The organism is Paracoccus alkenifer, assembly GCF_900108405.1.
GTDB lineage: Bacteria > Pseudomonadota > Alphaproteobacteria > Rhodobacterales > Rhodobacteraceae > Paracoccus > Paracoccus alkenifer.
In genome coordinates, this window is record NZ_FNXG01000005.1 from 7,501 (window position 1) to 118,038 (window position 110,538).

113 protein-coding genes and 3 tRNA genes (1 of these 116 only partly in view) are annotated in these 110,538 nt (G+C 67.9%); 50 read left to right on the forward strand and 66 right to left on the reverse strand.

Translation table 11 applies throughout. The features are described from left to right. Positions 1-334: the 3' portion of a DUF302 domain-containing protein gene (locus BLW83_RS12125; RefSeq protein WP_245728836.1), read on the forward strand. It extends 107 nt beyond the left edge of the window; 334 of the gene's 441 nt are visible here — the last part of the coding sequence; its start codon lies off the left edge, out of view; its stop codon occupies positions 332-334. Positions 335-400: 66 nt separating this feature from the next. Here BLW83_RS12125 and clpB read toward each other — a convergent pair whose 3' ends face one another. Beyond that, entirely contained in the window at positions 401-3,031 is a 2,631-nt protein-coding gene (gene clpB, locus BLW83_RS12130; RefSeq protein WP_090848509.1) for an ATP-dependent chaperone ClpB, read from the reverse strand. Between the two features lie 139 nt (positions 3,032-3,170). Further along, positions 3,171-3,434 (reverse strand): hypothetical protein, encoded by a 264-nt coding sequence (locus tag BLW83_RS12135; protein ID WP_090848510.1) that lies wholly within the window; start codon positions 3,432-3,434, stop codon positions 3,171-3,173. Between the two features lie 94 nt (positions 3,435-3,528). Here BLW83_RS12135 and pyrF point away from each other — a divergent pair, with 94 nt between their 5' ends. Further along, positions 3,529-4,212: an orotidine-5'-phosphate decarboxylase gene (gene pyrF / locus BLW83_RS12140; protein ID WP_090848511.1), complete on the forward strand. Its 684-nt coding sequence runs from the start codon at positions 3,529-3,531 to the stop codon at positions 4,210-4,212. Positions 4,213-4,232: 20 nt separating this feature from the next. Here pyrF and BLW83_RS12145 read toward each other — a convergent pair whose 3' ends face one another. The 4 genes from BLW83_RS12145 to BLW83_RS12160 are packed head-to-tail and all read right to left on the reverse strand — an operon-like array spanning position 4,233 to position 6,756. After that, positions 4,233-4,667 carry an NUDIX domain-containing protein gene (locus BLW83_RS12145; RefSeq protein WP_245728838.1) on the reverse strand — a complete coding sequence of 145 codons (435 nt, stop codon included), beginning with the start codon at positions 4,665-4,667 and terminating at the stop codon, positions 4,233-4,235. Beyond that, positions 4,664-4,972: a hypothetical protein gene (locus BLW83_RS15950; RefSeq protein ID WP_245728839.1), complete on the reverse strand. Its 309-nt coding sequence runs from the start codon at positions 4,970-4,972 to the stop codon at positions 4,664-4,666. The genes BLW83_RS12145 and BLW83_RS15950 overlap by 4 nt, the downstream gene beginning before the upstream one ends. 13 nt (positions 4,973-4,985) lie before the next feature. Beyond that, positions 4,986-5,864 carry an SPFH domain-containing protein gene (locus tag BLW83_RS12155; protein ID WP_090848512.1) on the reverse strand — a complete coding sequence of 293 codons (879 nt, stop codon included), beginning with the start codon at positions 5,862-5,864 and terminating at the stop codon, positions 4,986-4,988. Between the two features lie 10 nt (positions 5,865-5,874). Beyond that, positions 5,875-6,756: an N-formylglutamate amidohydrolase gene (locus BLW83_RS12160; RefSeq protein ID WP_245728841.1), complete on the reverse strand. Its 882-nt coding sequence runs from the start codon at positions 6,754-6,756 to the stop codon at positions 5,875-5,877. Positions 6,757-6,902: 146 nt separating this feature from the next. Between BLW83_RS12160 and BLW83_RS12165 the strand changes: the two genes are divergently transcribed. Together BLW83_RS12165 and ykgO are read left to right on the forward strand one after the other, a co-directional pair. Then, positions 6,903-6,977 (forward strand) — tRNA-Val (locus tag BLW83_RS12165). 79 nt (positions 6,978-7,056) lie between these two features. After that, positions 7,057-7,182: a type B 50S ribosomal protein L36 gene (gene ykgO / locus BLW83_RS12170; RefSeq protein WP_036700801.1), complete on the forward strand. Its 126-nt coding sequence runs from the start codon at positions 7,057-7,059 to the stop codon at positions 7,180-7,182. A 124-nt stretch (positions 7,183-7,306) separates the two neighbouring features. On the opposite strand, the gene BLW83_RS12175 is transcribed toward ykgO, so the two are convergent. From BLW83_RS12175 to BLW83_RS12215, 9 genes are all read right to left on the reverse strand, one after another. Further along, positions 7,307-8,710, reverse strand: a complete 1,404-nt coding sequence (locus BLW83_RS12175) for a peptidoglycan-binding domain-containing protein (RefSeq protein WP_090848514.1) — start codon at positions 8,708-8,710, stop codon at positions 7,307-7,309. A 28-nt stretch (positions 8,711-8,738) separates the two neighbouring features. Beyond that, positions 8,739-9,956: a phenylacetate--CoA ligase family protein gene (locus BLW83_RS12180; protein ID WP_090848515.1), complete on the reverse strand. Its 1,218-nt coding sequence runs from the start codon at positions 9,954-9,956 to the stop codon at positions 8,739-8,741. 45 nt (positions 9,957-10,001) lie between these two features. After that, positions 10,002-10,856: an ABC transporter ATP-binding protein gene (locus BLW83_RS12185; protein WP_090848516.1), complete on the reverse strand. Its 855-nt coding sequence runs from the start codon at positions 10,854-10,856 to the stop codon at positions 10,002-10,004. A 54-nt stretch (positions 10,857-10,910) separates the two neighbouring features. Next, positions 10,911-12,215, reverse strand: a complete 1,305-nt coding sequence (locus BLW83_RS12190) for an ABC transporter substrate-binding protein (protein ID WP_425433958.1) — start codon at positions 12,213-12,215, stop codon at positions 10,911-10,913. A 49-nt stretch (positions 12,216-12,264) separates the two neighbouring features. After that, positions 12,265-13,341: a branched-chain amino acid ABC transporter permease gene (locus BLW83_RS12195; RefSeq protein ID WP_090848517.1), complete on the reverse strand. Its 1,077-nt coding sequence runs from the start codon at positions 13,339-13,341 to the stop codon at positions 12,265-12,267. Positions 13,342-13,434: 93 nt separating this feature from the next. After that, positions 13,435-14,418 (reverse strand): branched-chain amino acid ABC transporter permease, encoded by a 984-nt coding sequence (locus BLW83_RS12200; RefSeq protein ID WP_090848518.1) that lies wholly within the window; start codon positions 14,416-14,418, stop codon positions 13,435-13,437. Positions 14,419-14,475: 57 nt separating this feature from the next. Then, positions 14,476-15,315: an ABC transporter ATP-binding protein gene (locus BLW83_RS12205; RefSeq protein WP_245728843.1), complete on the reverse strand. Its 840-nt coding sequence runs from the start codon at positions 15,313-15,315 to the stop codon at positions 14,476-14,478. Next, positions 15,312-17,285 carry an AMP-binding protein gene (locus tag BLW83_RS12210; RefSeq protein WP_090848519.1) on the reverse strand — a complete coding sequence of 658 codons (1,974 nt, stop codon included), beginning with the start codon at positions 17,283-17,285 and terminating at the stop codon, positions 15,312-15,314. The genes BLW83_RS12205 and BLW83_RS12210 overlap by 4 nt, the downstream gene beginning before the upstream one ends. 202 nt (positions 17,286-17,487) lie before the next feature. Beyond that, on the reverse strand, positions 17,488-17,925 hold the full coding sequence (locus tag BLW83_RS12215; protein ID WP_090848520.1) for a DsrE family protein: 438 nt from the start codon (positions 17,923-17,925) through the stop codon (positions 17,488-17,490). Positions 17,926-18,371: 446 nt separating this feature from the next. Here BLW83_RS12215 and BLW83_RS12220 point away from each other — a divergent pair, with 446 nt between their 5' ends. Further along, a complete protein-coding gene (locus BLW83_RS12220; RefSeq protein ID WP_090848521.1) occupies positions 18,372-20,276 on the forward strand; it encodes a hybrid sensor histidine kinase/response regulator in 1,905 nt (634 codons plus the stop codon). Next, on the forward strand, positions 20,273-20,983 hold the full coding sequence (locus tag BLW83_RS12225) for a response regulator transcription factor (protein ID WP_090848522.1): 711 nt from the start codon (positions 20,273-20,275) through the stop codon (positions 20,981-20,983). Before BLW83_RS12220 ends, BLW83_RS12225 begins: the two co-directional genes overlap by 4 nt. A gap of 82 nt (positions 20,984-21,065) precedes the next feature. Here the strand turns inward: BLW83_RS12225 and BLW83_RS12230 are convergent, their stop codons facing one another. Next, positions 21,066-22,430 carry an RsmB/NOP family class I SAM-dependent RNA methyltransferase gene (locus BLW83_RS12230; protein ID WP_281245539.1) on the reverse strand — a complete coding sequence of 455 codons (1,365 nt, stop codon included), beginning with the start codon at positions 22,428-22,430 and terminating at the stop codon, positions 21,066-21,068. Positions 22,431-22,621: 191 nt separating this feature from the next. Here BLW83_RS12230 and BLW83_RS12235 point away from each other — a divergent pair, with 191 nt between their 5' ends. Next, on the forward strand, positions 22,622-22,834 hold the full coding sequence (locus BLW83_RS12235) for a DUF1674 domain-containing protein (protein WP_090848524.1): 213 nt from the start codon (positions 22,622-22,624) through the stop codon (positions 22,832-22,834). A gap of 10 nt (positions 22,835-22,844) precedes the next feature. On the opposite strand, the gene BLW83_RS12240 is transcribed toward BLW83_RS12235, so the two are convergent. Together BLW83_RS12240 and dapB are read right to left on the reverse strand one after the other, a co-directional pair. Continuing rightward, positions 22,845-24,146, reverse strand: a complete 1,302-nt coding sequence (locus BLW83_RS12240) for a D-amino acid dehydrogenase (RefSeq protein ID WP_090848525.1) — start codon at positions 24,144-24,146, stop codon at positions 22,845-22,847. Between the two features lie 299 nt (positions 24,147-24,445). After that, complete coding sequence (dapB, locus tag BLW83_RS12245; RefSeq protein ID WP_090848689.1) at positions 24,446-25,252, reverse strand: 4-hydroxy-tetrahydrodipicolinate reductase; 807 nt, start codon at positions 25,250-25,252, stop codon at positions 24,446-24,448. Positions 25,253-25,329: 77 nt separating this feature from the next. Between dapB and rbfA the strand changes: the two genes are divergently transcribed. The 3 genes from rbfA to truB are packed head-to-tail and all read left to right on the forward strand — an operon-like array spanning position 25,330 to position 27,408. Further along, positions 25,330-25,770, forward strand: a complete 441-nt coding sequence (gene rbfA / locus BLW83_RS12250) for a 30S ribosome-binding factor RbfA (RefSeq protein ID WP_090848526.1) — start codon at positions 25,330-25,332, stop codon at positions 25,768-25,770. After that, positions 25,760-26,515, forward strand: coding sequence for a phosphodiester glycosidase family protein (locus BLW83_RS12255; RefSeq protein WP_090848527.1), 756 nt, complete (start codon positions 25,760-25,762; stop codon positions 26,513-26,515). The genes rbfA and BLW83_RS12255 overlap by 11 nt, the downstream gene beginning before the upstream one ends. Next, positions 26,515-27,408 (forward strand): tRNA pseudouridine(55) synthase TruB, encoded by an 894-nt coding sequence (gene truB / locus BLW83_RS12260; protein WP_090848528.1) that lies wholly within the window; start codon positions 26,515-26,517, stop codon positions 27,406-27,408. The genes BLW83_RS12255 and truB overlap by 1 nt, the downstream gene beginning before the upstream one ends. Positions 27,409-27,525: 117 nt before the next feature. On the opposite strand, the gene BLW83_RS12265 is transcribed toward truB, so the two are convergent. The 3 genes from BLW83_RS12265 to BLW83_RS12275 all read right to left on the reverse strand — a co-directional run bounded on the left by BLW83_RS12265 (position 27,526) and on the right by BLW83_RS12275 (position 30,893). Beyond that, entirely contained in the window at positions 27,526-28,842 is a 1,317-nt protein-coding gene (locus BLW83_RS12265) for an MFS transporter (protein ID WP_090848529.1), read from the reverse strand. A gap of 78 nt (positions 28,843-28,920) precedes the next feature. Then, positions 28,921-29,220: an HU family DNA-binding protein gene (locus BLW83_RS12270; RefSeq protein WP_073064937.1), complete on the reverse strand. Its 300-nt coding sequence runs from the start codon at positions 29,218-29,220 to the stop codon at positions 28,921-28,923. Between the two features lie 194 nt (positions 29,221-29,414). Further along, positions 29,415-30,893 (reverse strand): AMP nucleosidase, encoded by a 1,479-nt coding sequence (locus tag BLW83_RS12275; RefSeq protein WP_090848530.1) that lies wholly within the window; start codon positions 30,891-30,893, stop codon positions 29,415-29,417. Between the two features lie 114 nt (positions 30,894-31,007). Here BLW83_RS12275 and BLW83_RS12280 point away from each other — a divergent pair, with 114 nt between their 5' ends. Together BLW83_RS12280 and BLW83_RS12285 are read left to right on the forward strand one after the other, a co-directional pair. Beyond that, positions 31,008-31,997 (forward strand): LLM class flavin-dependent oxidoreductase, encoded by a 990-nt coding sequence (locus BLW83_RS12280; RefSeq protein ID WP_090848531.1) that lies wholly within the window; start codon positions 31,008-31,010, stop codon positions 31,995-31,997. Next, positions 31,994-32,860 (forward strand): SDR family oxidoreductase, encoded by an 867-nt coding sequence (locus BLW83_RS12285; protein WP_090848532.1) that lies wholly within the window; start codon positions 31,994-31,996, stop codon positions 32,858-32,860. The genes BLW83_RS12280 and BLW83_RS12285 overlap by 4 nt, the downstream gene beginning before the upstream one ends. Here BLW83_RS12285 and BLW83_RS12290 read toward each other — a convergent pair. From BLW83_RS12290 to dapF, 8 genes are all read right to left on the reverse strand, one after another. Beyond that, complete coding sequence (locus tag BLW83_RS12290; protein ID WP_090848533.1) at positions 32,857-33,465, reverse strand: COG3650 family protein; 609 nt, start codon at positions 33,463-33,465, stop codon at positions 32,857-32,859. The genes BLW83_RS12285 and BLW83_RS12290 overlap by 4 nt on opposite strands. A gap of 15 nt (positions 33,466-33,480) precedes the next feature. Then, the gene (locus tag BLW83_RS12295) at positions 33,481-34,194 is read right to left on the reverse strand and encodes a VIT1/CCC1 transporter family protein (RefSeq protein WP_090848534.1); all 714 of its coding nucleotides are present in this window, start codon (positions 34,192-34,194) and stop codon (positions 33,481-33,483) included. Positions 34,195-34,303: 109 nt separating this feature from the next. Then, a complete protein-coding gene (gene dxs, locus BLW83_RS12300) occupies positions 34,304-36,217 on the reverse strand; it encodes a 1-deoxy-D-xylulose-5-phosphate synthase (protein WP_425433961.1) in 1,914 nt (637 codons plus the stop codon). Positions 36,218-36,275: 58 nt separating this feature from the next. Then, positions 36,276-37,154, reverse strand: coding sequence for a polyprenyl synthetase family protein (locus BLW83_RS12305; protein ID WP_425433959.1), 879 nt, complete (start codon positions 37,152-37,154; stop codon positions 36,276-36,278). A gap of 2 nt (positions 37,155-37,156) precedes the next feature. After that, complete coding sequence (locus BLW83_RS12310; protein WP_090848536.1) at positions 37,157-37,399, reverse strand: exodeoxyribonuclease VII small subunit; 243 nt, start codon at positions 37,397-37,399, stop codon at positions 37,157-37,159. Further along, positions 37,396-38,307: a histone deacetylase family protein gene (locus BLW83_RS12315; protein ID WP_090848537.1), complete on the reverse strand. Its 912-nt coding sequence runs from the start codon at positions 38,305-38,307 to the stop codon at positions 37,396-37,398. The genes BLW83_RS12310 and BLW83_RS12315 overlap by 4 nt, the downstream gene beginning before the upstream one ends. Positions 38,308-38,475: 168 nt before the next feature. After that, a complete protein-coding gene (gene mtaB, locus BLW83_RS12320; protein ID WP_090848538.1) occupies positions 38,476-39,726 on the reverse strand; it encodes a tRNA (N(6)-L-threonylcarbamoyladenosine(37)-C(2))-methylthiotransferase MtaB in 1,251 nt (416 codons plus the stop codon). Continuing rightward, the gene (gene dapF, locus BLW83_RS12325; protein ID WP_090848691.1) at positions 39,723-40,565 is read right to left on the reverse strand and encodes a diaminopimelate epimerase; all 843 of its coding nucleotides are present in this window, start codon (positions 40,563-40,565) and stop codon (positions 39,723-39,725) included. Before dapF ends, mtaB begins: the two co-directional genes overlap by 4 nt. 97 nt (positions 40,566-40,662) lie before the next feature. Between dapF and BLW83_RS12330 the strand changes: the two genes are divergently transcribed. The 8 genes from BLW83_RS12330 to mnhG all read left to right on the forward strand — a co-directional run bounded on the left by BLW83_RS12330 (position 40,663) and on the right by mnhG (position 48,065). Continuing rightward, positions 40,663-40,737: transfer RNA gene (locus tag BLW83_RS12330), tRNA-Lys, on the forward strand. A 142-nt stretch (positions 40,738-40,879) separates the two neighbouring features. Next, complete coding sequence (locus BLW83_RS12335) at positions 40,880-41,539, forward strand: thioredoxin domain-containing protein (protein WP_245728847.1); 660 nt, start codon at positions 40,880-40,882, stop codon at positions 41,537-41,539. 378 nt (positions 41,540-41,917) lie between these two features. Beyond that, complete coding sequence (locus BLW83_RS12340) at positions 41,918-44,905, forward strand: monovalent cation/H+ antiporter subunit A (RefSeq protein ID WP_090848539.1); 2,988 nt, start codon at positions 41,918-41,920, stop codon at positions 44,903-44,905. Further along, positions 44,905-45,249: a Na+/H+ antiporter subunit C gene (locus tag BLW83_RS12345; RefSeq protein WP_090848540.1), complete on the forward strand. Its 345-nt coding sequence runs from the start codon at positions 44,905-44,907 to the stop codon at positions 45,247-45,249. Before BLW83_RS12340 ends, BLW83_RS12345 begins: the two co-directional genes overlap by 1 nt. Next, a complete protein-coding gene (locus BLW83_RS12350) occupies positions 45,246-46,931 on the forward strand; it encodes a monovalent cation/H+ antiporter subunit D (protein WP_090848541.1) in 1,686 nt (561 codons plus the stop codon). Before BLW83_RS12345 ends, BLW83_RS12350 begins: the two co-directional genes overlap by 4 nt. Further along, positions 46,928-47,413 (forward strand): Na+/H+ antiporter subunit E, encoded by a 486-nt coding sequence (locus BLW83_RS12355; protein WP_090848542.1) that lies wholly within the window; start codon positions 46,928-46,930, stop codon positions 47,411-47,413. The genes BLW83_RS12350 and BLW83_RS12355 overlap by 4 nt, the downstream gene beginning before the upstream one ends. Continuing rightward, on the forward strand, positions 47,410-47,691 hold the full coding sequence (locus tag BLW83_RS12360; protein ID WP_090848543.1) for a K+/H+ antiporter subunit F: 282 nt from the start codon (positions 47,410-47,412) through the stop codon (positions 47,689-47,691). Before BLW83_RS12355 ends, BLW83_RS12360 begins: the two co-directional genes overlap by 4 nt. Then, positions 47,688-48,065: a monovalent cation/H(+) antiporter subunit G gene (gene mnhG, locus BLW83_RS12365; protein WP_090848544.1), complete on the forward strand. Its 378-nt coding sequence runs from the start codon at positions 47,688-47,690 to the stop codon at positions 48,063-48,065. Before BLW83_RS12360 ends, mnhG begins: the two co-directional genes overlap by 4 nt. Positions 48,066-48,304: 239 nt before the next feature. On the opposite strand, the gene BLW83_RS12370 is transcribed toward mnhG, so the two are convergent. Next, positions 48,305-49,231 carry a LysR family transcriptional regulator gene (locus tag BLW83_RS12370; protein ID WP_245728849.1) on the reverse strand — a complete coding sequence of 309 codons (927 nt, stop codon included), beginning with the start codon at positions 49,229-49,231 and terminating at the stop codon, positions 48,305-48,307. 100 nt (positions 49,232-49,331) lie between these two features. Here BLW83_RS12370 and BLW83_RS12375 point away from each other — a divergent pair, with 100 nt between their 5' ends. From BLW83_RS12375 to BLW83_RS12425, 11 genes are all read left to right on the forward strand, one after another. Beyond that, positions 49,332-50,336, forward strand: a complete 1,005-nt coding sequence (locus BLW83_RS12375) for a class 1 fructose-bisphosphatase (protein WP_090848546.1) — start codon at positions 49,332-49,334, stop codon at positions 50,334-50,336. Positions 50,337-50,343: 7 nt separating this feature from the next. After that, on the forward strand, positions 50,344-51,216 hold the full coding sequence (locus tag BLW83_RS12380) for a phosphoribulokinase (protein WP_090848547.1): 873 nt from the start codon (positions 50,344-50,346) through the stop codon (positions 51,214-51,216). Positions 51,217-51,298: 82 nt separating this feature from the next. After that, positions 51,299-52,378 (forward strand): class II fructose-bisphosphate aldolase, encoded by a 1,080-nt coding sequence (gene fba, locus BLW83_RS12385; RefSeq protein WP_090848548.1) that lies wholly within the window; start codon positions 51,299-51,301, stop codon positions 52,376-52,378. A gap of 47 nt (positions 52,379-52,425) precedes the next feature. Further along, positions 52,426-53,889, forward strand: a complete 1,464-nt coding sequence (locus BLW83_RS12390; RefSeq protein WP_090848549.1) for a form I ribulose bisphosphate carboxylase large subunit — start codon at positions 52,426-52,428, stop codon at positions 53,887-53,889. A gap of 10 nt (positions 53,890-53,899) precedes the next feature. Then, positions 53,900-54,289 (forward strand): ribulose bisphosphate carboxylase small subunit, encoded by a 390-nt coding sequence (locus BLW83_RS12395; RefSeq protein WP_090848550.1) that lies wholly within the window; start codon positions 53,900-53,902, stop codon positions 54,287-54,289. Between the two features lie 72 nt (positions 54,290-54,361). After that, positions 54,362-55,288: a CbbX protein gene (gene cbbX, locus BLW83_RS12400; protein ID WP_090848551.1), complete on the forward strand. Its 927-nt coding sequence runs from the start codon at positions 54,362-54,364 to the stop codon at positions 55,286-55,288. Beyond that, on the forward strand, positions 55,278-55,967 hold the full coding sequence (rpe, locus tag BLW83_RS12405; protein WP_090848552.1) for a ribulose-phosphate 3-epimerase: 690 nt from the start codon (positions 55,278-55,280) through the stop codon (positions 55,965-55,967). The genes cbbX and rpe overlap by 11 nt, the downstream gene beginning before the upstream one ends. Further along, complete coding sequence (locus BLW83_RS12410; RefSeq protein ID WP_090848553.1) at positions 55,964-56,662, forward strand: HAD family hydrolase; 699 nt, start codon at positions 55,964-55,966, stop codon at positions 56,660-56,662. Before rpe ends, BLW83_RS12410 begins: the two co-directional genes overlap by 4 nt. Continuing rightward, positions 56,659-57,333 carry a phosphoglycolate phosphatase gene (gene gph / locus BLW83_RS12415; RefSeq protein WP_090848554.1) on the forward strand — a complete coding sequence of 225 codons (675 nt, stop codon included), beginning with the start codon at positions 56,659-56,661 and terminating at the stop codon, positions 57,331-57,333. Before BLW83_RS12410 ends, gph begins: the two co-directional genes overlap by 4 nt. A gap of 90 nt (positions 57,334-57,423) precedes the next feature. Further along, the gene (locus BLW83_RS12420; RefSeq protein ID WP_090848555.1) at positions 57,424-58,746 is read left to right on the forward strand and encodes a histidine kinase; all 1,323 of its coding nucleotides are present in this window, start codon (positions 57,424-57,426) and stop codon (positions 58,744-58,746) included. Beyond that, positions 58,743-59,387 carry a response regulator transcription factor gene (locus BLW83_RS12425; RefSeq protein WP_090848556.1) on the forward strand — a complete coding sequence of 215 codons (645 nt, stop codon included), beginning with the start codon at positions 58,743-58,745 and terminating at the stop codon, positions 59,385-59,387. The genes BLW83_RS12420 and BLW83_RS12425 overlap by 4 nt, the downstream gene beginning before the upstream one ends. A 3-nt stretch (positions 59,388-59,390) precedes the next feature. On the opposite strand, the gene panC is transcribed toward BLW83_RS12425, so the two are convergent. Together panC and epmA are read right to left on the reverse strand one after the other, a co-directional pair. Next, positions 59,391-60,227 carry a pantoate--beta-alanine ligase gene (gene panC / locus BLW83_RS12430; protein ID WP_425433962.1) on the reverse strand — a complete coding sequence of 279 codons (837 nt, stop codon included), beginning with the start codon at positions 60,225-60,227 and terminating at the stop codon, positions 59,391-59,393. Between the two features lie 87 nt (positions 60,228-60,314). Next, positions 60,315-61,352 carry an EF-P lysine aminoacylase EpmA gene (gene epmA, locus BLW83_RS12435; protein ID WP_090848558.1) on the reverse strand — a complete coding sequence of 346 codons (1,038 nt, stop codon included), beginning with the start codon at positions 61,350-61,352 and terminating at the stop codon, positions 60,315-60,317. A 77-nt stretch (positions 61,353-61,429) separates the two neighbouring features. Between epmA and efp the strand changes: the two genes are divergently transcribed. Further along, entirely contained in the window at positions 61,430-61,996 is a 567-nt protein-coding gene (gene efp, locus BLW83_RS12440) for an elongation factor P (protein ID WP_090848559.1), read from the forward strand. 160 nt (positions 61,997-62,156) lie between these two features. Here the strand turns inward: efp and selD are convergent, their stop codons facing one another. After that, positions 62,157-63,200: a selenide, water dikinase SelD gene (gene selD, locus BLW83_RS12445; protein ID WP_090848560.1), complete on the reverse strand. Its 1,044-nt coding sequence runs from the start codon at positions 63,198-63,200 to the stop codon at positions 62,157-62,159. Between the two features lie 234 nt (positions 63,201-63,434). Here selD and BLW83_RS16115 point away from each other — a divergent pair, with 234 nt between their 5' ends. From BLW83_RS16115 to BLW83_RS12485, 8 genes are all read left to right on the forward strand, one after another. Next, a complete protein-coding gene (locus tag BLW83_RS16115; protein ID WP_090848561.1) occupies positions 63,435-64,028 on the forward strand; it encodes a molybdopterin-dependent oxidoreductase in 594 nt (197 codons plus the stop codon). Positions 64,029-64,040: 12 nt separating this feature from the next. Beyond that, the gene (gene fdnG, locus BLW83_RS12455; RefSeq protein ID WP_218139129.1) at positions 64,041-66,512 is read left to right on the forward strand and encodes a formate dehydrogenase-N subunit alpha; all 2,472 of its coding nucleotides are present in this window, start codon (positions 64,041-64,043) and stop codon (positions 66,510-66,512) included. Further along, entirely contained in the window at positions 66,509-67,510 is a 1,002-nt protein-coding gene (gene fdxH / locus BLW83_RS12460; protein ID WP_090848563.1) for a formate dehydrogenase subunit beta, read from the forward strand. Before fdnG ends, fdxH begins: the two co-directional genes overlap by 4 nt. Further along, entirely contained in the window at positions 67,510-68,196 is a 687-nt protein-coding gene (locus tag BLW83_RS12465; protein WP_090848564.1) for a formate dehydrogenase subunit gamma, read from the forward strand. The genes fdxH and BLW83_RS12465 overlap by 1 nt, the downstream gene beginning before the upstream one ends. A gap of 37 nt (positions 68,197-68,233) precedes the next feature. Beyond that, positions 68,234-69,172: a formate dehydrogenase accessory protein FdhE gene (gene fdhE, locus BLW83_RS12470; RefSeq protein ID WP_245728851.1), complete on the forward strand. Its 939-nt coding sequence runs from the start codon at positions 68,234-68,236 to the stop codon at positions 69,170-69,172. Between the two features lie 9 nt (positions 69,173-69,181). Next, a complete protein-coding gene (gene selA / locus BLW83_RS12475) occupies positions 69,182-70,561 on the forward strand; it encodes an L-seryl-tRNA(Sec) selenium transferase (protein WP_090848565.1) in 1,380 nt (459 codons plus the stop codon). Next, on the forward strand, positions 70,558-72,474 hold the full coding sequence (gene selB / locus BLW83_RS12480; RefSeq protein WP_090848566.1) for a selenocysteine-specific translation elongation factor: 1,917 nt from the start codon (positions 70,558-70,560) through the stop codon (positions 72,472-72,474). The genes selA and selB overlap by 4 nt, the downstream gene beginning before the upstream one ends. Before the next feature lie 8 nt (positions 72,475-72,482). Further along, a tRNA-Sec gene (locus BLW83_RS12485) sits at positions 72,483-72,578 on the forward strand. Positions 72,579-72,646: 68 nt separating this feature from the next. Here BLW83_RS12485 and BLW83_RS12490 read toward each other — a convergent pair. From BLW83_RS12490 to hrcA, 18 genes are all read right to left on the reverse strand, one after another. Continuing rightward, a complete protein-coding gene (locus BLW83_RS12490) occupies positions 72,647-73,318 on the reverse strand; it encodes a hypothetical protein (RefSeq protein WP_143042838.1) in 672 nt (223 codons plus the stop codon). A 70-nt stretch (positions 73,319-73,388) separates the two neighbouring features. Then, positions 73,389-73,970 (reverse strand): hypothetical protein, encoded by a 582-nt coding sequence (locus BLW83_RS12495; RefSeq protein WP_090848568.1) that lies wholly within the window; start codon positions 73,968-73,970, stop codon positions 73,389-73,391. Beyond that, a complete protein-coding gene (locus BLW83_RS12500; protein ID WP_245728853.1) occupies positions 73,970-74,767 on the reverse strand; it encodes an ABC transporter permease in 798 nt (265 codons plus the stop codon). Before BLW83_RS12500 ends, BLW83_RS12495 begins: the two co-directional genes overlap by 1 nt. 11 nt (positions 74,768-74,778) lie before the next feature. Next, a complete protein-coding gene (locus BLW83_RS12505) occupies positions 74,779-75,504 on the reverse strand; it encodes an ABC transporter ATP-binding protein (protein ID WP_090848570.1) in 726 nt (241 codons plus the stop codon). A gap of 41 nt (positions 75,505-75,545) precedes the next feature. Continuing rightward, on the reverse strand, positions 75,546-76,100 hold the full coding sequence (locus BLW83_RS12510) for a cupredoxin domain-containing protein (protein WP_090848571.1): 555 nt from the start codon (positions 76,098-76,100) through the stop codon (positions 75,546-75,548). Positions 76,101-76,136: 36 nt separating this feature from the next. Next, positions 76,137-77,099, reverse strand: a complete 963-nt coding sequence (locus tag BLW83_RS12515) for a YVTN family beta-propeller repeat protein (protein ID WP_090848572.1) — start codon at positions 77,097-77,099, stop codon at positions 76,137-76,139. Positions 77,100-77,105: 6 nt separating this feature from the next. Beyond that, positions 77,106-78,299 (reverse strand): ABC transporter substrate-binding protein, encoded by a 1,194-nt coding sequence (locus tag BLW83_RS12520; RefSeq protein WP_090848573.1) that lies wholly within the window; start codon positions 78,297-78,299, stop codon positions 77,106-77,108. Positions 78,300-78,474: 175 nt separating this feature from the next. Further along, entirely contained in the window at positions 78,475-79,017 is a 543-nt protein-coding gene (locus BLW83_RS12525) for a rhodanese-like domain-containing protein (protein WP_090848574.1), read from the reverse strand. Beyond that, positions 79,014-79,868: a substrate-binding domain-containing protein gene (locus tag BLW83_RS12530; protein WP_090848575.1), complete on the reverse strand. Its 855-nt coding sequence runs from the start codon at positions 79,866-79,868 to the stop codon at positions 79,014-79,016. The genes BLW83_RS12525 and BLW83_RS12530 overlap by 4 nt, the downstream gene beginning before the upstream one ends. After that, positions 79,828-80,364 (reverse strand): c-type cytochrome, methanol metabolism-related, encoded by a 537-nt coding sequence (locus BLW83_RS12535; RefSeq protein ID WP_090848576.1) that lies wholly within the window; start codon positions 80,362-80,364, stop codon positions 79,828-79,830. The genes BLW83_RS12530 and BLW83_RS12535 overlap by 41 nt, the downstream gene beginning before the upstream one ends. A 107-nt stretch (positions 80,365-80,471) precedes the next feature. Further along, on the reverse strand, positions 80,472-82,274 hold the full coding sequence (locus BLW83_RS12540) for a methanol/ethanol family PQQ-dependent dehydrogenase (protein WP_090848577.1): 1,803 nt from the start codon (positions 82,272-82,274) through the stop codon (positions 80,472-80,474). Positions 82,275-82,452: 178 nt separating this feature from the next. Next, positions 82,453-83,286 (reverse strand): S-formylglutathione hydrolase, encoded by an 834-nt coding sequence (fghA, locus tag BLW83_RS12545; protein ID WP_090848578.1) that lies wholly within the window; start codon positions 83,284-83,286, stop codon positions 82,453-82,455. Between the two features lie 3 nt (positions 83,287-83,289). Beyond that, positions 83,290-83,826 (reverse strand): GNAT family N-acetyltransferase, encoded by a 537-nt coding sequence (locus BLW83_RS12550; protein WP_090848579.1) that lies wholly within the window; start codon positions 83,824-83,826, stop codon positions 83,290-83,292. Further along, positions 83,823-84,473 (reverse strand): ATP-dependent Clp protease proteolytic subunit, encoded by a 651-nt coding sequence (locus tag BLW83_RS12555; protein WP_090848580.1) that lies wholly within the window; start codon positions 84,471-84,473, stop codon positions 83,823-83,825. Before BLW83_RS12555 ends, BLW83_RS12550 begins: the two co-directional genes overlap by 4 nt. Positions 84,474-84,548: 75 nt before the next feature. Then, a complete protein-coding gene (locus BLW83_RS12560) occupies positions 84,549-85,679 on the reverse strand; it encodes an S-(hydroxymethyl)glutathione dehydrogenase/class III alcohol dehydrogenase (RefSeq protein ID WP_090848581.1) in 1,131 nt (376 codons plus the stop codon). A 93-nt stretch (positions 85,680-85,772) separates the two neighbouring features. After that, the gene (gene gfa / locus BLW83_RS12565) at positions 85,773-86,372 is read right to left on the reverse strand and encodes an S-(hydroxymethyl)glutathione synthase (RefSeq protein ID WP_090848582.1); all 600 of its coding nucleotides are present in this window, start codon (positions 86,370-86,372) and stop codon (positions 85,773-85,775) included. A 94-nt stretch (positions 86,373-86,466) separates the two neighbouring features. Then, a complete protein-coding gene (locus BLW83_RS12570) occupies positions 86,467-87,030 on the reverse strand; it encodes a nucleotide exchange factor GrpE (RefSeq protein ID WP_090848583.1) in 564 nt (187 codons plus the stop codon). A 3-nt stretch (positions 87,031-87,033) separates the two neighbouring features. Next, positions 87,034-88,086, reverse strand: coding sequence for a heat-inducible transcriptional repressor HrcA (hrcA, locus tag BLW83_RS12575; RefSeq protein WP_090848584.1), 1,053 nt, complete (start codon positions 88,084-88,086; stop codon positions 87,034-87,036). A gap of 83 nt (positions 88,087-88,169) precedes the next feature. Between hrcA and rph the strand changes: the two genes are divergently transcribed. From rph to hemW, 3 genes are read left to right on the forward strand one after another with little or no spacing between them, the layout of a single operon-like run. Further along, positions 88,170-88,883, forward strand: coding sequence for a ribonuclease PH (rph, locus tag BLW83_RS12580; RefSeq protein ID WP_090848585.1), 714 nt, complete (start codon positions 88,170-88,172; stop codon positions 88,881-88,883). Beyond that, the gene (rdgB, locus tag BLW83_RS12585) at positions 88,880-89,485 is read left to right on the forward strand and encodes an RdgB/HAM1 family non-canonical purine NTP pyrophosphatase (RefSeq protein WP_090848586.1); all 606 of its coding nucleotides are present in this window, start codon (positions 88,880-88,882) and stop codon (positions 89,483-89,485) included. Before rph ends, rdgB begins: the two co-directional genes overlap by 4 nt. After that, positions 89,478-90,644, forward strand: coding sequence for a radical SAM family heme chaperone HemW (hemW, locus tag BLW83_RS12590; protein WP_090848587.1), 1,167 nt, complete (start codon positions 89,478-89,480; stop codon positions 90,642-90,644). The genes rdgB and hemW overlap by 8 nt, the downstream gene beginning before the upstream one ends. On the opposite strand, the gene BLW83_RS12595 is transcribed toward hemW, so the two are convergent. The 7 genes from BLW83_RS12595 to BLW83_RS12625 all read right to left on the reverse strand — a co-directional run bounded on the left by BLW83_RS12595 (position 90,641) and on the right by BLW83_RS12625 (position 97,821). Beyond that, the gene (locus BLW83_RS12595) at positions 90,641-91,516 is read right to left on the reverse strand and encodes a ParB/RepB/Spo0J family partition protein (RefSeq protein WP_090848588.1); all 876 of its coding nucleotides are present in this window, start codon (positions 91,514-91,516) and stop codon (positions 90,641-90,643) included. The genes hemW and BLW83_RS12595 overlap by 4 nt on opposite strands. Then, complete coding sequence (locus tag BLW83_RS12600) at positions 91,509-92,297, reverse strand: ParA family protein (RefSeq protein ID WP_090848589.1); 789 nt, start codon at positions 92,295-92,297, stop codon at positions 91,509-91,511. The genes BLW83_RS12595 and BLW83_RS12600 overlap by 8 nt, the downstream gene beginning before the upstream one ends. Beyond that, positions 92,290-92,868, reverse strand: a complete 579-nt coding sequence (gene rsmG / locus BLW83_RS12605) for a 16S rRNA (guanine(527)-N(7))-methyltransferase RsmG (RefSeq protein WP_090848590.1) — start codon at positions 92,866-92,868, stop codon at positions 92,290-92,292. The genes BLW83_RS12600 and rsmG overlap by 8 nt, the downstream gene beginning before the upstream one ends. Next, positions 92,865-94,712: a tRNA uridine-5-carboxymethylaminomethyl(34) synthesis enzyme MnmG gene (mnmG, locus tag BLW83_RS12610; protein ID WP_090848694.1), complete on the reverse strand. Its 1,848-nt coding sequence runs from the start codon at positions 94,710-94,712 to the stop codon at positions 92,865-92,867. Before mnmG ends, rsmG begins: the two co-directional genes overlap by 4 nt. Before the next feature lie 9 nt (positions 94,713-94,721). Next, a complete protein-coding gene (mnmE, locus tag BLW83_RS12615) occupies positions 94,722-95,972 on the reverse strand; it encodes a tRNA uridine-5-carboxymethylaminomethyl(34) synthesis GTPase MnmE (RefSeq protein ID WP_090848591.1) in 1,251 nt (416 codons plus the stop codon). A 7-nt stretch (positions 95,973-95,979) separates the two neighbouring features. Further along, entirely contained in the window at positions 95,980-97,251 is a 1,272-nt protein-coding gene (rho, locus tag BLW83_RS12620; protein ID WP_090848592.1) for a transcription termination factor Rho, read from the reverse strand. Positions 97,252-97,371: 120 nt separating this feature from the next. Continuing rightward, positions 97,372-97,821 carry a CopD family protein gene (locus BLW83_RS12625; protein WP_177172568.1) on the reverse strand — a complete coding sequence of 150 codons (450 nt, stop codon included), beginning with the start codon at positions 97,819-97,821 and terminating at the stop codon, positions 97,372-97,374. A 443-nt stretch (positions 97,822-98,264) separates the two neighbouring features. On the opposite strand from BLW83_RS12625, the gene BLW83_RS12630 reads away from it, so the two are divergent. The 4 genes from BLW83_RS12630 to BLW83_RS12645 are packed head-to-tail and all read left to right on the forward strand — an operon-like array spanning position 98,265 to position 101,337. Next, positions 98,265-99,134 (forward strand): shikimate dehydrogenase, encoded by an 870-nt coding sequence (locus tag BLW83_RS12630; RefSeq protein ID WP_090848593.1) that lies wholly within the window; start codon positions 98,265-98,267, stop codon positions 99,132-99,134. After that, a complete protein-coding gene (gene coaE, locus BLW83_RS12635) occupies positions 99,131-99,730 on the forward strand; it encodes a dephospho-CoA kinase (RefSeq protein WP_090848594.1) in 600 nt (199 codons plus the stop codon). Before BLW83_RS12630 ends, coaE begins: the two co-directional genes overlap by 4 nt. Beyond that, complete coding sequence (gene dnaQ / locus BLW83_RS12640) at positions 99,723-100,433, forward strand: DNA polymerase III subunit epsilon (protein WP_090848595.1); 711 nt, start codon at positions 99,723-99,725, stop codon at positions 100,431-100,433. Before coaE ends, dnaQ begins: the two co-directional genes overlap by 8 nt. Before the next feature lie 13 nt (positions 100,434-100,446). Then, positions 100,447-101,337 carry a YihY/virulence factor BrkB family protein gene (locus tag BLW83_RS12645; protein WP_090848596.1) on the forward strand — a complete coding sequence of 297 codons (891 nt, stop codon included), beginning with the start codon at positions 100,447-100,449 and terminating at the stop codon, positions 101,335-101,337. Positions 101,338-101,365: 28 nt separating this feature from the next. On the opposite strand, the gene BLW83_RS12650 is transcribed toward BLW83_RS12645, so the two are convergent. Genes BLW83_RS12650 through BLW83_RS12660 form a run of 3 tightly spaced genes read right to left on the reverse strand, consistent with a single transcriptional unit; the run spans position 101,366 to position 103,887 of the window. After that, the gene (locus tag BLW83_RS12650; RefSeq protein WP_090848597.1) at positions 101,366-103,141 is read right to left on the reverse strand and encodes a sensor histidine kinase; all 1,776 of its coding nucleotides are present in this window, start codon (positions 103,139-103,141) and stop codon (positions 101,366-101,368) included. A gap of 9 nt (positions 103,142-103,150) precedes the next feature. Further along, positions 103,151-103,735: an RNA polymerase sigma factor gene (locus BLW83_RS12655; RefSeq protein ID WP_245728855.1), complete on the reverse strand. Its 585-nt coding sequence runs from the start codon at positions 103,733-103,735 to the stop codon at positions 103,151-103,153. Between the two features lie 5 nt (positions 103,736-103,740). Then, positions 103,741-103,887, reverse strand: coding sequence for a NepR family anti-sigma factor (locus tag BLW83_RS12660; RefSeq protein WP_090848599.1), 147 nt, complete (start codon positions 103,885-103,887; stop codon positions 103,741-103,743). Between the two features lie 91 nt (positions 103,888-103,978). Here BLW83_RS12660 and BLW83_RS12665 point away from each other — a divergent pair, with 91 nt between their 5' ends. Both BLW83_RS12665 and BLW83_RS12670 read left to right on the forward strand, forming a co-directional pair. Beyond that, positions 103,979-104,782, forward strand: coding sequence for a response regulator (locus BLW83_RS12665; protein WP_090848600.1), 804 nt, complete (start codon positions 103,979-103,981; stop codon positions 104,780-104,782). A gap of 109 nt (positions 104,783-104,891) precedes the next feature. Further along, complete coding sequence (locus BLW83_RS12670) at positions 104,892-105,413, forward strand: serine O-acetyltransferase (protein WP_090848601.1); 522 nt, start codon at positions 104,892-104,894, stop codon at positions 105,411-105,413. Positions 105,414-105,479: 66 nt separating this feature from the next. Here BLW83_RS12670 and BLW83_RS12675 read toward each other — a convergent pair whose 3' ends face one another. Next, entirely contained in the window at positions 105,480-106,121 is a 642-nt protein-coding gene (locus tag BLW83_RS12675) for a carbonic anhydrase (protein ID WP_090848602.1), read from the reverse strand. A gap of 176 nt (positions 106,122-106,297) precedes the next feature. Between BLW83_RS12675 and BLW83_RS12680 the strand changes: the two genes are divergently transcribed. Continuing rightward, positions 106,298-106,654: a hypothetical protein gene (locus BLW83_RS12680; protein WP_245728856.1), complete on the forward strand. Its 357-nt coding sequence runs from the start codon at positions 106,298-106,300 to the stop codon at positions 106,652-106,654. A gap of 5 nt (positions 106,655-106,659) precedes the next feature. On the opposite strand, the gene BLW83_RS12685 is transcribed toward BLW83_RS12680, so the two are convergent. The 4 genes from BLW83_RS12685 to BLW83_RS12700 form a co-directional block, all read right to left on the reverse strand. Beyond that, positions 106,660-107,274, reverse strand: coding sequence for a glycosyltransferase family 29 protein (locus BLW83_RS12685; RefSeq protein ID WP_090848604.1), 615 nt, complete (start codon positions 107,272-107,274; stop codon positions 106,660-106,662). Then, complete coding sequence (locus BLW83_RS12690; RefSeq protein WP_090848605.1) at positions 107,271-108,317, reverse strand: glycosyltransferase family 4 protein; 1,047 nt, start codon at positions 108,315-108,317, stop codon at positions 107,271-107,273. The genes BLW83_RS12685 and BLW83_RS12690 overlap by 4 nt, the downstream gene beginning before the upstream one ends. Before the next feature lie 7 nt (positions 108,318-108,324). Further along, on the reverse strand, positions 108,325-109,512 hold the full coding sequence (locus BLW83_RS12695) for an MFS transporter (protein ID WP_090848606.1): 1,188 nt from the start codon (positions 109,510-109,512) through the stop codon (positions 108,325-108,327). 66 nt (positions 109,513-109,578) lie between these two features. Continuing rightward, a complete protein-coding gene (locus BLW83_RS12700; RefSeq protein ID WP_090848607.1) occupies positions 109,579-110,514 on the reverse strand; it encodes a glycosyltransferase in 936 nt (311 codons plus the stop codon). Positions 110,515-110,538: the final 24 nt, after the last annotated feature.

Below are 110,538 nucleotides of genomic sequence, written 5' to 3' on the forward strand. Positions count from 1 at the left end.
CGGCGCGGTCGAGGATGCGATCATCAACGCCGGGCTGGTGATCGACAGCACCAGCCATGTCGGCGCGATGCTGAACCGCACGAAAGCGGACGTCGGCGGCGAAAAGGACATCTATACCCAGGCCGATGTCTTCAGCTTCTGCTCGGCCGTGGTCTCGCGCAAGGTGATGGAGCGCGACCCCCTGAACATCCAGTCCTGCCCCTATGGCATCTTCGTCTATGAACTGGCGGACGCCCCCGGCAAGATCACCGTCGGCCATCGCGACTATGCGGCCGAGGATCTGCCCGAGGTGCAGGAACTGATTACCGGCATCGTCGGCAACGCGCTGGACTAAGAAAGCCGTCCTGCCATGAACAAAGGCCGCGGGAAAACCCGCGGCCTTTGACATCTCACGCCCGGCTCAATGCAGCGGCACGTCCGCAGGCTTGTCGCCCGCCGCGCCCAGCGGGGCGCTGGTGCCGACGCGGTTGCCGACGACCAGCCCGCCGTCGGCCGCGGTGACATGCACGGTCTGCCCGTCCAGCACCTCGCCGCCCAGCAGCATCTCGGCCAGCGGGTTTTGCAGGCTGCGCTGGATCACCCGCTTGAGCGGGCGGGCGCCGAACACCGGGTCATAACCCTCGTCCGCCAGCCAGGTCTGCGCGGCGGGGTCGAGATCCAGCGTGATCTTGCGTTCGGCCAACCGCTTTTCCAGGTCGGCCAGCTGGATGCGCACGATCGCGTCCATGTTGTCGCGCGACAGCCGGTGAAAGATGATGATCTCGTCCAGCCGGTTCAGGAACTCGGGGCGGAAATGCGCCCGCACCGCCGCCATCACCTCGCTGCGCGCCTGCCCCGAATCGGCCCCGTCTGGCAGTGAGGACAGCGCCTGTGCCCCAAGGTTCGAGGTCAGGATGATCAGCGTGTTCTTGAAATCGACCGTGCGGCCCTGCCCGTCGGTCAGCTGCCCGTCGTCCAGAACCTGCAACAGCACGTTGAACACGTCGGGATGCGCCTTTTCCACCTCGTCGAACAGGATCACCTGATAGGGGCGCCGCCGCACGGCCTCGGTCAACACGCCGCCCTCGTCATAGCCGACATAGCCGGGGGGTGCGCCGATCAGCCGGCTGACCGAGTGTTTCTCCATGAACTCGGACATATCGACGCGAACCATCGCGCTGTCGTCGTCGAACATGTATTCGGCGATGGCCTTGGTCAGCTCGGTCTTGCCGACGCCGGTGGGGCCAAGGAACAGGAAGCTGCCCAGAGGCCGGCGCGGGTCGTTCAGCCCGGCGCGGGCGCGGCGCACGGCGTTGGCAACCGCGGTCACGGCCTCGGACTGGCCGATGACGCGCTGGCCCAGAACCTCTTCCATTTTCAGCAGCTTGTCGCGTTCGCCCTCCATCAGCTTGCTGGTGGGGATGCCGGTCCAGCGTTCGACCACCTCGGCGATCTGTTCGGGGCGCACGGCCTCGGCGACCAGCGGGCCATCCTCATGACCCTCGCTTTCGGCGATCTGGCGTTCCAGCCCGGGGATGATGCCATAGGACAACTCGCCCGCGCGGGCGAGATTGCCCTCGCGCTTGGCCTGTTCCAGCTCGGCGCGGGCGCGGTCCAGCTGTTCCTTGACGTGGCGCGAACCTTCAAGCTTGTCGCGCTCGGCCTGCCAGCGGGCAGTCATCTCGGCGCTGCGTTCCTGAAGGTCGGACAGATCCTTTTCCAGCCGCTCCAGCCGGTCGCGGCTGGCGGCATCGTCCTCGCGTCGCAGCGCCTCGGCCTCGATCTGCATTTGCAGGATCTGTCGGTCCAGCGCGTCGAGTTCCTCGGGCTTGCTGTCAACCTCCATCCGCAGGCGGCTGGCCGCCTCGTCCACAAGGTCGATGGCCTTGTCGGGCAGAAAGCGGTCGGTGATGTAGCGATGCGACAGCGTGGCCGCCGCAACCAGCGCCGCGTCGGAAATGCGCACGCCGTGGTGGAGTTCGTATTTTTCCTTGATGCCGCGCAGGATGGAAATCGTGTCCTCGACCGTGGGTTCCTGCACCATCACCGGCTGGAATCGCCGCGCCAGCGCCGCGTCCTTTTCGATATATTTGCGGTATTCGTCCAGCGTCGTCGCGCCCACGCAGTGCAACTCGCCCCGCGCCAGCGCCGGCTTGATCAGGTTCGCGGCGTCCATGGCGCCATCGGTCTTGCCGGCGCCGACCAGCACATGCAGTTCATCGATGAACAGGATGATCTCGCCGGCCGCGGTCTCGACCTCTTTCAGCACGGATTTCAGGCGTTCCTCGAACTCGCCGCGGTATTTCGCGCCGGCGATCAGCGCGCCCATGTCCAGCGCCATCAGTTTCTTGTTGGCCAGCGATTCCGGCACGTCGCCGTTGACGATGCGCAGGGCCAGCCCCTCGGCGATGGCGGTCTTGCCGACGCCGGGTTCACCGATCAGCACCGGGTTGTTCTTGGTGCGGCGGCTCAGAACCTGCATGGCGCGGCGGATTTCCTCGTCCCGGCCGATGATCGGGTCGATCTTGCCCTCGCGCGCGGCCTCGGTCAGGTCGGTGGCGTATTTCGACAGCGCCTCGAAGGTGTCCTCGGCGCTGGCCGAATCGGCGGTGCGCCCCTTGCGAATGTCGTTGATCGCGGTGTTCAGCGCCTGAGTCGTCACCTGCCCCGCCGACAGCGCATCACGCGCCCGCGTGTTCACCATCGCCAGCGCCATCAGCACGCGTTCGACCGGCACGAAACTGTCGCCGGCCTGCTTGGCGATCTTTTGCGCCTCGTCCATCACCCGCACGAGCGAGCTGTCCACATAGACCTGCCCGTCGCCGCCCGACACTTTGGGCAGTTTCGCCACCACGTCATCCACGGCCCGGCGCACCGCCTGCGCATCACCGCCAGCGCGAGTGATCAGGTTGGCCGCCAGCCCCTGGTCATCATCCATCAGCGCCTTGAGCAGATGTTCCGGCACCACGCGCTGATTTTCCTCGCGGATCGCGATGGTCTGCGCGGCCTGCAAGAACCCGCGCGAACGCTCGGTGAACTTTTCCATGTCCATCGGCTATTTCCCCTTTCGCTAGCCCCCGGCGCTACGGGCGCCCTGATGCGGCACGCCCCGGTCCGGGTCTTCAACTCATGATTTGGGGCGTCCCCTGATGCTTTCAAGCGGAATGGCGCCGCAGGGACGACGGATCGGGTCAGACACGGTTGCGCAGCTCGCGCTTGCACTCGGCGGGCCCGCGAGCCGACCGGCTATACGCCGTGACCCCGCAGGTTTCGCAGCGGAATTCGGACAAGGCGCTGCGCCCGTCCAGCAATTGCCAACGGCAGGGCTTGCGTCGGAACAGGCGGTGGAACAGTGGATCCATCCGGCGGCCGATCTCGACTTGGGCGCGGTCGCGCGCCCAGAGGCGCCACAGGGTCAGAATGATGATGGTGGCGGCGGCAATCAGGATCGGCATGAATCACCTTTGAAAATTACTTGTGACTGGTGGCGACACTTTTAATCGAAGCGTTTCGATGCCAAAAGAGCCAGGATTTTCGCAGGGGCCAGATATGGATGACCGTTTGATCGTGGCGCTGGACGTGCCGGACGCGCTGGCGGGGCTGAAACTGGCCGAGACGCTGGGCGATGCCGTGTCGTTCTACAAGATCGGGCTGGGGATGCTGACCGGGGGCGGGCTGGCGCTGGCCAACGAGCTGAAACAGGAACACGGCAAGCGCATCTTTCTGGACATGAAGCTGTTCGACATCGGCGCCACGATCGAGGCGGCGGTGCGCGGCCTTGCCCGCTACGACATCGACTTTCTGACCGTCCACGGTGACCCACATGTGGTGCGCGCGGCCAAACAGGGGGCGGCGGGGTCGGGGCTGAAAATTCTGGCGGTGACCATCCTGACCTCGCTTGACCGCGACGATCTCGACGCGGGGCTGATCCGGCCGGGCGAGCTGCACGAGCTGACGGTGGAACGCGCCGCCCGCGCCTTTGATGCCGGCGCCGACGGCGTCATCGCCAGCCCGCGCGAGGCCGCGGCGATCCGCGCCCTGCCCGGCGCGGGGCTGATCGTGACACCGGGCGTGCGGCCGGCCGGCGCGGCGCTTGGCGACCAAAAGCGGGTGGAAACCCCCGCCGCCGCCATCGCCGCCGGGGCCGACCATCTCGTCGTCGGCCGCCCGGTCTGGCAGGCCGCGGACCCGCGCGCCGCCGCACAGGCGATCCTGTCGGAAATCGCGGGCTGAGCCTTACCCGCCCCGCCGCCTCAGGGCGGCGCCATCCCCAGCATTTCCCGCACCACGTCGCGGAAATGCGGGACGGCCCTGGGGTGGACGACGAACTCGGCCAGCGCCATCAGCCGCAATTCTGCACCCTCGTCGCCCAGCACCACGGCCCCGGCCTCGGCCGCGGAAATCTCGGCGTGGAAATACCAGCCTGCGCGGCCGGGCCGGTGCGGCAGCTCGCGCGCCCGACCCCGCAGCCGCGAGGGGGCCAGCCGCAGCCCGGTTTCCTCGAATAATTCCCGCAGCGCGCAGTCGGCGGGCGATTCGTCGCCCTCGCGCTTGCCTCCGGGCAGATCCCAGCAGCCCGGCCAGTTGATGGTGGGAATGTCGTCGCGCAGCAGCACCAGCAGCGCATCGCCGCAGGTCAGCACCAGCTTGGCGCCGTTCCAGCGCAATGCCTCGGCCCCGTCGCTCACGGCGCGGGCCCGCCCTTGTCCGGGCCGCGAGGGTTGTCGTTGATGTCGTCGCGCCAGATGCGGGTGGCGCTGCGGTCCACCCCGCGCAGCCGCGACAGCGCCAGCCAGATCACCCCCGACAGCAGCGCGGTCAGCACCAGCGCCACCGGCAGCCCGCCGGTCCAGATCCCGGCCAGCAGCAACAGCCCCATCACCGCCACCGCCCCGGCCATACCCATGAAGACATAGCCCGGCAGCGCCAGTTCGATCAGCGCCAGCAGCAGCGCGGCGATGATCCACAGCCAGCCGTTTTCCCAGCCCGTCACCTGCGATCCCCTATCACCTGCGATCCCCCGACAGCAGCCGCGCCACGTCGGTAAAGGCATCCAGCGCCGCGGCGGGCAGGATCACCGTCTGCTTGCCCTGCCCCTGCGCAACCTCGGTCAGCGCCTCGACCTGTTTCATCGCCACCTGATAGCGCGCGGCCTCAAGCCCGTTTCTGGCGATCGCCTCGGACAGGGCGCTGGTGGCATAGGCCTCGGCGTCGGCAAGGATGCGGCGGGCCTTGGCCTGCTGTTCGGCGGCGTAAAGCTCGCCGTCGGCGGCCAGTTCAACCGCGCGGCGCTTGCCCTCGGCCTCGGTCACCAGGGCGCGGCGGGCGCGCTCGGCGTTCAGCTGCTGCAACATCGCGGCCCGCGTCGCATCGTCCAGATTGACGTCGAGGATTTCCGCCCGCGTCACCTCGATGCCCCAGTCGTCCACCACGTTGGCCACCGCCTCGCGCACCCGCTCGATCAGCTGGGCGCGGTTGGACTGGACCTGATCCAGCTCCATCATCCCGATCTCGGCGCGCACGATCCCGGCGACGGTGGTGGCGATGGCGGCATCCACATCGCGGATCCGGTAGACGGTCTTTTCCGGTTCCAGAATCCGATAGAACACGCTGGTTTCAACCTGCACCAGCACGTTGTCGGCGGTGATCGCGTCCTGCCGGTTGGTGGGCAGCTGCCGTTCCAGCACCGAAATCCGGTGCGCCACCCGGTCCAGAAACGGCACGGTAAAGTTGATCCCCGGCCCAAGGATCGAACGCAGCCGCCCGAATCGCTCAACCACGTATTTTTCCGACTGCGGGACGATCCGCACGGCCGAGGTGATCGCCAGCACGATCACCACCGCCAGCACGATCAGCGCGGCGTTCTGCGCCAGAAACTCTTCCATCCTTGCCCCCTTATTCCGCCGCCATCGGCATTCCGTCACCCGTCGGGCGCAATTTCGCAAGCGCGGCGAATGTCCTTGCCAGCCGCGCCGCCAGCCCGGCATAGCCCGAATGCGGCCGGATCGCAGCCTCGTCCATGTAAAGCGAACGGTCGATCTCGATCTGCACGACATGGCGTCCGGCCCGAGGCCGGCCATAGGCCGCCGCCACATGCGCCCCCGCGAACGGAGAGTTGCGCCGGACCCGGAAACCCGCCGCCACCAGCGCCCGCTGCACCCCGTCCGAGACCCAGGGCGCGGCAGAGGCCCCGTTGCGGTCGCCCAGCACGATTTCGGGGCGCGGGCCGGGCAGATGGACCAGCGCCTCGCGCGGCATCGAATGCACGTCGATCAGAATGGCGCGGCCGTGGCGGGCGACGGCCTCGGCCATCAACGACTCGAGCGCGGCATGATAGGGGCGCCAGAAACGGTCGATCCGCCGCGCGGCCTCGACCGAGGTCAGCTTGCCGTGCCGGATCGCGCGCCCCCGCCCCACGACGCGCGGAATCACCCCCAGCCCCGAACGGATCCGGGGGTCGGTCGGCCCGTCGGCCGCGCCCAGGACCACCGCGGGGTCCAGCTCATGCGCGCCGCGGTTCAGATCGACGATGCAGCGCGGCACCCTTGCGGCCAGCGTGACCGCCCCCGCCGCCGCCGCAGGGCCGATCAGCCGGTCGATGAACGCATCCTCGGACGACCGCAGCACATGCGGGTCCAGCACCGATTCGGACAGGAACCACGCCGGATAGTCGCGCCCCGAATGCGGCGAGGCGAAAATCACGCCTCCCGCCCAGCATTCCGGGCGCACCAGATCGAAAACCGGGCCGGGACAGGCGGAAAAGGGCATGGGCGTCATTTTCGTCTCGGCTGTCATCGGCTTTGCCGTTGAATATAACCGCTGCGCCGGACCTTAAAAGGGCACTTGCGGGGTCGTGGCGGTGACTATATAGACACGCCGACCAACGCGATTCCGCCGCCCTCGGGCCGGGAATCACATGGCACGGGCGGTTAGCTCAGCGGTAGAGCACTACGTTGACATCGTAGTGGCCACTGGTTCGATCCCAGTACCGCCCACCATTTTCGCCGCCCCCGGGGCTTTTCCGGGGGCATTTCAGTTTCAAGGCGCGATGCGAGCGCCGCGAAGAGGAAGAGACCGATGAAGGTTCGCAACTCGCTGCGTTCGCTGAAAGAGCGTCACCGGGACTGTCAGATCGTGCGCCGCAAGGGCCGCATCTATGTCATCAACAAGACCAACCGCCGCTTCAAGGCGCGCCAGGGCTGATCGCCCGGCCAAAGGTCTGGAAACACGAACGCCCGCGGTGATCCCGCGGGCGTTTTGCGTTTCTGCCCGGTTTTCCGGACAGGCCGGGCCAGGTGGATGGGGCCGGACGCCCGGCCCCCTGCCCTTACCGCGACCGCTGGTTGCGCAGCCGCGCCAGCTGTTCAGCGTTCAGATAGCCGGTCGAGGCCAGCCCGTTGTCGCCCTGCCAGCGCGAGATTGCGGCGCGCGCGCCCGACCCGAACTTGCCGTCCACGCCCTTGGGATCATAACCCAGCGCCGACAGCCGCGCCTGCACCTCGGCCCGGGCGATCTCGCCCAGCGCCAGCCGGGCCTCGTCAGCCTCGGTGGCGCCTGCGGAGGTGGTCGTGCCCGTGGTGGTGCCCGTGGTCGTGGTGCCGCCGGCGACGGTCCCCGCGCCCACGCTGCGCAGGGTGCGCAGCTGCTCGGCGGTCAGATAGCCGGTCGCCGCCATCCCCCGCGCCGCCTGCCAGTCGCGGATCGCGCGGCGGCTGCCGGACCCGAAGGTGCCGTCCACGCCCCGCGTGTCATAGCCCGCCGCGACCAGCGCCTGCTGGACGGCGATGCGGTCCGCGCGCGTCAGGTCCAGCATGTTTTCGGCCCGCGCCGCCGCATCGGTGGTATCGGCCGAGGGCGCGCCGGGCAGGCTGCCGCCGCTTAGCAGCGTGGTGGCCTCGGCCTGCGACAGGAATCCGGTGGCGGGGGCGCCGTTCGCCCGCTGCCACGCGCTGATCGCGCGCCGCGTGCCCGACCCGAACTGCCCGTCGATGCCATTGGTGTCATGGCCCAGCTGGGTCAGCCGCGACTGGATGATGCGTTTCTGGGTGGGGGTCAGCTCCATCGCGGTCTCGCCGGTGCCCGGCTCGATCCCCGCGGCGGGGCTGCCCACCGTCGCCGGGGTGGTGGTCGGGCTGACCCCGGCGGGCGGGCCGCTGGGGGCGGAATTGCGCAGCTCCTGCGCCTGCGCCGCGGTCAGATAGCCGGTCGAGGCAAAGCCGCGGCTGGTCTGCCACGCTCCGATGGCCCGCCGCGTGCCGGAACCGAAAATTCCGTCGGCGCCGCGGGTGTCGTGGCCCAGCTCGTTCAGCCGCCACTGGATCGCGCGGCGCGCGTCAAGCGTCAGTGCCAGCGCCGATTCGGCCTGCTCGGCCCCCGCCGGCGCGACCGGAGCCACCGGCTGCAACGGCGTCGCGGTCACCGGCTCGGGCGGCTGCACCGGCGCGGGCTGCACCGGGGTGCCCGCCGCCGGCGGCTGGGCCGAAGGCAGCGTCCCCAGCACCACGTTCAGCCGGGCGCGCGCCTCGGCCGCATGGGCGCCGTTGGGAAAGCTGGACAGGTAGTTGCGATAGGCGTCGGCGGTGGCGCGGCTCAGCGTCAGCTGCCACAGCGCCTCGTCCTGAACCGTCGAGACCACCCCATCGGGCGTGATCACCTGCTGCGCCGCGGCGCCGATCGGCGCGATCCCCGCCAACAGCACGGCCAGCGCCGCACCAACCCTGTTTCCGACCATATCGTCCCCTCTTTGAACGGGGCCGGTTTCAATCGTATTGGCGGCGGTCCTCGATCACCAGCCCGTCATTGGGCAGCGACCCAGGCGCAACCAGTTCGACCCGGCCCTTGAGCTTGAGTGCATCGAGCACCGATGCCTCATATACAGCGGGGTTCTGGCCGGTGGTCTCAAGTTGCACAAGCATCACGTCCATTTCATCGTCGCGATCGGCGACGACACGGGCGCGTGACACCTCGGGATGGCTGGCGACAAGCTGGGCGACCTGTTCGGGGCGCACGAACATCCCCTTGATCTTGGCGGTCTGGTCGGCGCGGCCCATCCAGCCCTTGATGCGCATGTTGGTGCGCCCGCAGGGGCTTTCGCCGGGCAGCACCGCCGACATGTCGCCGGTGGCAAAGCGGATCAGCGGGTAATCGGGGTTCATCGTGGTCACCACGACCTCGCCCACCTCGCCGTCGGGGACGGGGTCGCCGGTGCCGGGGCGCACGATCTCGACGATCACGCCCTCGTCCACGATCATCCCCTCCATCGCCGGGGATTCGTAAGCGATCAGCCCCAGATCGGCGGTGGCATAGCATTGCAGCGTCTGGATGCCGCGGTCCATGTAGGTCTTGCGCAGCGACGGAAACAGCGCGCCCCCCGACACCAGCGCCCGGGCCAGCGACAGTTCGATCCCCATCTCGTCGGCCCGGTCGAGGATCACCTTGAGGTAATCCGGCGTCCCCGCATAGGCGGTGGTGCCGATGTCGGCGGCCGCGCGGACCTGCAAGTCGGTCTGGCCGGTGCCGGCCGGCAGCACCGCCGCCCCGACCGCGCGGGCCGCGCTTTCGAACATGATCCCGGCGGGCGTCAGGTGATAGCCGAAACAGTTGTGCAGGATGTCGCTGCTGCCCAGCCCGGCGGCAAAGGCGAAACGGCCCAGCCGGAACCAGTCGCCCTCGGCGCGGCCGGGTTCGTAGATCGGGCCGGGGGACTGGAAGATATGGTTGAATTCATGGGGATGGCGCGTCGTATAACCCCCGAACGGAGGTTTCTTCTTTTGCGCCTCGGACAGCTCGGCCTTGCGGATCAGCGGCAGCCGGGCCAGATCCGCGCGGCTGCGGATCTCGGCCGGGTCCACGTCGCGCAGCGCGCGGGCCAGCGTCGGCGCGGTCTGCGCGTTCGAGATCGCCCGCGCCAGATCACGGGCAAGGCTGTCTTCGCGCTCATCCGCGCTGCGGGTTTCCAGCTCGTCGTAATAGGTCACGGGGTCTGCTTTCTGATCACGGTTGTTGGGGAAATCGCGGACGGCTCAGGCCAGCCAGCGCTTGCGGCGGCGATAGGAGCGCACGTCGCGGAATGATTTGCGGCCCTCGTCCGACATGCCCAGATAGAACTCCTTTACGTCGGGGTTCTCGCGCAGCGCCCCTGCCTCGCCGTCCATCACGACGCGGCCGCTTTCCAGGATATAGCCGTAATGGGCGTAACGCAAAGCGACGTTGGTGTTCTGTTCGGCCAGCAGAAAGGTCACGCCCTCGCCCTCGTTCACCGCCTTGACGATTTCAAAGATCTGCTCGACCAGCTGCGGCGCCAGCCCCATCGAGGGCTCGTCCAGCAGGATGGTTTCGGGGCGGCTCATCAGCGCGCGGCCCATGGCGCACATCTGCTGTTCCCCGCCCGAGGTATAGCCGGCCTGGCTCTTGCGGCGTTCGCGCAGGCGCGGGAAATATTCATAGACCATTTCCAGGTCGCGCTTGACCGCCGCCGCGCCGTCGGTGCGGGTATAGGCGCCGGTCAGCAGGTTTTCCTCGATGGTCAGGTGCTCGAAACAATGGCGGCCCTCCATCACCTGGATGACGCCGCGCTTGACCAGCCGCGCCGGGTCCAGATCGGTGACGTTTTCGCCGCGATAAGTGATCGAGCCCTTGGTCACCTCGCCCCGCTCGGATTCCAGCAGGTTCGAGATCGCCTTCAGCGTCGTGGTCTTGCCGGCGCCGTTGCCGCCCAAAAGCGCGGTGATGCCGCCCTTGGGCACCGACAGGCTGACGCCTTTCAGCACGAGGATCACGTGGTTGTAGATCACCTCGATGTTGTTCACCTCGAGAATGGTCTCTCCGGCGGCGGGGCCGGATGCGGGGGGCCGTGGGGCGGTTGCGGTGTCCAGCATGGCGTTCTCCGGGGTTCGGATCCCCCGGCGGCGGACCGCCGGGGGCTGCGTGCGTCAGTCGCAGCGCAGGGTGATGTTGTTTTCCTTGGCGAAGGCTTCGGAATCGGCGCGGATCAGCGCGTCCACCACGTCGTTGTCCGGCTCGTAGAAATCGGTGATCGGGTTCCACGTCTTGGCGCTGGCGTCCCACTGCTGGACAAGGGCCATGCCCGAGCCGCCGTGATCCTCGCAGCTGGTCTTGATCGCGGGGCTGAAGCCGCTCAGCCCCAGCTCGGCCAGGCGTTCGTCGCTGATGTCCAGCGCCTCGAACCCGTCGCGGACCTGCGCGGCGGTCACCGCATCGGTGCCGGCCAGTTCCTGCGCCTTGCGGATCGCCTCGGCGGTGACCATCGCGGAATGCATCCCGCGCGAATACAGCACGGTGCCGATATGCGGCCCGCCCTGGCTGGCCAGCCCCTTGTCAAAGACATGGGTCTTGAGATCGTCATACAGCGGATAGTCCCGGCCCGACCCGTGAAAGGCCATCGCCTTGTAGCCGTTTGCGCCGGCCCCGGCCGCCATCACGTCCACCTCGGTTCCCGACCACCAGATGCCGATCATCTGGTCCAGCGGATAGCGCGTATTCGCGGCCTCCTGGATCGCGGCCGGGTTCATCACGCCCCAGCCATACAGGATGACGTGATCGGGCTTTTCGCGGCGGATCTGCAACCACTGCGATTTCTGTTCCTGCGACGAGCCGGGATCGACCGGAATTTCCGTCAGCTTGAAGCCGTGTTTCTTGGACAGCTCTTGCAGGGTGCGGATCGGTTCCTTGCCAAAGGCCGAGTTGTGGTAGAGCAGCGCGATGTTCTTGCCGTTCAGATCGCCGCCGTGTTCGTCCAGCAGATACTTGATCGCGATCGAGGCGCCGTCCCAATAGTTGGTGGGCGCGTTGAACACCCATTCGAACACCCGCCCGTCCTGCGCCGAGGTGCGGCCGAAGCCGGGGGTATACATCGGGATCTTGTCGGCCGAGACCTTGGGGATCAGCTGATAGGCGATGCCGGTCGAGACCGGCGCGATCACCACCGGGTTCTGGCCCTTGAGCGATTCGTAGCACTCGACGCCTTTTTCGGTGTTATACGAGGTCTCGCACTCGGGGACCGCGATCTTTTGCCCGCCGACGCCGCCATCGCGTTCGTTCAGCAGGGTGAAATAGTCGTTGAACCCGTCGGCATAGGGGGCGCCGTTGGCGGCATAGGGGCCGGTGCGGTAGCTGAAATTCGGCACCACCAGATCGGCCAGCGCCGCGGGCGCGGCCAGCGCCGTGGCGGTGGCAAACGCGGCGAACAGCCGGATATTGCGTTTCTTCATTTTCATTCTCCTCCCAGGATGTGTTGGACAAGGCCGGGTTGCCCCGGCTCTGAAATCAATGCGGGAACGGCCAGAGCCGCAGTTTTTCCTTGGTCACGCGCCACAGCTGGGCCAGCCCGTGCGGCTCGACGATCAGAAAGAACACGATCAGCGCCCCCACGATCATCAGTTCCAGATGCGCGGCAAGGTCGGTGGGCCAGCCCAGCGAGCCGACCAGCACGTTCTTGAGAAACACCGGCAGCAGCACCAGGAACGCCGCCCCCGCAAAAGACCCGAAGATCGAGCCAAGCCCCCCGATGATGACCATGAACAGCACCAGGAACGACTTGTTGATGCCAAAGGTCTCGCTGGCCTCGGCCGCACCCAGATAGACGGTGAACAGCAGCGCCCCCGCCACCCCGATAAAGAACGAGGACACGGCGAATGCGGTCATCTTGGCGGTCAGCGGGTTCACCCCGATGATCTCGGCGGCGATGTCCATGTCGCGGATCGCCATCCAGGTGCGCCCCATCGTGCCGCGGGTCAGGTTGCGCGCCACCCAGGCCAGCAGGACCGCAAAGCACAGGCAGACCAGGTATTTGGCGCTGGCCGAAGTCTGCGGCCCGGTGATGATCCAGCCCAGAAAGCTGCGTTCCGGCACGGTGATCTGCCCCGAGGCAGAATGGTTGTAGAACCACGGCACCTTGTTGAACAGCCACACCAGAAAGAACTGCGCGGCCAGCGTCGCCACCGCCAGGTAAAAGCCCTTGATGCGCAGGCTGGGCAGGCCGAACAGCACGCCCACCATCGCGGTGATGCCGCCGGCCAGCAAGACGTGGATCAGGATCGAGATTTCGGGGAATGCGGTGGCCAGCTTGTAGGCGGCATAGGCGCCCACCGCCATGAAGCCGCCGCTGCCCAGGCTGACCTGCCCGGCATAGCCGGTCAGGATGTTCAGCCCCAGCGCCGCGATCGCATAGATCAGGAACGGCACCAGCACCGAGTTGGCCCAGTAGTCTGTGATCACAAACGGGACCACCAGGAACGCCACGGCCAGCGCCGCGTAATAGCCCAGCCTGTCCAGCTTCAGCGGGAAGGTCTGGCTGTCGTCCCGGTAGCTGGTCTTGAAGTCGCCGGCTTCACGGTAAAGCATCAGTCGGTCCTTTCGTGGCGGTCGCGCCGGGGGCTGTCTGCCCCCGGACCCCCGAGGATATTTCTGGACAGAAGATCGGAACGGGGGGCGGCGTCAGACACGCTCGATGATCCGTTCGCCGAACAGGCCCTGCGGGCGGAAGACGAGGAACAGCAGCGCCAGCACATAGGCGAACCAGTTCTCGGTCGCGCCGCCGACCATGGGGCCGATGTAGAACTCGAACAGCTTTTCGCCGACGCCGATGATCAGCCCGCCCACGATGGCGCCGGGGATCGAGGTGAAGCCGCCCAGCATCAGCACCGGCAGCGCCTTGAGCGCGATCAGCGACAGGCTGAACTGCACGCCCGACTTGGTGCCCCACATGATCCCCGCGACCAGCGCGACGAACCCCGCGATCGACCACACCATCACCCAGATGAAGCGCAGCGAGATGCCCACCGACAGCGCCGCCTGGTGGTCGTCGGCAACCGCCCGCATGGCGCGGCCCTGTTTGGTATACTGGCTGAAGGCCACCAGCGAGGCGACCAGCACCGCCGCGATCACCGTGGCCCAGATGTCCAGCCGGTCGATGAAGAACCCATAGCCGAACAGGCTGTCGGTCATCGTCTCGACGGTTTCGGACAGCCCCTGCGGCAGGCCCACGTCCAGCGACTTGACGCTGGCGCCCCACATCAGGTCGCCCAGCCCTTCAAGGAAATAGGCCAGGCCGATGGTGGCCATGAACAGGATGATCGGTTCCTGCCCGACCAGATGCTTGAGCACCAGCGCCTCGATCAGGATCGCCAGCCCCACCATCACCAGCGCCGTCAAGAGGATCGCCAGCAGCGAGGGCACGGTCCAGCCGAAACTGTCCAGGTGCATCCCGGTCACCGCGCTGATCAGATGCGCAAAGGGCACCTGCCCCTGCTGGATGCCGATCAGGGTCAGCGCCGCGAACAGCGCCAGCACCCCCTGCGCGTAGTTGAACACCCCCGACGCCTTGTAGATCAGCACGAAGCCCAGCGCGACCAGCGCATACATGACCCCGGTCATCAGGCCGTTCACCACGACCTCGGATGCGTAAAGCAGCTGGTCCATCAGCGCGTCTCCTTTGCGGGGGTGCGGGCGGAAAGGTCGAAAATACCGGCGGCGCGATCAGTCATGGGCCACCCCCAGATAGGCGTCGATCACCTCTTGGTTGTTGCGGACCTCGTCGGGGGTGCCGTCGCCGATCTTGCGGCCGTAATCCATCACCACCACGCGGTCCGACAGGTCCATCACCACGCCCATGTCGTGTTCGATCAGCGCGATGGTGGTGCCGAATTCATCGTTCACGTCGAGAATGAAGCGGCTCATGTCCTCCTTCTCCTCGACGTTCATGCCGGCCATCGGCTCGTCCAGCATCAACAGCTTGGGTTCGGCCGCCAGCGCGCGGGCCAGTTCCACCCGCTTCTTCAGCCCATAGGGCAGCCGCCCGACCGGAGTCTTGCGGATGTTCTGGATTTCCAGAAAGTCGATGATCTTTTCGACCTGCTCGCGGTGGCGGTTTTCCTCGGCCTCGGCCCTTCCCCACCACAGCGCCTGTTCCAGCAGCGACGATTTCACCATCGTCAGCCGCCCGGTCATGATGTTGTCCAGCACCGACATGCCGTCAAACAGCGCGATGTTCTGAAAGGTGCGGGCCAGCCCCAGCCGCGCGACCTTGTAGGGGCGCATCTGCGGGCGGCGCTCGCCACGGAACCAGACCTCGCCCTCTTGCGGGACGTAAAAGCCGGACATCACGTTCATCATCGAGGACTTGCCGGCGCCGTTCGGGCCGATGATCGCGCGGATCTCGCCCTCGCGGATGTCAAAGCTGATGTCCTTGATCGCGGTGACCCCGCCAAAGCGCAGGGTGATGTTGCGCAGGTCCATCAGCACGCCGCCGATCTTGCGGCCGTCGGGCGTGATATAGGGCTCGGCGCCGGTGGCGGCCTGTTGGGTCTGGGGCATCATTCGGCGGCCATCCTTTGCGCTGGGGTTGCAACGATGCGGGCGTCCTCGATCCGCACGGTGGCTTTCAGCGCGCCCTTGCGGCCGTCCTCATAGGTGACTTCGGTTTCGGTATAGACGCTGTCCGAACCGTCATAGAGTCCCTCGATCAGGTCGGCGAATTTTTCCGAGATCACGCCGCGCTTGACCTTGCGGGTGCGGGTCATCTCGCCGTCGTCGGCGTCCAGTTCCTTGTGCAGGACAAGGAAGCGGTGGATCTGGCAGCCCGAAAGCATGGCATCCTGCGCGACCGAGGCGTTCACCTCTTCGATATGGCTGCGGATCATTTCATAGACCCGCGGATGCCCGGCCAGTTCCTGATACGAGGCATAGGCGATGTTGTTGCGTTCCGCCCAGTTGCCGACCGCATTCAGGTCGATGTTGATGAAGGCGGTGCAGTATTCGCGCCCGTCGCCCAGCACCACGGCCTCAAGGATATTGGGATAGAACTTGAGCTTGTTTTCGACATACTTGGGCGCGAACATCGAGCCGTCGGCCATCCGCCCCACGTCCTTGGCGCGGTCGATGATGCGCAGATGCCCGGTCGCTTCCTCGAAGAACCCGGCGTCGCCCGTCGCCACCCAGCCCTCGGCATCCTTGGTCGAGGCGGTGGATTCGGGGTTCTGATAATACTCCACGAAGGTGCCGGGCGAACGATAGAACACCTCGCCATTCTCGGCGATGCGGACTTCGACGCCGGGCGAGGGCACGCCCACGGTGTCGGCGCGCACCTCGCCGTCGGGCTGCTGGGTGATGAACACCGTCGCCTCGGTCTGGCCGTAAAGCTGTTTCAGGTTGATGCCCAGCGAACGGTAGAAATCAAAGATTTCCGGGCCGATCGCCTCGCCTGCGGTATAGCCCACGCGGATGCGCGAATAGCCCAGCGTGTTTTTCAGCGGGCCGAACACCAGCAGGTTGCCCAGGCCATAGCGCAGCCGGTCCAGCGCACCCACCGGCTTGCCGTCGGTCAGCGCCACGCCGACGCGGCGGGCCAGTTTCATGTAATGGTCGAACAGGAATTTCTTCAGGCGGCTGGCGTCCTCCATGCGGATCATGACGCTGGTCAGCTGACCCTCGAACACGCGGGGCGGCGCAAAGAAATAGGTGGGCCCGATCTCGCGCAGATCGGTCATCATCGTATGCGCGCCCTCGGGGCAGTTCACGCAGAACCCGGTCCAATAGGCCTGCCCGACCGAAAAGATGAAGTCGCCGACCCAGGCCATGGGCAGATAGGCCAGAACCTCTTCCGATGCCTTGAGCCCGTCGAACTGGGACGTGGCGCGGGCGGTTTCGATCACGTTGCGGTTGGACAGCACCACGCCCTTGGGCTTGCCGGTGGTGCCCGAGGTATACAGCATCACGCAGGTGCTGTCGTAATCCAGTTCCGCAATGCGGACGTCCAGTTCATCCGTGAAACGCTGGTGGGCGGCGCGGCCCTCGGCCTGCACGTCGGCCAGCCAGTTCATGCGGGAATGATCGTATTTCCGCATCCCGCGCTTGTCGGTGTAGATGATCTGCTCGACCGTATCATCGCCTTCCTCGGCCTCGATGATCTTGTCGACCTGTTCCTGATCGCCGCAGACCACGAAACGCGCGCGGGAATGGGCCAGCACATAGGCCATCTCGGACGCCACGGCGTCCTGATACAGCGGCACCGGCACCGCGCCGCACATCTGCGCGGCGACCATGGCCCAATAATGTGCCGGACGGTTGCGCCCGACGATGGCGACGTGATCGCCGCGGTTCAGCCCCAGTGCCAGAAAACCCAGCGCCAAGGCGCGGATCTCGTCCTGCGTCTCGGCCCAGGTCCAGCCTTGCCAGATGCCGAATTCCTTTTCGCGGTAAGCGGGGCGGTTGCCCATCTGCGTGGCGTTCCGCGCCAAAAGCGCGGGAATCGACCGCAGGCCCGCTTGGGGCGCAGCGACTGCGTTCATCCTCTCTCCCCTTCCGGCCAAGGGCCGTTGCCGGGCGGGCTCCTCACAACCCGCATTCCATGACCATGTCTGGAGAACGAATCTTGCCCGAGTTTTTCGGGAATCTTACGAATTGTAACCGACCATCCCCGGGCGCGCCGGACCGTGCCGGACCCGAAAGATACCCCGCCCCGAAAGGGACGGGGCGCGGGGCGGTGCCAGATCAGAAGCTGAGGACCGAAGTGCCGGGCGCGACGATGGTCGAACCCATCGCGTCGGGGGCGGCGGCGGTGACGCCCTCGGTCAGGATCGAGGCATCGGCGCCCTTGCCCGGCAGATAGATGGCGCAGACCTGCACCTTGAGGCCGGATTCCCCCATCATCTTTTTCATCAGCCCTTGCGGGCTGGCGCCCTGCGGCGGCTGCCCTGCGGTGGCGGTCTCGGGCGCGTCTTTCAACGCGATGTCACCGGCCGGGCCGCACAGCAGCATCTCGGCCTCGGCGCCGGCGGCGATGGCGTTCATGGTCAGCACCATGGCCATCAGCTGGGTCTGCGGCTCGGGCGCGGTCAGGATGGTGACCAGCCGGTTCGGCGTCTCGGCTGCGGCGGCGCCGGCGATGGTCAGGGCCAGCAGCGGGGCAACAAGGCGGATCGGTTTCATCGGAATCTCCTTTTTCCGGTCACTGGAACGATGGGGCACAACGGCGACACGGGACGCTGCACCGCCCCCGCGTCCCCCACAAACCGTATAGGTCATGGCTGCCGGAACTTACATTCCTGTTTTCGGATGTATGCAGTAACGCACCTTCATGGGCGGTTTTGGCGCGATATGCTGCGTCCTCTGCCGGCGCCGGCAGCGGGGGCCACATCCGCCGTCTTCCGACCCGTCGCGGCGTTGCAGATCAACCTCTTGCAGGCTGCCCGCCGGCCCGCGACCGTCCCGCGCAGCGGCGCGCGGTCCCGCCGGGCGCAATCCCGCGCCCGCGGACCCGCGACATTTTGCATCGGGCGGGCAGCAGCGGGACGGCACGGGGGCGGCCGGGGGCGGCAAGGACTTGCGGCGAATGGTCAGTTTATCCCCGGTCCGACAGATGATACCCACAGGGAATGAGACGCACGGACAGCCATGATGAGCTGATGCGATCGGGCCTGAACCTGATCCAGCAGGCGATTTCCATCTTTGACGCCGATCTGCGGCTGGCGCTGTGCAACCGTCCCTATCAGCAGATGTTCGACCTGCCCGACCACCTGACCCGCCCCGGCGCGCCTTTCGGCGAAACCATCGCCTATCTGGTCGCGCGCGGCGAATACGGCCAGCCCGACGACCCGGCCGAGGCGGTGCGCATCCGGGTCGAACAGGCCCGCACCTTTCAGCCGCACTATATGGAACGCCTGCGCCCCGACGGCCGCACCATTTCCGTCGAGGGCGCGCCGCTGGCGCAAGGCGGCTGGGTCGCCGTCTATACCGACATCACCGAGATCAAGCGCACCGAGGCGCTGCTGCGCAGCCGCTCCGAAGAACTGTCCGACCAGCTCTTGCGCCACGCCGAACGGCTGTCGGCGGCGAACCGCGCGCTGGCCGCCACCAACGCCGCGCTTGAGGAAGCCAAGCGGGTGCTGACCGAGGCCGAGGCCCGCACCCGCCAGGTCACCGCCATGGTCCCCGCACATATCGCCCAGATCGACAGTCAGGGCCGCTATGTGTTTTCCAACAACCAGCTGGGCCGCGTCTTTCCCGGCGCCCCGAACGAGATTCTGGGCAAGACCTCGCCCGAGGTGCTGGGCGACACCGGCATCCGCCTGAACCCCGCGGTCGAACGCGCCCTGGCCGGGGAGCCGCAGGTGGTCGAGGTCACCCACACCGAATCGGGCCGCCGCATCCGGGTGGCGCTGACCCCCGATCTCGAAGGGCAGGGCGCCTATGTTCTGTCCACCGACGTCAGCGCCGAGGTGAATTCGCGCGAGGCGCTGACCCATGCGGCGCGGCGGGAACTGGCGGCGCGGATGACCTCGGGGCTGGCGCATGATTTCGGCAACCTGCTGACCATCATCCTGGGGTTGCAGGGCCGGCTGGCGCGGCTGACGCTGCCGCCCGAGGCCGCCGAGGCGGTGCAGGGCACGCTGGCGGCGGCCCGGCGCGGCGCGGTGCTGCTGGACCGCATCGCCACCATCACCGGGCCGCGGCGGCTGTCGCCGCAGCCGGTGAACCTGCCGGCGCTGCTGGACGAGATCGCGACGATGGCGCGGCCCTCGCTGGGGCGGGGGCAGCGGCTGGTCATGGACATCGACCTGCCGGACGGGGCGCTGCTGCTCGACCCCGGATCGTTGCAGGATTCGATCCTGAACCTGATCCTGAACGCCCGTCACGCCACCGCCGCCGCGGGATCCGGCCCCGCCGCGGACACCCCCGAGGCCGTGATCCGCGTCACCGCACGCGCGCGCGGGCGCTGGCTGGAACTGACGATCACCGACAACGGCCCCGGATTTTCACCCGAGGCCCTGACCCGCGCGACCGAGCCGTTCTTTACCACCAAGCCCGGGCAGGGTTCCGGGCTGGGGTTGTCGATGGTCTATGACCAGACCAAGCTCGCCGGCGGCACGCTGCGGCTGGATAACGCCCCCGGCGGCGGCGGGCGGGTGCGGTTGCGCCTGCCCTATCAGCGCGTGGCGCCCCGGCTGGTGCTGCTGGTGGACGACGACGACGTGATCCGCGAGACCCTGCGCGACATGCTGACCGGCATGGGCCATCAGGTGATCGAGGCCGGCTCGCTGGCCGAGGCACGCTCGCTCTGCGATCTGCCGGGGCTGTCGGTGGTGCTGTCGGACCTGCAACTGGGCGACGGCTCGGGCGCCGATCTGGCCGATGCTGGCCCGCCGCTGCTGCTGATGACCGCCCGCCCGCCCGACGACCCCGCCCGCGCGGGGCTGGCCGGGCCGGTGCTGACCAAGCCCTTTGACGCCGCCGCGCTGTCGGCGCTGTTCGCCACCCTGCCCAAGGCCGAGGGACCATGACCAACGACCCGCCGCTGATCGCCATTCTCGACGACGAACCCGACATCCGCCGCCTGCTGGCCGACACGCTCGAAGATGCGGGATTCCGCACCGCCAGCTTTGGCCGCGCGACCGAGTTCGAGGCCGCGCTGCGCCGCATGGCCCCCGACGCCTGCCTGATCGACCTTGGCCTGCCCGACCGCGACGGGCTGGCGCTGGTCCACCGGCTGGCCACGCAATCGGGCGCCGCGATCATCATCATCTCGGGGCGCGCGCAGGTGCAGGACCGGGTGACGGGGCTGGAACTGGGCGCCGACGACTACGTCATCAAGCCCTTCGACCCGGCCGAGGTGGTGGCCCGCATCCGCGCCCGCCTGCGCAAACCCGCGCGCGAAACCGCCCGCACCGGCCAGACCGCCAGTTTCGCGGGGTGGGCCGCCGACTTCGACCGCTATGCGCTGACCGCCCCCGACGGCGCGGAAACCCCGCTGAGCCATGCCGAGGCGGAAATGCTGCGCATGTTCCTTGACAGCCCGCGCCGGCTGATCAGCCGCGCCCAGATGCTGGAATCGCTGGGCGGCACCGCCGGCGACAGCTTTGACCGCGCCATGGATGTGCGGATTTCGCGGCTGCGCACCAAGCTGGGCGAGGATCCTCGGAACCCGCGGCTGATCAAGACCATCTACGGCGCGGGCTATATCTTTCTGTCCGAGGTTATCTGGGGCTGAGGGGCGGGGCTCTGCCCCGGCCGCTGCCGCGGCCCCCCCGGGATATTTACGGCAAGATGAAACGGCAGGCCGCGGTGCCGTGTCAGCCGCAGCGCCGCAGCCGGGCGATAAAGAACCCGTCCAGCCCTCCCAGTTCGGGCCAGTGGTCGGGCCGGGTGCGGATCGCGCCCTGCGGGGTGATCCATTCCTCGGGCCAGTCGCCGGGCGCGGGCGGCTCGACCGCCAGTCCGGGATGGCGGGCAAGGGCGGTGGCCAGCTGCCCCTCGCCCTCGGCCGGATGCAGCGAGCAGACCGCATAGACCAGCCTTCCGCCCGGTTTCAGCAGGCCCGCCGCGTGGTTGATCAGCTGCGCCTGCAAGCGGACCAGCTCGGGGATCATCGCGCCGTCGCGGATCAACGGCAGCTCGGGGTGGCGGCGGATGGTGCCGGTGGCCGAACAGGGCGCGTCCAGCAGCACCGCGTCCAGGGGCGCGGACGGGGTCCAGCCCAGCGCATCGGCGGCGACGGTCTCGGCCTCAAGCCCGACGCGGGCAAGGTTCGCGGCCAGCCGCGCCAGCCGCTGGGGCGACAGGTCGATGGCGGTGACACGCGCCCCGGCGGCGGCCAGCTGCATGGTCTTGCCGCCCGGCGCGGCGCACAGATCGGCGACGGTTTCGCCCGGACGCGGCGCCAGCAGCCGCACCGGCAGCGCGGCGGCGGCGTCCTGCACCCACCAGTCGCCCTCGGCGTAGCCGGGCAGCGCCGTCACCTGCGCGCCGGATTGCAGCCGGTGGCTGCCGGTGGGCAGCGCCGCACCCGGCACCGGCACACCCGGCGCGCGCGGGGTCAGGTCCAGCGCCGCGCCGCGTTCATGCGCGGCCTCGATCGCGGCGGCGATGTCCTCGCCCCATTGCGCCACCACCGGGCGGCGCAGCCAGTCGGGCAGGCGCGGCGGCGATGCTGCGTCCCACGCGGCCTGTCTCTCGGCGGCGCGGCGCAGAACCGCGTTCACCATCCCCGCCGCGGCCTTGGCCTTGGCGCCGCCGGACCTCGCCAGCGCCACCGCGGCATTGACGGCGCCATGCGGCGCCTCGGCCCCGGCCAGCATCTCGGTCACGGCCAGTTGCAGCAGCTCCATCACCTCTGGCCGCGGGCGGCGGTCGATCAGCCCGGCCAGCACCGCATCAGAGCGGCTGCGGTGGCGCAGGGTCATGGCGGCAAGCCTGCGGGCGCGGGCGCGCTCGGCGGGGGTCAGAGCCGGGGTCAGATCGGCCAGCGCCTCTTCGCCCTCGGCCAGGGTCACGCCCTCGCGCACCGCCGCCAGCAACCGCAGCGCCCCCCTGCGTGCCGCATGGGGCGCCGCAGGCGCGGGCTGCGCCCTGCCCTCGCCCCGATCCTTGCGGCCGCCCGGCTTTCGCGCAGGGTTTTTCGCCGCAGCGACACGCTTGGCAGCTTCTCCATTATCCAAATATCCCGGGGGGGCCGCCGCAGGCGGCGGGGGCGGCGCCCCCGGCTGCGGCGCCGGATCGACCGCCGCCCGCCGCTTCGGCCGCGCCTCGCCACCGGCCGTTTCCCGGCGATCATCGTCGTTTCGCTTGCCCATCGTCCCCGCGATCCCTAGCTAGAGGCAACCGATACGCAATCAGCGCAGGGTTTTCCATGACCACGCAGACCGACGCCACGCCCCTCCCGGAAGATCGCCCCGAATGGGCGCATCTGCCACCCGCCGCCCGCCGCGCCCTGGCCGAGGCCGAGGAACGCCGCCGCACCACCCCGCCGCTGGATCTCGCCCCCGAACTCGGCGGTCGCGACGGCCCCGAGCCGGTGCGCTACGGCGATTACGAACGCAAAGGCATCGCGGTCGATTTCTAGGCGCGGGGCCTCAGGCCGGCGCCGCCTGCGGCAGCGACCGGGCGCGCCCGACACCGCCGCGCAGATAGCGCGCATACCCCAGATCGTCGGCGCGGATCTCGGGCGTGCGGCCGCTGATCAGATCGGCCAGCAGCCGCCCCGAGCCCGCCGCCATCGTCCAGCCCAGCGTGCCGTGCCCGGTATTCAGCCACAGGTTCCCGACCGGGGTCGCCCCCACGATCGGCGTCCCATCCGGAGTCATCGGCCGCAGCCCGGTCCAGAACGTGGCATCGTCCAGATCGCCGGCGCCGCCGAACAGCTCGCCCACCGATTTCGCCAGCGTCGCGCGCCGCCGCGGCGACAGCGACAGGTCGAACCCGGCCAGTTCCGCCAGCCCGCCCACGCGGATACGGTCGCCCAGCCGGGTGATCGCCACCTTGTAGGTTTCGTCCATCACCGTGCTGACCGGGGCGCGGCTTTCGTCGACGATGGGGATGGTCAGCGAATAGCCCTTGACCGGATGCACCGGCAGCCGCAGCCCCAGGGGCGCGACCAGCGCCGGCGAATAGCTGCCCAGCGCCACCACGAACCCGTCCGCGACCAGCCGCCCGGCCGAGGTCCGCGCCGCCTCGATCCGCGACGCGGTGCCTTCCAGCGCGTGAATGCTGGTGTCGTAAAGGAAACGCACCCCCTCGGCCGCGGCCATCTCGGCTAGCGACTGGGTAAAGATCAGGCAATCGCCGGTCTCGTCGCCGGGCAGGCGCAGCCCGCCCTTGAGCAGGTGGCGGGCATGGGCCAGCCCCGGCTCGGCCGCGACGCAGCCGTCGGCGTCCAGCAGCTCATGCGCGACCCCGTCGGCGCGCAGCATCGCCACATCCTTGCCAATGGCGCGCAGCTGCTTGTCCTCGCGAAACACCTGCAAGGTGCCCAGCGTGCGTTCGTCGTAACGGATGCCGGTTTCGGACCGCAGCGCGCCCAGGCAGTCGCGCGAATACATCGCCAGCCGCATCATCCGCGATTTGTTGGTGGCATAGGCGCCCGAGGTGCAGTTCCGCAGCATCTGCATCATCCAGCGCGCGCGCACCGGATCGGCCGATGCGTGCAGCACCAGCGGCGCATGGCGCTGGAACAGCCATTTCAGCGCCTTTTGCGGGATGCCGGGCGCAGCCCAGGGGGTCGAGTAGCCGGGCGAGATCTCGCCGGCATTGGCAAACGAAGTCTCCAGCGCCGCAGCGGGCTGGCGGTCCACCACCGTCACCTCGTGCCCGGCACGGGCGAGATACCAGGCGCTGGTGACGCCGATCACCCCGGCGCCCAGAACGACGATCTTCATGGCAGCAATCCTCCCCACCGGATATTGCACCGAAGATCGTCCCGGAGACGCAGAATGTGCTGCCTGAATTGCCCGGAATTTCCGCAACATGCGCAAATTCCTTCGATATATTCATATAATCCCACAAGATCTTTGCGCCGCATCGCAGCAAGACCGCGAATCGTCCGCACGGCCCCGCGTGCCTCACGGCCGCAGGGGTATTTGGGCCAGAAAGAAGCCGCTCGCACCGCAAGACCCCGGCAGGGCTTCTTTCTGGTCCAAATACCCGGCGGCGGCGCAGACAGGCATGGCCGCGCCGGTTACAGCCCCAGCACGTCCGCCATGTCGTATTCCCCCGGCCCCTTGTCCTGTCCCCACAGCGCCGCGCGCAGGGCGCCGCGGGCAAAGATGGCGCGGTCGGTGGCCAGGTGGCGCAGCACCACCCGCTCGCCGTCGGCGGCAAAGATCACGTCGTGTTCGCCCACGATGTCGCCGCCGCGGATCGCCGAAAACCCGATGCTGCCCGGCACCCGCGCGCCGGTGATCCCTTCGCGCGCGGGCACGCGCAGCGCGTCCAGCGTGGTGCCGCGGCCCTCGGCGGCGGCCTCGCCCAGCATCAGCGCGGTGCCCGAGGGGGCATCGACCTTGTGGCGGTGGTGCGCCTCGACGATCTCGATGTCCCAATCCGTGCCCAGCGCCGCGGCCACGCGTCGGGTCAGCCCGACCAGCAGGTTCACCCCCAGGCTCATGTTCCCCGCCCGGATGATCGGCGCATGGCGGGCGGCGGCGGCGATGCGGCGCAGGTCGTCCGCGTCCAGCCCGGTGGTGCCGATTACATGCACCGCCCGCGCCTGTGCGGTCAGTTCCGCATAGGCGACCGTCGCCGCCGGAGAGGTAAAGTCGATCAGCGCCTGCGCCTGCGCGATGGTCGCCACCGCGTCGTCGCTGACCGCCAGCCCCAGCGCCGCGCCGCCCATGGCCGTGCCCAGATCCTGCCCGACCCAGCCGTGCCCCGCGCGTTCCAGCGCCCCCGCCAGCCGGCATTCGTCCGATTCCAGCACCGCCTGCGCCAGCATCCGCCCCATACGGCCCGACACGCCCGCCACCACGATCCCGGGCTTGTGCATCTGATCCATCGCGTCCCCCTTTTTGGCAAAGCTCTAGCCCGTTGCGGCGGACCCTGCGACCCCCTAGATGGGACCACATGGCAAACAATCGCTTTCAATCCGGTCACGGCCCCTCGCAGCGCCAGTTGCGCGTGGGCGAGCTGATCCGGCGCACCCTGTCCGACGTGCTGGCGCGCGGCGACGTGCATGACCCGGATCTGAACCGCCACTCGATCACCGTGGGCGAGGTGCGGACCTCGCCCGATCTCAAGGTGGCGACGGCCTATGTGCTGCCTCTGGGCGGGCAGGACGCCGAACAGGCGCTTGAGGCGCTGCGCGCCAATGCGCGCGAGTTGCGCCATCTGGTCGCCCGCGGCCTGACGCTGAAATACGCGCCCGCCCTGCGATTCGTGCTGGACGAGACCTTCGACCGCATGGACGACACCCGCCGGCTGCTGGCCGACGAACGCGTGCGCCGCGATGTCGAGCGCGGCGAGGATGGGGATGGGGACGGGGACGACCGGGACGATGATCGCTGATCTCAAGCGCCGGCTGGGGTTGGCGGTGGGCGCGCTGGTGGCGATGACCCTGCCCGCGCTGGCCGACATCTGCGACACCCACCAGTTCGAGGGCGTCCGCTACGCCGTCTGCACCGTCACCGGCGACCGGCAGGACCGGCTGCGCCTGTGGCTGGACGATGCCGACGGCCGCCCCTTGGGCGAATTTCGCGCCATCCGCCAGCAGCTTGCCCCCGGCGAGGTGCTGGATTTCGCCATGAATGCCGGGATGTATCACGCCGATTATTCGCCGGTCGGGCTGTTTCGTTCGGACGAGGCCGAGCGGGGCGAGGTCATCACCACGGGCGGAGGCGGCAATTTCGGGCTGCTGCCGAACGGGGTGTTCTGCGTGGGCGCAAAGGCCCCGTTCCAGGTGATCGAAAGCCGCCGTTTCGCCGAGCTGCGCCCGCAGTGCCGGCTGGCCACCCAGTCCGGCCCGCTGCTGCTGATCGACGGCGAGCTGCACCCGCGTTTCCTGCCCGACAGCGACAGCCGTTACATCCGCAACGGCGTCGGCGTGTCGCGCGACATGCAAACGGCGTGGTTTGCGATCTCGGACCGGGCGGTGACGTTCCACGAATTCGCGCGGTTCTTCCGCGAGGGCCTGGGCGCGCGCAATGCGCTGTATTTCGACGGCTCGATCAGCCGGCTTTACGCGCCTGCGCTGCGCCGGGCCGACTGGGGCCGGCGGATGGGCCCGATCATCGGCTATGTGAGCACCCCCTGATGGCACGAAAAAAGGGCCGCGAGATTTCCGGCTGGCTGCTGGTGGACAAGCCCGCGGGCGTGGGCTCGACCGATGTGGTCGGCCGGGTGCGCTGGGCGCTGGACGCGAAAAAGGCCGGCCACGCCGGCACGCTGGACCCCGATGCAACCGGGCTGCTGGCGGTGGCGCTGGGCGAGGCGACCAAGACCGTGCCCTATCTGACCGAGGCCCTGAAAGCCTATGATTTCACGGTGAACTGGGGGGCGGAAACCGCGACCGACGATGCCTCGGGCGAGGTGCTACAGAGATCCGACGCCCGCCCCTCGGCGCGCGCCATCCACGACGCGCTGCCCGTATTCCGCGGCGACATCATGCAGGTGCCTCCCGCAGTCTCTGCCGTCAAGGTGGACGGGGCGCGCGCCTATGACCTTGCGCGCGAGGGCGAGGATTTCACCCTTGCCGCCCGCCCGTTATGGGTCGAGGAACTGACGCTGCTTGCGACCCGCGACGATCAGGCCGACCTGCGGCTGGTCTGCGGCAAGGGCGGCTATGTCCGTGCCATCGCCCGCGATCTGGGCCGGGCGCTGGGGTGCCTTGGCCATGTCCACAGCCTGCGCCGGGTCTGGTCGGGGCCGTTCGACGTGGCCGACGCGATCCCGTTCGAGCGGATCGACCGCACCGCGCAGGCGGAACTGGACTCGGCGCTGCTGCCGATCCAGGCGGCGCTGGACCTGCCGCAGATGCGCGCCTCGGACCAGGGCGCGGCCCGCATCGCCAACGGCAACCCCGGGCAGGTGCTGGACCATGGCGACTACGGGGCCGAGGTCTGGGTCAGCCACGACGACCGTGCGATCGCCATCGGCCGCTACATGGGCGGTGAGGTCCACCCCTCGCGCGTGTTCGTGCGGCCCTGAACCGGCAGCGCCGCACCCCGCGTTACCGCTGAAATGGGTATTTGAGCCAGAAAGAAGCCCGCCGCGTCGGAAACTTCTTTCTGGTCAAAATACCCATGCGACGGCGCCGCGGGCAGGTCAGGCGATCGAGACGCCCCGGGTTTCGCGGCCGATGGCAAAGGACAGCACCGCCGCCAGCACCAACAGCGCCGCGAACAGCCCGATCATCGCGTTGAAGTCGCTGGTCGCCAGCACCGCCAGAACCGAGGGCGCGGCCAGCCCGCCCAGCCGCGCGATGGCGCCAGCCATGCCCATGCCGGTGGCGCGCAGCGTGGTGGGATAGACCTCGGGGGTCAGCGCGTAAAGCGCGCCCCAGGTGCCCAGCAGCGCAAAGCTCATCAGCATCAGCGCCCCGGCGACCAGCAGGGCCGAGCCGGCGGTGACGAAGGCCATGCACCCCAGCGCCGACAGCATCAGAAAGATACGCAGCGTCCGCTGCCGGCCCCAGTGGTCCACACCCCAGGCCGCCAGCGCATAGCCGGGCAGCTGCGCCAGCGCCAGCACCACAAGGAAACCATAGCCGCGGACAAAGCCGAAGCCCTCGGTCGCCAGCTTGCCGGGCAGCCAGACGAACACCCCGTAATAGCTGAGCGACACCAGGAACCACACCGACAGCACCGCCAGCGTGGTGCGGGCAAGGCCGGGGGCGAGGATGCCCCCCGCCGGCGCGGGTGCGGCGGGCGGCAGGATCAGCCGCGCGTCCTTTGGCAGGGCGGGGGCGCCGTTCGCCACCCGCACCCGGTTGATGATGGCGCGGGCCTGCGGCTCGCGGTCACGGCGCAGCAGATACATGGGCGATTCCGGCACCCACAGCCGCAGGAAGATCCCGATACAGGCCGGCAGCGCCGCGACGATATAGATCAGCTTCCACGGCGCCCCCAGCGCCCATGTCGCCGCCGCCCAGGCAGTCAGCGCCACGATCAGCGTGCCCAGCGCCCAGAACCCCTCCAGCCAGACCAGCCAGCGGCCGCGGTTCTTCGGCGGCAAAAATTCAGCCATCATCGCGTAGTCGACCGGCAGCGTGCCGCCCACCGCCGCCCCGGTCAGGAACCGCAGCGCCAGCAGCCACTGGAAATCGGGCGAGAACGCCGAGGCCAGCCCGAACACCGCGTCGCAGGCCACCGTCACGATCAGCACATTGCGCCGCCCCACCCGGTCGGCCAGCCGCCCGAACAGCGCCGCGCCAAGGAACATGCCCAGAAAGAACAGCGTCCCGCTGTGCAGCGCCGTGCGCATGTCAAGGCCAAAGCTCGCCGCGATCGAGGGCGCGGCGAATCCCACCGCCACCACCTGCATCGCATCGGCCGCCCAGACCAGCCCGAAAATCGCCATCAGCCGGCGCTGGAAACGGCCTGCCCCGGCCTGGGTCAGGGCATCATCGACGGTGATGTTCATGGCGGTGATCCTGAGAAAGACAAAAAGGGGCCGCGCCCCGGCGCGACCCCGATGATCCTGTCCAGCCGGGACGAAAGGTCAGGCGTTGACGCTGTCCTTGAGCGCCTTGGCGATGGTGACCTTGACCACCTTGTCGGCGGGCTTGGTCATCATTTCCTGCGTCTGGGGATTGCGGACCTGACGCTCGGGGCGGGCGCGACATGCGACCTTGCCGATACCGGGCAGGGTCAGGGCGCCGCCTTCGGCCACGGTCCGGGCGACGATCGCCTGAATCGCGTCCAGCGCGGCAGTCGCGGTTTTCTTGTCGCTGCCCATTTCCTCGGCCATTGCAGCGACGAGCTGCGTCTTGGTCATGGGCTTCGCAGGGGCTGTCGCCATGGGAACCTGTCTCCTCGTTGGTGCACGCGTTTGATGCGGGCGTTTCCAGTGCCACTTTCTGGCATTTTCCTGCTACAGCCCGTTTCAGCCCGTATTTCAAGCCCTTTCATCGCAGTTTACGGGGTTTCGAGCATGAGTTTGCAAGAAAATACCCTTGGGTGTGGCCTGTTTCCGCCGCCCGGACCCCTGCGGCGTCACAGAAAGGCGGTTTCGTCAAAGGATCGCAGCTTGCGCGAATGCAGCCGCTCGACCGGCTGCTGACGCAAAAGCTCCATCGCGCGGACGCCGATGCGCAGATGGCTGGCGACCTGGCCGCGATAGAAATCGGTGGCCATGCCGGGCAGTTTCAGTTCCCCGTGCAGCGGCTTGTCGCTGACGCACAGCAGCGTGCCGTAGGGGACGCGGAAGCGAAAGCCGTTGGCGGCGATGGTGGCGCTTTCCATGTCCAGCGCGATGGCGCGGCTGAGGCTGAGCCGGTGCACCGGCGTGTCGCGCAATTCCCAGTTGCGGTTGTCGATGGTGGCCACGGTGCCGGTGCGCATGATCCGCTTGAGCTCAAAGCCCTCCAACTGCGTCACGTCGGCCACCGCGTCCTGCAACGCCACCTGCACCTCGGCCAGCGTCGGCAGGGGCACCCAGACCGGCAGGTCGTCGTCCAGCACATGGTCCAGCCGCAGATAGGCATGGGCCAGCACGTAATCCCCCAGCCGCTGGCTGTTGCGCAGCCCGGCGCAGTGGCCGACCATCAGCCACGCATGCGGGCGCAGCACCGCGATATGGTCAGTCGCGGTCTTGGCGTTCGACGGCCCCACCCCGATGTTGACCAGGGTGATCCCCTGCCCGTCGGCGCGTTTCAGGTGATAGGCCGGCATCTGCGGCGATTTGGCGCCGGTGGCGATCACGTCCTCGGGGCGTTCCAGCACCTGATCGCCGGGCGCGACAAAGGCGGTATAGCCCGACGCCGGGTCGGCCAGCGCCTGCCGGGCAAACGCCTCGAACTCGTCCACATAGAACTGATAGTTGGTGAACAGGACGAAGCTCTGGAAATGCTCGGGCGCGGTGGCGGTGTAATGGGCCAGCCGCGCCAGCGAATAATCCACCCGCTGCGCGGTAAAGGGGGCCAGGTGGCGGGTGCCGTCGGGCGCGGGCTGCGCCACTCCGTTCACGATGTCGTCGTTGGTGGTTTCCAGATCCGGCACGTCGAACACGTCGCGCAGCGAGAAATCCAGCACCCCTTCCTGCGGCACGTTCAGGTCCGAGCGGGTCGAGACCGCGAAATGCACCGGAATCGGTGTGTCGCTGTCGCCCACCGCCACCGGCACGCCGTGATTGCGGATCAGCAGCCCGATCTGCTGGGTCAGATAGTCGCGAAACAGGTCCGGGCGGGTGATGGTGGCCGCATAGCTGCCCGGCAGCGCCACATGGCCAAAGGCCAGCCGCGAATCCCCTTGCGAGTGGCTGGCCGTGGTCAGGCGCAGCTCGGGATACCAGGCGCGGAAACGTGCCTGCGGGGTCGTGCCGTCCAGCGTGTCCAGGAACCGGCCCAGCAACCAGTCGGTGGCGCGGGTGTAAAGCGCCTCGAGCCGGGCGACGGCGGCGGCGGGGTCGGTGAAATATTCGCGCTCGGCCGGCTCGGGGGTCTCGACCGGCAACAGGCGTGAGGGCTGGTCCATGCGGGTTCCTTCCGGGGCGGCATGCAGGCTGTTTTCGCGCGCGACAGTGGCAGGCGCCCCGCGCCGAGGCAAGCAACCGCTGGCAAGACCGGGCCCGCGCGACTATCTGGGGGCATGGACATCTCGATTCTGGATCTCGCGCCGGTCCCCGAGGGCTCGGACACCCGCAAAGCCATCGCCAGCAGCGTGCTTCTGGCGCAGGCGGCCGAGGGCTGGGGCTATCGCCGCTATTGGCTGGCCGAACACCACAACATGCCGGGTATCGCCAGCGCCGCCACCGCGGTGCTGATCGGCCATATCGCCGACCATACGCAGACGATCCGGGTCGGCGCCGGCGGGATCATGCTGCCGAACCACGCGCCCCTTGCGGTGGCCGAGGCATTCGGGACGCTGGCCACCATCCACGGCCCGCGCATCGACCTGGGGCTGGGGCGCGCGCCGGGCGGCGACGGGGCGGTGATGCACGCGCTGCGCCGCGGCCAGTCCCGCAACGAGGATTTCCCCAACGACGTGGTGGAACTGCTGTCCTATCTGGGGCCTGCGCGCCCCGGCGCGGCGGTGGCGGCGCATCCCGGGCAGGGCACGGATGTGCCGGTCTGGATCCTCGGGTCGTCGCTTTACGGGGCCAGCCTCGCCGCGGCGCTGGGGCTGCCCTATGCCTTCGCCTCGCATTTCGCGCCCGATGCGCTGGATCAGGCGGTCGAGCTTTACCGCGAACGTTTCCAGCCCGGGCCGTGGGGCGATACGCCCCGCTTCATGCTGGCCGTCAACCTGATCGCCGCCGATACGGACGAGGCCGCGCGCAAGCTGCGCACCAGTTCGCAGATTTCATTCTACCGGCTGCGGACCGGCAAGCCCGGCCTGCTGCCCCGGCCGGTGGACGACCTCGATTCCGTGGTGCCCGCGCAATACCAGTCCGGCGTCGAATGGACGCTGCGGATCAGCGCGGTGGGCGGGCCGGAAACGGTCAAGGCGCAGCTGGATGCGCTGGTCGAACGCTACCGCCCCGATGAGCTGATCCTGACCGGCAATATCTGGGATCCGGACGCGCGGATGCGGTCCTTCGCCATCGGGGCCGAGGTGATGGGGCTGTCGGGGGCATGAGCGCGGCGCCGCATCTGGTCGTCCTCGGCCACGGCTATTCCGCCGGCTACCTGACGCCGCTGCTGGTCGCGCAGGGCTGGACCGTCACCGGCACCACCCGCAACGACCCCGCGCGCGTCACCGCAACCGGCGCGCAGCCGCTGCGCTGGCCGGGCGAAGGTGACGCGCTGCGGGCCGAAATCGCCCGCGCCGACGCCATCCTTGTCAGCGCCGGCCCCGATGCGGGCGAATGTCCGGCGCTGCGCGACTTCGGCGCGGCCATCGCGGCAAGCCCGGCGCGCTGGCTGGGGTATCTGTCCACCACCGGCGTCTATGGCGACCGGCAGGGCGATTGGGTGGACGAGGATTCGCCCCTGACCCCCTCCACCCAGCGCGGCCGCGACCGCGTGGCTGCCGAAACCGCGTGGCAGGCGCTGGCCGCCGCGCATGGGCTGCCGCTGCATATCTTTCGCCTTGCCGGGATCTACGGCCCCGGCCGCGGCCCCTTTGCCAAGGTCCGCGCCGGCACCGCGCGCCGCATCATCAAGCCGGGACAGGTGTTTTCGCGCATCCATGTGCAGGACATCGCGCAGGTGCTGGCGGCCTCGATCGTGCGGCCCGCGCCCGGCGCCGTCTACAACGTCTGCGACGACGACCCCGCCCCACCCGAGGACGTGCTCGAACACGCCGCCACCCTGCTGGGCCTGCCCCCGCCCCCGGCCGAGGATTTCGCCACCGCCGAGATGACCCCGATGGCCCGCAGCTTTTACGCCGAAAGCAAGCGCGTCGCGAACGACCGCATCAAGCGGGAACTGGGCGTGCGGCTGATCCACCCCGATTATCGCAGCGGGCTGGCCGCGATGCTGGCGGCGGAAAACCGCTAGGGCGCCAGCCGACAGCAGCCGTTTTCCATGCGCGAGGCCTGACCCGCACCCTCGAACAGCAGCGTGGCGGACAGGCCGAACGCCCGATCCGACATCCCGTCGCTGCACTGACCCGGATGCAGCACCACCGTCAGCCGCCCGGCTTCATCCCCCGCCACGATACTGCGCGCCGGGCCGGGCTGGTGGGGATTGTCTACCACCGCGCGGCGCTGCAACTGCCGCGAACTCTCGGGCGTTTCATAAACCAGATTGCCGCCGACCTGCCGCAGCGACCAGAACGGCTCGGTCCCCAGGCAGCTCAGCGCGGCCGGAACCTGTCCCGCCTGCCAGACGCCCGCGCGTTCTTGCAGATAGCGCATGTTGACCCAGCCCGAGCGTTCATGCGTGTTGACCAGCCCCCAGCCGGACCGGACCGCGACGACCTCGACCCCCTTTGCGTCATGCGCCAGCCCCGACAGGATCGAGGATGACGCATCCGGCGCCGCCCGCACATTCAGCCGGTCGCTGGCGGCAACCCCGGTCACGTCGAACAGCGTCGGCAGCACGGTCTGCGCGCCGGCCGGCAGGGCCGCAAGCAGCGACAACAGCACGACAGCAAAACGCATGGAAACCCCCTCGGATCAGATGACAGCCCCGAAAACATGGCCGATCGCGGCGGTGACCGCCATGGCCAAAACCCCCCAGACCAACACACGCCCCACAGCGGGCAGAACCGGCGCCCCCCCGGCGCGCGCCCCCAGCGCCCCCAGCGCCGCCAGCGCCAGCAGCGTGACCACCAGCACCACCGACACCATGACCGAGGCCGGCGCCAGAACCGAGGCCAGCACCGGAATCCCCCCCGCCACGGTAAACGTCACCCCCGAGGCCAGCGCCGCCTGCATCGGGTTGGCCGACAGCTCGTCGGTCAGCCCCAGCTCGTCGCGCAGATGCGCGCCCAGCGCGTCATGCTCGGTCAGCTCGACCGCGACCAGCCGGGCGGTGTCAGGGGCCAGCCCGCGGCCGATATAGATCTGGACCAGCTCCTCAAGCTCGATCTCGGGCTCGTGGTGCAGGGCCTGACGCTCGCGGTGGATGTCGGCGGCCTCGATATCGGCCTGGGAACTGACGCTGACATATTCCCCCGCCGCCATCGACAGCGCGCCCGCGGTCAGCCCCGCCACCCCGGCCAGCGCCACCGCCTGCGGCCCCGTCCCCGCCGCCGCCACACCCAAAATCAACGACGACATCGACACGATCCCGTCGTTCGCCCCCAGCACCGCCGCCCGCAACCAGTTAGAGCGGTTGATGTAATGAGGGTCGTCGGGATGGGCGTTGGGATGGGTGTTGCGGGTCATGTCCAGATTGCCGGTGCCGGCCCTGTCCGGCCAAACTCTTTCTTCATCATCCAAATATCCTGGGGGGAGCGCGCAGCGCGGGGGGCGACGCCCCCCTGCCCCGGTCCCGTCAGGCGCGGCGTTCCATCGAGGCCACGCCCAGAACCTCAAGCACCTTCGCCTCGATCTGCGGGGCGTTCATCGCGGCGGCGCGATACATCGCCTCGGGGCTGGCGTGGTCGATGAAGGTGTCGGGCAGCACCATGCTGCGGAAACGAAAGCCGCGGTCGAACACGCCCTCATCCGCCAGCAACTGCGCGACATGGCTGCCGAAGCCGCCGATGGCGCCCTCTTCGATGGTGATCAGCGCCTCGTGTTCGCGCACCAGCCGCAGGATCAGATCGCGGTCCAGCGGCTTGGCGAAACGCGCGTCGGCCACGGTGGGCGCCAGCCCCCGCGCGGCCAGCGATTCGCGCGCCGCCAGAACCTCGGCCAGTCGCGCCCCGAATGACAGGATCGCGACCCGCCCGCCCTCGGCCACCACCCGGCCGCGACCGATCTCCAGCGGGGTGCCACGTTCGGGCAGCTCGACCCCCGTGCCCTCGCCCCGCGGAAACCGAAAGGCCGAGGGGCGGTCGTCCAGCGCCGCGGCGGTGGCGACCATATGGACCAGCTCGGCCTCGTCCGCGGCGGCCATGACCACGAAACCGGGCAGGTTAGCCAGATACGCCACGTCATACGCGCCGGCATGGGTGGCGCCGTCGGCCCCCACCAGCCCGGCGCGGTCGATGGCGAAACGCACCGGCAGGCGCTGGATCGCCACGTCATGCACCACCTGGTCATAGCCGCGTTGCAGGAACGTCGAATAGATCGCACAGAACGGCCGCATCCCGCCCGCCGCCAGCCCGGCGGCAAAGGTCACCGCGTGCTGTTCGGCGATGCCCACGTCGAAACAGCGGCGCGGGAAACGCTCGGCAAACAGGTTCAGCCCGGTGCCGTCGGGCATGGCGGCGGTGATCGCCACGATCTTTTCGTCGCGTTCCGCCTGCGCGATCAGCGATTTCGCGAACACGCTGGTATAGCTGGGGGCGTTGGATTTCGCCTTGGCCTGCACCCCGGTCACCACGTCGAAACGCGCGGTGGCGTGGCCGCGGTCGCTGGCGTTTTCGGCGGGCGCATAGCCCTTGCCCTTTTTCGTCACCGCATGGATCAGCACCGGCCCCGTCGCCCGCGCCTGCACCGTGCGCAGCAGCGGCAGCAGCTGGTCCAGATCATGCCCATCCACCGGGCCGATATAGGAAAACCCCAGTTCCTCGAACATGGTGCCGCCGATGGTCATGCCCTTGAGCATGTCCTTGGCGCGCCGCGCGCCCTCTTGCATGGGCGGAGGCAGCAGGCTGACCGCGCCCTTGGCCGCGGCCTTGAGTTCCTGGAACGGGCCGCGCGTATAAAGCCGGGTCAGATAGGTGGACAGCGCCCCGGTCGGCGGCGCGATCGACATCTCGTTGTCGTTCAGGATCACGAACAGGCGGCTGCCCAGATGGCCCGCGTTGTTCAGCGCCTCGAACGCCATGCCGCCCGACATGGCCCCGTCGCCGATCACCGCCACCGCATCGCCCGGATCGCCGCCCAGATCACGCGCCGCCGCAAACCCCAGCGCCGCGGAAATCGAGGTCGAGCTGTGCCCCGCCCCGAACGGGTCATGCGGACTTTCGCTGCGCTTGGTAAAACCGGACAGCCCGCCCTCGGTCCGCAGGGTGCGGATGCGGTCGCGCCGCCCGGTCAGGATCTTGTGGGGATAGCACTGGTGGCCCACGTCCCAGATGATCTTGTCGCGCGGGCTGTCGAACACCGCATGCAGCGCCACGGTCAGCTCGACCACCCCCAGCCCCGCGCCCAGATGCCCGCCGGTCACGCTGACCGCGCTGATGGTCTCTGCCCGCAGCTCGGCGGCAAGCTGGTGCAGCTGGCGGTCGCTCAGCGCCTTGAGGTCGGCGGGCGAGGCCACGCGGTCCAGCATCGGCGTGTCGGGTCGCGGCGGCAGTTCGGTCATGAGTAAGGGCCCCTTTCCACGGGCAATCGGCGCCCGCGGCTCGCCGTGGTCAGGTCTTGCGGTGGATAACGAAACGCGCCAGCGCCCGCAAGTTTCCTGCCGCATCATGGCTGCCGAAACCTTGCAGCGCGGCCTCGGCCCGCGCAACCATGGCGGCGGCACGGGCGCGGGCCTCGTCCAGCCCCAGCAGCGACACGAAGGTAGCCTTGCCGGCGGCCTGGTCCTTGCCGGTGCGCTTGCCGGTCTGCTCGGCGCTGCCTGTCACGTCCAGGATGTCGTCGGCGATCTGGAACGCCAGCCCCAGATTCGTGGCGTAATCGTCCAGCGGTGCGGGGTCGGCGCCCGCCAGCACCGCGCCCGCGGTGGCGGCAAAGCGGATCAGCGCCCCGGTCTTGGCCTGCTGCAACGCCTCGGTCGCGGCAAGCCCCAGCGCGGTGCCGGCGGTTTCGGCCGCGATGTCCTGCGCCTGTCCCCAGACCATGCCGCGCGCGCCCGCGGCCTCGGCCAGCCGGGCGACCAGCGCGATCCGGGTCTCGGCCGGGCCGACTGCGGGGTCGGAAAGCACCGCGAACGCCTGCGCCTGCAAGGCGTCGCCCGCCAGAATCGCCGTCGCCTCGGACCAGCGGATGTGACAGGTGGGCTGGCCGCGGCGCAGGTCGTCGTCGTCCATCGCCGGCAGGTCGTCGTGGACAAGGCTGTAGGCATGGACCAGTTCCACCGCCACCGCCACCGGCATCGCCTGTGCCGGGTCCACCCCGTAAAGCCGCGCCGATTCCAGCACCAGCAGCGCCCGCACCCGCTTGCCGCCGGCGCTGGCATAGCGCATCGCATCCGCCAGATCGCCCGGCGGCAGCCCCGCCAGCGCCGCGGCGATGGCATCGCCCACCGCCGCCTCGACCCGGGCGCGCAACCCGTCCAGCCCGTCCACCCTTACAGCCCTTCGACCGGGGTAGTCCCCGCGGGCTCGCCGCTGGCGGACAGCATGATCTTTTCGACCCGCTCTTCGGCCTGCCGCAGCCGGCGTTCGCAATGGGCGCGCAGCTTGGCCCCGCGTTCGTAAAGCGCGATGGATTGTTCCAGCGTGGCGTCGCCGTGTTCCAGCTTGCCGACGACGGATTCGAGCTCCTTCATCGCGTCCTCGAACGACATGCTGTCGATTTCGGCGTCGGTCATGCCGCAATTCCCCCAAGCGTGATGACATGCGCGCGGACCGAACGGCCCAGCGCCGCCAGATCATAACCCCCTTCGAGGACCGAGACCACCGGCGCCGCACCCGCCGCCTGCACGATCATCGCGGTGATGGCGGCGAAATCGGTTTCGTCCCAGTCAAGCGAGGCCAGCGGGTCCGCCGCATGGGCATCGAATCCGGCCGAGACGATCACCAGCCCCGGCGCCCAGTCCCGCAGCCGCGCGGCGATGGTGGTCCACGCCGCCCGCGCCTGGACCCCGCCGGAACCGGGCGGCAGCGGCAGATTCAGTATCTGCCCATGCGCGCCCTGTTCGTCCGCCGCGCCCGTGCCCGGATACAGCGGCATCTGGTGGGTCGAGGCGAAAAACGCGCGTTTCTCGGCCCATAGCAGGTCTTGGGTGCCGTTGCCGTGATGGACATCGAAATCCAGCACCGCCACCCGGTCCAGCCCGTGATGGTCCAGCGCCCGTTTCGCCGCGATGGCGGCGGTGCCAAGGATGCAGAACCCCATCGGGGTTTCACGCTCGGCATGGTGCCCCGGCGGGCGCATGGCGACAAAGGCGCTGCGATCCTCGCCCGCCAGCAGCGCGTCGACGGCCGCGCAACCCGCCCCCACGGCCCGCAGCGCCGCATCCAGACTGCCCGGCGACAGCCAGGTGTCCCCGTCCAGCGCCACCTGCCCCTGCGCGGGGGACGCGGCGCGCAGCCGGGTCAGATAGCGTTCGGGGTGGCAGCGCAGCACATCGGCATCATCGGCCAGCGGCGAATCGCGGTGCGTCAGCGGCAGGTCGGCCAGCGCATCCAGCACCGCGCGGTGCCGCGCCACCTGCTCGGGGTGGCCGGAGGGCGTGACGTGGCGTTCAGAGGCGGGGTGGGTGTAGAGGATCGTCATGCGCCAAGGCTAAGGCCAACAGGGTGGCGCGCGCAAATCCTATCCGGCGCTCGTCGCGCGGGCGACCGTGGCGAGATGGGTATTTATACCAGAAAGAAGTCACAGGCGCTGCGTGCGAGCTTCTTTCTGGTAAAAATACCCCAGCGGCCGGGACGCGAGCGCCGAGGGTCAGGCGGTCAGCCGCGCCCCGTCATGGCCTGTGATCACAAGATCCAGCAGCGCGCCCTCGGGCATGTCGCGGGTCAGCGTCACCTCGGTGAATTGCTCGGTGCGGCCGATGCGGGGGCCTTCGGTCAGGATGCGGTGGCGCTGGCCAAGCTGCGCGTCCAGATGCGCGCGCAGTGCGGTGTCGCCCGCAGCCCGCAGCCTTGCCGCGCGTTCGCGGATCGCCGGGCCGGGGACGGCGGGCATCCGTGCCGCAGGCGTCCCCTTGCGCGGGCTATAGGGGAACACATGCAGAAAGGTCAGCCCGCAATCCTCGACCAGTTTCAACGAGTTCTGGAAATGCGCCTCGGTTTCGGTGGGGAAGCCCGCGATGATGTCGGCGCCGAACACGATGTCGGGGCGCAGGCGGCGGGTTTCCTGGCAAAAGCCGATAGCGTCGTCGCGCAGGTGGCGGCGCTTCATCCGTTTCAGGATCAGGTCGTCGCCGTGCTGCAAGGACAGGTGCAGATGCGGCATCAGCCGGGGCTCGGTCGCGATGGCCTCGACCAGCTCGGGGTCGGCCTCGATCGAATCAATCGAGGAAATCCGCAGCCGCGGCAGGTCCGGCACCATTTTCAGGATCCGCCGCACCAGATTGCCCAGCCGAGGCGTCGCCGGCAGATCGGCGCCCCAGCTGGTCAGGTCGACGCCGGTCAGCACCACCTCGTTGAAGCCGCGGTCGCGCAGGCGCTTGATCTGCTCGACCACCACCCCCGCCGGGACCGAGCGCGAATTTCCGCGCCCGTAAGGGATGATGCAAAAGGTGCAGCGGTGGTCGCAGCCGTTCTGCACCTGCACATAGGCGCGATGGCGGCCGAAGCCGTCGATCAGGTGGCCGGCGGTTTCGCGCACCGACATGATGTCGTCGACCATCACCCGCTCGGTCCCGAAATCGGGGGCGGCCAGCGCCGACCAGGTGGCGGGCTGCATCTTTTCGTGGTTGCCGATGACGCGGGCGACCTCGGGCATGGCGGCGAAGGTCTCGGGTTCCACCTGCGCCGCGCAGCCGGTGACGATGATCGGGGCGCCGGGGTTTTCGCGGGCGAGCCGGCGGATTTCCTGCCGCGCCTTGCGCACCGCCTCGGCCGTGACCGCGCAGGTGTTCACGATCACCGCGCCTTGCAGCCCGGCGGCCGCGGCCATTTCGGCCATCGCCTCGGATTCGTAGGCGTTCAGCCGGCAGCCCAGCGTGGCGAGGATCGGGGGCGCGCTCATCCCGCCGCCGCCAGCCAGTCGGGGGACAGCACGCCGTCGAACACGCGCGCGACCGGGCCGGACAGCCAGACGCCGTCGTCGCGCCAGTCCACTGTCAGCTGGCCTCCGTCCAGATCCAGCGTGACCCGCCGCCCGGTCAGCCCGCGCCGATGCGCCGCCACCGCCACCGCACAGGCGCCCGAGCCGCAGGCCAGCGTCACCCCCGCACCGCGTTCCCACACCCGCATCCGCAGGTGGTCGGGGCTGGTCACACTGGCAAATTCGACGTTGGTGCGCTGGGGAAACAGCAGGTGATGCTCGATCCGCGGGCCAAGGGTTTCCAGCGGCACCACCTCGGCGTCAGCGACAAAGAACACGCAATGCGGGTTGCCCATGCCGACCGCGGTCGGGGTGCCGTCCAGCGGCAGGGCGTCGGTGTCGACCGCATCCGCCAGCGGTATCTGGTCCCACGCCAGCTGCGGCGGTCCCATGTTGACGTGGACCGCGCCGCCCTCGCGCCGCGCCTGCAACATGCCGCGCAGGGTGGCGAATCGCACCTCGTCGCGGCCCAGCTCGCGCAGCATCAGATCCGCCACGCAGCGCGAGGCATTGCCGCAGGCCCCGGCCTGAGACCCGTCGGCGTTCCAGAAATCCAGCCGGTAGTCGGCGTCCGCGTGTGGCAGGATCTCGGCCAGCTGGTCAAAACCCACACCGCGGTTGCGGTCGCCCAGCGCCCGCGCCAGCGCCGGCGTCATCCGCCGCGCCGGCTCGGCGCGCGAATCGATCACCACGAAATCATTGCCGGCCCCGTGCATCTTGATAAAGCCAAGGCCGCCCAGGGGGCGCTGTAGCTGGTCCATCGCGGCGATATACGCCTGCACCGCGCTTTCCGCCAGAGGCAGGGTCTTTTCCGCTTGACCCCGTTTGCACCTGTGTTTAGGGACACGCCCTGTGTTGGGGCCCGTAGCTCAGTGGTAGAGCAACTGACTTTTAATCAGTGGGTCGCTGGTTCGATCCCAGCCGGGCTCACCACCTGACTTTCGGAAACCGCCGGCGGATTGCTCTGCCGGCGGTTTCTGCGTTTCCGGGCAGGGCCGTGGCTGTGATCACAAGATCGCAGGGGCGGCTGACAGCAGGCACCGCATCGGCTATGCCGGGCCGGACGGAGGTGCATATGGACAACACGCGGCGGATGATGCTGGGCGCGGGCGGGGCGCTGATCCTTGCCGGGTTCGTCGGCGGCGGCATGGCGTTGCGCCGGCTGGCGGCCGAGCTGGCGGATACCGATGTGCTGGACGATCCCGACATCCCGCTGCTGGGCAACCCCACGGGCGACGTGACCATCGTCGAGTTCTTCGATTACCAGTGCCCGTTCTGCAAGCGCGGGCACCAGGATCTGCTGGCGCTGGCGGCCGAGGACGGCAACATCAGGCTGATGATGCGCGACTGGCCGGTGTTCGGCGCGCCCTCGGTGCTGGCGGCGCAGCTGGTGCTGGGCGCGGCCTCGCTGGGGGAATATGCGCCGGCGCATAATGCGCTGATGGCGACCGAGGGGCGGCTGGCCGCGCCCCAGATCCGCCGGGCGCTGGCAGGGGCCGGCGTCGACCATATCGAGGCCGAGGATGCGTTCCGCCGCGACCGCGCCCGCTGGGACGCGCTGTTGTCGCGCAATGCGGCCCATGCGGCGCGGATGGGATTGCAGGGCACCCCGGTCTTTGCCATCGGCAGGGCGGCGCCGCCGGGCGCCACGGTCGCGCAGGCCGAAATCCACCGCGGCGCCATGGGCATCCCCGCCATGCGCCGCGCCGTGGCCAACGCCCGGCGTCAGGGCTGACAGGCGCGGCCGCCACATTCCCGCCGCACTTGCGGCTTTGTGACTTGACGCGGCAGAGCAAGCGATTGACGCCCCGCCGGGCAGCTTGTAGCTCGAATGTCGAAGCGATTTCCGGCAGGTATTTCCTTATCGGTGCGTCCCGGCATAGCGTTGCCGGCAAACGTGGCGTGCCAAGGTGCGGGGCGCGGGTGATTATCCGCCTGCCCGTCCGTCCGGCGGTTCTCGCCTGCGGCGTTCACGCAGCGCCGTCCGCCCGTTGGCCGCTGTCCTGCATTCCGGGATCGCCGGCCGCACCCGCCCGCCCACGGCCCCGGTGGCCGACCGAGATCCGCGCGCCCGCCGCGCCGCCATGACGACGAAAGGCGACAATCCGGACGTATGCTGGCCGAGAACCTGCTTTTGCTGCTTGCCGTGCTGCCCTTTGTCGGGGCGATTTCGGCCGTCACCATGCCGGTTACGGCCCGCAACGCCGAGGTGGCGCTGGCCGGCTCGGTCATGGTCGCGGGGCTGCTGGCGCTGGCCGCGTTGTTCGGGGATGTCACCGCCGGGCAGGTCGTATCCCGCACGCTGAGCTGGGCGCCCTCGCTGGGGCTGGACGTCACGCTGCGGCTGGACGGGTTTTCCTGGCTGATGCTGCTGCTGGTCTACGGCATCGGGCTGCTGGTGGTGATCTATGCGCGTTATTACCTGGCGCCCTCGGACCCGGTGCCGCGGTTCTACGGTTTCCTGCTGGCCTTTGCCGGGTCGATGGTGGGGGTGCTGATCGCGGGCAACATCATCCTGATGGTGGTGTTCTGGGAACTGACCAGCCTGTTTTCGTTCCTGCTGATCGGCTACTGGCACCAGAACGCCGGGGCCCGCGACGGGGCGCGGACCGCCCTGGTCGTCACCGCCGCCGGGGGGATCGCGCTGCTGGCCGCGATGATCCTGCTGGGGCAGGCGGTGGGCAGCTATCAGCTGGACGACGTGCTGCGCGCGGGCGATCTGGTGCGCGGGCATCCGTGGTATCTGTGGATCCTGGGGCTGTTCCTGCTGGGCGCATTCACCAAGTCGGCGCAGTTCCCGTTCCATTTCTGGCTGCCCAACGCCATGGCCGCGCCGACGCCGGTCAGCGCCTATCTGCATTCGGCCACCATGGTCAAGGCGGGAGTGTTCCTGCTGGTGCGCTTCTCTCCGGTGCTGGGGGCGACGGATGCGTGGTTCTGGATCGTGGCCGGGACCGGCATGGTCACGCTGGTCATCGGCGCGGTGATCGCGACCTGGCGCAACGACCTGAAAGGGCTGCTGGCCTATTCCACCATCAGCCACCTGGGGCTGATCACCGCGCTGGCGGGGATGGGCAGCGGCGCGGCCATCGTCGCCGCGGTCTTTCACATCATGAACCACGCGGTGTTCAAGGCCTCGCTGTTCATGGGCGCGGGCATCATCGACCATGAAACCGGCACCCGCGACCTGCGCAAGCTGTCCGGGCTGCGCCACGCCATGCCGCGCACCGCGCTGCTGGCCATCGTCGCCGCCGCCGCCATGGCAGGGGTGCCGCTGCTGAACGGCTTTCTGTCCAAGGAAATGTTCTTTGCCGAGGCCGCCGACTGGCACAACGGCACCTGGCTGGACCGCTGGCTGCCCTATATCGCCACCTTTGCCAGCGTGTTCAGCGTCGCCTATTCGCTGCGCTTCATCGCGGCGGTGTTCTTTGGCCCGCTGGCCACGGACCTGCCCAAGGAACCGCACGAGCCCCCCGTCTGGATGCGCCGCCCGGTCGAGTTCCTTGTCGCCATCGTTCTGGTGGTCGGATTCTGGCCCGAGGCCCTGATCGGCCCGATCCTGCAATCGGGCGTCATCGCGGTGCTGGGCGGGACCGCACCCGACTACAGCCTGGCGCTGTGGCACGGCTTCAACACGCCGCTGAAGATGAGCCTGACCGCGCTGGTGCTGGGGACGCTGTTCTATTTCCTGTTTTCCAAGCGGCTGTCGCAGGCGAACGAGGCGCCGGGATTCCTCAGCAAGCTGCGCGGGCAGCAGGTCTTTGACCGGCTGATGCTGGTGGTGACGCGGAAATGGCCGGTGTTGCTGTCGCGCGTCACCGGCAGCAGCCGCTTGCAGGTGCAGCTGCGGATGGTGGTGCTGCTCAGCCTGGCCGCGGCGTCCTGGGCGCTGTGGGGGGCCGCACGGCTGGTGCCGCAGGGGCTGTGGGACAGCTTTGACCCCAGCTTTGCGCTGCTGTGGGTGGCGGGGATCGCCTGCGCCATCGGGGCGGCGGCGCTGGCGAAATATCACCGCTTTGCGGCGCTGGCCCTGCTGGGCGGTGCGGGGCTAGTGACGGCGATGACCTTTTCGTGGTTTTCCGCCCCCGATCTGGCGGTGACGCAGCTGCTGGTCGAGGTCATCACCACCGTGCTGCTGCTGCTGGGGCTGCGCTGGCTGCCCAAGCGCTTGCAGGAAATCGAAAGCGACCGCCGCCTGCCGGCCCGCGCGCGGCGGGCCATCGACCTGGTGATCGCCAGCGCCTGCGGGGCGGGGGTGGCGGCCATCGCATTCGCCGTGATGACCGTGCCGCCGGGCCGGTCCATCGGCGACTGGTTCCGCGGCAACGCCTATGCCGAGGGCGGCGGCACCAACGCGGTCAACGTGATCCTGGTGGATTTCCGCGCCTTCGACACGCTGGGCGAGATCACCGTGCTGGGGGTCGTGGCGCTGACCTGCTATGCGCTGCTGCGCCGTTTCCGCCCGGCCCCCGAAAGCGTGGCGCTGCCCTCGCAGCAGACCTTCAACGAGCTGCCCCCCATCAACCCCGCGCGCGAGGCCGAGGCCGCGACCGAACCCACCCGCCACGACCTGATGATGATGATCCCGGCGGTCATCATGCAGTGGATGTTCCCGCTGTCGGTGGCGATCGCCGCCTATCTGTTCCTGCGCGGCCACGACCTGCCGGGCGGAGGCTTTGCCGCCGGCGTCGCCTTTGCCATCGGGCTTTTGCTGCAATATCTGGCGACCGACGTGCGCTGGATCGAAAGCCGCATCACCATCCTGCCGGTGCGCTGGATCGGGCTGGGGCTGATGATCGCCGCGGGCACCGGCATGGGCGCGTTCCTGTTCGGCTATCCGTTCCTGACCGCCCACGCGCAATATGTGGAACTGCCGCTGATCGGCACCGTGCCGGCGGCAACCGCGCTGGCCTTTGACCTGGGGGTGTTTGCGGTGGTGGTCGGCTCGACCGTGCTGATGCAGATCGCCATCGCCCACCAGTCGCTGCGCTCGGCCCGCCTGCGCGCCCGCGAAACCGCCGAGCAGGCCAGCCCCGAGGATGCGGCCGAGGAACGCGGCAACCGCACCAAGGAACAGACGCACCAGCAGGAGGGCGCGTGATGGAACTGACCCTGTCGCTGGGAATCGGCGTGCTGGTCGCCTCGGGGGTGTGGCTGGCGATGCGGCCGCGGACCTTTCAGGTCATCGTCGGGCTGTGCCTGCTGTCCTATGGTGTCAACCTGTTCATCTTTGCCATGGGGCGGCTGGTCACCGGCGCCGCGCCGATCATGCCCAAGGGCGGCTTTGTCAACCCCGACGCCTATGCCGACCCGGTGCCGCAGGCGCTGGTGCTGACCGCCATCGTCATCGGCTTTGCCACCACCGCGCTGTTTCTGGTGGTCATCATGGCCGCGCGCGGCTTTACCGGCACTGACCACGTCGACGGGAAGGAGCGCGAGCAGTGACGCCTCCGCCCCATATCATCGTGCTGCCGATCCTGATCCCGCTGATCGCCGGCGCGATCATGCTGATGTATGACGAACGCCAGCGCCGGCTCAAGCTGGGGCTGGGGATCCTGGCCTGCGTGCTGCAACTGGGGGTGGCGATCACGCTGATCCTGCGGACGGGCGGGTCGTCCGAACTGGGGCGCAACATCGTCACCCTGTATCTGCTGGGGGACTGGCCGTCGCCCTTTGGCATCGTGCTGGTGCTGGACCGGCTGTCGGCGCTGATGCTGCTGCTGACCTCGGTCGTGGCGCTGCCGGCGCTGATCTATGCGGGCGCGGGCTGGCACCGCAACGGCCAGCATTTCAACGCGCTGTTCCAGTTCCTGCTGATGGGCATCAACGGGTCGTTCCTGACCGGAGACCTGTTCAACCTGTTCGTGTTCTTCGAGGTGATGCTGGCGGCCTCATACGGGTTGCTGCTGCATGGCTCGGGTCGGGTCAGGGTGGGCGCGGGGCTGCATTACATCGCGGTCAACCTGCTGGCGGCGATGCTGTTCCTGCTGGGGGTGGCGCTGATCTACGGCACCACCGGCACGCTGAACATGGCCGATCTGGCGACCCGCATCCCGCAGCTGGCGCCAGCCGACCGCCCGATGATCCATGCCGCCGCCGCGCTGCTGTCGGGGGCGTTCCTGATCAAGGCGGCGATGTGGCCGCTGTGCTTCTGGCTGCCCAACGCTTACGGCGCCGCCGCCCCGCCGGTGGGCGCGGTGTTTTCGCTGCTGACCAAGGTCGGCGCCTATGTGATCATCCGGCTGGGCCTGCTGCTGTTCGGCCCTGCGGCGGGCGAATCGGCGGGCTTCGGCGCGCAGGTGCTGGCGGTGGGGGGCATGGCGACCATGGCCTATGGCTCGATCGGGGTGCTGGCGGCGCAGGATCTGGGGCGGATGACCGGCAATCTGGTGCTGGTGTCCTCGGGGACGCTGCTGGCGGTGGTCGGGCTGGCCATGGTCTATGACGACGCGCCGATGCTGACCGGGGCGCTTTATTACATGTTCGCCTCGACCCTGGGGCTGGCGGCGCTGTTCCTGCTGGCCGAACCCATCGGCCGCAAGGAAGAGGGCATCGCCGGCCTGCTGGCGGTCACCGCCGAGATCTACGGCCTCGACCCCGAGGAAGACGACGACGAGCCGCGGCAAGAGGGCACCGCCATCCCCGGCGCCACCGCGCTGCTGGGCATGGCGTTTCTGGCCTGCGTGCTGGTGGTGGCGGGGCTGCCGCCGCTGGCCGGGTTCCTGGGCAAGTTCGGGATGCTGTCCAGCGCGGTGCAGCGGGCGTGGTCGCTGCCGGGCATGTGGGGGCACTGGGCGTTCGTGGTGCTGCTGATCCTGTCGGGGTTCTGCACGCTGATCGCGCTGATGCGCTGGGGGATCCAGGGCCTGTGGGCCAATTCCGACGAACCGCCCCTGCCCGTGATGGAGGCGCTGCCCATCCTGATGCTGGTCGGCACCGTGGGGCTGCTGACGGTGCAGGCGGAACCCGCGCTGCGCTATATCGACCGCACCGCCGAGGCGCTGACGGAAAACGCCGTCTATATCGGGGGCGTGATGACCGCACCCCCCGTCGGCCCCGAGCCGCTGGCCCCCGAACCGCTGGACACCGAGCCCCCCGACCCCGGCCCGGCCGAGGTGCAGCCATGACCCTGTTCCCGCATCCGCTGGTCTCTGCCGTGATCGCGGCGCTGTGGCTGGTGCTGACCGAGGTGTCCGCCGGCCAGCTGCTGCTGGCGGCGCTGGTGTCAATGCTGGCCGGGCTTGCCTATCGCCGGCTGACCCCCGACCCGATCCGGGTGCGCCGGCCGTTGCAGGCGGTGCGGCTGTTTCTTGTGGTGGGCGGCGACATCATCCGCTCGAACATCGCGGTGGCGCGGCTGATCGTGACACAGGGGCGCAACCAGGCCCGCCGCTCGGGCTTTGTGCATATCCCGCTGGAACTGACCAACCGCCACGCGCTGGCCATCCTTGCGATGATCGTCACCGCCACCCCCGGCACCGCCTGGATCGAATACGACCCGCGCGAGGGGCGGCTGCTGCTGCATGTCTTCGACCTGCTCGAATCCGACGATTGGGTGGATATCATCAAGTCCCGATACGAATCGCTGCTGCTGGAGATCTTTCAATGAGCGCGACCCTGCTTTCGACGGTGCTGGTCTTTTCGCAGGTCTGCCTCGCGGTGGCGCTGCTTCTGGCGGTGGGGCGGGTGGTTTACGGGCCGCGGGCGCAGGACCGGGTGCTGGGTCTCGATTCCGCCTATGTCTGCGCCATGCTGCTGCTGGTGGTCGCCGGAATGTATCACGGCACCGTCTATCAGTTCGAGGCCGCGCTGGTCATCGGCACGCTGGGCTTTGTCGCCACCACGGCGATGGGCAAGTTCCTGATGCGCGGCGAGGTGATCGAATGAACCATCTCGACCAGATCCACCCGGCAATCGCCGTGGTGATCGCCGCGTTCGTGCTGATCGGCACGGTGCTGACGCTGCTGGGCACCGTCGGGCTGCTGCGGCTGGGCAGTTTCTACGAACGGCTGCACGCGCCGACGCTGGGGGTCAGCTGGGGCACGGCGGGGATCCTGATCGGCTCGGTGCTGATGTATTCGACGCTGGGGTCGCGCCCGGTCATCCACGAGCTGTTTCTGGGCATCATGATGATGGTGACCGCGCCGGTCACGCTGATGGTGCTGGGCCGCGCCGCCCTGCACCGCGACCGGGCCGAAGGCCGCCCCCCCGCCGGCAGCGACGCCCCCGGCCACCCGCTGAAACGCGGCACCGAACGCTGAGCCGGGCACCGCCCGCCCATCTCTCGCATCCGGCTCTCCCGACGCCGCGCCCGCTTGCGGCGCCCGCGCGCCTGCATCGGCCGCGCGGCCTCTCGCGCCCGCTCGACCCCACTGACGAATCCGCCTCGCCTCACCCTGCGCACCCACGCGCCGACCTCTCGGCCCTGCGCCGGCCGATGACTTCTTTCTGGCCCAAATACCCATGCCGCAGGCAGGACGGGCCGCGCCCGGCCTTCCACTTACGCCTCGGGCAGGAACCGCCCCTCGCGCGACAGGATGTCCTGCCAGACGATGGCGGCGGCGCCGATGGGGGGCATGTCCTCGCGGTGCAGCAGGAACCAGCGGCGGATGATCGGCAGGTCGGGGCGGCGCAGCGCCACCAGCCGCCGCGATTTCAGCTCGTCGGCGATGGTATGGGCGGAAATCAGCGCGATCCCCAGCCCGGCCATGACCGCCTGCTTGATCGTTTCATTTGAATCCATCTCGATGGCGGCATAGCTCTGCCCCTCGCCCAGCCGGTCCAGGAACCGCTGCGCCAGCAGCCGGGTGCCCGACCCCGGTTCGCGCAGGATCAGCGGCTCGGCCAGGATCGCCTGCGCCGGCACCTCGGCCAGCCCGGCCAGCGGATGCGCGGGGGGCGCGATCATCACATGCGGATGCGGGCCGATATCGGCGGCGGTGACGCGGGGCTCGCGCGGGGGGCGGCCGGTGATTGCCATGTCCACGGTGCCGTCGCGCAGCGCCGCCACCACCCAGTCGCGGTTGCCGACCCGCAGGACGATCTCGATCCCCGGCAGGGCGCGGCCCAGCCCTGCCACCAGCGCCGGCACGAAATACTTGGCGGTGGACACCACCGCCAGCACCACCCGCCCGGCGCGCCCCTGCTGCAACGCCTCGATGTCGCCCAGCGCCGCCCGCAGCGCCGCGTCGGCGCGGCGCGCACCCAGCAGCAGCGCCGCACCCGCCGGGGTGGGCTGGAACGCGTGGGCGCCGTCGCGAAACACCAGCGCCGCGCCTGCCGCGTCCTCAAGCACCCGCAGCTGGCTGTGGACCGCCGGCGCGGTCAGCCCCAGCGCCTGCGCGGCCCCGGTGATCGAGCGTGCCTGCACCACCGCGTCCAGCGCGCGCAGCTGCCGCAGGGTGATGGCCTCGAGCCGAGGATTCAATTTATTTGAACCGTTCTTTCCCATTATTAAATTTAACTATGCCCGCAACGCCCGCATGATCAATCCCGAAATCACGTCGATCCGGGGAGGAGAGCGGGCGATGACAGCAGCCCAGGACATCGGTCTGGCCGATCTGGCCACGCAGCCCGAGGTGGCCGAGGTGATCCGCACCCTTGCCCGCGTGGCCCGCGAGCTGTCGCGCCGCATCGCCCGCGGCGCGCTGGAGCGCCACGGCGCCACCGTCGGCGAAAACAGCGACGGCGACAGCCAGAAGGCGCTGGACCTGATCGCCGACCGCGCGGTGTTCGCGGCGCTGCAGGGCGCGCCGGTGCGCTGGTATGCCTCCGAGGAACGCGACGAGGTGGTGCCCCTGACCCCGGGCGCGCCGCTGGCGCTGGCGATCGACCCGCTGGACGGGTCCTCGAACATCGACGTCAACATGTCGATCGGCACCATCTTTTCCATCCTGCCCGCGCAGGACGATCCGCTGGCCTCGTTCCTGCGCCCGGGGCGCGAGCAGCTGGCGGCGGGCTATGTGATCTACGGGCCGCAGACCGCGCTGGTGCTGACGCTGGGCCGCGGCACCGCGCTGTGGGTGCTGGACCCCGCGTCGGGGCGGTTCGAACCCGCCGGGCCGCTGGCGATCCCGCAGCGGTCGAACGAATTCGCGATCAACGTCTCGAACTATCGGCACTGGGCGCCGCCGGTGCGGGCCTATATCGACGATTGCCTGGCGGGGGAAACCGGGCCGCGCGACAAGAACTTCAACATGCGCTGGGTGGCCTCGCTGGTGGCGGAAACCCACCGCATCATCACCCGCGGCGGCATCTTCCTGTATCCGGCCGACGCGCGGCGCGGCTACGACCACGGCCGGCTGCGCCATGTCTACGAATGCGCACCCATCGCGCTGCTGGTGGAACAGGCGGGGGGTGCGGCCACCGACGGCTGCGACCCGATCCTCGACCTTGTGCCGCAGGCGCTGCACGAACGCACGCCGCTGGTTTTCGGCACCCCCGTCAAGGTGCATCGCGTCGCCGCCTATCACGACCTTCCGCACGAGGAAGTCGCCGCCCTTTTCGGCCAACGCGGCCTCTTCCGGCAGTAGGATTCCCATGAGCAAGAAGCATCCCATCATCTCGGTCACCGGCAGTTCCGGCGCAGGCACCAGCACCGTCAAGGCCACCTTCGACCAGATCTTCCGGCGCGAGGGCATCCGCGCCGTCTCGATCGAGGGCGACGCCTTCCACCGCTACGACCGCGCCGCGATGAAGGACGAGCTGGCGCGGCGCACCGCCGCCGGGGACAACACCTTCAGCCATTTTTCGATCGACGCCAACGAGCTGGAAAGGCTGGAGGACATCTTCCGCATCTACGGCGAAACCGGCCGCGGCCAGACCCGCCACTATGTCCACGACGACCGCGAATCGGAACGCTGGGGCGCCCCGCCCGGCACCTTTACGCCCTGGGCCGATTTCAAGGACGGCAGCGACCTGCTGTTTTACGAAGGGCTGCACGGCGCGGTGAAAACCGCCGCCATCGACATCGCCCGGCACGCGGATCTGAAAATCGGGGTGGTGCCGGTCATCAACCTGGAATGGATCCAGAAAATCCACCGCGACAAGGCCAGCCGCGGCTATTCGACCGAGGCGGTGACCGACGTGATCCTGCGAAGGATGCACGATTATGTGCATGTGATCACGCCCCAGTTCACCCAGACCGACATCAATTTCCAGCGGGTGCCGGTGGTCGACACCTCGAACCCGTTCATCGCGCGCTGGATCCCGACCCCGGACGAAAGCCTTGTGGTGATCCGCTTTCGCAACCCTCGGGGGATCGATTTTCCCTATCTCACCCAGATGATCCAGGGGTCGTGGATGAGCCGGGCGAACTCGATCGTGATCCCCGGGCCGCGGATGGATCTGGCGATGCAGCTGATCCTGACGCCGATGGTCCAGCGCCTTGTCGAAACCGCACGGAGGGCCTGAGCACGGAGTGCCTGAGCGATGAACGCCCCCCATCCCCGCCGGCCGTTCGCGGCCGCCCGCAATCCCGCCACGGAGTGACCTCATGGCCCTTATCACGCTGCGACAGCTTCTGGACCACGCCGCCGAACATGGCTACGGCGTTCCCGCCTTCAACATCAACAACATGGAACAGGGGCTGGCCATCCTCAGGGCGGCGTCGGAAACCGATGCGCCGGTGATCTTGCAGGCCAGCCGCGGCGCGCGCAGCTATGCCGGCGACATCATGCTGCGCCACATGGTGCAGGCGCTGGCCGAGATGAACCCGACCGTCCCGATCTGCCTGCATCAGGACCACGGCAACAACCTGGCCACCTGTATGTCGGCGATCCGCCACGGCTTTACCTCGGTGATGATGGACGGCTCGCTGCACGAGGACATGAAGACCCCCGCCGACTACGACTATAACGTCGCGGTGACCGCGCGGGTGGCCGAGGCCGCCCATGCCGTCGGCGCCTCGGTCGAGGGCGAGCTGGGGGTGCTGGGCAGCCTTGAAACCGGCGAGGCCGCGGCCGAGGACGGATCGGGCGCCGAGGGCAAGCTGGACGAAAGCCAGCTGTTGACCGACCCCGATCAGGCGGTGGATTTCGTCATGCGCACGAAATGCGACGCGCTGGCGATTGCCTGCGGCACCTCGCACGGGGCCTATAAATTCACCCGCCAGCCCGACGGCGACATCCTGGCGATGCATGTGATCGAGGCGATCCATCAGCGCCTGCCCGGCACGCATCTGGTGATGCACGGCTCGTCCTCGGTGCCGCAGTATCTACAGGATCTGATCAACGACAATGGCGGCGAGATGCCCCAGACCTGGGGCGTCCCGGTCGAGGAAATCGAGCGCGGCATCCGCATGGGCGTGCGCAAGGTCAATATCGACACCGACTGCCGCATGGCGATGGCCGGCCAGTTCCGCCGCATCGCGCGCGAAAATCCAGCCGAGTTCGACCCGCGCAAGTTCCTGATCCCGGCGATGGAGGAACTGACCGCCCTGTGCCGCGACCGGTTCCAGCGCTTCGGCGCCGCCGGCCACGCCAGCCGCATCAGGGTCATCCCGATGGACGAGATGGCGAAACGCTATGCCGCGGGGGCGCTGAACCCCGCCAACGCGGCGGCGAAAGCCGCCTGAGGGCCAGCAATCACCGCGGCCAGCGCCGCATCAGGGAGGAAACACCCATGAACGAGATGAGCACCACGGAAATCACCGACAAGAAGAAACGCTATCAGGCCGGCGTGCTGAAATACGCGCAGATGGGCTATTGGGACGGCGATTATGAACCCAAGGACACCGACCTGCTGGCGCTGTTCCGCATCACCCCGCAGGATGGCGTGGACCCGATCGAGGCGGCAGCGGCAGTAGCGGGCGAAAGCTCGACCGCGACCTGGACGGTGGTCTGGACCGACCGGCTGACCGCCTGCGACCAGTATCGGGCGAAAGCCTACAAGGTCGAGCCGGTGCCGGGCCAGCAGGGGCAGTATTTCTGCTATGTGGCCTATGATTTGATCCTGTTCGAGGAAGGCTCGATCGCCAACCTGACGGCCTCGATCATCGGCAACGTGTTCAGCTTCAAGCCGCTGCTGGCGGCGCGGCTCGAGGACATGCGGCTGCCCGTCGCCTACTGCAAGACCTTCAAGGGGCCGCCCACCGGCATCGTGGTGGAACGCGAGCGGCTGGACAAGTTCGGCCGCCCACTGCTGGGCGCCACCACCAAGCCCAAGCTGGGGCTGTCGGGCAAGAATTACGGGCGCGTCGTCTATGAGGGGCTGAAGGGCGGGCTCGACTTCATGAAGGACGACGAGAACATCAACTCGCAGCCCTTCATGCACTGGCGCGACCGCTTTCTTTACGTGATGGAGGCGGTGAACCTGGCCACCGCCCAGACCGGCGAGGTCAAGGGCCATTACCTGAACATCACCGCCGGAACGATGGAGGAGATGTATCGCCGCGCCGAGTTCGCCAAGTCGCTGGGCAGCGTGATCGTGATGGTGGACCTGATCATCGGCTATACCGCGATCCAGTCGATTTCCGAATGGTGCCGGCAGAACGACATGATCCTGCACCTGCATCGCGCCGGCCACGGCACCTATACGCGGCAGAAGAACCACGGCATCAGCTTTCGCGTGATCGCCAAGTGGATGCGGCTGGCGGGGGTGGATCATATCCATGCCGGCACCGCGGTGGGCAAGCTCGAGGGCGACCCGATGACCGTGCAGGGGTTCTACAACGTCTGCCGCGAAACCCATAACGCCGTCGACCTGTCGCGCGGGCTGTTCTTTGACCAGGACTGGGGCGACATCCGCAAGGTGATGCCGGTCGCCTCGGGCGGGATCCATGCCGGCCAGATGCACCAGCTGCTGGACCTGTTCGGCGACGACGTGGTGTTGCAGTTCGGTGGCGGCACCATCGGCCACCCGATGGGCATCCAGGCCGGCGCCACCGCCAACCGCGTCGCGCTGGAAGCGATGGTCAAGGCCCGCAACGAGGGCGTGGACATCGCCAACGAAGGCCCCGAAGTCCTGCGCCGCGCCGCCAAATGGTGCAAGCCGCTGGAGGCCGCGCTGGATGTGTGGGGCAACATCACCTTCAACTACAGCTCGACCGATACCTCGGATTTTGTTCCCACCGCCAGCGTTTCGTAAGGAGGATCAGATGCGCATCACCCAGGGCTGCTTCAGCTTTCTGCCCGACCTGACCGACGACGAGATCAGCGCCCAGGTCGAATACTGCCTTGCCCGCGACTGGGCCATCGGCGTCGAATACACCGACGAGCCGCACCCGCGGAACACGTTTTGGGAAATGTGGGGCAACCCCATGTTCGACCTGAAAGACGCCAAGGGCGTGATGATGGAACTTGAGGACTGCCGCAAGGCCAACCCCGATAGCTATATCCGCATGAACGCCTTTGACAACACCCGCGGGCTGGAGACCGTGACGATGAGCTTTATCGTCCATCGCCCGGCAGTCGAGCCGCGGATCATCATGCGCCGGACCGAGGTGGACGGGCGCTCGATCCGCTACACGCATGAGGTGGCGCGCTAGGCGGCGCCGCACCGGGGGCTTCGCGCCCCCGGACCCCCGCGGGATATTTTCAGACAGAAGATGGAGCCAGGGATGGACGAGGTTGCGCCTGTAAGCATCGACCTGCGGGCCGAGTATGAAGAGTCCGGCGTGCGCGAGGTTCTGGACGAGCTGGACCGCGAGCTGATCGGGCTGGCCCCGGTCAAGAGCCGCATCCGCGAGACCGCGGCGCTGCTGCTGGTCGACCGCGCCCGCGCCCGGCTGGGGCTGAGCCACGACACCCCCACCCTGCACATGAGCTTTACCGGCAACCCCGGCACCGGCAAGACCACCGTCGCGCAGAAGATGGCCGGGCTGCTGCACCGGCTGGGCTATGTGCGCAAGGGCCATCTGGTCAGCGTCACCCGCGACGATCTGGTCGGGCAATATATCGGCCACACCGCCCCCAAGACCAAGGAGGTTCTGAAAAAAGCCATGGGCGGCGTCCTGTTCATCGACGAGGCTTATTACCTGTATAAACCCGACAACGAACGCGATTATGGGCAAGAGGCGATCGAGATCCTGTTGCAGGTGATGGAAAACAACCGCGACGATCTGGTGGTGATCATGGCGGGCTATGCCGATCGCATGGACCGGTTCTTTTCCGCCAACCCCGGGTTCCGGTCACGCATCGCCCATCACATCGATTTTCCCGACTATACCGACGGGGAACTGGGCCGCATCGCCGGCGCCATGCTGGACGCGCAGGGCTATCGGCTGGACGCGGGCGCGCAGGCGGCGATGGCGGAATATGTCACCCTGCGCCGCGCGCAGCCGCATTTCGCCAATGCGCGGTCGATCCGCAATGCGCTGGACCGGGCGCGGCTGCGGCAGGCGAACCGGCTGTTTTCCCAGGCCAGCCCCGTGACGGCGGACGATCTGTGCATTATCACTGCCCCCGACCTCAGGGCGAGCCGGGTGTTTTCCGGCGGGCTCGACCCCGAATCTGGCCGCAGCAAGGACGATGCCCATGGACTTTGACCGCTCGATCAAGATCGCCCCCTCGATCCTTTCAGCCGATTTCGCCGATTTCGGCCGCGAGATCCGCGCGGTCGAGGATCAGGGCGCCGACTGGGTGCATGTCGACGTGATGGACGGGCATTTCGTGCCGAACATCACCTTTGGCCCGCCCGCAGTCGCCGCGTTCCGCAAGCATGTGCGCACGGTGATGGACGTGCATCTGATGATCGCGCCGGTCGATCCCTATATCGACGCCTTTGCGCGCGCCGGCGCCGACATCATCACCGCCCATGTCGAGGCCGGGCCGCATATCCACCGCACCTTGCAGGCGATCCGCGGCGCGGGCGCCAAGGCGGGCGTGGCGCTGAACCCCGGCACTCCGGCGGAATCGGTCGAACATCTGCTGGATCTGGCCGATCTGGTCTGCGTGATGACGGTGAACCCCGGGTTCGGCGGGCAGAAATTCATCGACATGACCGACAAGGTGCGCCGCCTGCACGCCATGATCGGCGACCGCCCCGTGCATATCGAGATCGACGGCGGCGTCGATCCGACCACCGCGCCCGGGTTGGCGCGGGCGGGGGCGGATGTGCTGGTCGCCGGCTCGGCGGTGTTCCGGGGCGGCTCGGTGTCGAACAGCGCGCCTTACGGCGAGAACATCGCCGCGATCAGGGCGGCGGCCCAAGCCGCGCTGGGATGACCCTGCGGGCGATCATCTTTGACGTGGACGGCACCTTGGCCGAGACCGAGGAGCTGCACCGCCGCGCCTTCAACGACTGCTTTGCCGCGCAGGGGCTGGGCTGGCACTGGGACCGGGACCGCTATCGCGAGCTGCTGCGCGTCACCGGCGGCAAGGAACGCATCGCCCGCGACCTGGCCGACCGCGGCATCGACCCCACCGCCCATGACATCCCCGCGCTGCACCGCGCCAAGACCGCGCGCTATACCGCGCTGATGGCGGGCGGAGAGATCGCGCTGCGCCCGGGAATCGCGGCGCTGATCGATTCCGCCCGGGCGGGCGGGCTGCGGCTGGCCATAGCCACCACCACCAGCCGCCCCAATATCGACGCGCTGATCCGCGCCACCATGGGGCGCGACGCGGCCCAGGTGTTCGACGTGATCGCCGCGGGCGACGAGGTGGCGGAAAAGAAACCCGCCCCCGACGTGTATCTGCTGGCGCTGCGGCGGCTGGGCCTGCAAGCCGCCGATGCCGTGGCGCTGGAAGATTCGCTGAACGGGCTGCTGTCGGCCCGGGCGGCGGGGTTGCGCTGCGTCGTGTCCCCTGCGACCTATACGCGGGGCGACGCGTTTCCGGACGACTGCCCGCTGGTCGAGGATTTCACCCATATCTCCACGCCCGGGGCGCTGGAGCTGCTGCTGAAAGAACCCGCATGATCCTGATTTTCGATCTGGACGGCACGCTGATCGACAGCGTTCCCGACATTCACAAGACCTCGAACGAGGTGCTGGCGGCCGAGGGGCTGGGGCCGCTGGACCTGCCCACGGTGCGCAGTTTCATCGGCCGCGGCGTCCCGCATCTGGTCGAGCGGCTGCTGGGCGCGCATGGCATCGCGGACCCCGCACGGGTGGCGCGGATGATTTCGGCCTTTGGGGCGCGCTACGAGGATGCGGTGGCGCTGACCCGCCCCTATGACGGCGCCCCCGAGGCGCTGGCGGCGCTGGCGGCGCAGGGGCATGTGCTGGGCATCTGCACCAACAAGCCGGTGGCCCCGGCGCGGGCGGTGCTGCGGCATCTGGGGCTGCTGGACCATTTCGCCGCGATCATCGGCGGCGACAGCGCCCCACAGCGCAAGCCCGACCCCGAACCCCTGCATCTGGCCATCGCGGCCTGCGGCGGCGGGCCCGCGCTATACATCGGCGATAGCGAGGTCGACGCCACCTGCGCCGCCGCCGCCGGGGTGGCGATGATCCTGCACACCGAGGGCTATCGCCACTCTGCCCCCGAGGCGCTGCCGCATGTGGCGCTGTTTGACGATTTCGCGGCGCTGCCGGGGATCGTGGCCGAGCTGGCATCCGACCGCGCGGGGCAACAGGCGCTGGCCTGACGCAGGCCCCGCCCGCCCGCCTGTCGTCCGCCCCTGTTGCCACCCCCGCCCCTGTTGCCGCACCCGCCCCGCGCGTGGCACAGTCGCGCCATGTCGCTGACCGCTCGTATCGTGGTGCTGGTTCTGGCCGTGCAGCTGGCGCTGGTCGCGGCGCTGGGGGTGTTCTTGGCCGCCAATGCGCGCGAGGCCGTGGCGGCCGAGGTCGCGGCCTCGATGCGTTCGGCGCGCGAGCTGGTGCTGACCACGGTCGCCGCGCTGATCGACACCGTGCCGGGCGAGCAGCTGCCCGCAACGCTGGCCGAGCGGCTGGTCGAGCCGCGCCACGCCCGCATCCTGATCTATGACGCCGCCAGCGGGCGGATGGCCTCGCCCCGCAATGCGGCGCCGCGGCCCGACCCAGCGCCCGAATGGTTCACCCGCATGCTGGCGCCGCGGGTCCAGTCCACGCAGTTGCAGGTGGTGGAAAACCGCACGATCCGCGGGCTGGCGATGATCTCGGGCGATCCGGCGGCGGAAATCGCCAAGGTCTGGGACGACGCGCGCACGCTTTTCGGGCTGCTGGCGCTGGCCGGGCTGGCGCAGCTGGCGCTGATCTGGGCGGCCCTGCGCGCGGGGTTGCGGCCGCTGTCGCGGGTCTCGGCGGTGCTGGACCGGCTGGCGGGGGGCGACCTTGGCGCGCGGGCGGGGCGGGTGCGCACCCCCGATCTGGCGCCGCTGGCCGCCGATGTGGACCGGCTGGCGCAGGCGCTGACGGACGCGCAGGCCGACCGCGCGCGGCTGTCGCGGCAGGTGGTGGGCCGCGGCGATCAGGAACGCGCCGCCATCGCCCGCGACCTGCACGACGAATACGGCCCCTGCCTGTTCGCGCTGCGGGTCGAGGCCGGGGCCATTCGCGACACCGCCCCCGACGACACCCACGGCGACACGATCCGCGACCACGCCGAAAACATCCTGACCATCGCCGACCAGATCCGGCAGGTGAACAGCGCGCTGCTGTCGGGGCTGCGGCCGATGGCGCTGGGGCAGCTGCCGCTGGCCATTGTGCTGTCGGACCTGTTCGACGATCTGGCGCTGCGCAACGACACGATCCGCTGGTTGCTTGACCTGCCCCAAGACCTGCCGGAACCGGACGAGGCCACCGCCCTGACGATCTACCGCATCCTGCAAGAGGGCACGACCAACGCCCTGCGCCACGCCGGCGCCACCAGCATCAGCGCCGCCGTCGCCCATGACCCGCAGGGCTGGACCGTGCGCCTGTCCGACGACGGGATTGGCCTGCGCGGCGCGGCCGAGGGCAACGGCCTGTCGGGGATGCGTGAACGCGTCGGCCTGCTGGGCGGCAGTTTCGACGTGCAGGACGGGGCGCGAGGTGTCACAATCCGCGCAACACTGCCGGACCAGACCGACCCATGACCCACACCGCCCCCCAACCCGACCCCGCCCGCACCGCCATGGTGGTGGACGACCACCCGATCACCCATCTGGGCTGCGGCCGGCTGCTGGCCGATCTGGGCTACGGCCGTGTGCTCAAGGCCATGTCGGGGGACGAGGCGCTGGCCCTGCTGGACAGCCATCAGCCGCAGGTGGTGGTGCTGGACATCTCGCTGCCCGGCGTGGGCGGGCTGGCGCTGATCGCGCCGATCCTCGAACGCTCGCCCGACAGCGCGATCCTGATGTTTTCCATGAATGACCAGCCCGGTTTCGCCGCCCGCGCACTGGCCGAGGGCGCGCATGGGTTTCTGTCCAAGAACGCCCCGCCCGAGGAATTCGGCACCGCCATCCGCGCGCTTGAGACGGGCGAGTTCTACCTGCCGCCGCGACTGGCGCTGGCACTGGCGACGCGTCAGGCGGGGGCCGACCGCTCGGCCACGCTGACCGCGCGCGAGGACGAGGTGCTGACCCTGATCGGCGAGGGGCTGGCCCTGCAACAGGTCGCCGACCGGCTGGGGGTCAGCTACAAGACCGTGGCCAACGCCGCCTCGACGCTGAAGCGCAAGCTGGGGGTGTCGAACATCACCGGGCTGATCCGCCACGCGGTGGCACGCGAGCGCTAGCCATTAGACCGCGATATTATCGATCAGCCGCACCGGCCCCAGCCACGCCGCGGCCAGCAGCCGCGCGGGGCCGTCCAGCCGGTCCAGCGGCACCAGCGTTTCGGGGTCGCGCAGGTCAAGATATTCGACCTGCTGGAACCCGGCGCCGGTGATCTGGTCGCGGGCCTGCGCCAGCACCTGCACCGCCTCGTCGCCCGCGCGCAGCCCTGCCGCCGCCGCCGCCATGGCGCGATGCAGTGCCGGCGCGATGGCGCGGTCCTCGGCCGACAGCCGCGCGTTGCGCGAGGACAGCGCCAGCCCGTCGCCCTCGCGCAGGGTGGCACAGCCGGTGATCGCCGTGGGGATGTTCAGGTCGGCCACCATGCGGCGCACGATCTGCAACTGCTGCCAGTCCTTTTCGCCAAAGAACGCCTGGTCGGCGCCGGTCATCAGCAGCAGCTTGGCCACCACCGTCGCCACCCCGTCGAAATGCCCGGGGCGAAAATCGCCGCACATGCCGCGGGAAAGCCCCTCGACCTTGACCGAGGTGGCAAAACCCTGCGGATAGACCTGATCCACCGGCGGCATGAACAGCAGATCAACGCCGCGCGGGCCAAGGATGGCGCGGTCGCTGTCCTCGTGGCGGGGATAGTTGGCCAGATCCTCGGCCCGGTCGAACTGCCGCGGGTTCACGAACAGGGTGACGATCACCCGGTCGCAGGCCGCGCGCGCCGCATCGACCAGCGACAGATGCCCCGCGTGCAGCGCGCCCATCGTCGGCACCACCGCCACGGTTTCGCCCCGGCCCCGCCAGCCCGCGACATGGCCGCGCAAATCCGCGACGCTGCGCGCCACCTGCATTTCACCCATGATCGCCCCCTTTGCCCCGCAGACGGGGGTGACAGGCCACAGCGGCGCGGAAAACGCAACGGAAATTCCCGCAGGCGCTCAGGGAACCGGGGTCCACATCACATCGTCGATCCGCGGCGCGGCGGTGGCCAGCATCACCAGCCGGTCGAATCCCAGCGCGATGCCACTGGCCGGCGGCATGATCGCCAGCGCCGCCAGCAGATCCTCATCCAGCGGATAGGTCTCGCCGTAGACCCGCGATTTTTCCGCCATCTCGGCCTGAAAACGGCGGCGCTGCTCGGCGGGGTCGGTCAGCTCGCCAAAGCCGTTGGCGAGTTCCACCCCGCAGGCGTAAAGCTCGAACCGCTCGGCCACGCGGGGGTCGTCCTGGGCACGGCGGGCCAGCGCGGCCTCGGGGGCGGGGTAGCGGTCAAGGATGGTGGCGCGCCCATGACCCAGATGCGGCTCGACATGGGTGACAAGGATGCGCGACAGGATGTCGGACCAGCCGTCATCCGCCGCCACCCGCAACCCCGCGGCGCGCGCCTGCCGGGCCAGGGCGTCGCGGTCGGTGGTGCCGTCCACCCCCACCGTCGCCAGCAGGTCGATGCCCGCATGACGCTGGAACGCATCCGCCACCGACAGACGTTCCGGCGCGGCAAACGGGTCGCAGGCATGGTCGCGAAACCGCAGCTCCGACGTGCCAGAGGCCGTCGCCGCCAGCGCCAGCAGCGCGGCGCAGTCATCCATCAGCGCCTCATACCCCTCGCCCACGCGATACCATTCCAGCATGGTAAATTCGGGGCTGTGCAGGGGGCCGCGCTCGCGGTTGCGCCAGACATGGGCAAAGGCGGCGATGCGGGTCTCGCCCGCCGCCAGCAGCTTTTTCATCGCGAATTCGGGGCTGGTGTGCAGATACAGGCGCCGCGCCTGCCCGTCGTTGCCGATGGCGTCGGTGGCAAAGCCGTGCAGATGCGCCTCGTTTCCCGGGCTGGCGGCCAAGGCGGCGGGATCGACCTCGGTAAAGCCGCCAGCCTCCAGCCAGCCGCGAAAGGCGCGCTGGATGCGTCCGCGCGCCGCCAGCAGCGGGCGCCGATCTGCGTGGCGGGAAGGGGCCCACCATGGTGTTTCCGTCATCTCTGGAGATTTCCGCTGAACTGCGCTAAGGAATGCGGCAATAAATCCCACATTCTCAGATCGCAAGAAAGACGCCAGTGAAAGTCATCGCATCTAGCCTGCGCAAGGGCAACGTCGTCGAACTGGACGGCAAGCTGTATGTCGTGCTGACCGCCCAGAACTTCCACCCCGGCAAGGGCACCCCGGTGACCCAGGTCGACATGCGCCGCATCTCGGACGGCACCAAGGTCAGCGAACGCTGGCGCACCACCGAACAGGTGGAACGCGCCCATGTCGACGAACGCGCCTATGACTATCTGTATGAGGACGGCGAGGGCTACCACTTCATGGAACCCGAAACCTACGAACAGGTCGTCGCGCCCGCCGAGATGATCGGCGACCAGAAAGCCTATCTGCAAGAAGGGATGCGGGTGTTCCTGCAAGTGTTCGAGGGTGCGCCCATCGCGCTGGAACTGCCGCAGAAAATCACCGTCGAGGTGGTCGAGACCGAGCCGGTGGTCAAGGGCCAGACCGCATCGTCGTCCTACAAGCCGGCGGTGGTGGATAACGGGCTGCGGGTGATGGTGCCGCCCCATATCGGCGCGGGCACCCGCATCGTGATCAACACCGAGGACAATACCTACGTGGAACGCGCCAGGGACTGACCCGCCCCCTTCCCTTGGCAGCGCCGCACCTGCGGCAAAGATGCTGGGGTATTTGGTCCAGAAAGAAGACATCGGCGAGCAAGCCCCGAGGCCGTGATTCCGGACTCGGGGCTTCTTTCTGGTTCAAATACCCATCCGGCCTTGCCGCGGGCGGGGCGGTTCAGATGACGGTGATGCCCTGCCCCTCTTCCACGCGGCCGACGATGGCGGACAGCGGATAGCCGGCGTCGTGCAGGCGGTGCAGCCAACCCTCGGCGGCATCGGGCGCGACCGCGACCAGCAGCCCGCCCGAGGTCTGCGGGTCGCACATCAGCGCCCGCGCCCAGTCGGGGCAGTTGTCGGGTAGTGTCACTTCGGGGCCGCAGGCGGCCCAGTTGCGGGTCGAGGCGCCGGTGATGTGACCCGCCCGCGCCAGTTCCTCGGCCCGGTTCAGCAGCGGCAGGGCGGCGCGTTCGATCACCACCCGCACGCCCGAGCCGCGGGCCATTTCCAGCCCGTGGCCCAGGATGCCAAAGCCGGTCACGTCGGTGATGGCATGGACCGCCGGATCCTCGGCCAGCTCAGGCCCGATCCGGTTCAACAGCGTGGTCGAGGCGATCATTTCCGCGATTCCCGCATCGTCCAGCGCGGATTTCTTGATCGCCGCCGAATAGATGCCGACGCCCAGCCCCTTGGTCAGGATCAGCACGTCGCCCGGCTGTGCATCGGCGTTGCGGCGCAGTTTTGCGGGATCGACCAGCCCGATCACCGCCAGCCCGTAGATCGGTTCCGGCGCGTCGATGGAATGGCCGCCCGCGACCGGAATCCCGGCCTCGGCGCAGATGGCGCGGCCGCCGGCAAGGATCTGGCGGATCATCTCGGCGGGCAGCTTGTCGATCGGCATCCCCAGGATCGCCAGCGCCATGATCGGGCGCCCGCCCATCGCGTAGATGTCGGAAATCGCGTTGGTCGCCGCGATGCGGCCAAAGGCGTGGGGATCGTCCACCATCGGCATGAAGAAATCGGTGGTCGCGATCACTGCGGTCTTGTCGTCGATCTGCCAGACCGCGGCGTCGTCGGCGGTTTCCGTCCCCACCAGCAGCTGCGGGAACATCTGCCCGACCGGCTGGTCGGCCAGCAGTTCGCGCAGCACCGCCGGGGCAAGCTTGCAGCCGCAGCCGCCGCCGTGGGACAGCTGGGACAGGCGGATCCGGGTCTCGGTCATGGGGAATCTTTCGTTGCAGCACCTTGGGGATAACGCGGCGCTCGGGGCGATAAGTCAAGCCGCCGGACCCGGCCGGACACCCCCGCCCCGCGCAGCTTTTTGACAAGTTGCCGGCGCCGCAACCCCGGCAATACGTTATGTTCACGGCGTAATATCGCGCTGTCGTTGACTTGTAGGCGATTCCGCCCGACACTGGTTTCACCTATCTTGGTATGACAGGCACAGGAGGATCGAATGAACATCGACCTCTCACGCCGCGGCTTTCTGAAGCTTGCAGGTGCGGGAGTCGCGGCGACATCGCTGGGGGCCATGGGCTTTGGCGGTGCAGAGGCAGCGGAACTGGCGCATGTGCGCAAATTCAAGCTGGCCGAAACGTCCGAGACCCGCAACACATGTCCCTATTGCTCTGTCGCCTGCGGCGTCATCATCTATGCCCGCGCCGATGAGGCCGGCAAGCGCCGCGTGGTCCATATCGAGGGCGACGCCGACCATCCGGTCAACCGCGGCACGCTGTGCCCCAAAGGCTCGGCGCTCAAGGATTTCGTCAACGCCGAGACCCGCCTGACCGAGCCGATGATCCGCCGCGCCGGCTCCGACCGGTTCGAGCCGATTTCCTGGGACGAGGCGCTGGACAAGATCGCCCGCGCGATCAAGGACGACCGCGACGCCAATTTGGTGACCACGAACGAGGCGGGCGTGCCCGTCAACCGCTGGTCCACCACGGGTTTCCTGGCCGCCTCGGCCACCACCAATGAAACGGCCTGGCTGACCTACAAGGTGGTCCGGTCGATGGGTATTGTAGGTTTCGACAACCAGGCGCGCGTCTGACACGGCCCCACGGTGTCCAGTTTGGGCCCGACATTTGGCCGTGGAGCGATGACCAACTCCTGGACCGACATCAAGAATACCGATCTCGTGATCGTCATGGGCGGCAATGCTGCCGAAGCGCATCCCTGCGGCTTCAAATGGGTGACCGAGGCGAAACACCATCGCGGCGCCAAGCTGATCGTCGTGGACCCGCGGTTCACGCGCACGGCCAGCGTGTCCGATTATTATGCCCCGATCCGCCCCGGTTCCGACATCGCCTTTCTGATGGGGATGATCCGGTGGATGATCGAGAACGACAAGGTGCAGTGGTCCTACGTCAAGGCCTTCACCAACGCCTCGCTGCTGGTGAAAGAGGAATTCGGCTGGGCCGACGGCCTGTTCACCGGCTATGACGAGGAAAAGCGCGACTATGACCGTTCCAGCTGGGAATATCAGCTGGGCGAGGATGGCTTTGCGCTGACCGACCCGACGTTGCAGCATCCGCGCTGCGTCTGGAACCTGCTGAAAGCCCATGTGGACGTGTATACGCCCGAGATGGTCGAGCGGATCTGCGGCACTCCGAAAGAGCGGTTTCTCAAGATCGCCGAGATGATCGGGGAATGTTCGTCGCCGACCAAGACCATGACCTCGATGTATGCGCTGGGGTGGACGCAGCACGCCAAGGGCTCGCAGAATATCCGCGGCATGGCGATGTTGCAGCTGATCCTGGGCAATATCGGGGTGCCGGGTGGCGGCATGAACGCGCTGCGCGGTCATTCCAACATCCAGGGGCTGACCGACATCGGGCTGATGTCGAACCTGATCCCGGGCTATCTGAACATCCCGACGGAAAAGGAACCCGACTGGGAAACCTACATGAAGTCGCGGCAGTTCAAGCCGCTGCTTCCCGGCCAGACCAGCTATTGGCAGAACTACTCCAAGTTCATGGTTTCGTTCCAGAAATCCATGTGGGGTGACGCGGCGACGGCGGAAAACGACTGGGCATACCACTATCTGCCCAAGCTGGACGTGCCCGCCTATGACATGCTGCGCATGTTCGAGCTGATGGATCAGGGCAAGGTGAACCTGTATTTCTGTCAGGGCTTCAACCCGCTGCTGGCGCTGTCCAACCGCGGCAAGAACACCTCGGCGCTGTCCAAGCTCAAGCTGCTGGTGGTGATGGACCCGCTGCAGACCGAGACCGCGCGGTTCTGGGAAAACCACGGCGCGTTCAACGACGTGGACCCGGCCGCGATCCAGACCGAGGTGATCGAGCTGCCGACCTCGTGCTTTGCCGAGGACGAAGGCGCGCTGGTCAACTCGGGCCGCTGGCTGCAGTGGCACTGGGCGGCGGCCGAGCCGCCGGGTCAGGCCAGGCACGACACCTGGATCATGGCGCAGATCTTCAACCGGGTGCGCGAGCTTTACGCGGCCGAGGGGGGCGCCTTCCCCGATCCGATCCTGAACCTGACCTGGCCCTATGCCGATCCCTCGACGCCGATGCCAGACGAGCTGGCGCGCGAGATGAACGGCACCGCGCTGGCCGATGTGACCGACCCCGCCGACCCGACCAAAGTGCTGACCGCGGCGGGCAAGCAGGTGACGTCCTTTGCCGAACTGCGCGATGACGGCTCGACCGCCTGCGGCTGCTGGATCTATTCCGGCTGCTTCAACGAGGACGGCAACAACATGGCGCGGCGGGACAATTCCGACCCCTCGGGGCTGGGCGTCCATTCCAACTGGGCGTGGAGCTGGCCGCTGAACCGGCGCACGCTGTATAACCGCGCCTCGGCCGACCTTGACGGCAAGCCGTGGGATCCCGAACGGGCGCTGCTCAGCTGGAACGGCGAACGCTGGGAGGGCCACGACGTCCCCGACATCGCGCCCACCGCCAAGCCGGGCGAGGTGATGCCGTTCATCATGAACCCCGAAGGCGTGTCGCGCCTGTTCAGCCGGGGCATGATGCGCGACGGGCCGTTCCCCACGCATATGGAGCCGTTCGAATCCCCGGTGCAGAACGTCTTCAACGACCGGATGCGCGGGAACCCGGTGGCGCGGATGTTCGAAAGCGATGCGGCGACGCTGGGCACCTCGGACGAGTTCCCCTTTGTCGCCACCAGCTATCGCCTGACCGAGCATTTCCACTACTGGACCAAGCACAACAAGGTGAACGCGGCGATGCAGCCCGAGTTCTTCGTCGAGATCAGCGAAGAGCTGGCCGTCGAAAAGGGTATCCAGCGCGGCGGCAAGGTGCGGGTCTGGTCCAAGCGGGGCGAGGTCTGGGCCAAGGCCCTGGTCACCAAGCGGATCAAGCCGCTGACCTGCGACGGCAAGACCGTCCATGTCGTCGGCATCCCGCTGCACTGGGGCTTTGTGGGCGCGGCGAAAAAGGGCTGGGGGCCGAACAGCCTGACGCCCGCCGTCGGTGACGCCAACATCGAGACGCCGGAATTCAAGGCGTTCCTGGTCAACATCGAACCCGCCACAGGGGAGGCTCTGGCATGACGATGGCTCCCGATCTTGACAGCCCGCGCACCGCGGTGGCGAACCCGCCGGTGCAGCCGATGGAAAGCAACCTTGGCCAGGGGGACGTGGTGCGTTCCTCGGCCGGGGGGCCGGTCGCGGAAAGCCCCCGCGACCTGACCGACGTGGCCAAGCTGATCGACGTCAGCAAATGCATCGGCTGCAAGGCGTGCCAGACCGCATGTGTGGAATGGAACGACACGCAGCCGGAAATCGGCGTCAATGTGGGGGTCTATGAAAACCCCCACGACCTGACCCCGGAAATGTATACGCTGATGCGGTTCACCGAATACGACAACCCGGAGACCGGCGATTTCGAATGGCTGATCCGCAAGGACGGCTGCATGCATTGCGTCGATCCGGGCTGTCTGAAAGCCTGCCCGGCGCCCGGCGCCATCGTGCAGTATTCCAACGGCATCGTGGATTTCATCAGCGAGAACTGCATCGGCTGCGGCTACTGCATCTCGGGCTGTCCCTTTGACATCCCGCGGCTCAGCCCGACCCAGCATGTCGTCAAGAAATGCACGCTGTGTTCGGACCGGGTGGCGGTGGGGCAGGGTCCGGCCTGCGCCAAGGCCTGCCCGACCCAGGCGATCACCTTTGGCAGCAAAGAGGACATGACCGCCCTTGCCGCCGAACGGATCGAGGATCTGAAGTCGCGCGGCTACGACAACGCCGGGCTTTACGACCCGCAGGGCGTCGGCGGCACCCATGTGATGTATGTGCTGCATCACGCGGACAAGCCCTCGATCTACAACGGCCTGCCCGACGATCCGAAAATCTCGGACGTGGTGCAGGGGTGGAAAGGCCCGACCAAGCCCGCCGGCATCGCCGCAGTGGGGCTTGCCGCAGTGGGCGCCGCCGCGATGGCGCTGTTCACCCGCAGCCGCGTCACGCCCGAGGACGAAGCCGAGGCCGCCGAGCTGGTGCAAGAGGAAATGCGCGGCTCTGCCCGGCCTGACGACAGGGGGACCGCGTGATGACGCAGCGTGAATATTCGGAAAGCACCGACCGCATCGTCCAGACCGAACCGGTGGTGGTGAAACGCTACATCACCTTTACCCGGGTCAACCACTGGTTCACCGCGCTGTGTTTCATCGTGCTGATGCTGTCGGGGTTCGCGCTGTTCCACCCGGCGCTATTCGGGCTGACCGCTCTGTTCGGCGGCGGGCAGAATGCGCGCTGGCTGCATCCTTTCGTTGGCGTCGCGCTGTCGATCAGCTTTCTGGGGATGTTCCTGCAACTGGCGCATCTGAACATCCTGCGGCGCGAGGATCTGGTCTGGACCCGGCACATCACCGACGTGGTGTCGGGAAACGAGGAACGCCTGCCGGAACTGGGCAAATACAACTTTGGCCAGAAGCTGGTGTTCTGGGGGATGTTCTGGCTGATCCTGGTGCTGCTGATTTCCGGCGTCGCCATGTGGATCCAGTATTTCCCGGAACTGGTGTCGATCGAAACCCGGCGCATCGCGATCCTGGTGCATTCGGTTTCGGCGGTGCTGATCGTGCTGGTGTTCATCCTGCATATCTTTGCCGCCTTCTGGACGCAGGGCACCATCAGCGCCATGACGCGCGGCACGGTGTCGGGCGGCTGGTCCTGGCGCCACCACCGGAAATGGCTGCGGGAACTGGCTAGACGGCAGCGGACGAAGCCGGCAGAGTAACCCTGCCCCGCGGCCGGTCCGACCCGGAGGAGACGCAATGACCGAAGACACCGGAATCCGGCCCGACATGATCGGCGGCGTGCCTGCGCCGCCGCTCGCCATTCTGCCCAGGCCCTCGCGGCTGTTCACCCGGCGGGCTGAACGGTTCGCGCATCTGGCCGGGGCCTCGGCCAATCTTGCCCCTTACCTGAATTTTCTGGCGGCGCTGTGCCTTGTGCAGGCACGGCTGGCGGATGATCTGCCCGCCCCCGCCGCGCCCGATGCCGGGCGGGTGGCACTGGCGCGGGCCAGCCGGATGCCGCCGCTGGACCGGCAGGCGCTGGTGGACGATCCCGCCGTGGGTGCGGCGCTGGATGCGCTGATCGCGGCGGCGGGCGCGATCGAGATGCCCGCCCCGGCGCGGCTGGCGCTGGACGCGCTGCGCGCCGCCACGCCCGAGGATCGGCGCTGGCTGATTTCCAATATCATGGACGACATGATCCCCTCGGACAGCGCCGCACCGCATCTGTTCGTGGCCGCGGCTGTGCAGGTCCACATGGCGCAGCTTGCCGCCTTGCTTGACGCCGACCAGCTGGTCGCGATCCGCACCGGGGTCTGCCCGTCTTGCGGCGGCCGGCCGGCCAGCTCGGTCATCACCGGGGTGATGGGGGCCGAGGGCACGCGCTATGCCGCCTGCGCCTGTTGCCAGACCCTGTGGAACGAGGTGCGGGTGAAATGCCTGTCCTGCGGCTCGACCAAGGGGATCAGCTTTCACTCGGTCGACGATGGCTCGGGCGAAGATGACGCGGACAAGGGCGCGCAGGTCAAGGCCGAGTGCTGCGACGAATGCAGCGCATGGGTCAAGCAACTGGCCCAGAACCGCAACCCGGCGCTGGACCCCATCGCCGACGACGTGGCGAGCCTGGGGCTGGACGCGCTGATGCAGGACGGCAAGTGGCGCCGGGCCGGGTTCGACCCGTTCCTGATCGGCTATTGACGGTCTTTGATGACGGGGATGCGCGCCCTGCCCTCGGTCGACCGGCTGCTGTCGCTGCCGCAGGCGGCGGCGCTGATCGAAAGCCACGGCCGCCTTGCCACCACCAACGCAATGCGCGCCGCGCTGGACGATGCGCGGGCAGAGCTGCGCAAGGGCGGCGCGGCACCTGACGGCGCCGCGATTGCGTCCCGCGCAGGCGCCGCGCTGGATGCCGCGGGCCAAAGCGCACTGCGCCCGGTGCTGAACCTGACCGGCACCGTCCTGCACACCAATCTGGGCCGCGCCCTGCTGGCCGAAGCCGCGGTCGAGGCCGCAGCCGCCGCCATGCGCGCCCCCGCGGCGCTGGAATACGACCTTGCCACCGGCCGGCGCGGCGAACGCGATGCGCTGGTCGCACCCCTGATCTGCGAGCTGACCGGGGCCGAGGCCGCCACCGTGGTCAACAACAACGCCGCCGCGGTGCTGCTGGTGCTGAACACGCTTGCCGAGGGGCGCGAGGCCATCGTCTCGCGCGGCGAGCTGGTCGAGATCGGCGGCGCCTTTCGCATCCCCGACGTGATGCGCCGCGCGGGTGTGCGGCTGGTCGAGGTCGGCACCACCAACCGCACCCACCCCCGCGACTATCGCGACGCCGTCACCCCGGACACCGGGCTGCTGATGAAGGTGCATCCCTCGAACTACCGGATCGACGGGTTTACCGCCGCCGTTCCCGCACCTGAGGTCGCGGCGATGGCGCGGGATGTGGGCGTGGCGATGCTGAACGACCTTGGCTCGGGCACGCTGGTCGATCTGACCCGCTGGGGGCTGCCGGCGGAACCCACCGTGCGGCAGGCGGTGGCCGAGGGCGCTGATATCGTGACGTTTTCCGGCGACAAGCTGCTGGGGGGTCCGCAGGCCGGGTTCATCGTCGGCCGCGCCGATCTGATCGCGCGCATCAACCGCAACCCGCTGAAACGCGCCCTGCGGCTGGACAAGATCCGGCTGGCCGCGATCGAGGCGACGCTGCGGCTTTACCGCGACCCCGACCGGCTGGCCGAGCGCCTGCCGACGCTGCGGATGCTGACCCGCCCGCGCGACGACATCGCGGCACAGGCGCAGCGGCTGCTGGCGCCGGTGGCGGCGATGCTGCCGGAATACCGCGTGCAGGTGGTGGACTGCACCAGCCAGATCGGTTCCGGCGCGCTGCCGGTCGAGGCGCTGCCCTCGGCCGCGCTGGCCTTCGGCGGTGATACCGGCGACGCGCCGGAACGGCTGGCGGCGCGGCTGCGCGCCCTGCCCCTGCCGGTGATCGGGCGGATCAGCGACGGCGTGCTGCTGCTGGACCTGCGCTGCCTGCCCGACGACGGCGCGCTGCTGGGGGCGATTTCGGGACTGGCGGCGGCGCGATGATCGTCGGCACCGCGGGGCATATCGACCACGGCAAGACGGCGCTGGTGCGGGTGCTGACCGGCACCGACGCCGACCGGCTGGCCGAGGAAAAGACCCGCGGTATCACCATCGAGCTGGGCTTTGCCTATGCCGATCTGGGGGATGGCGGCATCACCGGCTTTGTCGATGTGCCGGGGCATGAACGTTTCGTCCACACCATGCTGGCAGGCGCGGGCGGCATCGACCTGGCGCTGCTGGTGGTGGCGGCCGACGACGGGGTGATGCCGCAAACGCGCGAGCATCTGGCGATCCTTGACCTGCTGGGGGTCCACCGCGGCGTCATAGCGCTGAGCAAGGCCGATCTGGCCGACGACGCGCGGCGGGCAGAGGTGACGGCGCAGATTGCCGCCACGCTGGCCGGCACCGGGCTGAATGGCGCGCCGGTGCTGCCGGTATCCTCGGTCACCGGCGAGGGGATCGAGACGCTGCGCCTGACGCTCGCGCAGGCGGCGGCTGCGACCAAGGCGCGGGCGCTCGACCGGCGTTTCCGGCTCAGCGTGGACCGCAGCTTTGCGCTGAAGGGCAGCGGCACGGTGGTGACGGGGACGGTGCTGTCGGGGCAGGTCTCGGTCGGCGATACCGTCACCGTTTCGCCCCGCGGGCTGGCGGCGCGGGTGCGGGCGATCCATGCGCAGAACCGGCCGGTGCAGACCGGCATCGCCGGCCAGCGCTGCGCCCTGAATCTTGCCGGCGACGGGGTGTCGCGCGACGCCATCCACCGCGGCGACATGGTGCTGGACCCGGCGCTGCACGCGCCCAGCGACCGCATCGATGCCACGCTGCGGGTGCTGGGGTCCGAGCCGCGCCCCATCGGCACCTGGTTTCCCGCCCGCCTGCACAGCGGCGCGGCCGAGGTCGGCGCCCGCATCGTGCCGCTGGCCGAGGCGCTGATGCCGGGGGCCGAGGGGCTGGTGCAGCTGGTGCTGGACGCGCCGCTCGCGGCCTCGGTCGGGGACCGCTATATCCTGCGGGACGTGTCGGCGCGGCGCACCATCGGCGGCGGCGTGTTCGTCGATCTGCGCGCGCCCGCGCGCCGCCGCCGCACGCCGGAACGGATGCTGCAACTGGCCGCGGCGGCACAGCCGGACGCGGAACAGGCGCTGCGCGCGATGCTGGCGGCGCCGCCCTTCATGGTCGATCTGGGGGTGTTCATCCGCGACCGGGCGCTGGGTCCGGATGCGGCGGCGCGGCTGGCAGGCGCGGCGGTGGTGCTGGATGCGGGCGGCTCGAACGTCGCGCTGTCGGCCGACACCCATCGCCAGCTGGTCGGCGCGATGCTGGATACTCTGGCCCGGTTTCACCACGAGGCGCCCGAGATGCAGGGGCCGGGGCGCGAAAAGCTGCGGCTGGCGCTGACCCCGCGCCTGCCCAAGGACGCCTTTGCCGTGCTGCTGTCCGAACGCATCGCGGCGGGCGATGTGGTGGCCGAGGGGGCCTTTCTGCGGCTGCCCACCCATATCGTGCGCCTGTCCGAGGCGGATGAGGCGCTGTATTTGCGCATCCTGCCTGAACTTTCGGGCGAGGCGCGGTTCCGCCCGCCCCGCGTGCGCGACATGGCCACGGCATGGGATATTCCCGAAACCGACGTGCGTCGCGTGCTGCGCATGGCGGCGCGGCAGGGGCGCGTCGATCAGATCCGCCACGACCATTATTTCCTGCGCGCCACCACCGCCGAGATGGTCGGCATCATCGCCGAGGTCCAGGCCGAGGCCCCGGACGGCTGGGTCACCGCCGCCGCGTTCCGCGACCGGGTGCAGAACGGCCGCAAGGTCGCTATCGAGATCCTCGATTTCTATGATAGGCAGGGAGTCACCTTGCGCCGCGGCGACCTGCGGCGCATCAATCCGCATCGTGCCGATCTTTACGGCGGCTGACAGGTTACGGAGGAGAATCGTCCCCGGTGGGGCGGCCGGACTTCAAATCCGGTTGGGGCAGCGTGCCTGTCCCGGGTGGGTTCGACTCCCATTCTCCTCCGCCAGTCCTGGCGAGCGGGGGCGCTGCCCCCGCACCCCCGGGGTATTTCAACCAGAAAGAAGCAGCCGGGGCCTAGCCCTTGAGGTCCAGCCCGCGCGAAGTCGGGGGTTGCCAACTGCGCGATTCAGGCACCGCGCCCGACGGGTTGGTGCCGATGGTCGAGCCGCCCACTCCGCCGGTCCAGCCCGAGGATCCGGCGCTGCCGGGCGAGGTTCCGTCCGGGGCTTCGGGGTCGGGCGGGGTCGCGGCGACGGCAACGCTGTCGGGGTCGGCCTGCCCCGAGGTTTCCAGCGATTGCGGCGACGGGGTTTCAGCGGCGGGCGCCGTGGTTTCAGCCTGTGACGGCGCGGCAGTCGGGGCAGCATCCGGGGCGGCCCGGGCGCGGGCTGCCTCGGGCGAGGTGGCGGCCTGTTCCGGCTCGGTCGGCACGCCGTCCACCACCGGCGTCGGTTCAGGCGCGGGTTCATCCGCCGGGTCAGCAGGCTGCGGTTCAACCGGCGGCGCGCTGTAGTCGGGCGCCACCGCGCGTGCGGCGATGGGTGCCGGGATCAGCGGATCGTCCACGGGAACCGGGGTAAAACCCGGCGGCTGGGGTTCCGTTGCGGTCGGGCCGGGTGCGGCCTGGCCCGCGGCGGGCGGTGTGACCGCCGGCTGGTCTGGCACGGGAGCCGCCGTCTGCGCCAGCGCGGGGCCGGCGGCAAGCAGGGCGGTCAGCAGGAACATCGGGGCGTATCGCTGGGTCATCTTCCGGCTTTCATCTGGCTTGCGGTTTGCGTCGTCGGACCAACCCCCACCGGCACCGGCGGTTCCCCCCTTACGGCAGATGCGCGGCGATGGCGCGGCCCAGCGCGAACAGCCGCTGTTCCAGAAGCACCGGCGATTCGCAGACATAGGTCAGGCTTTGCTGGCGGTCGGTGAACACCCGCATGTCGATGTCGAGCGCGCGTTCCTCGGCGTCGATGGCGTCGAAATCAGGGGGATCGGCGGTTTCCAGTTCCGCCATGTGGCGGCGGCGGGTCTCCACCTGCCCGGCCAGCGCCACCTGCGCGTGGCCATAGCGCGAAATGCCCTGAATGATGGTGGCGCGCTGCGTGTCGATGCGCTGGAATACCGCCTGCATCAGCAGGGCCAGCGCCTGAGCATCGGCAGTGGCGGCGAAATCGGCGATCTCGGATTCCGCCTCGTCCAGGGCCATGCGGCGCTGGACCAGCCTTTCGGCCAGCGCCGCGGTTGCGGGCGGGGTCGCCGCGCCCTCGGCCGGGGGCGGGCCGGACCAAACCTGCCCCAGCGACAGCCGCGGTTGCAGGCGCTGGATACAGGGCCAGTCCGCCGTGGGCGTGGCCGCCGGTGCCGCGACCGGCACCAGCAGCGCCGCTGCCAGCAGAAGATTGCGCATCATCCCCCCTTTCGCCGGATCCCCAGCCCTCGGCCCGGATCATACATCAGCACCGCCCCGCCAAAGAACAGCGCCAGACACCCCAGCACCACCCCAAGGGACAGCCAGTTCACCTGAAGGTAAAGGGCAAAGCGGATCAACTCGACCGAATGGGTGAAGGGGTTCAGCGCGCAGATATCATGCAGCAGCACCGAGGATTCCCGCATCCGCCACAGCGGGTAAAGCGCCGAGGACGCAAAGAACATCGGGAAGATCACGAAGTTCATCACCCCCGCAAAGTTTTCCAGCTGCCGGATGGCCGAGGACAGGAACAGCCCCATCGCCCCCAGCATCAGCCCCGACAGCAGCAGCGCCGGCAGCAGCGCCAGATAGCCCATGACGGGCGGCCGGATGCCCCAGAACCACGCGATCAGCAGGAAGGTATAGACCTGGATGATCGAGACGATCACCCCCGCCACCAGCTTGGACGCCAGCAGGAACCAGCGCGGCCAGGGGCTGACCAGCAGGGTCCGCATCGCCCCGGTTTCACGGTCATAGACCATCGACAGCGACGACTGCATCCCGTTGAACAGCTGGATCATCGCGCACAGGCCGGGGGTGACGTAGACCTCATACAGCACATAGGTCTGATAGGGCGCGGTGATCGACAGCCCCAGCACGGCGCGGAACCCCGCGGCAAAGATGAACAGCCAGACCAGCGGCCGCACCAGCGCCGCCAGAAACCGCCCGCGCTGGTTGACAAAGCGCAGCGTCTCGCGCCGCGAGATGCCGGCAAAGACCACCCACCAGCCGGTCATGCCCCCGGTCCTCATGCCGGGATTCCGGTCAGGTCAAGAAAGGCGCGGGTCAGGTCGCCGTCGGGCGCGGCCTGCGCTGCAAGCCCGGAAAACAGCACCCGGCCCCGATGGAGGATCACCAGCCGGTCCGAGGGCGCGATCTCGTCAAGGATATGGGTGGCCCACAGCGCCGACACCCCCTGTTCCGCGATCAGCCGGCGGGTCAGGGAAAGCACCTCGGCGCGGGATTTCACGTCAAGGCCCACGGTCGCCTCGTCCAGCAGTAGCAGTTCGGGGCGGTGGATCAGGGCGCGGGCAATTTCCGCGCGGCGCATCTGCCCACCCGACAGCGCCGAGACCCTTGCCGCCGCCTTGTCGGCCAGATCGACCTGGGCCAGCACCTCGGCCACGCGGGCGCGGGCTTTGCTGCGGGGGATGCCGTGCAGGGCGGCGTGATACATCAGGTTCTGCTGCACGGTCAGGTCGGCATCCAGCGCCCGGGACTGGAACACCACCCCCAGCCGCCGCAGCGCCGGGGCGGGGTCGCGGCGCAGGTCGTGGCCCGCGACCTCGATCACGCCCGAGCGGTTCGCGTAAAGCCGCGTGATCAGGTTGAACAGCGTCGTCTTGCCCGCCCCGTTCACCCCCAAAAGCGCGGTGAAGCTGCCGCGCGGAACGGTCAGCGACACATCGTCCAGCGCGCGAAAGGCGCCGAAACTGTGGCTGACGTTCTGGACGGAAAGTGCTTGTATGGTCATGCGGCGAATTGAGGGGGCGGAACCCCGCCCCCGTCAAGCGATCAGCGGATGTTGAACACGGCCTGCTGCGTCTCGCCGGACGATCCGGGGATCGACAGCGTGTAGCGGCCGGGCATGATGGCGATAAAGCTGATCGTCGCCTCGCCCGCGTCGTCGAACTCGATCGAGTGGACACCCATCGGGCGGATCTCGATGTCGTTGATGACCACCTCGTTGATCCAGACGGCGCGGAAGAAATCGCCGCCCGACAGCGCCAGTTCCTGGGTGCCGTCCGCCTGGATCTTGATGCGGTAATAGCCGCCCGATTGCAGGGAATATTCACCCTCGGCCACCGGCTTGCCCGAGGACAGGGTCAGCGGCGCCAGATCTTCGCGGTTCGCGCGGGTCATGATCCCCGAGGGGCCGAAATCATGGTGCTGGACGGTGCTGGCCGCGGCGGCCGGGGCGTCATCATCATCATCGTCGTCGTCATCCCCGTCCGCGGCGGCGGGGGCGGTCTGCGCCGCGCCGTCGCCGTCGGGCGCAGCCTCGGTCTGGGCCTGCGCGGGCACCCCGATCAGCGCCGCCAGCATCGCGGCAATCAACAGCCTGGTCATGTCTATCTCCCTTTGGTGTGTTCCTGGCAGGTCGGATCAGTTCGGCGCGACCACCACGCCCCAGGGCTGCTGCCCCACGGGGATCGAGCGCAGCGCGGTGTTGGTGGCCACGTCGATCACGGTCACGTCGTTCGAGTTGCCGTTGGTGGTGTAAAGATGTTTTTCGTCGGGGGTAAAGGCCAGCTGCCAGACCCGCTGCCCGACAAGGATATAGTCCGTCACCTCAAGCGATTCACCGTCGATCACCGCCACGCGGTTCGCCGGTCCCAGCGCCACGAACACCTTTTTGCCGTCGGCGGTGACGCGCACCCCCACCGGCTGGATCGCCTCGGGCAGGACGCCGGGGATGTCAAAGCTGATCACCTTGGCGATTTCCTGCGAGGCCGGGTCGATCACGGTGACGGTGCCGCCGATTTCGGCGCTGACGAACAGCTTGCTGCCGTCGTGGTTGAATTCGGCAAAGCGCGGGCGGCTGTCCACCAGCACGTTGGCAAAGATTTCAAAGGTCTCGGCGTCGATGAAATGCGCCATGTTGGTGGTTTCCGAGGTGTTGATCACCACCTTGCCGTCGGGGCTGACCCCCATGCCTTCGGGTTCCACCCCGACCGGAATTTCGGCCAGCATCCTGTGGGTCTGGGTGTCCACCACGGTGACCAGATTGTCGTCCTCGTTGGCGATATACAGCGGGTTGCCCGAGGGGTGCAGCACGAACAGCTCGGGGTCGGGGCCGGACGGCAGGGTGTGTATTTCCTGCATGGTTTCGGGGTCAAAGACCCGCACCAGATCGTCGTCCGAGGCACAGACATACAGTTCCTTGCCGTCGGGGCTGATGGTGATGCCGCGCGGGCGGTTGCCCACCGGATAGGTCCCCAGCACCTCAAAGGTGTCGCCGTCGATCACGGTGACGTCGTTGCCCTTTTCGTTCGAGACATAGACCTTGGCGGCCAGCGCAGGCGTGGCGGCGATGGTCAGCAGCAGGATGGCGAGTGCGTGTTTCATCGTCCCTCAGAATTTGCAGGCGCTTTCGGGGCGGTCGGTGCCCAGCGTATCCAGCGCGGTGACTTGATGAAGATACTGGTCCTGCGGGCTGACACTGGTGGTCACCAGCCCGGTGGTCAGCAGGATCGGCTGGCGCAGCTGGTGGTCCCAGTCGCGCAGCGTCAGTTTCTGGCCCTTGAAGCCCGCCACCTGGAAATCCTCGGACAGCATGAATTGCATCAGCGTGTCGGGGTCGGCGGATCTGGTCTGGGTCGCGGCCTCGCCCACCATGCGCAGGGCGACCCATGCCTGGTAATCTTCCTCGCGGATGTTGCGCTCGTTCAGCTTTTCAAAGCGGTTCTGGAACTGTGTGGCGCCCCAGGCTTCAAGCGCCGGGTGCCAGCTGCGCGGCACCAGCCCGGACGATCCCGCAACCAGCCGCGCGTCCCAGGTGTGATAGGGCATCCAGTCGGCAAAGACCCCGTGTTCGTCGGCGGTGATCATGATGTCGTAATCGGGGGCGCGCTGGGTGAACACCGGCAGCTGCTGCTGGACCTGCACATGGCCGGAATCAGTGCGGCGGGCGCCGCCGGTATCCTCGAACTCTCGTTCCTCGACGATCTTGGCGCCGAATTTGGCGGCGGCGCGGCGATAGGCGTCGGCCAGCGCGATATCCTCGGGGTGGCTGCCGTGGACCAAGAGCCAGCGCGGCCAGCGTTTCCACATCAGGAACTGCGCCAGCCCGTCGGCCAGCATGGCGTGGCTGGGGGCGGTGTGGATGAGATTGGCGCGGCAATCCGCCCCGCGCAGCGCATCGCCCCGTGCAGCGGCGTTGAAGATCAGCGCCCGGTCGCCGGCCTGATCGGCCAAGGCCAGCGTGGTCGCGTCATCGGCCAGCAGCACGACAAAGCGGATGTCCTGCGCAAGGATCGCATCCAGTTCGGCCGACGCCGTTTCCGGGGTGGCGGTAACCTCGACCGCGTCGAAATCCTGCCCCATGAAGCGGCCGGTGGTGTCGTTGTCCTCGATCGCCAGCCGCGCCCCGGCAAAGCCGAGATCCTCGGGCGCGACCTCGAGCCGCGAGATCGGGGGCAGCGCGGGCTGGTCCACCCGCAGCACCGCGGCGCGGACCAGCTGCGGGTCGTCCGGGGTCTGGGCGGCGGCTGGCAGGATCCCCGCGGCCACAAGAAACAGCACCGGGGCTGTGACGGTTGAGCGCATGGCATTTTCCTCCGCAATCAGTGTCCTTGGCCGCAACCCATTGTGCAAGCCGCGAAAAATTCCCCGTGGAATACCGGTTTTGCCTGCGACCTTTGGGTTATGGCGGGCGCGGGACCGGGGGCTGGCCCCCGGACCCCCAGGATATTTCCACACCAAAGACGGGCAAGCGCCGCGATCAGTCGGGGATGTCGGCGAAAGGCTGGGCCGGCTCTGACGTTCCGTGAAATGCCAGCCATGCGTCGGTGCCGCCGGGGAACCAGCCGACGCGGGAATGGCCGCGCAGGATGGCACGGCGGGCGGCGTTCCAGCTCATCCAGCAGTCGGACTTGCAAAAGAACACCAGCGGCGCGGCGCGGTTGTCGCCGGTCAGCCGGTCGAGCGCGGCGTAAAAGGCCGATTCGGCCTGCGGGGCAAGCCGTTCGTAGCCTGCGCCGGGCAGCCACACCGCGCCGGGGATGGTGTCATGCTCGGGGTCGCGCCACAGCGTGCCCGCAGGAAGTCCGTTGGGGCGGCGGATCTGCGGCATGACGTCGATCAGCGTGGCGCCGTCGGCCTGCCAGCCCGCCGCGGCTTCGCTGTCCAGCACGGTGGCGCCTGCCAGCGTTGCCGGCACCGGGGCGTCGTAAGGCTCGCCCCGAAAGCCGTGCGGTTCGGGGGGTGGGGTCGCGTGGGCAGCAGCGGCGGCCAGCAGCAGGGCCAGCGCCGCCAGTCGCGTCATTCCCGGGGCGCCTTGCCGTAGTCGTCCACCAGCGGCACGCCCGCCTCGCGCAGGATGGCGTCGATGTCATCCTGGTTGCGGCGGATGAGGCTGTTCAGCTGCCGCTTCCATTCCTGGTCGCTTTGCCGCACCCCCATGGTGATGCGATAGTAAAGCCGCGGCCCGCCCTGTTCCCCGAGCAGCGGGGTGAATTGCAGGTCCGGGTCGTCCTTAACCAGCGGCCCCGCCAACGGTCCCCACAGCACCGCCGCATCCAGCGAGCCGTCGCGGACGCCTTGCAGCATGTCGCCGACCGGGTTTTCCACCCGGCGGTCCACGAACAGATCCCAGCCGCGCATGTCCTTGGCCAGCCCGGCCCGCGCCATATGCGTTGCGGGCGGCGTTCCCGCCACCACGCCGAGGTTGCGGCCCCTGAGCGCCGGATCGGTCAGGTGATCCACCGAGGCCAGATCGCCGTCCCTGCGGGTCACGATCCCATAGACCGAGGTGTAGTAATGGTTGGTGTTCTGCACCAGCTCGTCACCCTGTGCATATCCGATGACCAGATCGCAATTTCCGTCGAGCAGCGTCTTGCGCACAAACCCCATACCCTGCGGGAACCAGAAATACCGCAGCGGCAGCCCCAGCCGGTCGGCCAGCAGCTCGGCGATGCGGTTTTCGAACCCCGTGCCGTCCTGGGACGACATCGGCAGGGCTGCGGGGTCCGAACACACCCGCAGCGCCGAGGTCGAGCGCAGGTCCGCCACCTGCGCCCCCGCCGCCGTCGCGACCAGGGTGGCGGCGGCAAGCAGGACGGCCAGCGGGCGCAACTCAGCCCTCCATGCAGGAGGTTTCCTGCGCGGCGAATTCATCGGACTTGGCCTCTTTCTCGGCCGGGCGGCCGCGCGGGATGGCGCCGGTGCCGCGGGCGAGCAGATAGACATAGATGTCGTCGATATAGCACCAGGCGTTGCGGTTGGTGCCAAAGGCCGGCATCACCAGATTGGCGGCAGTGTTGACGTCCTGCTTGCCCGAGGCCGCGATCTCCATGAACTCCCAATAGTCCATCTTTTTGGTCACGCTGTCTTTCAGACCGGGGGCATAGGTGGAACCCTCGCCGTCCGGGCCGTGGCAGACGTGACATTCCGAATGATAGCGACGGTAGCCCGAAAACGTCGCGTAATCCACCACGCCGTCCTGGACCTTGAAGGTCGGCAGATCTTCGGCGTTATACCAGCGTCCGTTTTCCATGTGGTCGGGTTCCAGGTCCAGTTCGACGCCCTGTGCCGCCACGCCGGTCGCTGCTGCGATCGCCAGCCCCAGCGTCAGGATACCACCGACGGCCCACCCGGTGTTTGCTCGGATCATCTTGCCTCTCTCTCCCCTTCAGGCTGTCTGCGGGACAGTTCCGCCCCGAGGTTATCCCCGGGGCGGCTGTCGTATAGTCACACCTTGGTCGTGTATCGCGGGCCCGATCAGCCGGGGACTTCGAACACCGTCAGCTGGCCACCCAGCGCGGTGTAGTCGGCCAGCGCCGCGTAACCGCCCACCGCGCCCAGACCCTCGGTCGAGCCGGTCAGCCCGGCCGCAAGCCCGATCCCGGCCCAGCCGCCGACCCCGGACAGCACGCCGATATACTGCTTGTCGTTGTGCATATAGGTCATCACGTTGCCGATGATCCCCGAGGGGGTCTTGAACCGATACAGCTCATCGCCGCTGTCGGCATCGACGGCCTTGAGATACCCTTCGAGCGTGCCATAGAACACCACGTCACCCGCGGTGGCCAGCGCCCCCGACCAGACCGAGAACTGTTCCGGGTTCGACCACAGGATCTCGCCCTTGATATTGTCCCAGGCGATGAAATTGCCCATGCCGCCGTGGCTGTCAGGCGCCGGGAACATCGACAGCGTCGCGCCGACATAGGGCTGGCCGGCGGTATAGGCGACGCGGAACGGCTCGTAATCCATGCAGACGTGGTTCGTCGGCACATAGAACACGTTGGTCTTGGGCGAATAGGCTGCCGGCTGCATGTCCTTGCTGCCCAGCGCGGCCGGACAGACGCCGGTGGTGTTTTCATCCTCGCCGTTCTGCTCGGTCGAGTATTGGGCGACGACCTGCGGGCGGCCATACTGGTCGCTGTCCGGGTCCATCTCGACATGGGTGGCCCAGTTCACCGCGGGGTCGAATTTCTCGGCCACCAGCAGCTCGCCGGTTTCGCGGTCTAGCGTATAGGCAAAGCCGTTGCGGTCGAAATGGGTCAGCAGCTTGCGCATCTGCCCGTCAACTTCTTGGTCGGTCAGGATGTTTTCGTTGACGCCGTCATAGTCCCATTCGTCGTGGGGCGTCATCTGATAGAACCATTTGGCCATGCCGGTGTCGGCGTCGCGGGCCATGATGGTCATCGACCATTTGTTGTCCCCCGGACGCTGCGCCGCGTTCCAGGTCGAGGGGTTGCCGGTGCCGTAATAGAACAGGTTCAGGTCCGGATCATACGAGAACCAGCCCCAGATCGGGCCGCCGCCGATTTTCCACTGATCGCCTTCCCAGCTGTCAAGCGAGCTGTCGGCGCCGATGGGCTTGCCCAGATGGGTGGTGGTCTCGGGGTCGACCAGCATTTCGTCGTCGGGGCCGGTGGAATAGGCTTTCCACGCCTCGGTCCCGTCGGCCAGATTCAGCGCCGTGACCCGGCCGCGGACCCCGTATTCGCCGCCCGAGATGCCGACCATCAGCTTGTCCTTGACCGGCATGGTGGCCATGGTCAGGGTTTCGCCGATGGCGGGATCGCCGATCTTGGTGGACCACTTGACCTCGCCATTCGCGGCGTCAAGCGCCACGACGGTGGTGTCGGCCTGCGGCAGAAAGATCATGCCGTCCGCATAGGCGAGGCCGCGGTTGACGGTATCGCAGCACATCACCGCGATCACGCTGGGATCCTGCACGGGTTCATACCGCCAGATGATGCGGCCGTTGTCGTTCAGGTCCAGCGCATAGACGTTGTTGGGGAAAGGCGTATGGACATACATCACGTCGCCGATCACCAGCGGCGCGCCTTCGTGCCCGCGCAGCACCCCGGTCGAGAACGTCCAGGCGACGCGCATGTCGCCGACGTTGTCGCGGTTGATCTGGTCCAGTTCGGAATAGCGCGTGTTGGCGTAGTCCATCGTCGGCAACGCCATCTGCCCCGGGTTGGCGATTGCCTCGTGAACGCTGTCGTTGGCCAGAACGGCCGAGCTGGACAGCAAAAGCGCCACGGTGGCGCCGGTCAACGTCAGTTTCATCTTGTCCTCCCCCTTTTGCCCGGCACCCGGTCAGGAATGCGAGCGTCAGGAACAGGTTTCGCGGGGACGGAGCTTTCGTCAACGTTTGTATGCCGAAACTAGCCAGAAAGTCTTAGTGCTTTCGGCAACCCGGCGGGAAGTTTCGGCAATTCCCCGCCGGGCCGGCAGCTGCGCGAGCTCAGGCCAGCCGCTCGGCGTGCCAGAAGACGTGGTCGCCGATAAAGCTGTTGACGAAGAAATAGCTGTGGTCATAGCCCGGCTGCATCCGGAACCAGCCCGGTTGGCGACGCGCCATCATCGCCTGCGCCAGGGTTTCCGGCTTGAGCAGGTCCAGGAACTGGTCGCTGGCGCCCTGATCGATCAGCACCTCGCCCGGATAGCCGCGTTCGGCCATCAGCAGGGTGGAATCATGCGCCTGCCACGCAGCGCGATCCTCGCCCAGATAGGCGCCCAGCTGCTTGCGGCCCCAGTCCGATTCGGTGGGGTTGGCGATGGGCGCAAAGGCCGAGACGCTGCGATAGCGGTCGGGATGGGTCATGGCGATGGTCAGCGCGCCGTGGCCGCCCATGGAATGGCCGGTGATGCCCTGCGCCTGCGCATCCACCGGGAAATTGTCGCAGACCAGTGCCGGAAGTTCCTCGACGATATAGTCCCACATGCGGAAATGCGGTGACCAGGGGTTTTGGGTGGCGTTGACATAGAACCCCGCGCCTTGGCCCAGATCATAGGCGTCGTCGTCGGCCACCCCTTCGCCGCGGGGCGAGGTGTCGGGGAACACCAGCGCAATCCCGGCCTCGGCCGCGAATTGCTGGGCGCCGGCCTTGGTCATGGCGTTTTCATGCGTGCAGGTCAGCCCCGACAGATACCACAGCACCGGCACTTTGCCGGCCTGCGTATCCGGCGGCAGATAGACGGCAAAGGTCATGTCGGTGCCGGTCGCCTGCGACTTGTGGCGATAGACGCCCTGAATGCCCCCGAAGCTGCGGTTTTCCGAGACGGTTTCCAGCGTCATCGCCTAATCCCCTTTCGTCAGATCGTGATACATCACCAGCGCGTCCACATGGCCGAGCCGCGGGTGATCAAAGGCGCCCGGCAGGCGGCCGACAACCTCGAACCCGGCCTTCTGCCACGAATGGACGGCATCTTCGTTGGTGGCGACGACAAAATTGAACTGCATCGCCCGGAATCCCTGCGCGCGCGCCCAGGTCTTGGCGTGGGCCACCATCGTGGCCGCAATGCCGCGACCGCGGGCGTCCTTGTGGGTCACGAAGCCCGCATTCGCCACATGGGCGCCGCCGCCGGGGCGGTTGCGGCCGATATGGCTGCTGCCCAGCACCCGCCCGTCCAGCTCGGCCACGAACACCGAAAACGGCGCCGCGAACCAATCCGCCAACGCATCCCCGCGCGAGATGTCGCGGGGAATGCAATATGTCTCTCCGGCCCGGTAGACGGGTTCGAGGATCGCCCAGATCGCCTCGTGATCGGCCGGGGTGGCGGGGCGGATCGCCACCGCCACCGGCCGTGTCCCGGCCCCGGCCGCTGTGAGGGTCATTTCAGCTCGTCAACGCTGCGGATCACCCGGCCCAGCAGGCCGTAATCCAGCGCCTCTTGCGTGTTCAGCCAGAAATCGCGCTGGGTGTCCTTTTCGATGCGTTCCACGCTTTGCCCGGTGGCATCGGCAAAGATCTGGTTCAGCCGGTCGCGCATCAGCCGCACCTGTTCGGCCTGGATCATCATGTCCGACGAGGTGCCGCCGATCCCGCCCGAGGGCTGGTGGATCAGGAACCGCGTATTGGGCAGGCAGAAACGGTTTTCGCGGTCCGCGCCCACAAAGATCAGCGCCCCGGCCGAGGCCACCCAGCCCGAGCCGATGGTGCGCACCGTGGGGCGGATGAACTTGATCACGTCATGGATCATGTCGCCCGATTCGACATGGCCGCCGGGCGAGGAAATCAGCATGTTGATCGGCTTGTCGCTGTCCTCGGCCAGCGCCAGCAGATGCGAAACCGTGCGCTGCGCCAGCTTGTCGTTGATCGTGCCGGCCACGATCACCGTGCGCGAACGGAAATACAGCCGGTCGATCGAGGGGCTTTGCGGCAGGCCCAGATCCTCGCCCTGCTGCCGGTCCTCGCGCCGCTCATCCTCGTCGTCGTCGTCATCGTCGTCATTCAGGCTGTGGGGCGGAAACGGGCGCAGCATGGGTCATCCTTTCAGCATTGCGGCGGGCACCCGGAACGGGCCCCGCCGCAGTCTTACCTAAGCAACCCTTGAGGATCAGTAAATAACGACCGAGCGAATGGATTCGCCCGCGTTCATCAGATCGAAGCCCTTGTTGATGTCGTCCAGCGGCATCGTGTGGGTGATCATCGGGTCGATCTCGATCTTGCCGTCCATATACCAGTCCACGATCCTGGGCACATCGGTGCGGCCGCGGGCGCCGCCAAAGGCCGTGCCCTTCCACACCCGGCCGGTGACCAGCTGGAACGGGCGGGTGCTGATTTCCGCCCCCGCCGGCGCCACGCCGATGATGATCGACTGGCCCCAGCCGCGGTGGGTGCATTCCAGCGCATCGCGCATCACCTTGACGTTGCCGGTGGCGTCAAAGCTGTAGTCGGCGCCGCCGATCTGGTCGAACGGGGTCTTGGTCAGGTTGACGATTTCCTGCACGACCGAGCCTTCGATCTCGTTGGGGTTGATGAAATGGGTCATGCCGAAATGCTCGGCCATTGCCTTTTTGTCGTTGTTCAGATCAACGCCGATGATCATGTCGGCGCCGGCCAGACGCAGGCCCTGCAACACGTTCAGCCCGATGCCGCCCAGCCCGAACACCACCGCTTTCGCGCCGATTTCGACCTTGGCGGTGTTGATGACCGCGCCGATGCCGGTGGTGACGCCGCAGCCGATATAGCAGATCTTGTCGAAAGGCGCGTCCTCGCGCACCTTGGCGACCGCAATTTCCGGCAGCACCGTATAGTTCGAGAACGTCGAGCAGCCCATGTAATGGTGGATCGGGGTGCCGTCGAGCATGGTGAACCGGGTGGTGCCGTCGGGCATCAGCCCCTGGCCTTGCGTCCCGCGGATCGCGGTGCAGAGGTTGGTCTTGCCCGACAGGCAGGACGCGCATTGCCGGCATTCGGGGGTGTAAAGCGGGATCACATGGTCGCCCGGCTTGACGCTGGTGACGCCGGGGCCGACCTCGACCACCACGCCCGCGCCCTCGTGCCCGAGGATGGCGGGAAAGATTCCCTCGGGGTCGTCGCCCGAGCGGGTGAATTCGTCGGTGTGGCAGATGCCGGTGGCCTTGATCTCGACCAGCACTTCGCCGGCCTTGGGGCCTTCGAGATTGACCTCCATCACCTCAAGCGGTTTGCCGGCTTCCAACGCGACGGCGGCACGGGTTCTCATGGTATTCTCCTTGGATTGCGGCCGTCTGGCCCGTCATGGATGCCGAAAGGGGCCGGTCGATGGCCGGCCCCCGGTGGCTGATTTTGGGCGCGCCTACACGTCAAGCGTATTGAGCTTGCCGGATTTCGTGGCGACATGGGTCGCGATGGCGTCCATCAGCGGCGGCGACAGCGCGTCATAGGGTTCCAGTCCCAGCTCTTTCAACCGCGCGCGCACCGCGCCCATGCGATCGGGATTCACCCCTGATTCGATGGCCGAGGACACAAAGGCCGCAAATTCGGGCGGCGACCAGCCGGTTTCGTCCGACAGTTCCGTGTGGACGAAATCCAGCCCGTAGAACGGATGTTCGGTATTTTCGATCCGCCCATACATATGCGCGCCGCAGCCGTTGCAGGCGTGGCGGCGGATCGGGGCGTCGGGATTTACCGCCGCAAGCTTGTGACCGTTGCGAGTGACCTCGACCGCGTCGCGGCTGACCACGGCGACCTGGCTGAAGGCCACGCCCTGCGGTTTCCAGCACTTGGTGCAGCCGCAGACGTGGTTATGGGCGGTCTGGGCGCTGATGCGGACCTCGACCGGGTCGGCCGAACACAGGCAACGCAGTGTGCCGCCGGCGAAATCCGGGCGGGCCTGCGCTGTCACCCCGTGATCGACGGCGGGGTGAATTCTGGGGACTGCGGTATCTGATGGCATGGTCCGTCCTCCGCTGGTGCGTGGCAGCAAGGTTAGACGGCGGCCGGCAGGGATCAAGTCGGATGAAGGTTGTATCCCTGCCGCCCGAAAGGGCCTAGCCGGCGGGGGTCGAGGACACCCCGACCTGCGCCGCGCGCAGCAGCCGGTCGTGAATGCGGAACCCGTTCACCATGACCTGGATGATGTCGCCGGCCTTGGTGCCGGGAACCGGGGCTTCGAACATCGCCTCGTGCAGCAGCGGGTCGAAACGGTCGCCGACGGCGGGGGCGATCACCTCGATCCCGTGGCGGCCGAACACGTTGGAAAGTTCGCGCAGGGTCAGCTCGACCCCCTCGACCAGCTGCGGGGCGGTGCTGCGGTCGGCGGCCTCGATGGCGCGGTTCAGCGCGTCATAGACCGGCAGCAGGTCGCGGGCGAGCTTGCTGCCGCCGTAATTTTCAGCCTCGCGCCGGTCCTTTTCGGCGCGCTTGCGGGCGTTTTCGGCGTCGGCCAAGGCACGCATGAAGCGGTCGCGGTATTCGTCGCGTTCGGCCAGCACCGTTGCGATGCGCGAATCGGGGCCGTCTTCGTCCACCGGATCCAGCGCCAGCAGATCGTCCGGGTCGATATCATCACGCAACTGGTCGGGCTGGCCGTTCGGGGTCTGGGTGTCGTTCATCTTTCATCCTTTGCGGTCGGAGAGAACCCGGCCGACCAGCTGTGCGGTATAGTCAACGATCGGCACGATTCTTCCGTAATTCAGGCGCGTCGGTCCGATCACCCCCACCGCGCCCACGATCTTGCGGTCAGCGTTCATATAGGACGAAACCACCAGAGAGGAACCCGAAAGTGAGAAAAGCTGGTTTTCCGAGCCGATGAAGATGCGCACGCCCTCGGCCTCTTCGGCGAGTTCGAGGAAACGGGCGATGTCGCGCTTGCGTTCGAGGTCGTCGAACAGGCTGCGGATGCGGTCAAGATCGGCCGCTTCGTGTTCCAGCAGGTTGGCGCGGCCGCGCACGATCAGCTGCGGGTCGGGGGCATCGGCATCCCACGAGGCCAGCCCGGTTTCCACCAGCTGCGCGGCGAGACTGTCCAGATCCTGCCGGGCGCGGGCCAGATGGTCGGCAATGTCGCGGCGCAGCTGGGTCAGGGTCTGGCCCTCGCCCCGCGCCGACAGGAAATTGCCGGCCTCGCGCAGCGAACTGGGGGTCTGGCCCGGCGGCGGCGTGAACAGGCGGTTTTCCACACGCCCGTCGGCAAAGACCAGGATCACCAGCGCCCGGTCGGGGGTGATGCTGACAAATTCGATGTGGCGCAGGGGGGCTTCGTCCTGACGCGGCATCAGCACCACCGAGGCGCCGCGGGTGATGGTGGACAGCGCGGTCGAGACCCGGTCCAGCAGCGCCCCGGTGTCAGACGGGCCGTCGCCCACGATACTGGCAATATGGGCGCGGTCCTCGGGGCCGACGGGGCCGATCTCCATCAGCCCGTCGACGAACAGGCGCAGGCCAAGCTGGGTCGGAAACCGCCCGGCCGAGACATGCGGGCTGTCCAGCAGCCCCATGAATTCGAGATCCTGCATGATATTGCGGATCGTTGCCGCTGAAACCGACATGCCGCGGGTCAGGCTGCGCGAGCCGACTGGATCGCCGGTTTCCAGATATGCCTCGACCACGCGGCGGAAAACCTCGCGGGAACGGTCGTTCAGGTCGGAAAACTGCTGCGGCTGGGGCATTCGGGTTGCGGTGGACCGGACGGGGCCTGTAATTGGCGTGACTCTTGCGTTTGGCCCGGTTGGGGGCCGGGAAAGGACCACTCATGCGACCCTCTGGCCGGAAACTAGTCGAATTGCGCCCGATTTCAATTGAAACCGGAGTGATTGCCCATGCCGAGGGATCCTGCCTGATCCGCGTCGGCGGCACGCATGTGCTGTGCACCGCCTCGGTCGAGGAAAAGCCGCCGCCGTTCCTGCGCGGCACCGGGCAGGGCTGGGTGACGGCGGAATACGGGATGCTGCCGCGCGCCACCCATTCGCGCAACCGGCGCGAGGCCGCGGCGGGCAAGCAATCGGGGCGCACGCAGGAAATTCAGCGGCTGATCGGGCGCTCGCTGCGGGCGGGCGTGGACCGGCTGGCGCTGGGGGAACGGCAGATCGTGGTGGATTGCGACGTGATCCAGGCCGACGGCGGCACCCGCTGCGCCGCGATTACCGGGGGCTGGGTCGCGCTGCGGCTGGCGGTGAACCGGCTGCTGTCGGCGCGGCTGCTGACCAGCGACCCGATCATGGACCATGTGGCGGCGGTCAGCTGCGGGATCTATGCCGGGCAGCCGGTGGTCGATCTGGACTATGCCGAGGACAGCGAGGCCGGCACTGACGGCAATTTCGTGCTGACCGGCGCCGGGCGGCTGGTCGAGGTGCAGATGTCGGCCGAGGGTGCGGCATTTTCACGCAGCGAGATGGATGCGCTGCTGGACCTGGCGCAGGCGGGGGCCGCCGATCTGGTCGCCGCCCAGAAAGCGGCGGTGGCATGAGACGGCTGACCGGGCCGCGGCTGCTGGTCGCCACCCATAACGCCGGCAAGCTGGACGAGATGCGGGCGCTGTTCGCCCCGCACGGGATCGAGGTGGTGGGTGCGGCCGAAATGGGCCTGTCCGAGCCGCCCGAGACCGAGGACAGTTTCGCCGGCAACGCCCGCATCAAGGCGCGGGCGGCGGTTGCTGCGACCGGGCTGCCGGTGCTGGCCGACGACAGCGGCATCACCGTGGACGGGCTGGACGGGGCGCCGGGGGTGTATACCGCGGATTGGGCCGAGACGCCGCGGGGGCGCGACTTCATGCAGGCGATGCGGCGGACCTGGGACGAGCTTGAGGCGCGGGGCGTCCCCGAGCCGCGCCGCGCCCAGTTCCGCGCCACGCTGCTGGTGATGTGGCCGGATCTGCACGAGGAAATATTTGAGGGGATCGCCCCGGGCCGGCTGGTGTGGCCGCCGCGGGGGCAGCTGGGGCATGGCTATGACCCGATCTTTGTCCCCGACGGGCATGACCGGACCTATGCCGAGATGAGTGCCGAGGAAAAGAACACGATCAGCCACCGCGCCGAGGCGTTCCGCAAGCTGAGCGCGATTCTTGGCTGAGGCGTCCGGGGTTCCTGACTGGCTTGACGGCGGGTTCGGGCTGTATGTCCACTGGCCGTTCTGCGCCGCAAAATGTCCCTATTGCGATTTCAACAGCCATGTTACCGCGCAGATCGACCAGATGGCGTGGCTTGAGTCCTATCTTGTTGAAATAGAACGGATTTCGGCTGAAACGCCCGGCCGGACACTGCGCAGCATCTTTTTCGGGGGCGGCACGCCTTCGCTAATGCAGCCAGAGGTGGTCGAGGGCGTGATCTCGGCCGCGCGGGCCGGCTGGGGGTTTGCCAACGACATCGAAATCACGCTTGAGGCCAACCCGACCAGCGTCGAGCGGGGCCGGTTCGCCGGATACGCCGACGCGGGGGTGAACCGGCTGTCCATGGGCGTGCAGGCGCTGAACGACCACGATCTGCGGCGGCTGGGGCGGCTGCACAGCGTCGCCGAGGCGCGGGCGGCGTTCGAGGTGGCGCGGGCGTGTTTTCCACGGGTCAGTTTCGACCTGATCTATGCCCGGCAGGACCAGACCCGCGCCGCCTGGGCGGCCGAATTGCGGGAAGCCCTGGCGATGGCGGTGGACCACCTGTCGCTGTATCAGCTGAGCATCGAGGAAGGCACGGCCTTTGGCGCGAGGGCTGCCGCTGGCGGGTTGCGGGGTTTGCCCAGCGATGATCTGTCGGCCGATATGTATCTGGAAACACAGGATATTCTTGGCGACGCCGGGATGCCGGCCTATGAGGTTTCCAACCATGCCCGGGCAGATGCGGAAAGCCGGCACAACCTGATCTATTGGCGTCAGGGCGATTGGGCCGGGGTCGGTCCGGGCGCGCATGGGCGACTGACCGTGGACGGGGTGCGTTGGGCCACCGAAGCGCATCGGGCGCCGGGGGAATGGTTGGCGGCGGTGCGGTCAGGCTCGGGCGAGCTGCCCCGCAGCGCGTTGCCGATGGATGAGCAGGCGACGGAATATCTGCTGATGTCCATGCGGCTGGCGGAAGGCATGGACACAAGCCGCTATGAGCGGCTGGCCGGCCGTCCGCTGGATCCCGCGCGGGTGGCGGCGCTGGCGGATATGGGGATGGTCGAGAGCGACGGCAGCCGGCTGCGCACAACGGCGGCCGGAAGGCCGCTGTTGAATGCCATTTTGCGCGAACTCGCCTAAAGCCCGCCGCCAAGAGCCTGACACAGGCGGTCAAGCTGGTCGAGATCACGATAGGTGATGGTCATGCGGCCCCCATCGTGGCCGGCATGTTCGATCTTGACGCGCATCCTGAGCTGCGCCGAAAGATCCGATTCCAGGGCCAGCGTATCGGCGTCTTTTTCGCTGCGAATGCGCGGGGTTTCCGGCTTTGGCTGGGTTGCCTGCCGGGCCAGCGCCTCGGTCTCGCGCACGGAAAGATTGCGCTCGATCACCTTGCGGGCCATGGCAGTCGGGTCCGGCGCGGTGATCAGCGCCCTGGCATGGCCGGCAGTCAGCTTGCCGTCGCGCACAAAGCCCTGAACCTGGTCAGGCAGGTTCAGCAAGCGCAACAGATTCGAGATATGGCTGCGGCTTTTGTCGAGCGCCTCGGCCAGCCGTTCCTGGGTATGGCCGAAACGGTCCATCAGCTGGCGGAACGATGCGGCCTCTTCGATAGGATTCAGGTCGGCGCGCTGGATGTTTTCGATCAGCGCGATCTCGAGCACCTCGGTATCGTCGAGTTCGCGGATCAGCACCGGCAGCTCGTGCAGCTGCGCGATCTGGGCCGCTCGCCAGCGGCGTTCCCCCGCGACGATCTGGTAAAGATCGGGTTCAGAGGGATGCGGCCGCACGATCAGCGGTTGCAGAACCCCGCGATTACGCAGCGACGCCGCGAGTTCGTTCAGCGCATCCGGGTCGAACTGGCGGCGGGGCTGGTCAGGGTTGGGGATAATCTGCTCGACCGGCAGGCTTTGCTGTGCCCGAGGGGCCGCACCGGGCGCCAGTTCGACATCGGCCATCAACGCCGAAAGTCCGCGGCCAAGGCCGCCCCGGCGGGGTTTGGGGTCAGCCATTTGCTGCCTTTCCTGTGGGTGTGAGGCCCTTGGCCAACAGTTCCGCCGCAAGCGCGCGGTAAGCGTTGCTGCCCTTGGACTGGGGATCGTAATGGATCACCGGCAGGGCATGAGAGGGCGATTCGGACACTCGGACATTCCGGGGCACCACTGTCTTGAAAACCAGAGGGCCAAGGGTCTTGCGGGCGTCAGCCTCGACCTGCTGCGAAAGATTGTTGCGCGAATCGGCCATGGTCAGAAGGATACCTTCGATCCGCAGGTCAGGATTGGCGGTCGAGCGCACCTCTCGGATCGTCAGCATCAGCTGGGACAGGCCTTCAAGCGCATAAAACTCGGCTTGCAGGGGCACGATCACACTGTCGGCCGCAACCATCGCGTTCAGGGTCAGCAGGCCGAGCGCCGGCGGACAGTCTATCAGGACGACCCCGGTTGCCCGTTCAAGCGCATCTGCCAGCAGCTGGGTGCGGCGCGGGCGCGAGGCGATATCCAGCTCTGCCGAGGCCAGATCGGCGGTTGCGGGAACGATCGAAAGATTGGCAACGCTGCTGTCCCTGGCGGCGTCGGGCCAATTGGCGTCACCGACAAGCAGATCGTAGCTGGTGATCTGACGTTTATCGGCATCGATTCCAAGACCGGTCGAGGCGTTGCCCTGGGGATCGAGGTCGATGATCGTGACCTTTTGCCCCTGTTCGGCCAGCGCCGCGCCCAGATTGATTGCCGTGGTTGTCTTGCCCACCCCGCCCTTTTGGTTGGCGATGGCGATAATCATGCGGTCAGCCATGGCGGATATTGCTGATTTGCAGGATGGCAGCTTCCGGATCGGTGCTGCTGGGATGGCTTTCGACATCGAAATGCCAGCTCATTCGGGCCGCGGAAAGCTCGGTTTGCCAGTTACGTCCCTTCATCAGCCATGCCGTTCCGTCTTGTGCCAGATGCCGTTCCAGATATGGCATAAGCCGGTCGAGAGGAGCAAGCGCCCGGGCGCTGAGATTGCTCGCATCGGCGGCAGGCAGCTGTTCCACGCGCGCAGCGGTGGCAGTGCAGTTTTCCAGGCCGAGCTGGCGGATGGCAGTTTGCAGGAACGCCACCTTGCGGCGGTCGGAATCAACCAGCATGACAGGCAGGTTCGGATGGTAGATCGCGACCACCAGCCCGGGCAGACCGCCGCCGCTGCCGATATCCAGCCAGCGGCCCTGCGGATCAGGCCGTAGCCGGGCGAGTTGCGCGCTGTCGGCGATGTGCCGCTTTTCCAGTTGATCCAGGGATGCAGGCGAAACAAGATTGATGGCCGGATTCCACTTGCGGATCAATGCAGCATAATCCGCCAACCTTGCTTCACGTGAAGCATTCATGCTGCGGTTTCCCGGCGGGCGCGGACCAAACCGATCAGCAGGGTCAATGCAGCAGGGGTCATCCCCTCGATAGATGCGGCCTGGGCGATGGTGGCCGGCCGTATCCGAGCCAGCTTGTCTTGCAGTTCCGCGGAAATTCCACGCAGCTGCCCATAGTCCATCTGGGCGGGCAATTGCATCTGCTCATTCCGGCGGATATCCGCTGCGTCGCGCTGCTGCCGGTCCGAAAACTGCGCATATATCGCGTCGTTGCGCAGCATTTGCAGGACTTCGCTGTCGGCTGCGATCTCTGTCGGCAGCAACGACGCAATGGCGTCTTGCAGCTCGGTCTGGCCGAGCAATGCAAACAGGCTGCGGCGCTGTCCGTCGTGGCGCACCTCGATTCCATGCGCAGACAGTTCCTGTGGCGTCAGACCGATTGATACAGCTTTTGTCCGATGCGCTTGAAATCGGCTGAGCTTATCGCGGAATTTCTCGGCGCGCGTTTTTCCGACCAAACCCAATTCAATACCCATCGGAGTCAACCTGCGATCCGCATTATCCGCACGCAACGACAGCCGGAATTCTGCGCGCGAGGTGAACATGCGATAGGGCTCTGTAACACCGCGGGTGGTCAGGTCGTCGATCATCACCCCGATATAGCTGTCGGTTCTGCTGAAAATCGCGGGCTCCCTGTGTTGCACCGACAAAGCAGCGTTCAGCCCGGCCACCAGACCTTGGGCGGCAGCTTCCTCATAGCCGGTGGTCCCGTTGATTTGCCCGGCAAGATACAGCCCCGCGACATCGCGCGATTCAAGCGTCACCCGCAAGCTGCGCGGATCGATATAGTCATATTCGACCGCATAGCCCGGCTGAGAAATTTCGGCGTTCTCAAGCCCCCGAATTGATTGAATATATTCACGCTGCACGTCTTCGGGAAGCGAGGTCGAAATTCCGTTGGGATATACCAGCGGACTGTTGATCCCCTCGGGTTCCAAAAAGATCTGGTGCGATTCCTTGTCTGCAAAGCGGACAATCTTGTCCTCGATCGAGGGGCAATAACGCGGCCCGGCACCCGCAATCCGACCGCTATACATTGCCGACCGCGCCAGGTTGTCGCGAATGATCCTGTGGGTATCGGCATTTGTATGGGTGATCGCGCAAGACAGTTGCTGGGCGACGGGAGTGCTGTTCATGAACGACAGCATGGTGGGGGATTCGTCGCCAGGCTGCTGTTCCAGGCTGTCCCAGTCAATGGAATGACGCAGCAGCCGCGGGGGCGTTCCGGTCTTTAACCTTGCCAGCGGCAGGCCCAGGGACAACAGCGACGCGGACAATCCGTGGGACTGTTCATTTCCCCATCGGCCCGCACGGCGCGCAATATCGCCAATGTGGATGACGCCATTCAGGAACGTGCCCGCGGCAACGACAACCGCGCGCGCGACAAGCTCATCGCCATTAGCAAGTTTTACCCCGTTAACCCGGCTCCCCTCAATATTCAGCGCGTGAACTTCGCCAAGAATAAAATCCAGCCCATGCAACTCGCGGGCAGCAGCCGCGCGATATAGTTCGCGATCCGCCTGGGCACGTGGACCCTGCACCGCCGGGCCCTTGCGCCGGTTCAGCAGTCGGAACTGAATCCCCGCGGCATCTGCAAGCCGCCCCATCACCCCATCCAGGGCGTCCACTTCCCGCACCAGATGGCCCTTGCCCAAGCCCCCGATGGCCGGATTGCAGGACATGGCGCCGACATCATCCGCCCGCATCGAGACCAGGGCAACATGCACACCCATCCGGGTCGCCGCTGCGGCTGCCTCCAACCCGGCGTGCCCGGCCCCGATGACGATCACATCGTAATGTTTCACGTGAAGCACCTACTTTCCGATGCAAAAGCGCGAGAAGATCTCGTCCAGATAGTCATCCGGCGCAATTTTCCCAACCACCTCGCCCAACCTATGCGCAGCATGGCGAATCGCCTCGGCCAGAATTTCGGCGGGCTGCTCTTGGGTCACGTCCAGCACCGCAACAGCATCCTCCAGCGCGTCGGCCTGTCGCTGCCGCGTGACCAGCCCGGCACCTGCAACCCGTTCATCCAGACGCGCGCGAATCTCCTCAAGCATTTCCGCAACACCATCTCCGGTCAATGCGGAAATCCCCCGTCCGCCCTGATCGGACTTGGACTGAACCACCAGGTCGCCGGGCTGATACAGCTCCGCCACCTCTCGCCCGTCCTCTGACAGATGCAGCCGCAGATCCGCCCGGCGGGCACGGTCGCGGGCGCGCTCGACCCCTAATCCTTCGACATGATCCTCGGCCTCGCGCAGCCCGGCAGTGTCCAGAAACGTGACCGCAAGCCCGCCCAGTTCGGTATGCAGCTCCAGAACATCGCGGGTCGTCCCGGCCACATTGCTTACCAGCGCCAAATCGCGCTGCGCAATCCGGTTCAGTAACGACGACTTTCCCGCGTTCGGAGGCCCGATAATCGCCAGCTCGAACCCCGCCCGCAGCCTTTCCGCGGCAGGCAACCCTGCCAAAGCGTCTGAAATATCCCGCCGCACCATGGCCAGCAGGTCAAAAACCTCGTCAGGAACCTCGTCCGGGACGTCCTCGTCGGCAAAGTCCAAGGAAACTTCGATCAGCGCGCCGGCCCGCACCAAGCGCTCACGCAGGGTTTCGGTCCACCGCGCCAACTCTCCGGAAACCACCCGCATCGCCTGCTGCCGCTGCCGCTCGCTCTCGGCGGCCAGCAGATCGGACAACGCCTCGACCTCGCTCAACGCCAGCGCGCCACCCAACAGCCCCCGGCGGGTGAACTCGCCCGCTTCGGCCAGCCGAGCGCCGCGTTTGCGCAACGCTGACTCAAGCCGGCGAACCACCACCGGCGCGCCATGCAGCTGGAACTCGACGACCGGCTCGCCCGTGAAACTGGCGCCCTCGTCAAAGCGGATCACCAGCGCCCGGTCGATCAGATCGCCGTCCCGCAGCGACCGCAACTCGGCCCGCCGCGCCACCGGCAGCGGCCCGGCAATCGCCTCGGCAATGCTGCGCGCTTCGGGGCCGCTCAGCCGGACGATCGAGACCCCGCCCCGCCCCGCAGGCGTCGCTTCGGCATAGATCGTGGACATCCCATGCTCAGGCGTTCATCGAATCAAAGAATTCGGCGTTGTTCTTGGTCTGTTTCAGCTTGGAAATCAGGAACTCGATAGCATCCGTCGTGCCCATCGGGTTCAGGATCCGCCGCAGCAGATAGGTCTTCTGCAAGTCCTTCTGATCCACCAGCAGCTCTTCCTTGCGGGTGCCGGACTTCAGGATATCCATCGCCGGGAACACCCGCTTGTCCGCCACCTTGCGATCCAGCACGATTTCCGAGTTGCCGGTGCCCTTGAATTCTTCAAAGATCACCTCGTCCATGCGGCTGCCGGTGTCGATCAGCGCGGTGGCGATGATGGTCAGCGAGCCGCCTTCCTCGATGTTCCGCGCCGCGCCAAAGAACCGCTTGGGCCGTTGCAGGGCATTCGCATCCACCCCCCCGGTCAGCACCTTCCCCGAGGACGGCACCACCGTGTTGAACGCCCGCCCAAGCCGGGTAATCGAATCAAGCAGGATGACAACATCCCGCTTGTGCTCGACCAGCCGCTTGGCTTTCTCGATCACCATTTCGCTGACCGCAACGTGACGCGAGGCCGGCTCGTCAAAGGTCGAGGACACCACCTCGCCCTTGACCGAGCGCTGCATATCCGTCACTTCCTCGGGCCGCTCGTCGATCAGCAGCACGATCAGATAGCATTCCGGGTGATTTTTCTCGATTGAATTCGCGATGTTCTGCAAAAGTACCGTCTTGCCCGTGCGCGGAGGCGCCACGATCAGCGACCGCTGCCCCTTGCCGATCGGCGCCACCAGGTCGATGATCCGGGCCGAGCGGTCCTTGCCGGTCGGATCCTCCAATTCCATCTTCAGCCGCTCGTCCGGGTAAAGCGGGGTCAGGTTGTCAAACGCAACCTTGTGCCGGGCCTTTTCGGGGCTTTCGAAATTGATCTTCTCGACGCTGACCAGGGCAAAGTAACGCTCATTCTCGCCCGGCGCCCGGATCACCCCCTCGACCGTGTCGCCGGTGCGCAGGCTGAACTGCCGGATCATGTCGGGGCTGACATAGATGTCGTCGGGACCGGGCAGATAGTTGGCCTCGGGCGAACGCAGGAACCCGAAACCGTCCTGCACCACCTCCAGCACGCCGTCGCCGCCGATCTCGAACCCTTCCTCGGCATGTTCCTTGAGCAGCGAGAACATCATCTCGCCCTTGCGCATGGTCGAGGCGTTCTCGATTTCCCATTCCTCGGCGATGGCCAGCAGATCGGCCGGGCTCTTGGCCTTGAGGTCGGCGAGGTTCAGACGTTCCTGGCTCATCTTGTCATCCATACGGCGCAGCGACCCACAAACGGGCGCGGCAACAGACTGTGTCGGAAGAGATCACCCCGGACGGGGCGCGACCCGCCGGATAATGCAGAATCGTCCGCAAGTCAAACTTCAGAACTTGAGAATCACCGACAGCACGATCACCACCATGAACAGGGTCGGGATCTCGTTGGCGATCCGATAGCTGCGGCCGCTCGCACCCTCGCCCCGCATCAGCTTGCGGCGGTGGATCATCAGCCAGTGGTGGAACACCGTCATCCCAAGCACCGCCGCGGCCTTGGTCCAGGGCCAGACAAGCGACCAGTCCACCACCCCAGGCGTGAACACCAACGCCAGCCCCGCCACCCAGGTCGCGATCGAGGCCGGCCCCATGATATAGCGCAACAGCTTGTGTTCCATGATCTCAAAGCTCGCGGCGGGTTCAACCCCGCTTTGCGTGCGTTCCGCGTGATAGACGAACAGCCGCGGCAGATAGAACAGCCCCGCCATCCATGAAATCACCGACATCACATGGAACGCCTTGATCCATAGATAGGCATCCGAAAGCCAGTCGGTCAGCATGGTCGGTCTCCTTCGTCTTTCGTCTCTTTTCTTCTTAAAGAAAAGATTCAGAAAGATAGATGTGGTCAGTAGGCGCAGTGGGTATCTGAACCATCATGCGCCACGGGATTCAATCCACCAGTCCTTGCGGTGGAAACTCTTGTGGATAAGCAGCGTGAAATGAAATATAATTCTTGATATTCAATGAACTAATTGCCAACATCATTTCCGTGGACAACCCATCTGTCCACAGCAGGTTGATAACCGGGCCGCAGTTATGCGCATGTGGATGAACGGGCCGCGTTCCCGTTAAGTCCCGGGGCTTCATCCCCAGCCTCTGGCCGGATCGCCACCACCCACAGCGCCGGCACAGGGTTTTCCACCATCTTGCCCACAAGGGCTGCCGGCTTCCCCTTAAAACCAACGCGCGCTAGACATTGACGCAACATGGAACGAGGAAGCGGATGACCAACCCCCCTGACAGCGACCCGACCGACGCGCCACAGGCCGCCGCTGCGCCGCTGGCCGGGGTCATCGGCTGGCCGGTCGCGCATTCGCGCTCGCCCCTGCTGCATGGCCACTGGCTGGCCCGCTACGGCATCAAGGGGCATTACGTGCCGCTGGCAGTCGCGCCCGAGCATCTGGCGCAGGTGCTGCGTGCATTGCCCCGCGCCGGGTTCGTCGGCGCCAACGTCACCATCCCCCACAAGGAATCGGTGCTGGCGCTGGCCGACATCGTCACCGACCGCGCCGCGCTGATCGGGGCCGCCAACACGCTGATCTTCCGCGAGGATGGCCGCATCCACGCCGACAACACCGACGGCTACGGTTTCGTCACCAATTTGCGCCAGCAAGCCCCCGAATGGCTGCCGGAATCCGGCCCGGCGGCGGTGATCGGTGCCGGGGGCGCTGCCCGCGCCGTGGTGGCGGCGCTGCTGGAATGCGGCGTGCCGGAATTGCGCATCGCCAACCGCACCCGCATCCGCGCCGATCAGCTCAAGGCCGATTTCGGCGCCCGGATCGTGGTTTACGACTGGGCGCAGGTCGGCAACATGCTCGAAGACGCCGCCACCATCGTCAACTGCACCTCGATGGGGATGGAGGGCGCGCAGCCCCTGCGCCTGCCGCTGGATGCGCTGTCGCCCGACGCGCTGGTCACCGATCTGGTCTACACCCCGCTCGATACGCATTTCCTGCGCGCGGCGCGGGCGCGTGGCTGCACCACCGTCGATGGGCTGGGGATGCTGTTGCATCAGGCCGCTCCGGGGTTTGAACGCTGGTTCGGCATCCATCCGCAGGTGGACGAGGATCTGCGCCGGGCGGTGCTGGCATGAGCTTTCGTCTGGGCCTGACCGGCGGCATTGGCATGGGCAAGACCACCACCGCCGCCATGTTCGCCGCCCGCGGCGTGCCGGTCTGGGACGCGGATGCGGCGGTGCATCGGCTTTACGCGCCCGGCGGCGCCGCGGTTGCACCCGTCGCCGCAGCATTTCCGCAGGCGCTGGCAGGGGGCGGCATCGACCGTGCCGCGCTCAAGCATGTGCTGGCGACGGCGCCGGGGCGGCTGGCGGAACTTGAATCCATCGTCCACCCGCTGGTCGCCGCCGACCGCGCTGATTTCATCGCCGCCAACGCCGCCGCGCCGGTGGTGCTGCTGGACATCCCGCTGCTGTTTGAAACCGGCGCGCAGGCGCAGATGGACGGCGTTGCCGTCGTTTCAGCCCCGGCCAAGGTGCAGCGCGCCCGCGTGCTCGCCCGCCCCGGCATGGACGACACCACGCTGGACCTGATCCTGTCGCGGCAACTGGCGGATGCCGACCGCCGCGCCCGCGCCCGCTGGGTGATCCCGACCGAGACGCTGGACGGCGCGCAGGCGGCCGTCGACGCCATCCTTGCCGAAATCGCTGCGGAAAGCCCGACCGATGCGTGAAATCGTCCTCGATACCGAAACCACCGGCTTTGATCCCGACACCGGCGACCGCATCGTGGAAATCGGCGCCATCGAGCTGCTGAACCACCTGCCCACGGGCCGACATTACCACGTCTATATCAACCCCGAACGCGACATGCCGGCCGAGGCACTGGCCGTCCACGGGCTGACCAGCGAATTTCTGTCCACCAAGCCCAAATTCGCCGAAATCGCCGCCGAGTTCATCGAATTCATCGCCGAGGATTCCCGGCTGGTCATCCACAACGCCAGCTTCGACATGAAATTCCTCAATGCCGAGCTGCGCCGCGCCGGCCATCCCCCCATCGCCATGCAGCGCGCGCTGGATACCGTCGCCATGGCGCGGCAGAAATTTCCCGGCGCGCCGGTGTCGCTGGATGCGCTGTGCCGGCGCTGGGGCATCGACAACTCGGGCCGCACCCTGCACGGCGCGCTGCTGGACAGCGAATTGCTGGCCGAGGTCTATCTGGAACTCATCGGTGGCCGCCAGCCCGACCTCGTGCTGGTCAGCGCGGCCTCGCCGCAAGAGGGCGCGGTGGAATCCGGCCCCCAACGCCCGCGCGCGCCACGCCCCCACCCCCTGCCGCCGCGCCTGACCAAGGCCGAACAGCAGGCCCATGCCGAATTCGTCGCCCGCATGGGCGAGAAATCCCTGTGGCTGCGCTTTGCGGCCACCACGCCATGACCAGGGGCGCGTGATGTTCGGCTATCTGCGCGAATCCGTCGGCTTCGTGCAATCGCTGTTCGAGCGGATGGACAAGATCCACATGGGGCTGATCGCCGCCGGGGTGGCGTTCTATGCCATGTTTGCGGTGTTTCCGGGGCTGGCGGCGCTGATCGCGCTGTGGGGCCTGTGGTTCGACCCGGCACTGTTGCAGGATTACGACCAGCTGGTGGATGAATTCGTCCCGCCCGAGGCCGCGCAGATCCTGCACGCCCAGATCGACGCGCTGATTTCCGGCGGCCGCACGCAGCTGGGCTGGACCTCGGGAATTTCATTCCTGATCGCCACCATCGCGGCGCGCGCCGGGGTCAACGCGCTGGTGCGCGGGCTGAACGCCGCCCACGGGGTGCGGTCGCATTCGACGATCTTCGGCTGGGTGCTGGCCTATGTGCTGACGCTGGCCATTGTCGGCATCGTGGTGCTGGGGCTGGCGACCATCGTCATGGTGCCGCTGGCGTTCAATTTCCTGGACCCCGGACCGCTGCGCAGCTGGCTGCTGAGCACGATCCCGTGGGCCGCGATGTTCGCCATCGTGGTGATCGGGATCGGGGTGCTCTATCGCTATGGGCCGAACGTGAAATCCCCGCGCACGCCGTTCTTTACCTGGGGGGCGCTGTTCGCGGCGCTGGCATGGGCTGCGGCCTCGGTGGCGTTTTCGGCCTATCTGACCAGCTTCAACAGCTACAACCGCATCTATGGCTCGATCGGGGCGGTGGTGGCATTGCTGATGTGGTTCTATATCGCCGGGTTTTCGGTGATGATGGGCGCGCTGATCAACGTCGAGCTGGACCGCCACCGCCGGCTGGTCAAGGCGCGCAAGGCGCGGGCGCTGGCCCGCGAGATGGCCCCCCGCCGCAAGCCCTGACTGCTGCGCAGGGCTGGTTCCGCCCGTATCAGTGCCGCGCCCCTTCGCGGGCGGCCGAGGTCAGCACCACCCGCCGCGTCTCGGCATCCTGCAACGCCGTGTCGGTTTCGGGCATGAAGCGCAGATACAGCCGGAACACGCCGTCTTTTGCGGTGATCTCGGCCTCGCTGTCCAGTTGCATGGCAAAGGCCTCGATCAGCTGGTTGCCCAGGCCCGTGCCCTCGGCGTCCGAGGTGCCCCGGCCCAGCGAATTCTCGATGGTCAGTTCGGCATGGCCATCGTCCGAGCGGTGCAGGCGCACGCAGACCCAGGGACGGTCGTGCCCTTCCGGGATGCCGGCGTATTTCAGCGCGTTGGTAAACGCTTCGGTCGTCAGCAGCGTCAGCGGCACCGCCTGATCGGGCAGCAGGGTCAGCGGTTCCAGCCGCGCGTCGATCTCGATCGAGTGCTCGCTGACCACCGAGGCGGTGGACATCTGCCCGATGATGTCGCGCACCAGCCGGTCGGCCTCGACCGATTCCAGATGTTCGGCCTGATACAGGTTCTTGTAGATCGTCGCGAGCGAAGCCACGCGGTCCTGCACCGACCGCAGCACCCGCTTGGCGTCGGGATCGTCGATCACCCGACTTTGCATGTTGATGATCGAGGCGATCAGCTGCAGGTTGTTCTTGACCCGGTGGTGGACCTCTTTCAGCAGCACGGTCTTTTCGGTGACGGCTTCTTCCATCGCGGCCTCGTCGCGGATCAGGATCCGGGCCATGTTGTGGAATGTCTCGCTGACGTCGCGGATTTCGCCCGGCGCCGCTTTCAGCACCGGCGGCGGCACCACGCGGTTGCCCAGTGCGAAACGCCGCATCTGGCCGCGCAATTCGCGGACATGGCGCAGCACCAGCCGGTCCACGGCAAAGAACGCCACCGCCAGCGACACCAGCCACAGCGCCACCGGAAACAGCACCGCCGCAAAGCGCGACAGGCTGAGCCCCGCGACGCCAGTCAGCCGCGGGCTCCAGCTGCCAAGGGCATAGACGAGGTCCGGCACCACCGGCACCACCGAAAACACCCGCTTTTCGCCGGAATTCGAGATGGCGCTGAAGGTGGTGTCGGTCCGCTGCACCAGCTCGGCCAGCGTCACGCCGCGCGGCAGGATGGCCATGGCGTGGTCCTCGGGGCCGATGTCGCCGATCAGCGGCTCGCCGGTATTGCTGAAGGACAGGATCCGGGCCCCTTCCGACCAATAGGCGGAAATATGCGTCGACCGCAGCAGGTTGTGGGACAGCGACAGCGCCACATAGCCCAGCAGTTCCCGGTCGCGGTACAGCGGCTGCATCACGATCACCACCGGCAGTCCCGACCAGGGTCCATGCGCGGCCGAGGTGATCAGCGTGCCCGGGTTCTTCATGAATTCGTGGAACTGCGGGGTGCCGGACATGTCGCGGAACTGGCTGTTGGACGAACAGATGTTGCGCCCGCTCATGTCGGTGAAGCCGGCATAGACAAAGGACGGGCTGCTTTGCACGAAATCATGCATCATCCGCGAACAGGAGGCCGGTTCGTCCAGCATCGCCAGCACCGAGATGCCCAGGGCGTCGCCAGTGGCGATCGCGCCCTGCAACAGCGCCCGTTCGCCGGCGGCGGCGGCGGCGGTGCGGCCCTGGATGGCAAGCTCGGCGGAACGCTCGGCCTCGCGCGACAGGTGCAGCGTCTGCAGGATCGAGATCATCCCGATCGGCAGGATCGCGATGCTGAGCAGCATCCCCAGCCTGAACCCGAGCGTGCGGGCGAAATTTGCGCCCCACCGCAGCATTGCGCGCCCTTACCGGGAAACGGGGTGGTTTACCGCCATTACGGCCAGCGTTGCGCTGTCGGTCATGTCCAGGTCCTCGCCCTCGGCCATCTGCATCAACTCGGCCAGCTTGCGGCGACCGCGGTTTGCGCGGGATTTGACCGTGCCGACCGCGACGCCGGTCATCTGCGCCGCCTCTTCGTAGGAAAACCCCGAGCCGCCGACAAGGATCAACGCCTCGCGCTGTTCATCGGGCAGTTGCGCAAAAGCGACCTTGAAGTCGTTCATCGCCAGCCGTCCGTCGTGTTCCGGGCGCGTGGCCAGACGGGCGGCATGGATCCCGTCAGTATCGCTGACCTCGCGCCTTGTCTTGCGGCGGGCCGAATAAAACGTGTTGCGCAGGATCGTGAACAGCCAGGCGCGCAGATTGGTGCCGGGCTGGAACTTGTCGATATTCGTCCATGCCTTGACGATGGTGTCCTGCACCAGATCGTCGGCCGAGGCGGATTCGCGCGTCAGCGATAGCGCAAAGGCCCGCAGCGCCGGCAGGTGATTCACCAGCTCGTCGCGCGGATTGGGGCCCGAAAGAGCCTGGGTGTCGCTTGCCCTGGTCACGCGCTTCATTCCTGTTTGCGCAGCTGATCGAGCAATGCCAGAAAGCGATCGGGCACTTCCTGGCTTGCATCCTGCTCGTAAACGCGCCGCAGATTTTCATCGATCTGCTTTTCCAAAGCGGCGCGTTTTCGGTCATCCCGCCTGTTGTTCATCTATTTGTTTGTCCCGGTAAGCTTGTGCGCACGATGCCCAACGGCTACAAAACGTCAAGGTTCCCCATGGGGATAAATTCGAGGTTTACGCATGTCTGCTGCTGATCTGGCCCAATCCATCGGCCGCGAACTTCCGTATCTGCGCCGCTATGCGCGCGCCCTGACCGGAAGCCAGACCGCGGGTGACAACTATGCAGCGGCGACGCTGGAGGCGATCCTGTCGGACCGCGATCTGATGGAAACCGACGACACCAGGATCGGGCTGTTCCGGACGTTTCACGCCATCTGGCAAAGCTCGGGTCAGCCGGTAGCCAGCGAAAGCCAGTCCTCGCGCGAAGCCATCGCCCAGGCGCATCTGCGCGGCCTGACCGCCAACTCGCGCGAGGCGCTGCTGCTGCGCACCATCGAGGAACTGCGCTACGACCAGATCGCCCGCATCATGCAGATCGACCAGTCCGAGGCCGAAGAGCTGGTGCAGATCGCCCTGAACGAAATGGGCCGCGCGATCCGGGGCCGGGTGATGATCATCGAGGATGAAACCATCATCGCCATGGACCTGAAAGGCATCGTGCAGGCCATGGGGCACGAGGTGACGGGCGTCGCCCGCACCCATTCCGCCGCGATCGAACTGGCCGCCGACAACCGCCCCGCGCTGATTCTGGCCGACATCCAGCTGGCTGACGGTTCGTCCGGCATCGACGCGGTGAACGAGCTGATGGGCAGCCTCGGCGACGTGCCGGTGATCTTCATCACCGCCTTCCCCGAGCGGTTGCTGACCGGCGACCGCCCCGAACCCGCTTTCCTGATTTCCAAGCCCTATTCCGAAGAACAGGTGCGCTCGGCCGTCAGTCAGGCGATGTTCTTTGCCTCGACCGAGGGGCTGGGCGCGGTCTGAAGCGGCCGCAGCAGGGGCTTTTGCCTGACCGGGACTCGGGCAGCAGTTGCCGGGCGTTGGCGCATGGCCCACATCGGCGGCGATACGCTGCACAGCAGGGAAATAACCCATGGCTGACGACCCGATATCCGCAACCAAGCCCGACTGGAGCCGCGAAATACCGCTTCGCTGGTGGGATCCTTCGCGCCGGCTCTTGCGCAGTCTGCGCGCCTATGAGTCGCTGCGGGGGCGACGTTCTTTCTGGGCGCGGCTGGTGCGGGCGCGCTGGGTGCTGTCGCATCGGTTCTGGTCGGTCGTGACCCAGGCAGAGATTCCGCTGGGCACGAAGATCGGCGGCGGGCTGGTGATGCCGCATCCCAACGGCATCGTGATCCACCCCGAGGCCGAGATCGGGCCGAACTGCCTGGTCTTTCAGCAGGTGACCATCGGAACCACCGGCAAACGCATGGGTGCGCCGCGAATCGGCGGCCATGTCGATATCGGTGCCGGGGCGCGGATCCTGGGTCCGGTGACGGTCGGGAACCACGCGCTGATCGGGGCAAATGCGGTAGTGGTGCGCGACGTACCTGAAGGACGGATTGCTGCCGGTGTCCCCGCCCGCCTGCTTGATCCCGGACAGACATCCGCCTGATCGCCGCCGCCGCAGACTGAAATGTTCCGTGGCTTCAGGGGCTGTCAGCCCCGGTCGGTCCGCCCCTCAGACCGGGACGAAGTGCCCGTCCTCGCCGATCATGGTCAGCTGGCCGTTGCGGATGTCGTGCAGCAGCCCGTGCAGCGACAGCTCGCGCGCCTCGACCGCGGCTGCGATAAAGGGAAAGGTCAGCAGGTTTTCCAGCGACACCCGCACCGCCACCTGTTCCAGCGCCGGGATCTGTTCCTCGGGCGGCAGGCCGGCCACGCGCTCGTATCCGGGGCGCAGGATATCCATCCAGCGGCCGACAAAGCTGGTGGCCTCGTCCAGCTCGGGTGCCTGTCCCGAACACATCGCGTGGCAACCGGCGATGCCGCCGCACTGGCTGTGGCCCATCACGATCAGATGCGACACATGCAACTCTCGCACCGCATATTCCACCGCCGCCGAGGTGCCGTGCTGTTCGCCGTCCGGCGCATAGGGCGGCACCAGGTTGGCGATGTTGCGGTGGATGAAGAACTCGCCCGTGTCCGCCCCGAAGATCGAGGTGACATGCACCCGCGAATCGCAGCAGGAAATCACCATCGCCCGCGGGCGCTGCCCCTCGTCCGCCAGCCGTCGGTACCATGCGCTGTTGTCGGCGTAGGTGGTGGCGTGCCAGCCGTGATAGCGCTGGACGAGGTAGCGGGGCAGCGGACGGATCGTCATGGGGGCCTCGTTTGCTTTTCGCGGCTCTGGATAGTGCCCCGATCGCTAAACTGCGAGCGATTTCTGCCGCCCCGGGTAAGGATTTCTTGAGGAAACCCGCCATAATCTGCCCGGACGTGTGGGGACACGGGTGACAACGACGGGGTGTGACGATGGCAGAGCTGACGGTTCTGTCCATGACGGACAGGGTGCATATCGATTCGCGCCGGCTGGGCGAGATCGTGGACGAGCTGGGGGAAACCGCGGCGCATACGGTGCTGACGCTGGCGCTGGAACAGCTTGCGCAGGGGCTTGAAGTGCTGCGCAAGGCTGCTGCCGGGGGCGATGCGGCCGAGCTTGCGATGCGGGCCGAGATGCTGGCGCGGCTGGCATGGCAGGTGGGGCTGACCTCGCTGGCCGGGGTGGCGGTGGATGTGGCGATCTGCGCCGAGCGGCAGGACGAAACCGGGCTGGCGGCAACGCTGGGGCGGCTGATGCGGATCGGCAACCGCTCGCTGACCGAGATCTGGGACGGGGAACCGGGGCCGGGCTGAGCGGATCAGACGATCCGCAGTCGCGGATCGGCGGCGGCGCGGGCGTGGACCCATTCGGCCTCGGCCGCGAAATCATGGGGCACCTGCGCGGCGTCGCGCGACCCCGACAGGGATTTCGAGGCGAAAAAGTCGAATCCATACAGTGTCAGCCGCTCGGGCTGCGCCCGCAGCAGCAGCTCGGTCGCCATGATCCCGGTGCTGGGCGGGGCGCCCAGTTCCGCCGCCAGCGCCCGGTAATCGGCCAGCGGATGCAGATAGAACCCCTTGCTGCTGGCGGTCCGCCAGTCCAGCCGCTTGCGCTTGGGCGACATCCACAGGATGCGGCCGGGGTGCAGCCGCTCGCGGTCCGCATCCGGCAGCCGCACGGCCAGCGCCAGCCAGTCGGTGCGGGTGCCGTGGCTTTCCGGCGCGGGCATTGGCGCGCGGTTGATGCGCACCACCAGCCCCGCCGCGTCGATGCCGCCGCCGTGGCGCTGCGTTGCCAGCGACCGGGCGTTGCCGACCAGCGCGATGTCGCGCCCCGCCGCTGCCGCCAGCAGCTCCGCCTGCGGCACCGACAGCGCGGCGAGCGCGGAATCGTCGCGCAAGATGCGCGCCAGCAGAAAGCGCAGCCGGTTCACGGTTGCCCCAGCAGTTGCCGATAGACGGCGGTGATGGCGGCGGCCTCGTCCTCGATGGCATGATTCGCCTCGACATGGGCGCGGGCGGCGCGGCCGGCCGTCGCGCGCGCGGCGTCGTCGGACAGCCAGCGGTCCAGCGCCGCGGCCAGCGCCCCGGCATCGTCGCGGGGGATCAGGGTGCCGGTCTCGCCGTCGCGGATCAGGGTTTCATAGGCGCCGACGCGGGCGGCGATCACCGGCACGCCGCTGGCCATCGCCTCAAGCGGGGTCAGGCCGAAGCCCTCCCACCGCGCGGGGGCCGCGAACAGATCCAGCGCGCGATAGAGCCTGACCACACGTTCCCAAGGGATCTCGCCAAGAAAGCGGATGCGGTCGCCCAGCCCGGCGGCGTTGGCGCGCGCGATCAGCGCATCGGCAAAGCCGCGGTTGTCCTGGGTGATGCGGCCGCTGAACAGCAGCTGCGCGCGGGGATGCCGGGGAAACACCTGCAAGGCGGCCTCGACCAGCAGGTCCACGCCCTTTTGCGCCCGCACCCGCCCGAAACAGCCGATCAGCACCGCATCGGGGTCCAGCCCCAGCTCGCGCCGCAGGGCGATGCGGTCGGCGGCGGGGTGAAAGACCGCGGTATCGACCCCGTGCAGGATCACCGTCGCCGGGCGCTCAAGATACGATGCGGCCTGCGGCGAGGTGGCGATCAGCGCCTCTTGCCGGCGGATCAGCCAGCGGGTGAAGCCGGTATGGCGGCGCTGCGCCGCGCTGGTGAACAGCAGCCGATAGCGCCGCCGCAGCACATGGCGCAGGATCAGCCCCAGCGCCATTTCGGTGTTGCGGCGCGCGTGCCAGACCCGGCAGCGGTCGCGGGGCAGGGTGGCGGCGCGGGCCAGCGGGATATGCGGCAGATCGGGCGGCAGCCCCGGCCCGGTCGCCACGATGCCGATCATCCGCGCCTGCACCGGGATCAGCCGCACCACCGTGGCGGTGACGCCCGACAGCCGCCGCTTGAGGTTGGGGGCGACGACCTCGATGCGCGAGGGTTCGGTCATGTCCCGTTCAGTCATGTCTCGCCTCGGGTGTGATCACATACAGCAGGGTGCCCAGCGCCATCGGCAGCAGAAAGAACAAAAACAGCACCATATAGGGCGCCGCCCCCGCCAGCCCCTGCGCCGACTGATACAGCGGGCGCGAGGCGAACTGCATGATCCCCGCCCCGCCGATCGAGATCATGTTGAGAAAGGTCACCCCTCGCCCCACCAGATGTTGTGGCAGATGCAACCGCGCATCGGCCATCAGCATGGAATAATTCGCCCCCACCAGCCCGATCAGCCCCAAGAGCGCCACCGACAGCGCGATGCTGTGGCCCGGCAGCAGGCACAGCACCGCCAGCGCCGCCAACGCCACCGCATGTCCCCACAGCGCCGCGCGCCGGGCCGAGCCAAAGGCGCGGATGCCGATCCCCAGCGCCAGATTGCCGATCACCATCGCGATCCCCATCACCAGCGTCGCGCGGCCGATGGCGATGTCGTCGGCGCCGAACACGTCGCTCAGATAGGGCGCGGCCCACAGCCCCCTGATCGCCGCCGAGGCCGCATAGCTGGTCGCAAACAGCGGCAGCATCAGCCACAGCACCCGCAGCCGCAGGATGTCGAGGATACTGCCGCGCGGCGGCTCGCCGTCATGCTGCGGATCGCGCACCACCACCCATTCCAGCGCCGCCACGACCAGCGTGACCGCCGCCAGCAGCCACAGCGACTGGCGCCAGCCGATGCCGTGGATCAGCTGGACCAGCGGCGCCGCGCCCAGGATATTGCCCAGCGATCCCAGCCCGATCATCATCCCGCTGAGCGCGGCAAACACGTGGCGCGGATAGTCATGGGCGATGATGTAATATGCCGCCATCAGCGCCGGCGCGCAGCCCGCCCCGATCAGCCCCATCGCCAGATGCAGGTGCCAGGGCTGCGTGGCCAGTGCGAACACCGCCGCGCCGCCTCCGCCCCCCAGCGCCAGCGCCGCGGCCACGGTTCGGCGCGGCCCGATCCGGTCCAGCGCCCAGCCCACCGGCAGCTGCATCAGCGCGAATGCGACAAACCACATCCCCGAGGACAACGCGAGATCGCCCGGGGTGGCGCCCAGCTCGGTTTCCAGCGTCGGGCTGAGCACGGCAAGAAAGGCGCGATAGAACTGGCTGAGCGTATAGCCCAGCGTCAGCGCGATCAGCCCGGGGTTAAGGAAAACCTGCATGAAATCTCCGGTCGGGACGGCGCGAGGCTGGGGCAGCGCCCGGGCGGTTGCAAGTCCCCATCCCCGCTACACGCGCCCCAGCGCCGCCGCCAGCCACAGCAGCAGCTGCGAGGGCGCGTCGCGGCGGTGAAACCCCCCGCGGCGCAGCGCCCGCAGCCGCGCGCCCGCGCCGGGGCCGCAGAGCGCGGTGAAATCGTCCAGCACGGCGCGGTGTTCCGGGGTCAGCAGCGGGCGCAGGCGCTGCATTTCATGCAGGGTGGCAAGGCTCCAGCCCCGGTGGCGGCCCGACAGCATCCGCCCGGCGCTGGCCAGACGCGCGCGCAGCCCGGCATTGGCGCCGACCACGTTGCCGCCGTGCTGGCGATACAGCAGCGATGGCTGCGGGTCCCAGATCACCTGCCCGCCCGCGCCGGTCAGCAGCTGGTAAAGCCACCAGTCATGCATGACGACCGCACCCGGCTCCGCCCCGGCGCCGGCCCCCTGCGCCGCCTGCCGCGTCAGTGCCGCCGCCGCCGGGTTCAGCACCGCCGTATTGCCCTGCACCAGGTTCTGCACCAGCGCATGCCGGAAAGACGGCGGGTGCCGCACCGCCGCTGTCAGCCCCAGCGGGCGCAGCCCCGCGTCGCAGATGGTGGCGCGGGAACAATACAGCGCCGGCGCCTCGCCCGCCGCGTGCAAGGCCGCCAGCGCGCGCGGCAGCTTGCCCGGCAGCCACACGTCGTCCTGATCGGACAGCGCCACGAACCCCGGATCCTCGGGCAAGGCCGCCAGCATGGACAGGAAATTCGCCGCAGCACCTCGCCCCGGCCCCCTGCGCCGCGCCACCCGCCCCGGATGCCCGGCGGCAAATCGCTGCACCAGCCCGGCGCCCGCGTCTGGCGCGTCGTCGCTGACCACCAGCCGCCAGCCCACCTCTTGCGCGGCGATGCTGTCCAGCTGCGGTTGCAGGAATTCCTCGCCCCGATACAGGGCCAGCAGCACCGTGACAGGCGTGTCGTTCATCCGGGCCACCCGCTTCTTCCTGCC

Bases quoted from the DNA above. Each gene is read 5' to 3' on its own strand.
- clpB (WP_090848509.1), bottom strand. From the start codon at position 3,031: ATGGACATGGAAAAGTTCACCGAGCGTTCGCGCGGGTTCTTGCAGGCC.
- BLW83_RS12135 (WP_090848510.1), bottom strand. From the start codon at position 3,434: ATGCCGATCCTGATTGCCGCCGCCACCATCATCATTCTGACCCTGTGG.
- pyrF (WP_090848511.1), top strand. From the start codon at position 3,529: ATGGATGACCGTTTGATCGTGGCGCTGGACGTGCCGGACGCGCTGGCG.
- BLW83_RS12155 (WP_090848512.1), bottom strand. From the start codon at position 5,864: ATGGAAGAGTTTCTGGCGCAGAACGCCGCGCTGATCGTGCTGGCGGTG.
- BLW83_RS12160 (WP_245728841.1), bottom strand. From the start codon at position 6,756: ATGACGCCCATGCCCTTTTCCGCCTGTCCCGGCCCGGTTTTCGATCTG.
- ykgO (WP_036700801.1), top strand. From the start codon at position 7,057: ATGAAGGTTCGCAACTCGCTGCGTTCGCTGAAAGAGCGTCACCGGGAC.
- BLW83_RS12175 (WP_090848514.1), bottom strand. From the start codon at position 8,710: ATGGTCGGAAACAGGGTTGGTGCGGCGCTGGCCGTGCTGTTGGCGGGG.
- BLW83_RS12185 (WP_090848516.1), bottom strand. From the start codon at position 10,856: ATGCTGGACACCGCAACCGCCCCACGGCCCCCCGCATCCGGCCCCGCC.
- BLW83_RS12190 (WP_425433958.1), bottom strand. From the start codon at position 12,215: ATGAAAATGAAGAAACGCAATATCCGGCTGTTCGCCGCGTTTGCCACC.
- BLW83_RS12195 (WP_090848517.1), bottom strand. From the start codon at position 13,341: ATGCTTTACCGTGAAGCCGGCGACTTCAAGACCAGCTACCGGGACGAC.
- BLW83_RS12200 (WP_090848518.1), bottom strand. From the start codon at position 14,418: ATGGACCAGCTGCTTTACGCATCCGAGGTCGTGGTGAACGGCCTGATG.
- BLW83_RS12205 (WP_245728843.1), bottom strand. From the start codon at position 15,315: ATGATGCCCCAGACCCAACAGGCCGCCACCGGCGCCGAGCCCTATATC.
- BLW83_RS12210 (WP_090848519.1), bottom strand. From the start codon at position 17,285: ATGAACGCAGTCGCTGCGCCCCAAGCGGGCCTGCGGTCGATTCCCGCG.
- BLW83_RS12215 (WP_090848520.1), bottom strand. From the start codon at position 17,925: ATGAAACCGATCCGCCTTGTTGCCCCGCTGCTGGCCCTGACCATCGCC.
- BLW83_RS12220 (WP_090848521.1), top strand. From the start codon at position 18,372: ATGAGACGCACGGACAGCCATGATGAGCTGATGCGATCGGGCCTGAAC.
- BLW83_RS12225 (WP_090848522.1), top strand. From the start codon at position 20,273: ATGACCAACGACCCGCCGCTGATCGCCATTCTCGACGACGAACCCGAC.
- BLW83_RS12235 (WP_090848524.1), top strand. From the start codon at position 22,622: ATGACCACGCAGACCGACGCCACGCCCCTCCCGGAAGATCGCCCCGAA.
- BLW83_RS12240 (WP_090848525.1), bottom strand. From the start codon at position 24,146: ATGAAGATCGTCGTTCTGGGCGCCGGGGTGATCGGCGTCACCAGCGCC.
- dapB (WP_090848689.1), bottom strand. From the start codon at position 25,252: ATGCACAAGCCCGGGATCGTGGTGGCGGGCGTGTCGGGCCGTATGGGG.
- rbfA (WP_090848526.1), top strand. From the start codon at position 25,330: ATGGCAAACAATCGCTTTCAATCCGGTCACGGCCCCTCGCAGCGCCAG.
- BLW83_RS12255 (WP_090848527.1), top strand. From the start codon at position 25,760: ATGATCGCTGATCTCAAGCGCCGGCTGGGGTTGGCGGTGGGCGCGCTG.
- truB (WP_090848528.1), top strand. From the start codon at position 26,515: ATGGCACGAAAAAAGGGCCGCGAGATTTCCGGCTGGCTGCTGGTGGAC.
- BLW83_RS12265 (WP_090848529.1), bottom strand. From the start codon at position 28,842: ATGAACATCACCGTCGATGATGCCCTGACCCAGGCCGGGGCAGGCCGT.
- BLW83_RS12270 (WP_073064937.1), bottom strand. From the start codon at position 29,220: ATGGCGACAGCCCCTGCGAAGCCCATGACCAAGACGCAGCTCGTCGCT.
- BLW83_RS12275 (WP_090848530.1), bottom strand. From the start codon at position 30,893: ATGGACCAGCCCTCACGCCTGTTGCCGGTCGAGACCCCCGAGCCGGCC.
- BLW83_RS12280 (WP_090848531.1), top strand. From the start codon at position 31,008: ATGGACATCTCGATTCTGGATCTCGCGCCGGTCCCCGAGGGCTCGGAC.
- BLW83_RS12285 (WP_090848532.1), top strand. From the start codon at position 31,994: ATGAGCGCGGCGCCGCATCTGGTCGTCCTCGGCCACGGCTATTCCGCC.
- BLW83_RS12290 (WP_090848533.1), bottom strand. From the start codon at position 33,465: ATGCGTTTTGCTGTCGTGCTGTTGTCGCTGCTTGCGGCCCTGCCGGCC.
- BLW83_RS12295 (WP_090848534.1), bottom strand. From the start codon at position 34,194: ATGACCCGCAACACCCATCCCAACGCCCATCCCGACGACCCTCATTAC.
- BLW83_RS12310 (WP_090848536.1), bottom strand. From the start codon at position 37,399: ATGACCGACGCCGAAATCGACAGCATGTCGTTCGAGGACGCGATGAAG.
- BLW83_RS12315 (WP_090848537.1), bottom strand. From the start codon at position 38,307: ATGACGATCCTCTACACCCACCCCGCCTCTGAACGCCACGTCACGCCC.
- mtaB (WP_090848538.1), bottom strand. From the start codon at position 39,726: ATGAGCGCGCCCCCGATCCTCGCCACGCTGGGCTGCCGGCTGAACGCC.
- dapF (WP_090848691.1), bottom strand. From the start codon at position 40,565: ATGGACCAGCTACAGCGCCCCCTGGGCGGCCTTGGCTTTATCAAGATG.
- BLW83_RS12335 (WP_245728847.1), top strand. From the start codon at position 40,880: ATGGACAACACGCGGCGGATGATGCTGGGCGCGGGCGGGGCGCTGATC.
- BLW83_RS12340 (WP_090848539.1), top strand. From the start codon at position 41,918: ATGCTGGCCGAGAACCTGCTTTTGCTGCTTGCCGTGCTGCCCTTTGTC.
- BLW83_RS12345 (WP_090848540.1), top strand. From the start codon at position 44,905: ATGGAACTGACCCTGTCGCTGGGAATCGGCGTGCTGGTCGCCTCGGGG.
- BLW83_RS12355 (WP_090848542.1), top strand. From the start codon at position 46,928: ATGACCCTGTTCCCGCATCCGCTGGTCTCTGCCGTGATCGCGGCGCTG.
- BLW83_RS12360 (WP_090848543.1), top strand. From the start codon at position 47,410: ATGAGCGCGACCCTGCTTTCGACGGTGCTGGTCTTTTCGCAGGTCTGC.
- mnhG (WP_090848544.1), top strand. From the start codon at position 47,688: ATGAACCATCTCGACCAGATCCACCCGGCAATCGCCGTGGTGATCGCC.
- BLW83_RS12375 (WP_090848546.1), top strand. From the start codon at position 49,332: ATGACAGCAGCCCAGGACATCGGTCTGGCCGATCTGGCCACGCAGCCC.
- BLW83_RS12380 (WP_090848547.1), top strand. From the start codon at position 50,344: ATGAGCAAGAAGCATCCCATCATCTCGGTCACCGGCAGTTCCGGCGCA.
- fba (WP_090848548.1), top strand. From the start codon at position 51,299: ATGGCCCTTATCACGCTGCGACAGCTTCTGGACCACGCCGCCGAACAT.
- BLW83_RS12390 (WP_090848549.1), top strand. From the start codon at position 52,426: ATGAACGAGATGAGCACCACGGAAATCACCGACAAGAAGAAACGCTAT.
- BLW83_RS12395 (WP_090848550.1), top strand. From the start codon at position 53,900: ATGCGCATCACCCAGGGCTGCTTCAGCTTTCTGCCCGACCTGACCGAC.
- cbbX (WP_090848551.1), top strand. From the start codon at position 54,362: ATGGACGAGGTTGCGCCTGTAAGCATCGACCTGCGGGCCGAGTATGAA.
- rpe (WP_090848552.1), top strand. From the start codon at position 55,278: ATGGACTTTGACCGCTCGATCAAGATCGCCCCCTCGATCCTTTCAGCC.
- BLW83_RS12410 (WP_090848553.1), top strand. From the start codon at position 55,964: ATGACCCTGCGGGCGATCATCTTTGACGTGGACGGCACCTTGGCCGAG.
- gph (WP_090848554.1), top strand. From the start codon at position 56,659: ATGATCCTGATTTTCGATCTGGACGGCACGCTGATCGACAGCGTTCCC.
- BLW83_RS12420 (WP_090848555.1), top strand. From the start codon at position 57,424: ATGTCGCTGACCGCTCGTATCGTGGTGCTGGTTCTGGCCGTGCAGCTG.
- BLW83_RS12425 (WP_090848556.1), top strand. From the start codon at position 58,743: ATGACCCACACCGCCCCCCAACCCGACCCCGCCCGCACCGCCATGGTG.
- panC (WP_425433962.1), bottom strand. From the start codon at position 60,227: ATGCAGGTGGCGCGCAGCGTCGCGGATTTGCGCGGCCATGTCGCGGGC.
- epmA (WP_090848558.1), bottom strand. From the start codon at position 61,352: ATGACGGAAACACCATGGTGGGCCCCTTCCCGCCACGCAGATCGGCGC.
- selD (WP_090848560.1), bottom strand. From the start codon at position 63,200: ATGACCGAGACCCGGATCCGCCTGTCCCAGCTGTCCCACGGCGGCGGC.
- BLW83_RS16115 (WP_090848561.1), top strand. From the start codon at position 63,435: ATGAACATCGACCTCTCACGCCGCGGCTTTCTGAAGCTTGCAGGTGCG.
- fdxH (WP_090848563.1), top strand. From the start codon at position 66,509: ATGACGATGGCTCCCGATCTTGACAGCCCGCGCACCGCGGTGGCGAAC.
- BLW83_RS12465 (WP_090848564.1), top strand. From the start codon at position 67,510: ATGACGCAGCGTGAATATTCGGAAAGCACCGACCGCATCGTCCAGACC.
- fdhE (WP_245728851.1), top strand. From the start codon at position 68,234: ATGACCGAAGACACCGGAATCCGGCCCGACATGATCGGCGGCGTGCCT.
- selA (WP_090848565.1), top strand. From the start codon at position 69,182: ATGACGGGGATGCGCGCCCTGCCCTCGGTCGACCGGCTGCTGTCGCTG.
- selB (WP_090848566.1), top strand. From the start codon at position 70,558: ATGATCGTCGGCACCGCGGGGCATATCGACCACGGCAAGACGGCGCTG.
- BLW83_RS12490 (WP_143042838.1), bottom strand. From the start codon at position 73,318: ATGACCCAGCGATACGCCCCGATGTTCCTGCTGACCGCCCTGCTTGCC.
- BLW83_RS12495 (WP_090848568.1), bottom strand. From the start codon at position 73,970: ATGCGCAATCTTCTGCTGGCAGCGGCGCTGCTGGTGCCGGTCGCGGCA.
- BLW83_RS12500 (WP_245728853.1), bottom strand. From the start codon at position 74,767: ATGACCGGCTGGTGGGTGGTCTTTGCCGGCATCTCGCGGCGCGAGACG.
- BLW83_RS12505 (WP_090848570.1), bottom strand. From the start codon at position 75,504: ATGACCATACAAGCACTTTCCGTCCAGAACGTCAGCCACAGTTTCGGC.
- BLW83_RS12510 (WP_090848571.1), bottom strand. From the start codon at position 76,100: ATGACCAGGCTGTTGATTGCCGCGATGCTGGCGGCGCTGATCGGGGTG.
- BLW83_RS12515 (WP_090848572.1), bottom strand. From the start codon at position 77,099: ATGAAACACGCACTCGCCATCCTGCTGCTGACCATCGCCGCCACGCCT.
- BLW83_RS12520 (WP_090848573.1), bottom strand. From the start codon at position 78,299: ATGCGCTCAACCGTCACAGCCCCGGTGCTGTTTCTTGTGGCCGCGGGG.
- BLW83_RS12525 (WP_090848574.1), bottom strand. From the start codon at position 79,017: ATGACGCGACTGGCGGCGCTGGCCCTGCTGCTGGCCGCCGCTGCTGCC.
- BLW83_RS12530 (WP_090848575.1), bottom strand. From the start codon at position 79,868: ATGAATTCGCCGCGCAGGAAACCTCCTGCATGGAGGGCTGAGTTGCGC.
- BLW83_RS12535 (WP_090848576.1), bottom strand. From the start codon at position 80,364: ATGATCCGAGCAAACACCGGGTGGGCCGTCGGTGGTATCCTGACGCTG.
- BLW83_RS12540 (WP_090848577.1), bottom strand. From the start codon at position 82,274: ATGAAACTGACGTTGACCGGCGCCACCGTGGCGCTTTTGCTGTCCAGC.
- fghA (WP_090848578.1), bottom strand. From the start codon at position 83,286: ATGACGCTGGAAACCGTCTCGGAAAACCGCAGCTTCGGGGGCATTCAG.
- BLW83_RS12550 (WP_090848579.1), bottom strand. From the start codon at position 83,826: ATGACCCTCACAGCGGCCGGGGCCGGGACACGGCCGGTGGCGGTGGCG.
- BLW83_RS12555 (WP_090848580.1), bottom strand. From the start codon at position 84,473: ATGCTGCGCCCGTTTCCGCCCCACAGCCTGAATGACGACGATGACGAC.
- BLW83_RS12560 (WP_090848581.1), bottom strand. From the start codon at position 85,679: ATGAGAACCCGTGCCGCCGTCGCGTTGGAAGCCGGCAAACCGCTTGAG.
- gfa (WP_090848582.1), bottom strand. From the start codon at position 86,372: ATGCCATCAGATACCGCAGTCCCCAGAATTCACCCCGCCGTCGATCAC.
- BLW83_RS12570 (WP_090848583.1), bottom strand. From the start codon at position 87,030: ATGAACGACACCCAGACCCCGAACGGCCAGCCCGACCAGTTGCGTGAT.
- hrcA (WP_090848584.1), bottom strand. From the start codon at position 88,086: ATGCCCCAGCCGCAGCAGTTTTCCGACCTGAACGACCGTTCCCGCGAG.
- rph (WP_090848585.1), top strand. From the start codon at position 88,170: ATGCGACCCTCTGGCCGGAAACTAGTCGAATTGCGCCCGATTTCAATT.
- rdgB (WP_090848586.1), top strand. From the start codon at position 88,880: ATGAGACGGCTGACCGGGCCGCGGCTGCTGGTCGCCACCCATAACGCC.
- BLW83_RS12595 (WP_090848588.1), bottom strand. From the start codon at position 91,516: ATGGCTGACCCCAAACCCCGCCGGGGCGGCCTTGGCCGCGGACTTTCG.
- BLW83_RS12600 (WP_090848589.1), bottom strand. From the start codon at position 92,297: ATGGCTGACCGCATGATTATCGCCATCGCCAACCAAAAGGGCGGGGTG.
- rsmG (WP_090848590.1), bottom strand. From the start codon at position 92,868: ATGAATGCTTCACGTGAAGCAAGGTTGGCGGATTATGCTGCATTGATC.
- mnmE (WP_090848591.1), bottom strand. From the start codon at position 95,972: ATGTCCACGATCTATGCCGAAGCGACGCCTGCGGGGCGGGGCGGGGTC.
- rho (WP_090848592.1), bottom strand. From the start codon at position 97,251: ATGAGCCAGGAACGTCTGAACCTCGCCGACCTCAAGGCCAAGAGCCCG.
- BLW83_RS12625 (WP_177172568.1), bottom strand. From the start codon at position 97,821: ATGCTGACCGACTGGCTTTCGGATGCCTATCTATGGATCAAGGCGTTC.
- BLW83_RS12630 (WP_090848593.1), top strand. From the start codon at position 98,265: ATGACCAACCCCCCTGACAGCGACCCGACCGACGCGCCACAGGCCGCC.
- coaE (WP_090848594.1), top strand. From the start codon at position 99,131: ATGAGCTTTCGTCTGGGCCTGACCGGCGGCATTGGCATGGGCAAGACC.
- dnaQ (WP_090848595.1), top strand. From the start codon at position 99,723: ATGCGTGAAATCGTCCTCGATACCGAAACCACCGGCTTTGATCCCGAC.
- BLW83_RS12645 (WP_090848596.1), top strand. From the start codon at position 100,447: ATGTTCGGCTATCTGCGCGAATCCGTCGGCTTCGTGCAATCGCTGTTC.
- BLW83_RS12650 (WP_090848597.1), bottom strand. From the start codon at position 103,141: ATGCTGCGGTGGGGCGCAAATTTCGCCCGCACGCTCGGGTTCAGGCTG.
- BLW83_RS12660 (WP_090848599.1), bottom strand. From the start codon at position 103,887: ATGAACAACAGGCGGGATGACCGAAAACGCGCCGCTTTGGAAAAGCAG.
- BLW83_RS12665 (WP_090848600.1), top strand. From the start codon at position 103,979: ATGTCTGCTGCTGATCTGGCCCAATCCATCGGCCGCGAACTTCCGTAT.
- BLW83_RS12670 (WP_090848601.1), top strand. From the start codon at position 104,892: ATGGCTGACGACCCGATATCCGCAACCAAGCCCGACTGGAGCCGCGAA.
- BLW83_RS12675 (WP_090848602.1), bottom strand. From the start codon at position 106,121: ATGACGATCCGTCCGCTGCCCCGCTACCTCGTCCAGCGCTATCACGGC.
- BLW83_RS12680 (WP_245728856.1), top strand. From the start codon at position 106,298: ATGACGGACAGGGTGCATATCGATTCGCGCCGGCTGGGCGAGATCGTG.
- BLW83_RS12690 (WP_090848605.1), bottom strand. From the start codon at position 108,317: ATGACCGAACCCTCGCGCATCGAGGTCGTCGCCCCCAACCTCAAGCGG.
- BLW83_RS12695 (WP_090848606.1), bottom strand. From the start codon at position 109,512: ATGCAGGTTTTCCTTAACCCCGGGCTGATCGCGCTGACGCTGGGCTAT.
- BLW83_RS12700 (WP_090848607.1), bottom strand. From the start codon at position 110,514: ATGAACGACACGCCTGTCACGGTGCTGCTGGCCCTGTATCGGGGCGAG.